Here is a 115343-nt window from a genome sequence, read left to right on the forward strand (position 1 = left end):
AGCGGATCACACTGCCCGTCCGGGACCTCGCCCTCCTGCGGATCAGCCCCGCCGAGCACCTCGGCAAGCGGGCCCTGTTCGCGCTGTACGGACTGGTCCTGCCGCAGCTGGCCGGTGCGCTCCTGTCCATGCTGGGAGTGAGCCTGCCGTTCGTGATGCCAGCCGCCGCAGGCCTCGGCCTGGGCGCCCTGTTCTGGCTGTGGCCCGGGCAGGAGGTCAAGAACGAAGCTGCGGCCGCCCGCCTCGTCGTACGGCACGCCGCCGCCAGCTACCTCGACCGCGTCGCCCTGGCCCGCATCGCCAACTCCGGCGCCGCCCAGGCCCTGACCGACACCGCAGACGTGGGTGACGGCTGGATCTTCGAGCGGATGCGGCAGGCGTTCTACGAGGCCGACCTCGCCGGCGTCACCGTCTGGGACGCCCTCAAGCAGCTCGGCGAAGAGCTCGACATCCCAGAACTCACCCGGCCCGCCGACACCCTCGCCCTCGCAGGCGACGGCGCCGCCGTCTACACCACCCTCCAGGCCCAAGCCCGCCAGCTGCGCGTCGCGATCCTCTCCGACGCCAAAGCCCAAGCCAACGAAGCCAGCACGAGCATGGTGCTGCCGGTGACCTTCGCGGTCCTGCTGATGCTCGTCTTCGTCGTCCTGCCACCCGTTGTCTCGATGTTCAACGGCTGAACCCAAGGGAGAGAACCATGCACATCCGCGCCCTGACCACCGTCCTCGCCGCCCGCTGGGAGCGACTGAAGAAGGGCGGCGACGCCGGCCAGACCTCGGCTGAACTCGCCGTCATCGCCGGCGTCGTCATCGCCATCGCCATCGCGGTCGTCGCCGCGATCAAGACCTTCACCGACGCCAAGATCCCGCTCATCAGCGGCTGAAACCAACCACGACGAGGAGGGGAGCGGCGTGAAAGACCAGGTCAGCAACCGGCGGCGGCGCCTACGCGCACGCCGGCGACACGAGGGCGACCGTGGCTCAGGCAGCGTGGAGCTGGCCGTGCTCGCCGTCATGGTGCTGTTCCTGGTCTTCGCCGCGATCCAGACCGGCATGTACTTCCACGCCCGCTCCGTCGCCCGCTCCGCAGCCACCCAGGGAGCGGAGGCCGGACGCCAGCTCGGCGCCAGCACCGGCGACGGCGTCGCCCAGGCCCAGGAACTCCTCGCGAAGTACGGCAGCGTCCGCGGGGCGAGCGTCTCCGCCGAAGGCAGCGGCCCGGAGCAGATCCGCATTACCGTCCGCGGCACCGTCGCAACCCTGGTCCCCGGCTTCGAGCTGGACGTCGTCCAGAGCGCTGAGGCTCCAGTCGAGCGCTGGGTGGCGGCGCAATGACACAGGCCCCGCACTACAACTGGCGTGAGGACCGCGGAAGCTACTCGGTGGAGACCGTCATCCTCGCGCCAGCCATCATCGCCCTCATCCTCCTCATGATCGCCTTCGGACGAGTAACCGATGCCTCCGGCGCCGTGGACGGCGCCGCCCGCGCGGCCGCCCGCGCCGCCTCCCTCGAACGGGAAGCCGGTGCCGCGCAGGCAGCCGGGGCGGCGGCCGCGACCCGCAGCCTCAACGGTGAAGGGATCCGCTGCGCCTCCTCCAGCGTCTCGGTCGACACCTCCGGGTACAGCCTCGACATCGGCCAGGAAGCCACCGTCCGCGTCACCGTTGCCTGCACCGCACCGCTCGGCGAGATCGGACTGCCGGGGCTCCCGGGATCCCGCACGCTCCAAGCCTCGTGGACCAGCCCGATCGACTCCTACAGAGGCCGCCAGTGATCACCGCCCTCACCCACCCCATCACCGCTCTGCGGGACCGCATCCGCCACGGCGGCGACCAAGGGTCGCTCTCACCGTTCTACGCGCTGAGCGCCATCGGAATCATCATGATCATGGGACTACTGGTCGACGGCGGCGGCGCCCTCAACGCAACCAACAAGGCCACCGGACTCGCGCAAGAGGCCGCCCGCGCCGCCGGCCAGCAGCTCAACATCCCCGAAGCCGTCCAAGGCACCGAAATCACGGTCGACCCGGACGCCGCCGTTGCCGCCGCCCAGGACTACCTCGCCGCCCAGAACGTCTCGGGCTCCGTAACCATCACCGATGGCGGCCAGCGCCTCGAAGTCACCGTCCACGACACCTACAACACGCTGTTCGCACAGTTCGTAGGCACATCGACGATCAACGTGTCCGGCACCGCACACGCCCGACTGCACACCCACGCCGGAGGCTGACCACCCCATGCGCACCCCCCTACGCCTGCTCCGCGCCCTGCTCGGCCTCGCCGTCCTCGCCGCCCTCATCGCCGGTATCCCGCTCGTCCTGCTGGCCGTTGGCCATCAGCCCACCGACTTCGTCGGTGGATGGGAACTGCTGACCCAGCAGGACGACGGCCGGCTGTTCTTCACGGTGCTCACGACCATCGGCTGGATCGGCTGGGCCGCCTTCACCCTCTCCGCCCTCGTTGAGATCGTCGCCCTGTTCCGCGGCCGCAAGGCGAGGCGGATCAAGGGCCTCGGCGGAATGCAATCCTTCGCCGGCCTCCTCATCGGAAGCCTCGTCCTGCTCGCCCCCACCGCGGCCTCGGCCACGACGACCAGCCCGGCCATCGCGGCCACGGCCGTACAGACCGCCGGCACCAGCAGCGCGGCGACCGCCCAGGCGCCGACCGCGGCGGAGCAGGACACCTGGCCCACTCACACGGTCACCGGGGATTCCGAGCTCCCGTGGGACCTGGCGGAGCAGTACCTGGGCAGCGGACCGCGCTGGAAAGACATCGCAGCGCTCAACCCCTCGGTCCCACAACTCGCGGCCGGCGACCAGTTCCTGCCCAAGGGCGCCGTAATCCGCCTCCCCGCCGACGCCGACATCGCCAAACCAGCCGCCCCAGCTCCGGCACCCGACGCGACCACGCCAGAGACGACCGGGCCCGCACAGGCCGGCGCCACCGCCCCCAAGCCCGCTGCGGCCCAGGCCGAGCATGTCGTCGAGCCGGGTGAGAACCTGTGGGGCATCGCTGACGAGCACGGCGCCCCCGAGGACTGGCCGAAGATCTTCGAAGCCAACAAGGGAAAGCCGCTGCCCGGCGGCGGGACCTTCGACAACCCCGACCTGATCGTCCCCGGCCAGGCACTCACCCTCCCCACAGCAACCGCCCCGGCCCCCGCTCCCGACAGCCGGCCCGCCCCGGACACCAAGACGCCCCCGAAGCCGGACACGCCGACGGACACCCCCAAGCCGACCGCCCCCGCCCCACAACCTTCGAAGCCCACCACCCCTGCGCCCGCCGCCTCCACCCCCACCGCTGTCGCTCCCACGCCCCCGCAGGACGATCAGAAGGCAGACACCCCCCAGCAGCCGCAGGACACTGGCGAGGCGCTGGCGCCCGCTGCCGTCTATATGGGCGCCGGAGCCCTGGCCGCCGCCCTCATCGGCACGCTCGCAACCCGCCGCATCCTCCAGCAGCGACGCCGCCGGCCCGGCCGCCGCATCCCCATGCCCACCGGCAGCGCCGCCGCCACCGAGCAGGGTCTGCGCGCCGCCCAACACCCCACGGGCTTCGACCTCCTCGACACCGCCCTGCGCACGCTGGCCCTCAACCTTGCCGCCGCCGAGCGCGACCTGCCGGTAGTCACCGCCGTCGTCCTGCACGAGCACAAGGTCGAACTCCACCTCGACAGCGACGTACCCCCGATGAAGCCCTTCTCAAGCGCCGCCGGCCGCACAGACCTGTGGACCTGTCCAGCCTCCAGCCCCGACCTCGCCGACCACGACGCCCTCCAGGGCGCCGACGCGCCTTACCCCGCCCTGGTCTCCCTTGGCTGGGACGGCGCAGGCCACCTGGTCCTCGTCGACCTGGAACACGTCGGCGTGCTGCACCTGGAGGGCGACGCCGACCACGCCCGCCACGTCCTTCAGGCCATCGCGGTCGAGCTCGCCAGCACCCCCCTGCCCGGACACCTGGAGATCACCGCGCTGGCCGGCACCGCCGCCGGCCTCGACGACGCAGCACCCGAGCGCGTCGCCCGCACCACCTCCCTCGCCGACGCGATCGCCGAACTGACCAGCCACACGGCCGACCAGCGCCGCGCCCTAGCCGCGATCGGCGCACCCACCCTCCGCACGGCCCGCTTGCAGGAAGACGCCGGAGGATCGTGGACGCCCCACATCCTCCTCGCCGCCGACCTCCCGGAAGGGGCCCAGACCGAGGCGCTGATCCACCTGATCACGGCGCAGCCGCGGGTCGCCGGCGCGGTCGTCACGGCCGGCAAGAATGCCCACCTGGCCCCGGATGAAGGCTGGAGCCTCCACTGCGCGGGACCGGACGAGACCATCGTCCTGCCGGGCTCCAGTCTGCCGATCAAGCTCCAAGGCCTGTCGGACCCGCACTTCGCCGACGCGATCGAACTCCTCACCCTGTCTGGCAACACCACCGACGTACCCGCCCGCGACGAGTGGCTGGACGGCCTTCTCGACACCGACGAGCAGGAGGAAGAGAACAAGGCTGAGCAAGACCAGGCAGATGCGGACGAGGAGGACCCGTCAGACCACATCGAAGAGACCAGCGACGACCAAGCACCGCAGCCAGATGCCAGCGCCGACGAAGACGGCATGCCAGACGAGTACGCCGACATCGAGCGGGAAGCGCTCGAGACCGAGCATCAGACCGAGGCCGACGCCCCCACCGACGAGACGCCAGAGCCGACCGGCCAGCCCGCCGCCCACATCGCCGAGGACCCCGACGACCAGGCCGAGCACGGCACCAGCGGCTGGACCCCCACTGACCGCTACTACGCCCCTCGCGCCCCAGTTGCCGCGCCTGCACCGACGGCCGAAGCCGCCCCCGCGCTGACGAATCATGAGACCGGCCCCTCCGAGGCGATCCCTGAGGCCGAGAATCCGATCCCGGCGCCCCTCCCGGTGCCTGCCCCGGCCCGCGCCGTTGATGACGCCGACGGTACCGAGGCCACGTACGAGACCGCGCCGACGGTGTTGCTGCTCGGACGAGTGGTCATCGAAGGCGCCACAGGCCGGATCGACTCCAACAGGCAGAGCGCAGCCGTCGAACTCGTCTCCTACCTCGCGCTCAACCCCGGCGCCGACCACCACGCCATCGACGACGCCCTCTGGCCGGGCCGCCTGGTCAACAAGCAGATGCGCAACGCCGTCATCTCCAGGACCCGCTCCTGGCTCGGCAAGAACGCCGGCGGCGAGGCCTTCTTCCCGCGGGTCCAGGACACAGGTGACAGCCGCTACCGCCTCGCCCAGGCCGTCACCTGCGACTGGCGCACCTTCCAGAACTTCGCCAGGATCGGCCTCGCCCGCCACGACGAGGACGGCGAGCTCGCCCTGCACCGAGCCCTCGCGCTCGTCCGCGGCCGGCCCTTCGCCGCCATCGACCCCCAGCGCTACGCCTGGGCCGAGCCCGCCATCCAGGAGATGGTCTCGGCGATCGTCGACGTCGCCTACGAGCTCTCTACCCGCCGCCGGGAGGCTGCCGACTACGCTGGCGCCCTCTGGGCCGCGAACCAGGGCCTCGTCGCCGGCGAAGAGAACGAAGTTCTTCACCGACAGGTCTTCCTGGCCCACCACGCGGCCGGGGACGTGGACGCCCTGCGCAAAGCCGCCGCGCGGCTGGCCCGAATCAACGAGGGCCTCGGCGGGGGAGTGGACATGGAGGCGGAGACTGCTCAGCTACTGAGCACGCTGCTGCCGAAGCCGGTCCTCCGACGGTGACGTCTAGGATCCCGCGGCGGGGCCGTACTGCGGCCCCGCCGTCACCGATTGGAGTGCAGATGGGCGGAATGAGCGCCAAGGCCACAATCAAGGACACGGTCATCGCATACGCGGTCCTGGCCGATGCGAGCAATGCCTGCGACGCCGTCGACGAGGTGGTGGTGGCCTCCGACAGCTGGAAATCGGCCACCGACCTCATGCGCGCATGCGGCTACCGGAAGGTTCCCAAGCGCCCCGCACGCAACACCATCGACGACGACGCGGTGGAAGCGGCGTTTGCGATGCCCGGCACGGTATTCCGCAAGCGCTTCGGAAGTAGTGCACCGTGGGTCCCGAACTCCCACGGCGAACAGAAGTAAGCCCATGGACGTTCCGATTGCCTTGGAGCAATCGATCGCCGCTCTGCGGCAGCACGCTCGGTTGATGTCCGAGCCGGGTTCGGTGGGAGAAGCCGGCATCGACGCCTTCGAGACGTTGCGGTCCGCAGCAATCTCCTACGGCAGAGCTGTCCGTGACACGACTGGCTGGGACAGCCCGTTCGATGAACTGGAAGAGGTCGAGGGACTCGGTGTCGCCGACGAAGCGGAGGACCCTACGGGATCCGACCGTTCCAGCGATTCGAGCCGATCGGTGGAAAGTCGCCCCGACACATGCTTCCGACACGGAATCCGCGCAGTGATCCTCGGATCATGGATCCGCAGCTGGACAACTATCCAGCGATGGTGACCTGACCCATCATCGAACGCCCCGCCGAGCCGGGCCGACCGACGTTCTACTCGCGAAGACTGCCTCGACCGGTCGAGGGTGTCGCCGCCTTGCGCACACACCGACATCACCGTTCCGGCCCCGGGAGGCCGCCGCGGCCTGCAGTCGCCCGCCTACGGCGTCCCTTCCCCGGCCCTGCTCGCCCGCGCAACACGCGGCTTCGCCCGGTTCCTCAGCCGATACGACCAGGACCAGGACGACGGAGCCGACAGAGCCGAGGGCGGCGAGACCCCCAGCGGTGACCGCCGGCGACCCGTACACGACGCTCCCGGCAGCGAGACCCGCCAGGCACACCAGCACCCACACGGTCCGGTACGACCCCGACGGCCCGATCGAGCTCCTGGCTCCCGGTGAGTGGCCAGAACGAATCGGGTTTCTGGGTCGTTCCGGTGCGTCCTATAGTGCCGAAGCCGGGCCTTCCAGGCCCATCGAGGAGGAGAGGGCGTCGTGCCTGAGTTACTGCAGAAGCAGCTTCTGGACGTCGAGGTCGCGTTCAGAGGTTTCGGGTTCCAGGAGTCGGACGACGCTGCGGTGCCCGTGCCATTCGGGGACGGCTACGAGTGGGGGGTGTTCCTGGCCCGGCACGAGCGTCGCTTCGACCTGTTCAGCGCCGGTCACACCCACACCGCGGCGGTCACTGTCAGGATCTGGGACGCCGAGCCTGTACCCGAGCTTGTCGAGTGGGATGAGATCGGCGAGGTCGACTTTGAGACGACCACCGGGGACGTCGCGGTGTGGACCATGACCCTGGGGCGGTCGGATCACCTAATTCAGCTCGGTGTTCCGGGCTGGTGGCGGGTCCGTGTCGGTTGTACCGGCCGCGCCGAGGTCGCGCGCGTCACGCAGACCGAAGGCGTCGCCTACGGAGTGGAGAAGTACGTGATCGACTTCTGGCCCAAGGCCTGACCAGATCGTGGCCGGCGCGGCGTGGGCGCCGGCCACGAGCCCTCAGGTCAGTTGATCTTGACGATGAAGCCGTCTTCCAGACCGTCGATGATCCGGTTGGCGTTGTAGAAGCCGCTCAGCAGGTTACCGGCCGCGCCATTCTGCGCTCCGGGCACGGGCAGGACGGAGAAGTTGTTCTTCTCGACGTGTACGTCGAACTCGGAGGCGGCGGAGCCTTCATAGGTGGTGGCGAAGGGGAACTCGTCGCACTCCTTGCCACCGTCGGTGTAGTTCGCGCCCCAGTAGCGGGTGCACTCGCGCACCGCGACCGCCCGGTTTCGGTCCCGCCGCCGCTTGTCCAGGAACAGGCGGTGCAAGGGTTCGTTCAGGTTGTCGCCGGGGACGTTCTTCTGAGCGTTCAGCGGCTTGGTGGCGGTCGCGTTGGTGAACGCCTGCTTGATGTGTCTGGCCACGGCCTCCTCTGGGGCGCCGGCCTTGGAGCTGTACTCAAGGGTGGCCATCATGCTGAATGCCGCGCCGCCCTTGTTGGCGGGGTTGCCGCCGCCGGTGGAGTTCCGCAGGTAGGAGGCTGCGTCCCACCGCGGCGCGAACATGAATGGCTTCCCGGTCACCGGGCTTGGTCCCACCCAACCCGGAGGCAGGGTGGCGACGATTTCAGGCTGGTAGACCGCTGAGATGAGGTCGGCCGCGCCGGCACCGCTGCCCTGCCCGGGGGCGTAGCGCAGGGTGTGGGTGTAGTGGGGGCTGGCCTGCATCTGCGGCTGTGTCTTGGTGACAGGCAGGGTGTTGCTGAGGACCGGCCTAGCGGCCGCCGGCCAGTTCTGGGGGATGACTCCCTTCAGGCTGATGCGCAGACCGGCAGCGCCGGTGGTGCCGACGGAAGTGAAGTCGGTGAGGTCGTAGTCGAAGAACATCGTGCGGTCGGACTCCTTGGGCACCGTCCCGCGGATGTAGACGGTGTAGGAGCTGGTCCCGAGCTGTCCCTGTGACCGGGCCCAGACTGTGGTGACCTGCAGGGCGGTGCACACGGCGAACCGGGACTTGAGGTAGAGCTTCGCGGTGCCACCCATGTTCGCCTTGCACTCGGCCAGCGACATCGTCCGGGCCGGCTCCGGGTACGACACAGCCGCCGGGGCAGCCAGAGACCGGGAGGCAGGGGCGGGAGACGTGCGGGGAGTCACGCCGGGGATGGTGGTCTTCGTGCCGTAAGCGGCGGCGGGGCCGACCACCTCGAGCGGCGTCGTTGGTTCCGCTGTCGCCTCAGCTGCTGCCAGCTGTCGTTCGGCGCCTGTGCGAAGGTCGGACAGGGAGGGGAGCGGGGAGCCTGCCGGCACCACGTAGGTGCGGGCCTGGCCAGGAGCGGATTCGGCGGTTGTCGCGGCAGTGGTGGTTGAGGCGAGCGGCAGCAGGGCGATCGTCGACAGCGCGGATATCAAGGTGGTGCGTAAACGGCGACGTCGTATGACGGTGTTGATGGTTCCCCCAAGGGCGTGCGGCTAGATGTGGTCATGCGCCGGCCCTCGGGGCCGGCCGCGACACCAAGATTTACCGAATGCATGATCGAATCCTTCTGTGGAGGAAGCGTTCTTGTCTGGATCCATCACAAGATTGACTGGTCTATCGGTCGTAGGGGTCGGAACCAGGCGGCCAGTTGAGGCGGGGGGTGCCCCTAATTCCTTCGTAGGGACCGCGGTGGTGCTGAGTGGCTTCACCGCGGTGTTCGAGTGGTGAGGTCCGTTACGCCCTGTCGCCACCCTGGTCCGTGAGGCCTCTGGGTAGATCGTGCGGACGGCCTCGCTGCCGAGTAGTGGCGGCCTCGTGTGCGTCGGGCGGACGCCTTGGGTGCCCCGGGCAGCGGATGCCTACACATAGAGCGGCGACGTCCGGCGCTCGCGTGGCCGTCACCACTCTGCGCCTTGATCACTCGTTGGTGTTGGTGGTGCGAGCCCGCCCCGCGGTGACCTCTTGATACGCCCGAGCCGTCCGAGCTCCCGCATAGACCGAGGCCCGTGGGGTGCGCTGGTGTCACGAACGGCTAGTGAGGTGGCGGCCCGGCCCTGATGGCCGAGGCCTGGAATTAGGTAGCTGCGTGGCCCGCATGCGCTCGTGACCAGCGCATACACCCGCACCCCTGGGGAGGGAACATCTTGATCTACTGCGGAATCGACTGGGCGGAGAAGACCCACGACGTCGCACTCGTCGACGACAGCGGCCGGCTCCTGGCCAAACGGCACATCACCGACGACATGGCCGGCTACAAGATCCTCCTGGACCTGCTCGCCGAGTACGGCGACACCGAAGAGACCCCGATTCCGGTGGCGATCGAGACCAGCCGCGGCCTTCTCGTCGCCGTCCTGCGGACCGGGAAGCGGCCGGTGTTCGCGATCAACCCGATGGCAGCGGCCCGCTACCGCGACCGGCACGCCGTCTCCCGCAAGAAGTCCGATCCCGGCGATGCCCTCGTGCTGGCGAACATTCTCCGCACCGACATTCACGCCCACCGGCCGCTGCCGGCGGACTCCGAGTTGGCCCGTGCCGTCGCTGTCCTGGCCCGGGCCCAGCAGGATGCCACGTGGAACCGGCAGCAGATGTCCAACCAGCTCCGTTCCCTGCTTCGCGAGTACTACCCCGCGGCCCTGGCAGCTGCCGCAATCTGGCAGAACGGTCTGTGCCGGCCCGAGATTCGCGAATTCCTCAAGGCTGCCCCGACTCCGGTCATGGCCCGTCGACTGACCAGGTCGCAGATCACAGCTGCCCTCAAGCGGGCCGGCCGCAAGCGCGCTATCGAGGCGGATACGGAGCGGCTCCGTGAAGCCCTCCGCACGGACTGGGCCCACCAGCCGCCGCTGGTTGAAGACGCCCTCGGCAAGCAGATGCTGGCCGTGCTCCTCCAACTGGAAGCTGCCTGCACCGCCGCCGACAACCTCGCCAAAGCCGTCGAGGAGGCCTTCGTCCAGCACGAGGACGCCGAGGTCATTCTCAGTTTCCCCGGCCTGGGCGCCCAGCTCGGCGCCCGGGTCCTGGCCGAGATCGGCGACGACCGGGAGCGGTTCGCCGACGCCCGCGGCCTGAAGGCCTACGCCGGCTCCTCGCCCATCACCAGGGCGTCGGGGAAGAAGTCCGCCATCACCCGCCGATGGGTCAAGAACGACCGCCTCAACCACGCCGGATACCTCTGGGCATTCGCCGCCCTTACCTCCTCGCCCGGCGCCAAAGCGCACTACCGCAGGCGCCGCGACGGTCATGGAGACTGGCATGCCTCCGCCTTGCGCAACCTCTTCAACCGCATGATCGGCCAGCTCCACCACTGCCTCCAGCAGCACGAGCTGTTCGACGAACAGGCGGCGTTCCCAGCACCGCCAGCGCTCGAAGTCAGTGCGGCGTGACCAGGAGCTCGCTCATCCAGCCCGGCAGCTCAGGGTCATCCCGCCAGGCCTCGGCAATCGACGCCAGGGCCGCCCAGGAGACATCCGCGATGGGGCCTGGGCGACCTGTTGCAAGCTCGGCATAGAGGCGACGGCACAGGTGCGACGTGACTTCGTACAGTGCTCCGTTGACCTCCGCGACACGCGCAAGAGAGGATCCCGGGGCATGAGGCGGCTCGCCGTTGAGGCGGATGGTCGGAACGGCGGCCGCGTATGTCCGGGCGTGGATGAAGTCCCGCAGAACGACCACCTGGTCCCACGTCGGCAGAGGCTGCTGGGGAGAGGTCGACTCGGTCATGCCGCGAGGCTACCCGCGAGTCCGTTGTTCGAGGACCCAGCCCGACCGACTTGACTGCCTAGCAACGTGAGGTGTCTATGTGTTTGGTCAAGGTGGTGGGTGCCGGGCGGGAGGCCGTCTGGCACCCTGCCTGCCATGAGCGATGAAGCGCGTGTGCAGGAATCAGCCGAGGAGGGCATGCGTCCGTGCGTCTTCTGCAGTCACCCTGTCGTGATCGACTGTCTCGACGAATGGGACTGCCCGGTGTGCGGCGTGCGCGATGAGGATCAGCCCGAGGTGGCGGGCCGGGATTCGTAGAAGGTTCCGTCGCGGAGCATGGCGAAGAGGACGTCGGCTCGGCGCCTGGCGAGGCAGAGCAGGGCCTGGGTGTGGTGCTTGCCCTGGGCGATCTTCTTGTCGTAGTAGGCCCGGGAAGCGGGGTCGGCCAGGGCGGCGAACGCGGAGAGGAAGAAGGCCCGTTTGAGCTGCTTGTTTCCTCTCCGGGAGGGCTGTTCGCCGCGGATCGACGACCCGGAACTGCGGGTCGCGGGTGCGAGGCTGGCGTAGGCGGCGAGGTGGCTGGCGGTCGGGAAGGTGCTGCCGTCGCCGACCTCTTGCAGGCGCTGAACACCCGGCGTCGCACCGTCCGCTGCACCGCCACCGGACCGCCTCAGCGCCCTCCGAAGACCAGCCGAAGGGTCATGTCCGAGTACCCGCCCACCGGCTCACCGGGCGGTAGCACCGCCTGTAGCTGCCGGTAGACCATGGCAATGCGGTCAGGAGTGTAGTCGCGCATGTCCTCCGTCGCCTGGAGCGCCAGGCCGACGTCGACCAGCGGAGTCACCGATGAGAACGCCCCGGAAGACCGGAGCGCCTCAGAACCTCCGAGGCGGCTTGCGACACCGGGGGAGCACACGGTGATCCACGAGTAACCGCGCAGCCGGGAGTCCAGTTCCGGGAGGGTCTCGTCCTGAAAGAGCCCCAGTGACGCTTCCAGGGCCGTCCGCTGGGTGGTCGTCTCGACGTCGTCCGTCAAGCACCCGAAGAGGCAGGTCTGCCCCGCCTCCACCAGTTGGCGGCGCAGGAACGTGATCCACTGCAGCTGGACGCCGGAAGAGTGATCCGGGGCGAAGAACTCCTCCGAGGAGCGATCGGCCGTGAGCCGCACCCACTCGGGAGCCTCGATGTCCCGCTCGGCGGTGACCTTGAGCCAAGGTCCGGCAGGGTACCCGTCCGCACCAAGTCGCGTCAGCTTGAGTGCCACCTCGAAGGGGACCTTCTCGAGACCGTCGAGGAAAGCATCCCACTCCGACGGCGACCACGCCCGGCTGGAGCGCGTGCGTCTACCGCGGGCCACTTTCGTGGTGAACAGACTTCCCCACAGCTCACCGGGTTCGCCGTACGGGAGTCCCGACTTGCTCAGCACAGCTCCACGGCCCGTTAGATCGAGGCCATGCGTGAAAGGCGAAAGGCTCCAGCGCTGCCCCACTCAGACTCCTGGCAGCGTCGACGAACCACTCTTCCACCAGACGCCGATAGCCCTTCCTTCCTTCCGGAACGGCAAAGTTCAACTCCGCATGGACACTCGTGTTGGGTGTAAACCCGCCAGCGATACCCACAGTTCTCCTTCCGCTGTAGAAGCTTGACCCGGCCACACCACCTCGGACCAGCAGCGCTGAAGAAGCTCAGTGAAAGTCCAGGTCGTCCTCGGCGCTGTCCGGAACGGGAAGCGATCATCCTGCACCTGGGAAGCGATCTTCAACGGGCCGGGAGATGCCTGCTCAGGCGTACTCGTGAACACCCCTCACGTCCGCGACGATGCGGCTCACGCCTGCCATCGGAGCGCAGCGGGGGAGCGGGGAAACGGTTCCCCGTCCCGGCCTGGAGCTGATCTTCACCGAGCTGAACCGGCAGTGGGAGACCGATGGCCGTCTCGTGCCCGGCCGGCTGGACGAGGCGTGGGCGGTGCTCGCCGACCGCTCTCCCTGGCCCGGAGGCTGACTGTGCGGTGCGGGCCGACTCCGTCGTCCCTGCCCCTGCTGGAAACCGCAGGCACCCTCTGGTGCTGCGGTTCTGGGCTGCCGGGCCGGCACTCCGTGGTTGGGCACACCGGTCCGGCAGCCCCGTCAGTCCGCCATGCAGCCCAGAGTGCACTGGACAGTGCTCGGGCAGCACGAAGGCCCTGGTCTCGAGGGAGGCCAGGGCCTTCGGTCGTACGGCCGCGGGAAGGGGAAGCCGGGAGCTGCGGACGGGGCCCCGTCGCCCGAGCGCGGAAGCGGGGCCGCGGACCGCGCCGGCCTCGACGTGGGGCGTCCGGGCCGGCATATGTGTCATGGAGCCCAATGCCCCGCCCTGTATAAGGACACGTCCTGAGTCAACGTGAAGCGAACCGTCACCTGGGAGGATGCTGCTCATGCAGTCGTTGCCGACCCCCTGCCCCGCCGACCGGATCCCGGACGCGACGGGCCTGGACGCCTTCACCACCACATACAGCGCGGCCAAGGAGCAGCGGGCCGTGTTCGTCGCCATCGAGCGCCAGGGTCCGGGGTGGACGGTGAAGGCCGACGCGCTCACCGCACCGCAGCGCACTCTCGACTCCCCGGTGTACGGCGCCGTCCGCGATGCAGTCAGCCACCTGATCGGCTCCCGGCAGATCCGCCCCGACTCGTTCGCCGATCCGGTCTACGTCGTGCTGTACGACGTGGACGGCGAGGGGCGGGCCCGGGAACTGGCCGCCGCCGTGCACGCCGCCTTCTCCGGCGACCTCGAGCCGCTGTCCCGCGCTGCGCCTTGCACGTCCTGACGGTCGTCTGACCCTGTGCGTCAGGCGTTTCCTCTGGTCACAGCGAGTGGGGGCGTGTACCGTCCCCGTTAGCTGTCGTGGTTCGGATCCTCACTTTGCCCATGCCTCCGGCGTGGGCTTTTTTGCTGTGCTGTGCCGCAGGAACCAGGGCGATCACCTCCGCCTCCCACATCGTGTGGGCGGCGTTCATCGACTGGAAGGCATGAGACATGGCTACGGGAATCGTGAAGTGGTTCAACTCCGAGAAGGGCTTCGGCTTCATCGAGCAGGACGGTGGAGGCCCGGACGTCTTCGCCCACTACTCCAACATCGCTGCCCAGGGCTTCCGGGAGCTGCAGGAGGGCCAGAAGGTGGAGTTCGACGTCACCCAGGGCCAGAAGGGTCCGCAGGCGGAGAACATCCGCCCGGTCTGAGCCCCGCCTGCATCTCCGACGCCCCGCGGGCTGCTCTCAGCCGCCCGCGGGGCGTCGCCGCATCTCTCAGCGTCGGCTTTCCGGTGCATTTGCCGACGCGGCTTCGCGGAGCTCGTGATGCCGGACGCCGGCCCGCAGCAGCGGCGCGGCCTCGGGCGCGCCGGGCACTACGCGTAGAGCTTTGCCTCGAAGGCCCGCTGCTCTACTCCTCACCGGAGCTCGCCGCCCGCGTCGCTGCCCGGCGGGACGGTGACGGCGCCCTGGTGATAACCGGCTCCCCGTCCTTACCCTGCTCGCGGATACGGCCTGGACCGCCCCATCCCGCCCGTCAATACGCCCCGTCTCGTTGCGCGGCAATGGGTAACACCTGCCGCAGCGCGGACCCGGAGCCGCAGCACGACCAGGAGCCGGGTAAGCTCCGCGGTCTCATCCGCCGCGGCTGACCACAGGCGGCGACGCCGCCCCTCCCGCCGGATGAGAGGCGGCATCGACGAGCAGACGCCCTTGTCGAGAGCTTGAATACGTGAGAGCGAGAGTTTCAGCCGTCGCTCTCACCACGAGATCGCTCTCGTCAGGTCGCGTACGCCCACGGGAAAGCGCGGGGGCCGGGTGGTCGGGTTACCGGCGGCGGTAGGCCTCCCACACACGTCCCGCCGTCAGGGCGCGCCTGCGGTAGCGGCGCAGTTCGGGAACGCCCTGCCCGGCGCGCTGGGCCCAGTAGGTGGTGATCGAGGACGCGAACGCGATGATCGCGTTGTCGGGTGCGTCACGGTAGGCCGGGACCTGAGTGGCGTGCTTCTCGGCGTCCTCGGGGGTGTGTCCGGCAAGGATGAGCTGGGGGACGAGGAGCGCCACGTCGAGCCAGGGCGCACCCCGGTGGGCGAGGGCCCAGTCGACGAAGTGGACACCGTGGTCGCCGATGAGGAGGTTGTCGGAGCGGATGTCGCAGTGCAGGAGGGTGTCGCCCCACATCGCCTCGTGGTGGTCCGCGGCCTGCGCGACGACCGGGTGGCTGGTGAACCGCGGCGCGTCCGGGTAGGGGTTCGGGGTGAGCGAGGCGTGGAGCGCGGCGACGGCGTCCAGGACGAGCGGCAGGTCCGGTGAGCCGGGCGCGAGGTCGGGGTGGCGTCCCTCGATGTACTCGAAGGCCAGGACGACCCAGTCGTGCTCATCGAGTTCGGCGAGAAGTCGCGGGCCCGGCCCCGGGGGCAGGGTGCGGTTGATCGCCGCTTCGGTGCGGTACATGTCGGCCAGCGGGTCACCGGCGGGGATGGCCTTCACGAAGACCCGACGGTCGTCGTCCTGGGGCATCCGGACGCGGACGCCCGGGGTGAAGCCGCCGGCGACGGGCTCGGCCGGGCCAGTGGCGGCGAGCTGGTCGGTGATCCGCCCGCGGAGCGCGGGCGGGAGGTCGTCCCAGGTACGAGTGGTCACGTCGCTCTCCAGGTGATCGTGTCGTGGTCGATGCGGACCAGGTCCTCGTGGGCGAGGTGGGCAAGGCCCCGGCGCAGTACCGCGTGCAGGTGGGTTTCGTGGCGGTAGCCGAGGAAGTGTTTCTCCGTCAGGCCCTCTGGAGACGACAGTAGGACGCTCGCGGCCGACGTGAGAGCGAGTTTTCCGGTGCCCGCGATCCGCAGGGCCAGGAGCGCGGCTCCTCGTTCGGCGGCGGCGACGTGGCGGCGGTAGGTGTGGACGTCGCCGGTGAGGAAGACGTGCGGGGTGGTCAGGGCGTTGAGGACGAGCCGCAGCTTGAACCCGCGCGAGTTCAGCGCTTCGGGGTCGCCAACAGGCGTGGCGTAGTCAGTGACGGCGTCGAAGCCGTCAAGGCGGGCGGCGTGCTCGATCTCCCGTGTGGTGGCGTAGAGCTTGGAGGTGAAGGCGACCTCCTCGTCGAGCGTCAGTCCGTGGTCGGTGTGGAGCTGCTTCACGCCGTCGATCAACTGGGCGAGCCGGTCGGCGGGAAGGGGCGCGTTGCCGGTGTAGAGGAGGTCGAGGTCGGATGCCGGCCGGGGGCGGGTGGCGTGAGAGCCGTATGTGAGCGCGTAGCCGTCGGGGACCGGGTGGAGGGCGGCGGCCGCCGTGAACAGGTCGGTGCTCACTGCTGTTCCAGGGCGTGGCCGAGGCCGGTGACGTAGGCGAGCGCGTCGCGCATGTGACTCTCGGTGATGCGGCCGTTGTTGCCCATGAAGCGCAGCGGGTGGAGCGTGGCGTCCTGCTGGATGCGGCCGGTGTCGTCGGGGAGGGAGAACTGGTGGAAGTGCCAGCGGCCCTCTTCCAGAATGCGGGCGTGGATGGCCTTGCTGATGGCGTTGATCCGCTCGACGTCCGGGCGGAGCGGGTCGTGGCCGGTGGGCAGGTACATGAACACCACGGCGGTCATGTCGGGGTCGTTCAGGCGCAGCAGGCGGGAGTTGTCGTCGACGAGGCCGGTGAAGGTGCGGGTGGTGATGAGGCGGCGGCGCATGAGGTCGGCGAGGCCTCGGCGGCCGTGGGCGCGCATCATCGCCCACAGTTTCACCGAGGACCATTCCTTGGTGCCGATGAACGGGGTGACCTGCCCGAACGCGAAGTCCTCCTGCATGATCAGGTCGGAGTAGGAGGAGACGAGCCGCAGCGACGCGGGGTCGCGGACCAGGAGCGCGGACATCGCGTAGGGGATGTCCATGACCTTGTGCGGGTCGACGGTGACCGAGTCGAAGTTCTCGATCCCGGTGAGCTTGTGGGCGAGCTCGGGCGCGAAGGCGCACATCAGACCCCAGCAGGCGTCGGCGTGGAGCCAGATCCGGGGGTCGATGGCGCGGGTGATGTCGTGGACCGCGCGGAGGTTCTCCACCGTGTGGGTGCGGCTGTCGCCGGTGTAGGCGACCACGGACATGACCTCGCCCCGGCGCTCCTTCAGGGTGTGCTCCAGGGCGGTGAGGTCGTAGCGGTAGCCGCTGGTGGGGACCTCGATGATCCGGCCCCCGCAGCCGATCCACTCCAGCGCGCTCTTGACGCTGTAGTGGCCGATCCCGGCCGGGACGACGATGTGCATGCGGGTGGCGTCGGTGACGCCGTTGTGCATGGTGCCGGGGGCGAGGTTCTCGCGGGCCAGCATCATGGCGGTGGTGTTGGAACCGGTGCCGCCGTAGGTAGTGACGCCGCCGACGTCCCACACCGTCTTCACGTCAGCGGCGGCCGGGTTGGTGAAGCCGATCAGGTCGCGGAGCCAGCGGATGACCGCGATCTCCGTGAACGTCGCGGAGGGGGCGGCGAAGGACTGGTTGATGAGGTTCTGCTGGGCGAACAGGGCGAGCAGGCCGCCGGCGAGCGCGGCGACGTCGGCGCCGGTGTGTCCGAAGCCGAGGAACCGGGGGGAGGCCTCGTTGTTGCACATCGGCAGGACCGTGTCCACGAGCTCCTGTACGACCGCGGGGACGCAGGTCGGCTCCACGGGCAGGTCGGTGACCAGCAGGTCGCGGATCTCGGCGGGGGCCAGGCGCTTGCGGGTCACCTGGTCGTCGAGCTTGAAGTCGACGCCGACGGTGACGATCTGGTTCAGGAGGGCGATGGCACCGTTGCGGTCCATCTCACTCAGCAGAGGCATGGCAGGGCTCCTTCTCAGGTTCGGTGAAGGCGCCCCCGGCCCTCCCGTGCTGGGGAGGCGTCCGGGGCGATGGAGACTGCGGAACCTTGGCACGAGCTGGGGTTTTTCAGCCGAAGGGTTCCAGGCCCGCGCCCCGTCCTTATGTCGCGGGTGCGGGAGCAGGTGGGCGGGGCCCGCCCGGCAGGCGGGCCCCGTGCTGCGCGCCGGCCCCGTGCGGGCGGAGCGGGCGCGCAGCGGTCTTACGGTCCCGGTACGGAGGCAGGGACCGCCGCGAGGATGCGGTCGAGCGCGCAGTGCAGGGCGCTGACGAGCCGGGCTCGGGACTGCGCCGCCCGCAGAGAGTGCCGGGTGGGCAGCGGTGGGGCGCTCAGTCGCCTGTCGGCTTCTGTGGCCGTGATCTGTGCCAGGGTGCGGGCGGCCACGGCGGAGGCGTGGCCGTCTCGCGGCAGCGCCGCGGCCTTCGTCCGGACCTCGTGGACGAGGAGGCGGGCGTAGCCGGTCAGCTGGAGGGCGGTCTGCTCGATGTCTGCCTGCGGCGGGAGGTGTTCGTCCTGCCGCCAGTCCAGGACCACTGCGGCGAGCCGCTCGTTGGGCTCGCGGTCGAGTGGGAGGTGGGTGTCCAAGCGGCCGGCGGGGTCGTGGACGATGCTGCCGTAGGTCATCTGCTCGTTCCCGTCAGAAGGGTGTCGAGCATCGGCTCGACGGAGGCGACGGACACGCCGTAGCGGTGCAGGAACCGCTGCTCGGCCTGCCATACCGACCAGGTGAACCCCATGTGTCCGAGCGCCGGGACGATGACGACGTTGATGCGGCGCTGCTCGGCCAAACTGCGCAGGCGGTCCCAGCCGGGCGGGACTGCGGCGCCTGGGTCAGAAGGCAGTCGTCAAAGACCGTGCCACCTTCCACGATTGTCCAGCCGTGGCCAGCGGCGACGGCGGCCACGGCCGCGAGCATCCCCCGCACGACGTCGGGGTCGGGGTCGCAGGCGTACAGGGCGGCCGTCGTGGCGGCATCGCGGCGCACACGGACGGGCGTGCTGAGAGGGATATCAAACACGGATTCGCCTCCCGAAGGCGGTGTGTCGGCGTCTGTTCCAGACAACCGCGCCCGGACCTGGAAGGTGCATATCGAAGTCGCGCTGCCTGCCCGCAAGTGGCGTAGCGAATTGACCACTTCTTGACCATCGTGGCGGTGCTGCTCGCCTCTACCGTGGAGGGATGCCCCATGTGCGGAATGAGGTGTTCGTCGCCTGGATGACGACGAACGACTGGACGGCCCTCGAACTGGCCAAAGCCCTGAACAAGGTCATCTGCGACGTGACGCAGAAGACCTCGACGCATGGCGGGCTGTCCGAGGTGACAGTGCGTAAGTGGCGCTCGGGCGAGACAACGTGGCCGCAGGCGAAGGCCCGCATGGCTCTAGAGCAGGTCAGCGGCCGCTCGGCGGCGGACTTAGGGTTCGTGCCGCCCGACCGCCGCAAGACCCGTGCCGTCCCGGAGGACCCGATGCTCCGCCGTACCTTCATCACCATCGCCTCCGCTGCCGGCGCGGCCGCCCTGTCCGGAGCCGCCCCCTCTGCCGGCAGCGGCGACGTGCTGCGTCTGCGGCAGCAGCTCGACACCGTCAACGCCCTCGACGACCAGCGCGGCGGCCACGACCGGGTAGAGAAGGCCGCGCTCGCCGGTGCGGCGGAAGCCGTCGCACTCCAGGCGCGGGCCGCGACCCAGCGCACCCGGCAGAGGCTGTTCTCGCTCGCAGCCGACTTCACCGCCACCGCGGCCTGGTCGTGCGTGGACGCCCGCGAACGCGCCCGAGCCCGTCAGCACCTGGACCGGGCCCTGTATCTCGCCGGTCTCGCCCAAGACCCGGCCCTGACCCTTCGCGTCTGGAACTCGGTGTCGATGCTCGCCCACCAGCAGGGCGACTACGCGGAAGCCCTCGCCGCAGGCCAGGCCGCCAAAGCGACCTCCGTCACCAGGCGGGATCCGCTGTACGCAAGCCTCGCCCACGCCCGTACCGCCATCGCCCACGCGCATCTGAACGAAGGCCGCCCCGCCCTGCGGGCCCTCGATCTCGCCGAAGCATCGCTCACCAAGGCAGACCTCGACCAGCCGCGCCCGAGCTGGGTCGCCTTCTACGGCGCAGCGGAGCTCTTCGCGCTCACCGCCATCGTCCGCGACCGGCTCGGAGACGCCGCCCACGCGGAGGCCGCATCCTTCCAGGCCCTCGCTGTGCTACCGCTCGCGTTTCGCCGTAACCGGGCCCTCACCACCGCCCGCCTCTCGCTTGCCCAGCTCCATCAAGGCGACATTGACCAGGCCACCGCGACCACCGCGAAGGTCTTCGACGAGATGCAGGGCGCCCCGCTTCCCGGCCGGATGCGCTCGCTGCTCGGCGAGTTCCACCGCGACCTGATCACCCTCGCCCCCGGCTCGGCCACCGCGCTGGACTGGGCCGACCGCTACCGCACCGAATGGAGCCGCCCGTGACCCCCGTCTACACCCTGCGCCGCTACGGACACGCTGAGGCGGCCGAGATCCGGCAGATACTCATCGACGTCCACACCGACGCCTTCGGCACTGAAACCGACGAGTTCCACGACCCGGAGCGATTCGCGTGGTTCGTCGACCACTGGAGCGGCCTGCCCGGATTCGACTGCGTCATCGCCTACGACGGTGACGAGCCCGCCGGCTACGCCTATGGCGCCCCCGCTGTCCATGAACGGGAGTGGTGGCGCGAGTACCTCTCCCCCGCCCCCGCCGCAGAGGAGACCTTCAACCTGTCAGAGCTGATGGTGCGCCCCAAGTGGCGCGCCACCGGCCTGTCGGAGCAGCTGCACGCTGAGCTCGTCGGACGACGTCCCGAACCGCTGGCCTCTCTCCTCGTCGATGTCACCCACCCTCGTGTCCAGGCTCTTTACGAGACGTGGGGGTACCGCAAGATCGGCGAATGTCAGCCCTTCGCCGACTCCCCGCTGTACGCCGTGATGCTCCGCGGCTTTTGAATCAGCAGGAGACCAGGCGCCTGCCCGGCTCAACGTGCGACGGCTTCCCGGGCGGGCTCTGTCCAAAGCTCTGCCGCGTCAGGCCTTGCGGGCAGGACGCCTTCGCCTACTACTCCGACATCGCTGCCCAGGGCTTCCACGAGCTTTAGACGTCATCTCAATTGGTTCGGTAGGCTGCGAGCTGTGGTGGGGATTGTCGACCGGCTGGTGCCGGACGAGTTGTGGGAGCTGTTCCAGCGAGTGGTGCCGGAGGCCCCTTCGCGGCCGCAGGGTGGTGGCCGGCGGCGGCATGGTGACCGGGAGGTGCTGGCCGCGATCGTGTTCGTGGCGAGGTCGGGCTGTACGTGGCAGCAGCTGCCGTCAGCGTCGTTCGGGCCGTCGGGAGCGACGGCCCACCGGCGCTTCTCCGAGTGGACGAAGGCCAGGGTGTGGGCCAAGCTCTACCGCCTGGTCCTCGACGATCTCGGATCCCGAGGCGAGCTGGACTGGTCCCGCTGCGCGATCGACTCGGTGAACATGCGGGCGATGAAAAGGGGAACTTGACAGGTCCAAATCCTGTGGACCGGGGCAAGTACGGCTCGAAGATCCACTTGATCACCGAGCGGACCGGTCTGCCCATATCCGTCGGAATCTCGGCGGCGAACCTGCACGACAGCCAGGCCCTGATCCCGCTGGTGAAGGGCATACCGCCGATCCGCTCCCGCCGCGGACGCAGGCGGCGCAAGCCCGGCAAGCTCCACGGCGACAGGGAATACGACTACTCCCACCTGCGGAGATGGTTGCGCAAGCGTGGCATCACCCACCGCATCGCCCGCAAGGGCGTCGAGTCCTCGCAACGGCTGGGCCGCCACCGCTGGACCATCGAACGCACCATGGCCTGGCTCGCCGGCTGCCGACGACTCCACCGACGCTACGAACGCAAGGCCGACCACTTCCTCGCCTTCACCAGCATCGCCTGCACCCTCATCTGCTACCGCAGACTCACTTCTTGATTCGCTGGAGTGCTACCGGACGCACGAATTCGCGTTACGAGCCCTCGACAGGCAGCCCCGCCACGAACTCTGAAAGATCGGACGCTCGGGGCGGCGCCTGCCCATGCAGGAACCGCTGGTAGTGGTCGGCGACGAGACGACGCAGGTCTGCCCCGGCCGGTTCATCACCACTGAGCTCAAGGGTGACCTGATGCTGCTCACCCGTCATGCGCAACGGTCTGGCCAGGGCGTCGAACCCACAGGTGTACTCGTCGGGCATCTCCCACCATGCCTCGGCGGACGCTCGGCCCTGGAGGACGTACATGTGATAGTCGTCGTCGAAGAGGATCACGGGGCCTATCGGTGCAGTCACTCGTGGAGTATGGCGCAACCTGCAGGTCAGGTACGGACCACAGCAAGCCTGAGCCCAACATTCACGAGCCAATTGAGATGATGTCTAAGGGGCTCGATGAGGGCGTAACCGACGTGCTCCCGGAGGCCGTTGAAAAGAAATGTTGTCGTCGGATGTCGAGCACCTGCTTCCCGCTCCGACTGACGGGTGACAACGCGCCAACGGGGCGTGCGAAATGGGGAGGGCACCCGAGATGAAGTACCTCGAGATGATCTACAACAACCCGGCCAACCGGGATCTCTTCACGGCCAAGGAGTGGTCTGAGGTGTTTGCCAAGCAGGAAGAGCGCAACAAGACGTATCGCAGCAGCGGTGAACCGCTGGGCCTCTACGGCCTGGAAGACGAGGCTAGGCACTCCTCGGCGGATCATGGGTCCGTCTGACCGTTGGTTCGTTGGCTCGGGCAGGGGGGCGGGGAACGACTACGGGGCCGCGGTGTCCTTCGCATGCTCGGCACCGCTGTACAGCTTCGCCCGTGATTTTCTGGAGAGTGCCTAGCTGCCCGCAGATCTCACGAGGCCGAACTGGGGTCTGCGGGAAGGCCTAAGGTACGGGTGTCAGGGAGCGGCCGGTCCTTGGTTGCTGCACCGACTCCAGGAGGGGGCGCCAGGAGGCGACGGCGGGCTTACGCCTCAGTAGCCTGCGGCGCTCCCGTTCGGTCATTCCGCCCCAGATTCCGTACTCGATCCGATTGTCGAGGGCGTAGGCGAGGCACCGGGTGCGGACGGAGCAGCCGGTGCAGATGGCCTTGGCCTGGTTCTGGGCCGTCCCTTGCACAAAAAGGTCCTCAGCGTCGGCCGCCTGACAGACAGCATTCTCTATCCAGTCCTCGCCCACCCCGTGCCGGCCCCTTCTGCGTTGTGTCCCTGTGGCTGCCGAACGACTCGGACGAGCCGTTCGCCCTCGACCGTATGGGAATCACCGACTGCGCGGCAGGGCCGGATCGGCACTCGCTGCACCTTCAGGTGATTCGGCCAGTGGGGCGCGCCTGTCGTGGTGTTCACGGCGGAAGGGCACGTTCAGGTCTTGCATCGCGCTGGAGTACTAGGAACGTATGGTCTTTCTGATCTTGGAGCGGAGGTCGCGCGCGCCGGGGGGCGATGACCTCGGCCGGCGTGAAGTCTGCTCAGACGCTGTCCGGGACGGTGTCGTGGCCGTGAGGCAGGAGCCGGTCCCCTAGTAGCGCTTCGTTACGTCGGGCGATCTAGCCTGGTGGTGCGCATCTTCCCGTTATGAGGCTTGGGAAGGTGGAACGGCTCCGGGGTGAGTTGTCGGAGTTCGTTGCCGATGTGTTTGCTTCGCTTCCGCGGCGGGCTCAGCGGCGGTGGGGCGGGTGTTATCTGCGGGGTCTGATGCCGGACGGCCGGCGAAAGTCGATCCAGCCGATGGCCGAGCGGCTGCCAGACGGGAACATGCAGGCCCTGCAGCAGTTCGTGAACCCGTCGCCGTGGGACCCGCTGCCGGTGCGGCAACGGATAGCCGAGCGGCTGACCGAGGCCATCACTCCTGACGTGTGGGTGATCGACGACGTGTCGTTTCCCAAATGCGGCACCCGCTCAGTGGGGGTGGCCCGCCAGTACTGCGGCGCTTTGGGAAAGACGGCCAACTGCCAGGTCGCGGTCAGCGTCCACACCGACACCGACACCGCATCGTGCCCATTGGACTGGCAGTTGTATCTGCCCAGGGAATGGACCGACGACCCAGCCCGATGCCAGGCGGCCGGAGTCCCTGACGGGACCGTGCACCAGGAGAAGTGGCGCCTTGCCCTGGGTCTACTGGACACGCTGGCCGACTGGAAACCGACCGCCCGCGTGGTGGTGGCCGACGCCGGAGATGGTGCTGGAGGTGAGGGCCTGGGCCGCTCGCGGGGCGGGGCCACCAGCCGCCGCGCTCCTCCAACCCGGCGGCCCATCCCTCGCCGACCGCACCGCCGCCGAGGAATGCGACGGCAGCCTCCCGCGACGGGAACGGTGTGGGCCATGCGTCGAGCCATCCGCCGATCTCGGCCTGCCCGTTCGGGTTCGGTCCGCCGGGGCCGGCTTTGATCAGGACAGCCTGCGCACGAGGTTGGGGGGGTGAGCATGGCGGTGTGGCCGCCCAGGGACTGGCCCACCAGGACGGGCTGGTGCAGGTCGAGCTGTTCGAGGACGGCGACGACATCGGGCAACGTACGCAGCACGGCTCACCTCGCGCGGGAGGCGCTCGCTGGCGCCGTGGCCGCGCTGGTCGATGGCGACAACCCGGTAGCGAGGGCTCAGGGCTCGGGCGAGGTTGTCCCATTCGCCTGCGTGTCCGGCAAGCCCGTGCAAGGAGACGGTGGGCTGCCCGAGCCGCCCAGTCGCGGCAGGACAGGCGGACCCCGTTCGCGTTCCACGGTGCGTTCAGACCACGTCACACGGGCCTTCTTCCAGGCTCGACGGAGGGGTTGTTGATCAGAAGCGGAACATCTCGGCGAACCGGTTGAGAAGGGCGGGATCGCCTTCTGCGCGCACGCTGCCGTCCGCGAGTACTTCGTCGGGAGTCTTGCTGCCGCTCATCAGCTCGCGGATCGGGTGGCCGGACAGGCGCTCGACGACGAGGTCAGGAGCAGGGTGCGCACCGAAGCCGACGGTCAGCGCGCCATTCGTGATCTGTAGGCGGATGGTGAACTCGTCCATGCGGACCTCGAAACCGGCGGTGGTGCCCTGGGCCGTTTCGGGCCGGTAGGTGGTGCGGAAGGACATGGCCACCGACTCGGCGGTGATGGCCTCGCCGGGGCGGGGCTCGGTCATCGTCCGGGCTCCCCAGCGGCCCAGTGCGATGAGCGCCGGTTCGAGGTCTCTCCCGTAGTCGGTGAGCTCATAGACGACCGCGCGCTCGGGGTGCGGCAGCGCACGGCGGGTGGCTAGTCCGGCTTCTTCAAGTTGCTTCAGACGGGTCGACAGGATGTTGGTGGGGATGGCAGGCAGGCCCTTACGCAGGTCCGTGTAGCGCTGGGGTCCGTTGAGCAGGTCGCGGACGATCAGCATGGTCCAGCGTTCACCGATCATTTCCATCGCCCGTGCCAGTCCACAGAACTGTCCGTACTCGCGAATCGCCATGATGCAAATGGTAACCCAGGATTCACTTGACAAAGCATGCTTGTAAAAAGCAAGTTGGCATCTGGCTGCCATGCGTGCCTTCGCCAACGGTGTCATCCAAGCTCACTACACCCCCAGCCCCCGCTGACCCGCTAGACCGTTCCGTCCACCCGCGACCAGGAAAGACCTCCGCATGTCCCAGACGCTCAACCCCCGGGCCGCCCTCGACGTGAGCCCGGTCCGCCCGGTGCCACCACTCCTGTCGGCCGCCGGCATCGCAGCAGGCCCGATCTTCCTCGCCGTCGGCGTGGCCCAGGGCCTGACCAGGGACGGGTTCGGCTTCACCCGCAACGCTCTGAGCCAGCTCAGCCTCGGCACCCTCGGCTGGATCCAGGTCACCGCCTTCCTGCTCACCGGCCTGTTGGTCATCGGCGGCGCGATCGCGATACGCCGGACACTGGGCGATGCGCCCGGCGCCACCTGGGCGCCCCGGCTGCTCGGCGTGTTCGGTGCCTCGTTTCTGTTCGCCGGGGCCTTCCGCGCCGACCCGGGGGCCGGATTCCCCGCCGGTACCCCGGAGGACCGGGTCACCACGCTGAGTGCACACGGCACCGTCCACATGCTCAGCGGCACGGTCGGCTACCTCGCGCTGTGCGCCGCGTTCCTCGTGCTCGCCCGGCACTTCGCTGCCCGCGGTCAGCGCGGCTGGGCCGTCACCTGCCGCCTCGTGCCGGTGGGAGTCCTCGCCGGATTCGCGGGCTCCTCCGTCACCGTCCTGGCCTTCACTATCGGAGCGGGACTCGGCCTCCTCTGGCTCACCGCAGTGTCGGTCCGGCTCCTCACCGCCGCTCCGACAACACAGCGGTAACGCCCCTGCAACTTGCAGGCCAGGCGAAAGCGGAACGATGATCCAAGATCACTACGCACGGATAGACAGGACACTGCGACATGACTGAACCGGTGAAGGGCCCTGCCAGCTACTTCCCTTCGATCGAGAAGAAGTACGGCCGCCCGATCACGGAGTGGAAAGACGCCATCCGGTCCTCTCCCCTGACCAAGCACATGGAGCTCGTCTCCTGGCTCAAGACTGCGCACGGCCTGGGCCACGGCCACGCCAACGCGCTCGTTGCGCACACCCTCGCCGAAGACAGCAGACAGTGAACCGCACGTGATCCCGTACAGGGGACAGACCAGCGGCTTCTCCCTCTGGCGACCTGAGCTCCTCGGGGTCATCACGTCGTGCCCCCCGAAAGGCTCCTCCCTGCCAGGCTCCAAAAAGTCAGCACTCTGAAAGTGGCTCGCCCGAAGCCGGGATCCGTAGCGTGACGGAACCGTCATGTACGACACGCCTGCCTGAGATCCGGACAAGGAGCCCATTCATGGTGCCCATGGACCACCCGCACGGAGGCCACGGAGGCCACGGAGGCCACGAAATGGGAGGCGTGGTTTCCTCCCTGGACAGCTGGGGCGCCGTCCTGTTCATCGGATGGGCCGTTGCCATGTGGGCTGCCGTCGCCGTGGTCGCGTACGCCAACCGAGGGCCGGTGCGGCCCTGGCTGTTCAAGACCTCGGTCGCCGTCATCGGTCTCGGAGTCGTCGGGCAGATCGGGCACTTCCAGGAGCACGTTGTCCAGGCAGGCTACTGGGTAGCGAACCCGTACTCTCCCGCCTGGATGACTCCGTGGGCGAACAGCATCGCGCGGGGCATGGGGCAGATCGACCCGACCAAGCCCGCCCTTGGCATGGAGATCCTGCACCTCACCGGTAACTTCATCTTCCTCGCCGGACTCCTCGGCATCGTTCAGATCACCCGCCGCGCCACCGGCGCCCTCAAGTCCCGCAAGTGGGCCAAGATGGGCGTCTGGATGCAGGGGATCCACGGCATCGAGCACATCGTGCTGACCCTGTCGGTCGCGCTCGGTGCCAGCCGCGCCATCGGCCTGTCCACCTGGTTCGGCGCCATCGACCCGGGCCCGGCTCTCGTCACGTACCGCGTGTGGTGGCACTTCGTCGCCAACCTCATCGGCACCGCCATCCTCGCCGCCGCCCTCTTCTACCTGTGGAAGGAGAAGAAGGCAGTCAAGGACGGCTACCTGCCCGAGCCCGCAGCCGCCGATGAGGACCGCGTCCTCTTCCCGGCTCCCGACGCTGTCTCAGACTCCGCGGAGCAGTCCGCTCAGGTTGCGGAGCACGTGCGGGAGCGGGAGCTGGTGAGCCGCTCGTAGGCGCGCCGACCCGAAGCGTGGGGGAGGGGGCTGTACCCGGTGGGCGGCTCCCTCCCCCCCTTTTTTCCGTCTCGGTGGCCGGTGCGGTGCATCATCCCGTCGTAGCTGACGTACGGGCCAGCCGGCGCAGCGCCGACAGCAGTTGGTCGCCAAGGACGGCCGCGACGACCAGGCGCTCCGCCGGGCCCGTCCCGCTGCTGGAGGAGTGCAGCAGCTCCGCGTCGGCCGCCGCCGCCTGCTCCGCTGCGGCGGCGTACGCGTCAATCCGGTCGGCGAAGTGGTGTTGGTCCAGTTCGCCGAGGGTGTCCAGGATCTCGACCACCCGTGCGAACGCGGGGCCGTCGGCGGGCGCGTGCCAGCTACGGCGCTCGGCGAGTGCGTAGACCAGGGCCAGGGTGCGGGGGTCCGCCGAGAGGATCGCGAGCGGTCCGCCCTGCGGGGCCGGGGCCGCCAGCACCTCCAGTGCGTCCAGCCTGGCGGCCCCCCTGCCACGGCATGACAGGTCGGACTCACCGTCCAGCACGGCCACGATGGCCCGGACCTTCGCCACGGACAGGCCGCCGAGCTCGAGCAGAGCCCGGATCAGACGCAGCCGGTGGACATGGTCCTCGGTGTAGCGGGCCTGGTTGCTGCTCGTGAGGCGGCCCGGGGGAAGCAGTCCCTCGCGGATGTAGTACTTGATGGTGGGCGTGGACACGCCACAGGCGCGGCCGAGTTCCGCGATGCGCATGCCCGTTTTGGGCGGTGCGGGGCTCATGACGTGCCCGCCGGTACGCGCGCGTCGGCATCCTTGGGCAGGTGGGCTCTCTCCTCGGCGCGGCAGCGCCAGCACATACCGCGGGGTGCCGGGCGTCCGCAGGTTCCCTCGCGGCCCCGGCAGCCGATGCCGATCTCCGCCGGGGGCCCGGGGACCGGAGTGATGAGCGCGGGGCGGGGCCGGCATTCCGCGCACAGCCCCGAGTTGCCGCGGTGGTGGGGCCGTTCGCACTCCGGGCAGCACTCCACGACGCGTAGCCGGGCCCCAGCAGCCGGCCTGGTGGGGGAGGACAGTGTGGTGGGCGGCGGGGTGCACCGGCGATGGGCCGCGCGCTCGGCGATCACCTCACGACAGGCCCGGCACTCGACGCCCGTCGACCAGAGCACGCCCGCCTCGCAGTCCGGGTCGGCGCAGCCCCAGCGGGGGAGCGCGACGCCCAGCAGCCAGCGGCCGGGGTCCCGGATGTCTGAAAGGAGGGTCCGGGCCAGGCGGTGGTTGAGCCGGGCCTGCAGACGGGGGATCTCGGTTCCGTGGTCGAGCTGCCGGGAGATCTCCTGGCCGATGCGCCGCTGCACGTAGGTGCCGACCCCGGCGAGGAGGAAGCGGACCGGCTCCAGGACGGTGTGCAGCCGTGGGCTGAACGTCAGCTGTGGGCCTCGGTACGGAGGCTTGCCGCCGCTGTTGCGGATGGGGGAGGGGCTGGGGGTCTGGCCGTCCGCGCGCAGCGCGTGATCACGCGAGTCCGCTACGGGGCGCGGTGTTTCGACGGGCCCAGGTGCGGGCTCTTCCACCGGTGGTTCGCCTACGGCGGATGACCAAGGCGTCGGCTCGTTCTCAAGTCGGTCAATCCTTAGGTCTTCCTCATACGCGAGGGATCGGTCATGAAGATCGGGACCGGATAGGTCATCAAGAGCAGAGGATGGCGTGGTCTCCTCAACAAGGATGCTGAAGAGGTGGCGCCCCCGTGCTCCGGCCCGTCGGTCGACGGTGATCCAGCTGGATTCGGCCAGTTCGTCGATGATGCGCCCGGCCGCCTCGGTGGTGATCGGCTGGCCGGCCTTGGGGCCGGAATGGTGCCGCAGGTAGCCGGCGAGTTCGCGTTCGGTCAGGGGCATGTTCTGCACGACGGCGAACGAGATGACGGCGTAGGCGCGCAGCAGACGGGGCCGCAGCTGCTCGGAGGCGACGACGGGCAGCCAGATGAACCGCTCGTTGGGCCACATCGCGCGGACCTTGCGGCGTGCGGTGGTGCCGGTGCCGCCGCGGAGGGTTCGGCGACGGCTGTCAGGCAGTTCGATGACGCCGTCGGGTGCCGGGGAGCGCAGTTCTGCGAGGCCGCGCTGCACGGTTGAAATGGAGAGACCGAGGTATGAGGCGAGGGTGGCGAGGCCTGCGGTGCATGCCTCATTGCGCATGCCGAGCGCCTTGATCTTCATGTAGACGGTCACGGCGGCGTCGGAGTAGTACGCGGACTCGATGAGCCTCATCGGCACCTTCACGCGTCCGCGGAGGAGAGGATCGGGGATGACAAGAGCAATTCCCGGCTGAACGTGGCTGGAATCGATGGGGGAGATATGACCAGCAAAGGCGTGATTCCCCGCAGAAAGGTCTGCAGGGGGCTGGAGAATCACAGCGTTTTGGTTCATCATGAAGGGACTCCTCGGCATCACTTGAGGGGGCTCTCTCCTTGTCGGGCGATGAGGAGAGGGATGCTTCGCGTGGTTGGGGCTGGTCTCTTTCCTCGCGGAGGACTCGTCAAAGGAGCCGCTGTGCGGCGGCTTGTTGGTTCCTGGCAGAACCTGCTCGTGCACGTTTCTGGGGTGGCTCCCAGAGACGGGGCTTCGCCCGTCGAGTTGGCAGCTCGGCGGGCGGTGTTGTGACGACTCCCGTTCCTCAGTGGTGGCTCACTGAGGCAGGGCTTGTTATCACATCTCCTGTTATGTCCCCTTCTTGATCCTTTCTTCGCGCAGGGAAGTCCCGGGTGATCAGAGCGCGGTGATGTCCGTGACCTCGGTCGTCGCGTGGAACGCGAATGAGCCGCCCTGGAGGGCGTTGACGCGGATCGAACGGCGCCCGGGGGAAGCCTCGGTGCTGTCGACCGGTTCCGCCTCGATCCAGCACGGCTCGTCGAACTCGACGTAGCGGTTGAACGAGATGTCCATCGAGGTGGGTATCGCGGCTCTCCCCACCGGCTGTGTCGCGTGGGCCGCCTGGCGGACCGCCTCCAAGAGGACCATTCCCGGCACATGGTCGACGGCGTGGTCGAAGAGAACCGGGTGGCTGGTGTCAACCCGGAGCTGCCAGCGGCGGCGTTCCTCGGTGGGCGACAGGACGATGTCCTGCTGGCGCAGCCGGCCCACGCTGCTGCGCGAGACGGGCTCCGGTGGCTGGGGGGCGGCCGCGAAAATCTCCGCGATGTCGCTGCGTCCGGCGCGCATCCGCTGGTAGACGGCGGGGGAGTGACAGCCGAACCGGGTGCTGACCATGGCGACCAGGGAGTCGTTGCGGACGACCTCCAGGTGCATGGTCATCATGGTCGGGAGCTGCTTGTGGTAGCGGATGTCCGAGACCACCGCGTGTATCTCCAGGTCGGCCGGGGTGCGCTCGACGTGCAGGGCCTGCGGGTTGATCGCGAACTGCAGTCGGGACCAGCTGAGCTGGTAGCCGAAGGGGACGTCGTACGCGACGTGCGTCAGCAGCGGGAACGTCTGCCGCACCGTCTCGCACAACAAGAGCGGGTCGTGCATGCCGTGCTCGGATGTGTAGAAGCTGTGGCCGCGGGGCCACTGGGCGCTGACCGTGAAGGTGTCGTGGCCAACCTTGTTCCACCCCGTCAGGAACACCTCCGACAGAGCTGCGCGGTGCACGTACTCCTTGGCGACCGTCGTGGTCAGCACGGGGCGTGCCACGGCAGGACGTTCCGATGTGATGAGCATGCCTCTCCCCTAGGGCGTGCGTATGTGGAGGCTCCGTGTTGGACTTTCGGTTGCCGGAGCCGACTTGTAAAATAAGGGCGTTCGTTTTTTTTGTCGAGAGAGGCAGGTCGATTCCGATGGACGAGCCGAAGCAAGACCGGGCCGTCAAGACGAGGGAGGCGATTCTGCATGCCGCCGCGGAGGTCTTCGACACCTACGGCTACAGCGGCGCCAGCATCAGCAAGATCATGGAGCGCGCCCAGGTGACGCAGGGTGGGATGTACTTCCACTTCAAGTCGAAGCTGGGCTTGGCGCAGGCGGTGCTGGCGCACCAGCAGGAGTTCGTACACTTCCCGCCGACCGGTCACGACGGGCTGCAGCTCCTCATCGACCTCAACTTCTTCCTCGCCCGCGAGCTGCAGACCAACGTGGTCTTCCGGGCCAGCGTCCGACTCGCCGTCGAACAGGGCGACTTCGGCATGCGGGACGACACGGCCTATCAGGAGTGGGTCGAACAGTTCTACGGACTGCTGTGTGCGGCGCGCGAGAACGGTGAGCTGCTGCCGGGCGTCGACGAGCGGGAGTTCGCCAACGTTCTGGTCGGTGCCTACAGCGGCATCCAGGTGTTTTCGAACGTCGCCTCCGGACGCGCCGACCTCCCCTCGCGACTTGCCTCGATGTGGCGCTACCTGCTGCCGGCGATCGCCACTCCGCAGGCCATCGCCGAGCTCCGGTTCCCCCAAGACGTACAGAAGTTCGCAGCGTGAGAGCCGACCGCGTGGTGGTGACGGGGGCCACCGGGTTCATAGGATCGGCCGTTTTACGGGAGCTGCGCCGGCTGCGTGAGGAGCGGGGTGACGCCATCGTCGTCCGGGCGGTGGGACGGCGGCCGCCTGCCGGCCTGTCCCACGCCGACGAGTGGATCGACGCCGACCTCGCGGATCCGTGCACGCTGACGGGGGTCTGCGACGGGGCGGACGTACTGCTGCACCTGGCCGCGCTCGTCGCCGCCGAGGAGGAGTCGTGCGCCGCTGTCAACGTGCGGGGAACCGAGACCCTGATGGCGGAGGCCATCCGCGCCGGGGTGGACCGGTTGGTGCACCTGTCGACGGCCGCGGTCTACGGCCTCGGGCCGTATGCGGGGATCGCCGTCGACGAGGTTGTGCCCGCTCCGGTGTCCGCCGCGAGCCGGACCCGGCTCGCGGCGGAGGCCCATGCGCTCGCGGCCGGGGCGGACGTGCTGCGGCCCGGCCTCGTGCTCGGGACGGGCGACCGGTGGGTCGTGCCCGCACTCGCCGAACTCCTCCGCTCCGTGCCGGCCCTGTGGGACGGGGGACGGGCGAGGATATCCCTCATCGAGGTCGAGGACCTGGCCCGGCTGATCGCGCACGCCGGACTGACCGGTGCGCTGCCCGGCGGCCGGATCTGGCACGCGGGCCATCCCGAGCCGGTGACCCTCGCCGCGCTCGTCGATGCGCTGGCCCTTGAGGGAATCGTGGCCGCGCCGAAGCAGCCGCTGCCGCTGGCCGACTGTCTGAAGCAACTGGGCGCCTCGGGGACCCGCTTGAGCTCGCGACAGTTCTCACTGTTCGCGGAGGACTTCTGGTTCGACAGCCGAGAGATCTGGCGCGCCGCCGACTGCCCCGCCGGTCCTGGTCCGCTGGACCGGCTGGCCTCGTCGGCACAGTGGTACCGGGACCTGCTCAAGGGCCGGGCGGCCTGATGATCACGGTCGCCCGGCCCTCATAGTGTTCAACCCGTCTGAGCCGGGTTCTCCGAGGCGCCTGCCTGCCGCGGAACGGTCGACCCCTCGGCGGAGACGCCCGCGAGCGCCAGTCGCCACACCCGCTTCAGCTGGGCGACCGCGCTTTCGAACGCGGGATCAGAACCCATCCGGCTGCGCAGGTACGCCTCGGCGCCACTGGTCAGATGCTCCACCAGCGTCGTGACGTCCGCGGGCAGCGCGTCCGTATGAAGTTGACCGCTTTCGTATGCCCGGTCGAGCAGGTTGCGTACTGTCGGCAGCCAGGCATCCGACCAGGACACCGTGCTCGGCCGCTCCCGGCTCAGCCGGATCGCGGAACGCACCGCGGGCTCCTGTTCCATCAGCCGGGTCAGTTCCAGCGTCAGGTCGATCACCATCCGCAACGGCGTCATCGGCTCGGCCGTCAGACGTTCGAGCGTCGCCACCGTTACCGACCTGCCCTCTTCCTGCACGGCGTCGGCCAGATGGACCTTCGTCGGGAAGTGGAATGTCACGGCGCCTATCGACAGGCCGGCGGCCTTGCTGATCGTTGACAGCGAGGTGCCCTCGTACCCGTTGCGGTCGAATTCCTGCGCCGCCGCCTTGATCAGGGCCTGGCGCGTACGCACGGCCCTCTCCTGTTTCACCACACCATCTCCCGAAGAGGGCTGTCTCGTGGGGGACTCATGACCACCTTCCTGTCCAAGACTTGCCTCCTTCTGTTGCGGCGGACAAGGCCGAGTTGCCCAAGCTGTCTTGGGTTTTCGCAGGTCACAGCGGTGTGGGCGACCAGTCCGCGAGGCCGCCAAGGCACCGACTTGCCGAAGTGCATGCGGCAACTCTCCTGAGTCACAAAAAAAAGAGGGCGTTCGCTATGATTTTAGCGTGGTCGGCAGCCGCAGGCCGAGAGCAGGGGAGGGAACGAGCCATGACCGCGTACGCTCTGACGACGCATCACACGTCGGTGCCGGTGTTCGCCGAGAGAATCTTCGAGTGCCTGCCGAGGGCTGACCAGCGCCGCTGGGCCCAGACCTACATGCAGGGTCTGCTCACCACCCCGGGCAAGAAGTCGGTACGCAATCTCGCCGCGGCGGTCTCGGCCTCGCCGGCCGCCTCCCAGTCGCTGCACCAGTTCGTCAACGCCAGCCCCTGGGACTGGATGCCGGTCCGCGCAGAGCTCACCCGTTGGGCCGAGCAGCAGATGGCCCCGCGCGCCTGGGTACTCAGCCAGGCCGTACTGCGCAAACGCGGAGAGCACTCCTGCGGGGTGCACCGCAGGTTCCTCGCCTCCACCGGCCGCTCGGTGACCTGCCAGGTCGGCGTCGGGATGTTCCTCTCCTCCTACGACCGTGCGCAGCCCGTCGACTGGCGTCTGCTGCTGCCCGGCTCCTGGGCGAAGGACCCCGAGCGACGCGAGCGCACCCGGATCCCCGCCGAGGTCGGCCCGAGCACCGTCGAGCAGCACGCCCTCGACCTCGTCGACACCCTCTGGGACGTCAGCAGGACCGCTCCGCTGCCGGTCGTCGCCGACCTGGACGCGCTCGGCGCCACCAGCGCGACCGCCCTGGTGCACGGACTGGCTCTGCGCGGACGTGACTTCGTCGTCGCCGTCCCGGACACGCTCCAGGTCGCCGTCGGCCGCCACCTGCGGCTGCAGCGTTCGCAGCAGAGAGGCGGCGGCCAGGGCCCGGTGCTCGCGGCGCGCAACCTGTTCGAGTTCGACGCCGGCATGCTGACCCGGATGGACAAGGTCGTCCCCTGGGAGGACAACGGCCGTCACATCACCGTCATGTCCAGCTTCGTGCGGCTGCCGCAGACCGGCCCGGGCGGGGAGCGGATCCACCGCACCTACCGGCTGTTCGCGGTCCGGCCCGACAACGGTCGCCGCCCGGTCCAGCTGTGGCTGACCAGCCTCACCCACGCCCGCATGGAGTCGGTGCTCGCGCTGACCAGGACCCTCGCACACGCGGAGGAGTCGGTACGGGAGATGAGCGAGGACTTCGGACTGCTCGACTTCGAGGGCCGCTCCTTCCCGGGCTGGCACCACCACATGACACTGGTCTCCGCCACGTACGGCTACAGCAGCCTGCAGCGCACGCACCCGCCGACCGGCGGCGGCGAGCGGATGCTGGTGGCCGCGTGATCCGAGGAACCTGGGACGACTTCGCCAACTCGGGTTCCTTCACGCAACCCGCCTCGCCCTAGAGTGAGCGCATGCTGAAGCACACGTACGAGGGACAGGACTGCAACCTCGCCCGGTCACTGGAGGTGATCGGCGAGCGCTGGACCCTGCTGATCATCCGCTCCGCGTTGCTCGGCACCTCCCGCTTCGACGGGTTCCTCGCGCACCTCGACATCGCGCGCAACGTGCTCTCCAGCCGGCTGGCCCGGCTGGTGGACCAGGAGATCATGGAGCGGGTGCCCTACCAGGACAAGCCGGTGCGCTACGAGTACCGGCTCACCCCGGTCGGACGCGACCTGACCCGGGCCGTGATCGCCCTCATGCAGTGGGGCGACCGCAACCTGCCGCAGGAACTGGGCCCGCCGCGGCGCGCCGACCACATCGGCTGCGACGGCGTCGTCCACGTCGAACTGCGCTGCGGCTCCTGTGGGCGCGCCGTGCACGACGAGGAAGTGGACGTGCGCCGCATCCGCTGAACACCGGGGCGGGAGAGCAACGCGGAAGATGCCGCCGGTTATCCGGCGCACCCACGATGACAGCCCCGCCGCCCAGACCGAAAGCGGCGCATACGAGGAGGCGTCCGTGCCCGCACTGGGAGCGCTGCGCAGGCTGTTGATGGCCCCGTCCCTGGACGACGTGAGCTTCGCCGGGCGTGGCTTCACGGTCGAACCCACCCCGCTCACCAGGCAGCTGGAAGCCGTGCCGCAGGCCGTGGTGACCGGCTTCGAGTGGGGCATCGAGGACAAGGACCCGGCCACCACCGAGCGCAGGCTCGCGCTCATCGCCCCGCTCAACCAGGGCTTCGCCTACGAGGGTGCCACCATGGCCTGCGCCATCCGCGACACCATGGGCCCCGGCGGGCACCGCGCCGCCGACCTGATCCGCGGCGGCGGCCGGCCGCACATCTTCCTGAACTACATCGGCATCGGCTTCGCCATGGCCAAGCTGCCCAGGCCGCTGTGGAAGAAGCTCGTCCCCACCCTGACCGAGCCCGACCTCTACCCGGCGATGAGCTGGCTGTGCGTCGACGGCTACGGCTTCGACCGGGCCTACTTCGACACCGACACCTGGGTCGGCGGACAGCGTCTGGACGCCCCCTACGACTGGGACGGCGACGCCTCCTACTGGCAGCGCGCCTTCGACCAGGGCGTCGGCCGCGCGCTGTGGTTCATCCACGGCGGGCACGTCGTCAACGTCTCCGCCGCCGTACGGGCGTTCGCCGGTGACCGCAGGGCCGACCTGTGGAGCGGGATCGGCCTTGCCGCCACCTTCGCGGGCGGCAGCACGCCCTCGGACCTGGCCGCGCTGCGCGCGGAAGCCGGCGAGCACGCCGACCACCTGGCGCAGGGCTCGGTGTTCGCCGCCAAGGCCCGCCATCACGCCGGGTTCGTCCCCGAGCACAGCGAGGCGGCCGTCGCCGCGTTCACCGGGCGCACCGTCGAGGCGGTCGCCCGGCTCGCCGACGACTGCGCGGCCAACGACCCCGAGCAGGGCACGGGACCCGCCTACGAGGTCTGGCGACGGAATGTGCGGACGCAACTCGGTGCCCTCGTTGTTTGAGCACATCTGAAGTAGACGCCCCTCCGGGCCCGCTGGCTAGATTCGATTCGCTGGGGGAAATTCAGGGATTCGAGTGGGATTCGAGAGGGGCGGTCTACTGCCGTGTCCAGTGTGTTTGGTGCATTCCGACGCCGATTGCTCACGCCGGCTGTTTCCGAGACGACCATGGAAGTCCGTGGCTTTCATGTGAAGAACGCGGAAGCAAAGGCCAGGCTCGAGTACATCGGCGAGGTCTTTCTCCAGGGCTACGCGTACGCGGTGGAGGCCGCTTCGCCCGCCGAGGCGGAGGAACTCCTGGAGACTGTCCCGCGGGACATGCGCGGCTTCGCCTACGAGGGCGCCGGCATGGGCGCGGCGGTCTACGACTCGCTGCCCGGGCACGGCGGCCGGCTCGCCGGTCTGCTGGCCGGCGCGGGCCGCCACCACGACTACATGATCTACGTCGGCGTCGGCTGGGCGATGGCCCGGCTGCCGAAGCCACTGTGGCCCGACATCCGCACCACCGACCCGCTGCTGCGCTGGCTCGCGCTCGACGGATACGGCTTCCACCAGACGTACTTCAAGACCGCCTCGTACGTGCGGACCCCGGAGATCCAGCACCCCTTCCGCTGGAACGGCGGGCACAACCACTACACCCTGAACGCCATCGACCAGGGCATCGGCCGGGCACTGTGGTTCGTCGGCGGCACCGATCCCGACGTCGTCACCGAGCTGATCCGGTCCTACGACGAGCGCCGCCACAGCGACCTGTACGCAGGTGCCGGGCTCGCCTGCTCCTACGCGGGCGGCGTCACCGAGGACGAACTCGCCCGCTTCGTGGAGGGCGCCGGCGAGCACCGCTGGGCGCTCGCCCAGGGATCCGCCTTCGCCACCGAGGCCCGCGTCAAGGCCGGCACGATCATCGACCACACCCACCTCGCGGCCCGTGTCGTGTGCGGCACGACCGCCGAACGGGCCTCACAGGTGTGCCGGGACACCCGGCCCGCCGCGACCGTCGGGGGCGCTTCCCCGGCCTACGAGAAATGGCGGCGGGACATCGCCGCGGAACTTGCTTCTGACTCGCTCATCTCGAAAGGTGTCGACCAGTGACGGTCACAAAGAACTGGCTCCGCAGGAATTCACCGGGGATCGTCGCTCTCGCCGTCATGGTGGGCACGTTCTACGGCGTCCGGCTGCCTGACTCCTCCGCCGCCGAGATCGACAAACTGGCGAAGAATTTCGCATTCGAGCCCATGTCGATCGCGATGCCTGCGGGATTCGACAAGCAGGAGGTCCGTAAGGTCAACAAGGCGTACCAGCACATCGAAGCGTGGATCTCCTCGGTCGGCGCCGGTATCGCCATCAACGACCTTGACGGCGACGGCCTCGACAACGACCTCTGCGTGAACGACGTGCGGATCGACCAAGCGGTCGTCACCCCGGCACCGACCCGCAAGGACAAGTACGCGCCGTTCGCGCTGAACCCGGCGCCGCTCGGCACCAGCAAGACGATGGCGCCGATGGGCTGCATGCCCGGCGACTACAACGAGGACGGCCGCACGGACCTCCTCGTCTACTACTGGGGCCGCACCCCGGTCATCTTCGTGAACAAGGGGGAGAAGGGGAAGCCGCTCACCGCCGCCTCCTTCACACCCACCGAGCTGCTGCCCGGCAAGTCCGGCGCCACCTACACCGGCCCGCTGTGGAACTCCAACGCGGCCGCCGTCGCCGACTTCGACGGCGACGGCCACAACGACATCCTGATCGGCAACTACTTCCCCGACAGCCCGGTCCTCGACCCGTCCAAGGACGGCGACGTCACCATGAACGAGTCGCTGTCGCACGCCCAGAACGGCGGCGGCGCCCACATCTTCCGGTGGACGAAGGACGGCTACGAGAAGGTCGACGCCGCCCTCCCGCAGAACCTGAACAAGGGCTGGTCGCTCGGCGCGTCCGCCGCCGACCTCGACGGCGACCGGCTGCCCGAGCTTTTCCTCGCCCACGACTTCGGCACCTCCGCGTTGCTCTACAACACCTCAACCCCCGGGAACATCAAGTTCTCCGAGGTCAAGGCCGTACACAACGGCACCGTGCCGAAGTCGAAGGAGCTGGGCCGCAGCTCCTTCAAGGGCATGGGCGTCGACTTCGGCGACCTGAACAACGACGGCCTGTACGACATGTTCGTCAGCAACATCACGACCTCCTTCGGCATCCAGGAGTCGAACTTCGCGTTCATCGACACCGCCGACTCCCGCTCCGAGGTCCAGGCCCGGCTGAAGGAGGGCGAGGCGCCGTTCAAGGACCGCTCGACCGACCTGAAGCTGGCCTGGTCCGGCTGGGGCTGGGACGTCAAGACGGGCGACTTCGACAACAACGGCGACCTCGAGATCACCCAGGCGCTCGGCTTCGTCAAGGGCAAGAACAACCGCTGGCCGCAGCTCCAGGAGCTGGCCACGGCCAACGACGCCCTCGTCGCCAACCCCGTCTGGTGGCCGAACGTCAAGCACGGTGACGACCTCGCCGGCAGCCAGCGCATGCGCTTCTTCGCCAAGGACGCCGAGACCGGCGAATACCACAACCTCTCCATCGCCCTCGGCATAGGCGAGCCCATCCCGACCCGCGGCCTCGCCACCGGCGACGTCGACGGCGACGGCCGACTCGACCTGGCCGTCGCCCGCCAGTGGGGCGAGCCGATCTTCCTGCACAACGCCGCCAAGAACCCCGGCGCGTACCTCGGCCTGAACCTCACCCACCCGGACGGCGCTCCCGTGGTCGGCGCCGAGGTCTGCGTCGAACTGCCCGACGGCACCAAGCGCATCACCCGCCTCGACGGCGGCGGCGGCCACTCCGGCAAGCGCAGCACCGACGTCCACCTCGGTCTGGGCAAGGACGTCCGGGGCCCCGTGCCCGCCATGGTCACCTGGCGCGACCGGGCCGGCCAGATCCACGAGCAGAAGCTGAAGCTCACGCCGGGCTGGCACAGCCTCGAGCTGGGCACCGAGGTCAAGGAGAAGTGACGATGTCCGCAACGAAGACCGCCGCCGCCCCACGGCACAACCCGAAGGTCGTGACCGCGCTCCGCCGCTTCGCGATCTCCATCTCCGTCCTCAACATCTTCGGCTACACCGTCCTCGGTTTCGAGCAGCCCTGGACCTGGCCTTTCATCGCCCTGGCGACCGGTTACACCACCGAGATCCTGCTGGAGATCCTCGGTGCCCGCGCCGAGGGCCGCGCGCCGCGCTTCACCGGCGGTGGGGCCAAGGGCTTCATGGAGTTCCTCCTCCCGGCCCACATCACCTCGCTCGCGGTGAACATGCTCACCTATGTCAACGACCTGGTCTGGGTCATGGTGTTCGGCGTCATCGTCGCCGTCGGCACCAAGTGGGTGCTGCGCGCCCCGGTGAAGGGCCGCCTGCGGCACTTCATGAACCCGTCGAACTTCGGCATCGCCGTCATCCTGCTGCTCTTCCCGTGGGCCTCGATCGCCCCGCCGTACCACTTCACCGAGTACCTCGACGGCGGCTTCGACTGGCTCGTCCCGGCGATCATCATCACCCTCGGCACGATGCTCAACGCCAAGCTGACCGAGCGCATGTGGCTGATCCTGGCCTGGGTCGGCGGATTCGCCCTGCAGGCGGTCATCCGCGGCCTGCTGTTCGACACCTCCATCCCCGCGGGCCTCGCGATGATGTCCGGTGTGGCGTTCGTCCTCTTCACCAACTACATGATCACGGACCCGGGCACGACGCCGTCGTCCAAGTGGGGTCAGATCGCCTTCGGCGGCGGCACCGCCGCCCTGTACGGCGTGCTCACCGCGATGAGCGTCGCCTACGGCATCTTCTTCGCCACCGCCCTGGTCTGCGCCATCCGCGGTGCCTTCCTGTGGACCGCCGACGTCGTGTCCAAGAGGCGCGCCGAGGAGGCCCTCGCGCTCGCCGCCGTGACCCACTCCGTCGCTCAGGCCGACGCCGCCCAGGCCCAGGCGGGTGCCGCCCAGGCCGAGGCGCCCGTCGCCGACGCGGCCGGCTGCGCGTGCCCCGCGGGTGCCTGCGCCTGCCCGGCCCCCGCGACCGCCGAGACCGAGACCGAGAAGATACCGGTGACCGCATGACCAGGATCGCCATCGTCGGCATGGCCTGCCGCTATCCCGACGCCGCCAACCCCCATGAACTGTGGGACAACGCCGTCGCCGGACGGCGCGCGTTCCGCCGGCTGCCCAGCGTCCGGATGAACCTGGACGACTACTGGGACGCCGACCCAACCACCCCCGACACCTTCTACGCCCGCAACGCCGCGGTCATCGAGGGCTACGAGTTCGACCGGATCGCCCACAAGATCGCGGGCAGCACCTTCCGTTCGACCGACCTCACCCACTGGCTGGCCCTGGACACCGCGGCCCGCGCGCTCGCCGACGCCGGATTCGCCGGCGGCGAGGGCCTGCCCCGCGAGCGCACCGGCGTCGTCGTCGGCAACACCCTCACCGGCGAGTTCTCCCGCGCCAACGTAATGCGGCTGCGCTGGCCCTACGTCCGCCGGGTGATGGCCTCCGCCCTCAAGGAACAGGACATCTGGGACGACGAGCGCATCGCCGAGTTCCTCGACGACGTCGAGCTCGCGTACAAGGAGCCGTTCCCGGCGATCGACGAGGACACCCTCGCAGGCGGCCTCGCCAACACCATCGCCGGACGGATCTGCAACCACTTCGACCTGAACGGCGGCGGCTACACCGTCGACGGCGCCTGCTCCTCCTCGCTGCTCTCGGTCACCACCGCGAGCACCGCCCTCATCAACGGCGACCTCGACGTCGCCGTCGCGGGCGGCGTCGACCTGTCCATCGACCCCTTCGAGATCATCGGCTTCGCCAAGACCGGCGCCCTCGCCAAGGGCGAGATGAAGCTCTACGACCGAGGCTCCAACGGCTTCTGGCCCGGCGAGGGCTGCGGCATGATCGTGCTGATGCGCGAGGAGGACGCCCTCGCGGCCGGCCACCGCATCTACGCGACCATCGCGGGCTGGGGCGTCTCCTCCGACGGCCAGGGCGGCATCACCCGCCCGGAGGTCAGCGGCTACCAGCTGGCCCTGCGCCGCGCCTACGAGAAGGCCGGCTTCGGCATCGAGACCGTCCGGCTCTTCGAGGGCCACGGCACCGGCACCGCCGTCGGCGACGCCACCGAGCTCACCGCCCTCATGGGCGCCCGCCGGGCCGCCGACCCCGACGCCCCCCTCGCGGCCATCACCTCCATCAAGGGCATGATCGGCCACACCAAGGCCGCCGCCGGCGTCGCCGGTCTGATCAAGGCGGCCATGGCCGTCAACCACCAGACCCTGCCACCCGCGATCGGCACCACCGACCCGCACGAGCTGCTCGGCGACGAGAAGGCCAACCTCAAGGCGCTGCGCAAGGCCGAGGCCTGGCCCGAGGACGCGCCCCGGCGCGCCGGTGTCACCGCCATGGGCTTCGGCGGCATCAACACCCACGTCGTCCTCGACGAACCCGCCGGACGACGCCGTACGGCCCCGAGCCGCCGTTCCGCCGCCCTGGCGCACGCCCTCCAGGACGCCGAACTGCTCGTCGTCGACGGAGAGTCGCCCAAGGCACTGCGCGCCCGCCTCAACGAGGTCGCCGCCTTCGCCGCGCAGGTCTCCTACGGCCAGGTCGCCGACCTCGCCGCCACCCTGCAGCGCGAACTGCGCGGCCTCGCGCACCGCGCGGCCGTCGTCGTCACCTCCCCCGAGGACGCCGAGCGCCGTCTGACCCACCTGGCCGACCTGCTGGAGTCCGGCGAGACGGCGTATACCGCCGCCGACGGCCGCGGCTTCCTCGGCCGAGCCTCCGGGCCCGCCCGGATCGGCTTCCTCTTCCCCGGACAGGGCTCCGGCCACGGCACCGGCGGCGGCGCGCTGCGACGGCGCTTCCCGGAGGCCGCCGAGGTCTTCGACCGGGCCGCGCTGCCCACCACCGGCGACATGGTCGCCACCGACGTGGCCCAGCCACGCATCGCCACCGGCTCCGCCGCGGGCCTGCGGGTACTCGACGCGCTGCGCCTGGAGGCCTCCGTCGCCGTCGGCCACAGCCTCGGCGAACTCTCCGCCCTGCACTGGTCGGGCGCCCTCGACGAGGACACCCTCCTCGAGGCGGCGCGGGTGCGCGGCAAGGCGATGGCCGAGCACAGCTCCTCCGGCACCATGGCCTCGCTGAGCGTGAAGCCCGAGCGCGCCGAGCAGCTCATCGAGGGCCTGTCCGTCGTCGTCGCCGGATACAACGGCCCCGAGCAGACGGTGGTCGCGGGACCGGTCGACGAGATCGAGGAGGTGCAGCGCCGAGCCGAACGGTCCGAGATCCCCTGCACCCGCCTCAACGTCTCGCACGCCTTCCACTCGCCGCTGGTCGCCGCCTCCGCCGCGTCCTTCGGCAGCTGGCTGGCGGATGCCCCCGTCGGCACCGTCGCCGGCCGCGTCGTCTCCACCGTCACCGGCGAGGAACTGACCCCCGCCACCGACCTGGCCACCCTGCTCGCCGAGCAGATCACCGGCCCGGTCCGCTTCACCCAGGCGGTCAGCGAAGCCGCCCGAGGCATCGACCTGTTCGTCGAGGTCGGACCCGGCCGGGTGCTCAGCTCGCTGGCCCGCGCCGCCACCGGCGTCCCGGCCGTCGCGCTCAACACCGACGACGAGTCCCTGCGCAGCCTGCTGCAGGTGGCCGGTGCCGCGTACGTCGCGGGCGCGCCGGTCGACCTGGACCGGCTGTTCCAGGACCGGCTGATCCGGCCCCTGGAGGTCGGCCAGGAGTTCTCCTTCTTCGCCAACCCCTGCGAGCAAGCCCCGCGCGACCTCCCGGAGACCGAGCGCCCGCAGCGCGCCGAGCGGGCCGCCAAGACGTCGCCGAAGACCGCCATTGCCGCCCAGGACACCGCCGACGCGGCCCCGGCCACCGCGGCGGAGCCCGCCGCGGAGGGCGCCGCCGACGGCGTCGACGCGCTCGAAGTGCTGCGCGCCCTCGTCGCCGAACGCGCCGAGCTGCCCGCCGACCTCGTCGACCCGGACAGCCGGCTCCTCGACGACCTGCACATGAGCTCCATCACCGTCGGCCAGATCGTCAACCAGGCGGCGTCCCGCCTCGGGATCGCCGCCGCCCAGGTGCCGACCAACTTCGCCACCGCCACCCTGGCCGAACTGGCCGAGGCACTGGACACCCTGGTCAGCACCGGCGGCGCCGCCCCGGAGTCCGAGACGCCCGTCGTCGCGGGCGCGGCCCCCTGGGCCCGGCCGTTCGCCGTCGACCTCGACGAGGTCACCCGGCCGTACGGCGTCACCGACGGCACCGACGGCGCCTGGGAGCTGTTCGGCTCCGCGGGCCACCCCTACGCCGAGCGGCTCCGGTCGGCGCTGGCCGCCGCCGGACTCGGCTCCGGCGTGCTCGCCGTCCTCGCCAAGGGCTGCCCCCGCAAGGAGGTCGAGGAGGTCCTGGCCGCCGCCAAGAGCGCGCTCGCCGGTGACCGGGCCCGCCGCTTCGTCCTCGTCCAGGACGGCCGCGGCGCGGCCGGTCTGGCCAAGACGCTGCACCTGGAGGCCCCGCACCTGCGCACCACCGTCGTCCACACCCCGCAGACCGAGGACGTCGTGGAGCGGGTCGTGGCCGAGGTGGCGGCGACCACCCGGTTCGCCGAGGTCCACTACGACCAGGCCGGGGTGCGCCGGGTGCCGACGCTGAGGGCGCTGCCTGTGAAGCCGGAGCGCACCGACGTCCCGCTCGACGACACCGACGTGATGCTCGTGACGGGCGGCGGCAAGGGCATCTCCGCCGAGTGCGCCCTCGCCGTGGCCCAGAAGACCGGCGCCGCGCTCGCCGTCCTCGGCCGGTCCGACCCGGCCCAGGACACCGAACTCGCCGAGAACCTCGACCGGATGCGCGGCAGCGGCGTGCGGGTGCACTACGCCCGCGCCGACGTCACCGTCACCGAGCAGGTCACGGCCGCCGTCGCCGAACTGACCGAGGCGCTCGGCCCGATCACCGGCCTGCTGCACGGCGCCGGACTCAACCAGCCGGGCGCGCTGACCGGGCTCACCGGCCAGGACTTCGACCGCACCTTCGGCCCCAAGGTCGACGGACTGCGCACGGTCCTCGACGCGGTCGGCCCCGAGCGGCTCAAGCTGCTCGTCAGCTTCGGCAGCATCATCGGCCGGGCCGGACTGCGCGGCGAGGCGCACTACGCCACCGCCAACGAGTGGCTGGCCGACCTCACCGAGGACGTGGCCCGCACCCACCCGAACATCCGCGCCCGCTGCATGGAGTGGTCGGTGTGGTCAGGCGTCGGCATGGGCGAGAAGCTCTCCGTCGTCGAGTCGCTCTCCCGCGAGGGCATCGTGCCGGTCTCCCCCGACCAGGGCGTGGCGATCCTGCTGCGGCTGATCGAGGATCCGGACGCCCCCGTCGTCACGGTCATCAGCGGCCGCACCGAAGGCATCGACACCGTACGGCGCGACCTGCCCCCGCTGCCGATGCTGCGCTTCACCGGCGACCCGCTGGTGCACTACCACGGAGTCGAACTGGTCACCGAGGTCGAGCTGAACGCGGGCACCGACCCGTACCTGGCCGACCACCTGCTCGACGGCAACCTGCTGCTGCCCGCCGTCATCGGCATGGAGGCGATGACCCAGGTCGCATCCGCCGTCACCGGCCGCACCGGCACCGCCCCGGTCATCGAGGGCGCCAAGTTCCTGCGCCCGATCGTGGTGCCGCCGAACGGCAGCACCCGCATCCGGATCGCGGCGACCGTCACCGACACCGACACCGTCGACGTGGCCATCCACGCCGAGGACACCGGCTTCGTCGCCGAGCACTTCCGGGCCCGGCTGATCTTCGGCGGGACCCCGGCGCCGGACGGTCCGCCGCTCCAGGTACCCGAGGACACCCCGGTCGTCCCGCTGGACCCGGCCGTCGACCTGTACGGCGGGGTGCTGTTCCAGGGCGCCCGCTTCCAGCGGCTGCGCCGCTTCCACCGGGCCGCCGCGCGGCACGTGGACGCCGAGGTCGCCGTCCAGCAGCAGCCCGAGGGCTGGTTCGCCGCCTTCCTGCCGGGCGAACTGCTGCTCGCCGATCCGGGCATGCGCGACGCGCTCATGCACGGCAACCAGGTGTGCGTCCCGGACGCCACGCTGCTGCCCTCGGGCGTGGAGCGAATCCACACCCTCAGCTCCGGCTCGCATGTCCCCGACCAGCTGCGCTACACCGCGGTCGAGCGCAGCCGGGACGGCGACACCTATGTGTACGACATCGCCGTGCGCGACGCCGACGGCAACGTCGTCGAGCGCTGGGAGGGGCTGACCCTGCACGCGGTGCGCAAGACCGACGGGTCGGGCCCGTGGGTCGCGCCGCTGCTCGGCCCGTACCTGGAGCGCTCCCTCGAGGACGTCGTCGGCAGCCGCGTCGCGGTCGCCGTCGAGCCGCACGGGGACGCCCCGGCCGGTTCCGTCGCCCAGCGGCGCGGCTTCACCGCCGACGCCGCCGCACGGGCCCTCGGCGGCCCGGTCGCGGTCCGGCACCGTCCGGACGGGCGGCCCGAACTGGAGCCCGGCCGGCACATGTCGATATCGGCGGCGCACGGCCTGGGGGTCACCCTCAGCGCCGTCTCCGACACCGAGGTCGCCTGCGACATCGAGGCGGTCAGCATGCGCTCGGCGCACGAGTGGCGCGGGCTGCTCGGGGACCACGCGCCGGTCGCCGAACTGGTCGCCAAGGAGACCGGCGAGGCGCCGGACACTGCTGCCACCCGCGTGTGGGGGGCCGTGGAATGTCTGCGCAAGGCCGGCATCATGGCGGGCGCCCCGCTGACGGTGCTGCCGCGCCGCAAGGACGCCTGGGTGGTGTTCGCCGCCGGGGACCTGCGGATCGCGACCTTCGTCACCGCGCTGCGCGACGCCCTGGAGCCCGCCGTCTTCGCCTTCCTCACCCACGAGACACCTCTCGCCGAAGGGCGGTCCTAGATCATGGCGGACGACTACTTCGAGTACCGGCACATGGTCGGCTTCGAGGAGACCAACCTCGTCGGCAACGTGTACTACGTGAACTACCTGCGCTGGCAGGGCCGCTGCCGGGAGCTGTTCCTGCAGCAGAAGGCACCGGACGTGCTGGCCGAGGTCCAGGACGACCTCAAGCTGTTCACGCTGAAGGTGGACTGCGAGTTCTTCGCGGAGATCACCGCCTTCGACGAGCTGTCCATCCGGATGCGCCTGTCCGAGCTGGGCCAGACCCAGCTGGAGTTCACCTTCGACTACGTCAAGGTGACCGGTGGGGCCGAGGTACTCATCGCCCGCGGCCGCCAGCGGATCGCGTGCATGCGCGGCCCGAACACCAACACGGTGCCGTCGCGCATCCCGGACAGCCTCGCCCGTGCCCTGGAGCCGTACAGCAACCAGGGCCGGGCGCTGGCCGGGCGGACCGCATGAGCACCCTGACCGTCGCGCCGCCGCGGGACGCCGTCACCGGCGACCCCGCGCGGCTGCGGCGGGCCCTCGGGTCCTTCGCGACGGGTGTCACCGTCGTGACGGTCGGCGGCGCGGCCCCGCGCGGCATGACCGCCAATTCCTTCACGTCGGTGTCGCTGGACCCGGCCCTCGTGCTGTTGTGCGTGGGCAACGACGCCGTCATGAACCGGGTCCTCGCCGAGGCCGAGACCTTCGCGGTCTCGGTGCTCGGCGCCGGTCAGGAGGACGTGGCCCGGCACTTCGCCGACCGCTCCCGGCCGCTCGGCGCGGCGCAGTTCGACACCGTCGACTGGCTGCCGGGCCAGGCCACCGCCGCCCCCGTGATCGCGGGGGCGGCGGCCCATTTCGAGTGCGCCCGGTGGCGCGCATACGACGGCGGCGACCACACCATCCACGTCGGCCGGGTGCTCGCCCTGGACGAACTGCCCGGCCGCGAGCCGCTGGTGTTCCACGGCGGCCGCTTCCGGCAGGTCGTGCCGCAGCAGCCGGGGGGCCACCGATGAGCGTCCACCCGCCCGGCCCACCGGTCTGGGCGCTGCCCGGGCTGCTGCGCAGGCTGGCGGTCGACCGGCTCGGCATGATGCGGGAGGCGGCCGAGCTGGCCGACGCCGTGCGCGTGAACATGGGCCCGAAGAAGCTTTACATCTTCAACCGGCCCGACTACGCCAAGCACGTCCTCGCCGACAACGCGGCCAACTACCACAAGGGCATCGGCCTGGTGGAGTCCCGCAAGGTGCTCGGTGACGGGCTGCTCACCAGCGAGGGCGAGCTGTGGCGCAAGCAGCGGCGCACCGTGCAGCCCGCGTTCAAGCCGGGGCGGGTCGCCGCTCAGGCCGGCGCGGTGGCCGAGGAGTCCGGACGGCTCGTGGAGCTGCTGCGCCGCCGCGCCGGGGACACCCCGGTCGACGTCCTCCATGAGGTCACCGGGCTCACCCTCGGGGTGCTCGGCCGGACACTGATGGACACCTCCCTGGAGGGGCACGGCGGCATCGCGCACGCCTTCGAGGCGGTGCAGGACCAGGCGATGTTCGACATGGTCACGCAGGGCCTGGTGCCGACCTGGGTGCCGTTCGGCACCCAGCGCCGGTTCCGCGCCGCCCGCCGGGAGCTGACCCGGACCGTCGACGAGCTGGTCGCCGACCGGGGCGCCCGGATGAGTGAGGACGACGGCGCGGACGACGCGTTCGCCCGGATGATCCTCGCCGCCCGGGCCCACCCGGACCCGGCCATCGGGCGCAGGCTGCTCCAGGAGGAGCTGGTCACGCTGCTGCTCGCCGGGCATGAGACGACGGCGAGCACGCTTGGCTGGACGCTGCTGCTACTCGCCCGCCACCCGCACGTGCGGGACCTGGTGCGCGAGGAGGCCAGGGCGGTGCTCGCGGGTGGCCGGCTGCCGGACGCCGAGGACCTGCACAAGCTGTCGTACACGACGCAGGTGGTGCAGGAGGCCATGCGGCTGTACCCGCCGGTGTGGATTCTGCCCCGGATCGCCCAGGCGGCCGACGAGGTCGGCGGGTTCGCCGTGTCGGCCGGGGCCGACGTGTTGGTCTGCCCGTACACGATGCACCGACACCCGGACCTGTGGGACGACCCGGAGCGCTTCGACCCGGGCCGCTTCGACCCGTCGCGGGTGGCGAACCGGCCGCGGTACGCGTACATCCCATTCGGCGCGGGACCGCGGTTCTGCGTCGGCAGCAACCTCGGGATGATGGAGGCGGTGTTCGTCACCGCGCTCGTCACCCGGGACCTCGACCTGGCCGTGGTGCCGGGGCACAAGGGCATTGCGGAGCCGATGATGTCGCTCCGGATGCGCGGAGGACTGCCGATGACGGTCCGCCCGGTGGACTGAACGCACCCACCCGCCCCGGGACACGACGAGAGGGCCGGCCACGATTCTTCGTGGCCGGCCCTCTTCGCGTACGCCGGGAGCGGGGCGCGGGCCGGGTCAGCCCGCGATGCGGTCGAGCGCGTCGGTGCGCAGGTCCAGCAGGGCCATCAGAATCGGCGGGTCGAGTGCGTGCAGCGGGCGCAGCGTGATCTCGGCGGGCATCAGCAGGGTCTCCTCGTCCGCGGTCACCGGGCCGTAGCTGCCGACCGAGACGACGTCCGCGTCGCCGGCACCGGACGGCAGATGCTCGAGGCCGTACGGAACGGAGTGCACAAGCACGTACCAGGTGCCGACCGGCACGTCGCGCAGTTCGAAGGAGCCGGGCCCGTCCAGGACGACGCAGCGCACCGGCTGTCCCTGCGGGACGGGGGTGGGGAAGAGGCCCACGAAGCACTGGCCGGGCTCCCGGTCCTCCGGCAGATGCACCCGCCCGCGCAGCGCGCCGTGCATGGTCGGGACCTCGGCCACGGCGGCCCCGATCTCCGGGGTGAAACCATCCAATTCCCGGAACATGCTCGGCGAGACACCGACACAGGCTTTGAAACGGGAACTGAAGGTGCCGACGCTGCTGTATCCGACCTGGCTGCTGATGTCGGCGACGCTGAATTTGGTTTCGAGCAGGAGGCGCTTCGCCTCCTGGAGCCGCAGGGCGGAGAGAAAACGCCCGGGAGACGTACCCGTCACGTCCCGGAAAACCCGGGTGAAATGGAACTTGCTGAACATGGCGGTGCGTGCCATGTCGTCGATCGTGAGTTCCTGGCCGAGATTCGCATGCATTTCATCGATCACCCGAAGGACAGCGGCTTCGATGGCGGGCGTGGTCACCGTTTCTCCCTGTCGTTGAATCATGCTCCCTGCCGAGAGGCGGAAGCCGCGTGCCGTGACGGATCGGGGGTGGCGTCGGTCAACCGCCGCCGGGCGAGGTCCTCGGCGAACCTCTTCCACACGTGGGAGCACTGGAGGGCCAGCTCCGCGACGGTGTCCGCGCAGTGCGGGGGCACGGCGGCGGCCTGCCGCCGCCAGGCCTCGTCGACCATGACGTGGGTGTGCAGCCAGCGCAGGAAGTGCCGTCCGGACTCCGAGTGCCGCAGCGACGGGTCGCCGGCGAGTCGCCGCAGCAGTTCCATCGAGCCGCGGGAGCTGCCGGTGCCGGCCGCCTGGGCGAGGGAGGTCGCGGCGGCGGGCCGCGCGGGTGCGGATGAGTGGCCGGCGGGGGGCCGTTGGGCGGGCAGCTCGGAGGCGGCGGGTGCGGTGGACGCAGCGAGTACCGCAGCGGCGCGGCGGGCGGCCGCCGTCCGACGGCCCTCGGGTACCGGGGCCTCACCGCGCAGCAGCCGTCGGCGCACGTCGTGCGCGGTGCCGAGGGAGAGCCCGGTCTCTTTGACGATGGCCCGCAGCGGCAAATCGGGGTGGCGAGTCATGAGCTCGGCGGCGCGCAGCCGCTCGGCCGTGCGGTCCAGCGGGTGGGCGCGGCCATCGGCACCGATCCGGATGTTCGAGTGCGGATTGTCCGCGGTCGAACGGGGACGGATCGCGGCGACCGTCTTGGCGTCGAGGCCGGTACAGGAGGCGACGGACCGGTCCGACAGGTCGGGCCGGGAGCGCAGGATGCGCTCGGCCGCCGCCTTGCGGTCCGCCACGGAGAGGGGGAGACCGTGGGTGACGTTGGCGGTCACCGAGCGAAGAAATGCCTCTTCATCAGCGCCGTCGAAGTACTGCACCTCCACCGAGGTGAGCCCCTGGTGCACGGCGGCCGCGACCCGGTGCATGCCGTCGACCACGCGCAGCGTGCTCCGATGCACGAGGACCGGCGGCAGCGAGGAGTAGACGCCGACCAGGCGTCGCACGTGCTCCTCGTCCAGGCCGTTCAGGCGGGGCGAGTCGGCGGGCAGCAAAGCCTCAATCGGCAGCCGGTGGGTGAAGCGGGCCGGCAGCGTCAGAGTTCTTTCGTCGCGGTCCACCTCTCCCCTTCCCCTCCGGCGAGATCGAGGTGTGTCCGGCCGTCCCCCAAAACTCCATGGAAATGGCCCGGACCACCGCGGAGAACTGTGCATTTGCGATGAGCATAGCGAACGACCTCTTTTTTTCTACGGGCCCGTGCGGAGACGATGCGACTCCGGTTAGTTGCATCAAAAGACTGGCGTTCGGGCGAACGCGGATCTGGTTGGTTGTTTGAAAAGACTCAATGCTTCTAGCTTTCTTCTCACGCCAACCAGGAACCCCAACCCACGGGAGCACGAGTTGCACAGAGCACGGAGAATCCCCGAGCGGAGGGTCGACATCGGGGAAGAAGCCACCCTGACCCTCGAGGCCTACGCCGACACCATCGTCCCGGGCGAGAAGCGCTGGCCCGATGACCGGGCGATAGCCGGTGTCAGCACCGGCGGCGGCGCCGTCACCAGTGGCGCGCTCGACCTCCTGCGCTGGGACGCCACCGGCATCCACGACGGCCTGGAGGACCTGGCCAAGCTCGTCAACGAGCACGCCGTGGTCTACGCGGCCAAGACCGGTCTGACCCTCGACACCGACGTCCCGGCCTTTGTGGCCCTCGGCTACGACGACCGGGTCGCCCTGATCGTCGAGCTCACCGCCATCGGCCACCCGGAGAAGGACTTCTGGGTGCTGCTGTCCCTCTTCTGCAACATGGCCTTCGACTCCGCCGCCCACGTGCACACCGACGACGCACTCGCCGCCGGTCACCCGGGCCTCACTGCCATGGGCATCACCGCCCCGGACGCCGACGGACTGTGGCGCTTCCAGGAAGCCGGCTACGGCCGGCGGCTCGCCGACCTCCACCCCGAAACCACCCTCTCCGGGAGCCCAGCATGAGCAGCACGATCGAGAAGACCGACGTCCTGGTCATCGGAAGCGGTTTCGGCGGGGCGATCGCCGCTTACCACCTGGCCGCCGGCGGTGCCAAGGTCACCGTCCTCGAGCGCGGTCCCTGGCTGAAGAACGACGAGTTCGAGCACGACTACAAGCTCGGCTCCTCCTACACCCGGATCTTCGACTTCGTCGTCGGCGACGGCATGAGCGTGCTCGGCGGCAACTGTGTCGGCGGCGGCAGTGTGGTGTACTTCGCGGCCATGCCGCGGGCACCGAGGTTCATCTTCGACCGGCACGGCAGCATCGGCCGCCGGATGTGGCCCGAAGCGGTCAGCCGGGACACCCTCGACCCGTGGTACGACCGGATCGAGGAGTCCCTCTCGGTCAGCAAGCAGGGCTGGGAGGACGCCTCCTACGCAGGCGGCCTGTGGGCCGCGGCCTGCGACCACGCCGGGCGCACCGCCAACCCGCTCGCCGCCGCGATCGACAACTCCAAGTGCGTCAACTGCAACTTCATGATGGCCGGCTGCCGCTTCGAGGCGAAGCAGTCCCTCACCGTCAACTACCTCCCGGCCGCGCTCGCCCACGGCGCCGAGATCCGCCCGCTGCACGAGGTGCAGCACCTGACGCGAACCCCCGAGGGCGACTACCGGGTCCACTACAACATCGTCGACGACGAGGACTACCGGTTGCAGACCGGCTCCGGCGTCATCGAGGCCAAGATCGTCGTGATGGCGGCAGGCGCCGGTGCCACCCCGGTCATCCTGCAGCGCAGCGAGACCCACCTCGGCGCCATGCCGCACGCGGTCGGCCGCTACTTCTCCGGCAACGGCGAGCGCCTCAACACAGCCATCATCAACGAGGACAAGGCCGCCGAGATCCTCGGCCTGACCCGCGGCGACGGCAACCTCCCGTACGGCGCCAACGCGATCGGCAAGGGCCCGACCGTGGCCAGCTGGGACAAGCTCGACGGCTCGCTGCCCGAGTACTCCCGCTACTCCCTGGAGCAGCTCTACTTCCCGCCGGGCCTCGGCACCATCCTGGCCCAGGTACCGGACGCCTCCGGGCCGACGTGGTTCGGCAAGGAGAAGAAGGAGATCCTCAAGAACTGGAAGTCCTGGCTGACCATCTTCTGCATGACGGAGGACGACAACGAGGGAGTCTTCGGCCCGCCGCCCGCCACCGGGCAACTCGATGCGCATCTCGCAGCAGATGCTCGGCCGCGGCAACCTCTCCTACAAGCCGACCAAGAACACCTGGAACGGTTGGAACCAGGCCGACGCCGACGTGAAGGAGATCCTGGAGAAGGACGGCCTCGCCAAGGTGATGCCGTGGACCAACGACCTGGTCGGTGCCTACACCGTCCACCCGCTGGCCTCCTGCCGGATGGGCGACGACCCGGCCACCTCGGCCCTCGACGACACCAATGAACTGCGCGGCCACTCCGGCATCTTCGTCACCGACGGCTCCGCCGTCCCCGGCGCCCTGACCGTCAATCCGGCGATGACCATCGCCGCCCTCGCCGAGCGCGCGGTGCCGCACATCGTGGCCGCCGCCCAGGCCAGGGGAATCGCGGTCACCTACGGCGCCCCGGCCCCCACCGGCTACAAGAGCGGACGCAACGGCGTGCTGCCGCTGCTGAAGCAGAAGCGCCTGCTCACCGTGTGACCCGCTCGAACGGCTTTCCGCCGACCAGTGAGTTGCTTCACAAAACCAACCTCATGACCAGTGGGTTGCACCACGCAACCCGGACGCGCAGAAGGAGGCGGCGATGCGACCGCTCGTACGACTCATGCTGAAGGGCTCGCTCCGGCAGATCCGGCACATCGCGGCCGTCCCGCCCGCCCGAGGCGGCGACACCGTCGCCGAGGTCTACGCCCAGGCCCGCCGCGAGTTCGGCGTCGTCGCTCCGCCGCTGGCCCTGCACTCCCCGGCCCCGCAGACGCTCGCCGCCGCCTGGCTGCTGCTGCGCGAGACCCTCCTCGCCGAAGGCCGGGTCTCCCGGGCCGCCAAGGAAGCCGTCGCCGCCGGCGTATCGCGGGCCAACGACTGCTCCTACTGCGTCGAGGTCCACGAGGCCAAGCGAGCCACCCTGCCCGGCACCGACACCCACCGGCCGCTCGCCCTCTGGGCGACGAACGCCACCACGGCACGGAAGAAGCAAGAGCAGCCGCCGTTCGACGCGGCCGACGCCCCCGAGATCCTCGGCACCGCCGTCACCTTCCACTACCTCAACCGGATGGTCCGGCTCTTCCTGCCGGACTCGCCCGTCCCCGACGCGGCCCCCGCCGCCGGGCGCGGACCGGTGATGCGCCTGGTCGCCCGCGCCATGCGGGCCGACCGCGGCATACCGGTGACGCCCGGCGCCGCTCTGGGACTGCTGCCCGCCGCCCCGCTGCCCGCCGGACTCGACTGGGCGAAGGCCACCCCCACCATCGCCGAGGCCCTTGGCCGGGCCGTCGCCTCCGTCGACCATGCCGCCGAGCGCTGGATCCCCGAGGCCGTCCGCGAACTGCTCCATACCGTCCTCGCCTCGTACGACGGCGCCGTGCCCGGCCCCAGCCGCGGCTGGCTCGCCGAGGCGACCGCCCCGCTCGACGAGACCCACCTGCCCACCGGGCGGCTCGCCCTGCTGATCGCCCTCAACCCCCACCAGATCACCGACACGGACCTCGCCGACTTCCGCGCCGCACACCCCGGCGACCGCGAACTGGTCGAGCTCGCCTCCTGGGCGGCGCTCACCGCCGCCGTCGACATCGGCACCCGGCTCCCCGTACCCAGCAGGGCGCCCCGCCCCGCGGCGGCCGCCCACTGAACCCACGCCACCCGCCGTACCCCGCACCGCCCTTCCCGCACCACTTCCCTTTCACTTCCCGTCCAAGGAGACACCACCATGACCGCCACGAACGACGTCCTGAAGGCCCTCGCCATCGACATCGAGGAGACCGCCCGCCTCGTCGAGGGACTGGACGAGCAGGCCTGGCACACCGCGACCCCCGCCCCCGGCTGGAGCATCGCCGACCAGATCGCCCACCTCACCTTCATCTTCCACCTGGCCGGCACCGCCGCCTCCGACCCCGACGGCTTCGCCAAGCTCGCCGCCGGTGCCTCGGGCGACTTCGACGGCGCCGTCAACGCAGCCCTCAAGCAGTTCAACGGCTTCCCGCCCGCCCAGCTCCTCGCCCGCTTCCGCGCCCTCGGCCAGAACTCCGTCGACGCCCTCGCCGCCGTCCCCGAGGGCCAGGTCGTGCCGTGGCTGGTCAACCCGCTCCCGGCGGCCGTCCTTGCCTCCGCCGGAATCATGGAGATCTTCGGCCACGGTCAGGACATCGCCGACGCCCTCGGCGTGCGCCGCGAGCCCACCGAGCGCTTGCGCCACCTGGTCTTCTTCGCCTTCCTCACCCGGGACTTCGGCTACCTCTCGCGTGGTCTGACCCCGCCCACCGAGCACTTCCGTATAGAGGTCACCGCCCCCAACGGCGAGCTCTGGGCGTACGGCCCCGAGGACGCCACCGACAAGATCACCGGTCCCGCCGAGGACTTCTGCCTGCTCGTCACCCGCCGCCGCCACCGCGACGACCTGGCCCTGGTCGCCACCGGCGCCGAGGCCGACCGCTGGCTCGACATCGCCCAGGCCTACCGCGGCCCGGCCGGTGAAGGCCGCACCCCCGGCCAGTTCGCCCACGCCAACTGCGAGCACTGAGCGGACATGACCGCACGACTGGCGGCCCCGCGCCGCACCCCGACCGCCCTGCCCCGGGGCCCACCAGGCACCGGCCCGCCAGCCCCCTCCGTCCCAGCCGCCAGGAGTTCCCATGACCAGCGCCACGCTGCGCACCGCCGTCGTCATCGGCTGCGGCACCACCGGCACCTCCGTGGCCCTCGCCCTCACCGGCGCGGGCACCGAGGTCACCCTCCTCGACGACGACCCCCGCGCCACCGCCGAAGCCGTGGCGCTCGGCGCCGGAACCGCCTGGACCCCCGAGCGCCCGCCCGCCGACCTAGTCGTCGTCGCCACCCCGCCGTCCGCCGTCGTCGACGTCCTGTACCGCGCACAGAGCCAGGGCCTCGGGCACGTCTACACCGACACCGCCGGAGCCAAGGACATCATCAGCTCCGACGCCGAACTGCGAGGCTGCGACCTCAAGGGCTACGTGCCCGGCCACCCGCTGGCCGGACCCGACGCCCCCGGCCGGGCCGACGCCGACGCCACCCGATTCACCGGCCGCATCTGGACCCTGTGCCCGTACGAGACCACCCCTGTGTGGGCGCTGCGGACACTCGACGCGCTGATCGAGGCCTGCGGCGCGCAGCGCCTCGACCTCTCCCCGCAAATCCACGACCGGGTCGTCGCCGAACTGTCGCACGCCCCGCATCTGGTGGCAGCCGTCCTCTCCAGCCGCTTCGCCGACAGCTCCTTGGCCTTCCTCGGCCTCGCCGAGCAGAGCCTGCGTGACACGGTCCGCACAGCGGGCGGCGACCCGTGGGTATGGGGCGACGTCCTCGCCCACAACGCCGGACCGGTCGCCGACGTCCTGGACCGGATCGCCGGCCAGCTCACCCGGGCCGCCGCGATCCTGCGTGAGGGCGACGAGTCGGCGCCGCTCGAACTCGCCCTCACCCTGGAGGAGGGAAGGCGCGGCCAGGCGGCCCTGGACGGCACCGGAGACGTGCGCACACCGAGAGATGCGCCGGCCGCCGGACGGGTGTGACGGTCGCGGGGTGACCGTCACCACGTCTTCACCCCCGCCCGAGCCGCGACGCGGCGGCGTGCTGCGCCTACCCGCCCCCGCTCTGCGGCTGGCCAAGCGCCTCTTCACCTCCGCCTACTGGTCGTTGTCCGACTACGGCTGGGTGTGGATCGGCGTCACGACTCCGACCGCCCCGCTCGACCACGGCACCGCCCTGCAAGGACCGCCCCCCGGACACCCGGAACGGCTGACCGCACTGCCCCTGACTCCCGTCGAAAGTGCCCTGGAACGTCAGTTGACCGACGACTGGGACCCGGCCACCGGCAACTCCGCAAAACAGGAGATGACCCGGCCATGATCCGCCGGACAGGCTCTGGGCACGACCGCCGCAGGAGGAGCCGTCCATGTCGGAACAGAGCCGCGGGGTGACCGTCACCCCGCAGGACGACCGGTACCCCGGTCTGGTGGAGGGGTACAACCACCGCTTCACCGGGCGACCCGAAGCGGTCCGCCTCGCCGTCACCACCCAGGACGTCGTCGACGCCGTCCAGGACGCCCTCGACACCGGCCGCCGAATCGCGGTCCGCAGCGGCGGCCACTGCTTCGAGGACTTCACCGCCTCGCCCGACATCCAGGTCCTCATCGACCTCTCGCCGCTGGCCGCCGTCTCCTACGACGAACAGATGGCGGCCTTCGCCGTCGGCGGCGGTACCCGCCTCGACCACCTCTACCAGAAGCTGCACGACGGCTGGGGCGTGACCGTCCCGGCCGGCACCTGCTTCGAGGTCGGCGTCGGCGGCCACATCTGCGGCGGCGGCTACGGACACCTCTCCCGACGCGACGGCCTGGTCGTCGACCACCTGTACGCCGTCGAAGTCGTCACCGTCGACGACACCGGCCGGGCCCGGGCCGTCACCGCCACCCGCGAACCGGACGATCCGCATCACGACCTGTGGTGGGCCCACACCGGAGGCGGCGGTGGCAACTTCGGCGTCGTCACCCGCTTCTGGCTGCGCTCCGCCGGCCCCAGGCCAACCGCCCCCGAGCACGCCCTGCCCCGCGCCCCGCGCCGGATCCGCCGAGCCGACGTCGTCTGGTCCTGGGACACCCTGGACGAGCAGGACTTCACGGCGCTGCTGCGCGCCTACACCGACTGGCACGAGAAGAACAGCGCACCGGACTCCCCAGGACGCCACATCTGGAGCAACCTGATCGTCCTGCACCGCTCCGCCGGATCGTTCATCCTCAACTCCGTCGTCGACGACGACGTGCCCGGCGCCGCCGAGCTGATGGCCGAGCAGTTGGCCGCGCTCACCGGCCCGGGCGGCGCCGCACCGGCCCACGTCGAGGAGCAGGTGGTGTCCTGGATGGACACCTGGATGCCCTCCTACAGCTGGCCCAGCGACCCGCGCGGCCGCTACAAGAACAAGGCTGGATATCTGCGCGCGGGCTTCACCGACCACCAACTGGCCGCCGTCCACCGCCACCTGACCGACCCCGGCTACGACAACCCGATGGCCTGTCTGGTGCTCACAGGCTTCGGCGGCCAGGTCAATGCGGTCGCCCCCGACGCCACCGCCGTCCCCCAGCGCGACTCCATCCTCAAGGCGTCCTACTCCGCCGGCGCCTGGACCGCGCCGGAGGAGGACGAGCTGCACATCGCCTGGGTGCGCCGCTTCTACCAGGACGTATACGCCGAGACCGGCGGAGTCCCCGAACCCGGCGACGTCAACGACGGCTCGTACATCAGCTACCCGGACGTGGACCTCGCCGACCCGGCCTGGAACACCTCCGACACCGGCTGGCCCGTCCTCTACTACAAGGACAACTACCCCCGCCTACAGCAGGTGAAGAAGCGCTACGACGCGCGGAACGTCTTCCGCCACGCGCTCTCCGTCGCACCACCCTCCTGACCGGCCCACGCCGCCGCGCCCGCGGCGGCCCGCAGCCACCCCCACCCGACGAAACACAGGGAGATCCCACATGACCGCCACGACCACCGCCACCGCCCTCGCCGAGGACACCGCCGCCATCGCCGCCGTGCCGCAGCGCATCGTCGCCGCCTGGGCCGCGCACGACGGCGCCGCCTTCGGCGACGTCTTCACCGAGGACGGCACCATGGTGCTGCCCGGCGTGCACGAGACCGGCCGCGACCGCATCGCCAGCTTCATGACGCAGGCGTTCGCCGGACCGTACAAGGGCACCCAGGTCACCGGCACGCCGCTCGCCGTCAAGTTCCTCTCGCCCGACAACGCCATCGTCATCACCCAGGGCGGCGTCCTCGCCCCCGGCGAGACCGAGCCGGCCGCCGAGCGCCAGGTCCGCGCCATCTGGGTGCTGACCAAGCAGGACGGCGAGTGGCTCATCGCCGCCTACCAGAACACGCCCCGCAACACCCCGTGACCGACGCCGGCCCGAAGGAGGAGAACACCGTGGCCCACACAGCCGCACACCGGGCAGTAGTACTCGGCGGCAGCATGGCGGGACTGCTCGCCGCACGCGTGCTCGCCGACACCTACGCGGAAGTCCTGCTGGTCGACCGCGACCGGCTCGTCGGCGTCTCGGGTCCGCGGCGCGGCGTGCCGCACGGGCGGCACGCCCATGGCCTGGTGGCCCGCGGCCAGCAGATCCTGGAGGAGCACTTCCCGGGACTCACCGACGACCTCGCGGACGCCGGCGCCCCTCCGGACGACTTCGGCCACGCCTGTCACTGGTACTTCAACGGCAGGCGCATCGCCCCTGCCGACACCGGTCTGATCTCCATCCCCGCAGGCCGCCCGGTCCTCGAGGAGCAGGTGCGCCGCCGGGTTCAGCAGCTGCCCAACGTCCGCTTCCTGGAGGAGCACGACATCCTCGGGCTCAGCACCACCGCCGACCGGACCCGGGTCACCGGCGCCCGGATCCAGCCGCGCCACGCGGGCGGCGAGCCGCAGGAACTCGAGGCCGACCTCGTCGTCGACGCCACGGGCCGCGGCTCGCGCACCCCGGTCTGGCTCGCCGAGCTCGGCTACCCGGCCCCGGAGGAGGAGCGGGTCGAGGTCGACCTCGCCTACACCACACGCCACTACCGGCTGGACCACGACCCGCTCGGCGACGCCCAGGCGATCATCCCGGCGGCGACCCCCGAACACCCGCGCGGCGGCCTGTTCTACCGGCTGCCCGGCGACGGCGACATCTACGAGCTGTCGCTCACCGGCATCCTGGGCGACCACGCCCCCACGGACCCCGAGGGCTTCGAGGCATTCATGCGCTCGCTGCCCATACCGCACCTGTACGACGCCGTGGCCGACGCCGAGCCCGTCGACGACCCGGTCAAGTTCCGCTACCCGGCGAGCGTCTGGCGCCGTTACGAGCGCCTGACGCGGTTCCCCGACGGACTGCTCGTGATGGGCGACGCCGTGGCGAGTTTCAACCCGGTCTACGCCCAGGGCATGACGGTGGCAGCGCTGGAGTCGCTGGCGCTCCGCCGCCACCTGGCCGCGCCTCGCGGCCGGAAACCCGTCGCGTACTTCAAGGACGTCGCGGCCGCCATCAAGGCGCCCTGGGAGCTGGCCGCCGGTTCCGACCTCGGCTACCCGGGCGTCTCCGGGCGCCGCACACTCAAGGTCAGGATGGCCAACGCCTACGTCGCACGCCTCCAGGCCGCCGCCGAGCACGACCCGGAGCTGAGCAACGCGTTCATCCGCGTCGCCGGTCTCATCGACCCGCCGCAGGCGCTGATGCGCCCGCGCCTGATGCTGCGCGTCCTGCGGGCCTCCCGCGCCGCCCGGCGCACCGGCCCCGCCACCACCGCACCGCGCCGGCAGCCGCATGCCGCCGCAGCACCCCACTGACGCCCACCGCGCCCGCTTCGGCACGCGTACCACGAGAGGCTGCCATGCGCCCCTTCCGCATCGAGATCCCACAGGCCGACATCGACGACCTGAACGAGCGCCTCGCGCGCACCCGCTGGCCCGAGGGTGAGATCCCGGACGCCGACTGGTCGCGCGGCGTCCCGGTCGAGTACCTCAAGGAGCTCGCCGAGTACTGGCGCTCCAGCTTCGACTGGCGGGCCGCCGAGGCCAGGCTGAACCAGTATCCGCAGTTCATCACCGAGATCGATGGCACCGACATCCACTTCCTGCACGTCACCTCGCCGGAGCCGACCGCGAAGCCGCTGATCATCACCCACGGCTGGCCGGGTTCCGTGGCCGAGTTCCTCGACGTGATCGGCCCGCTCACCGACCCGGCCGCGCACGGCGGCGACCCGGCCGACGCCTTCCACGTGGTCATCCCCTCGATCCCCGGCTACGCCTTCTCCGGCCCCACCCGCGCGGCCGGCTGGGACACCCGCCGAGTGGCCCGCGCCTGGGCCGAACTGATGAACCGCCTCGGCTACGACCGCTACTTCGTGCAGGGCGGCGACTGGGGCATGCCGATCTCCCTGGAGCTGGGTCTTGCAGACCCGGAGCACGTCGCCGGTGTACACGTGAACATGTTCGTCACCTTCCCGCCGCAGGACCCGGCCGCCTTCGAGGGCCTGGACGCCACCGACCTGGGCCGTCTGGAGTTCGCCGGGCGCTTCCAGCAGGACGGGATGGGCTGGCAGCGCATCCAGTCGACCCGGCCGCAGACCCTCTCGTACGGGCTCACCGACTCCCCGGTCGGCCAGCTCGCCTGGATCGTCGAGAAGTTCAAGGAGTGGACCGCCGCGGACAAGGTTCCGGAGGACGCGGTCAGTCGCGAGCACCTGCTCACCAACGTCTCGCTCTACTGGTTCACCGGCACCGCCGGTTCCAGCGCCCAGCTCTACTACGAGTCCGCGCACGGTGACGAGGCCTTCGCCCGCACCTGGGGCGGCCCCTGGGAGCTGACGGCGCCGGTCGGCGTGGCCGTCTTCCCCGAGGACGCCGCGCTGCCGATCCGCCGCTGGGCGGACCCGCTGCTGCCGACGCTCACGCACTGGACCGAGTTCGACAAGGGCGGCCACTTCGCCGCCCTCGAGCAGCCCGCGCTGCTCGTCCAGGACGTTCGCGCCTTCGTCCGGCCGCTGCGCCAGGGCTAGTCCCGCACGAAATCACCGGGGTGGCCGGCTCCTTCCGGAGCCGGCCACCCCTTCGTCGTGCCCGCCGACGCGGCCGTACGGCGGGTACGACGAAGGGGTGCCCCCGCCGTGGCGGCGGGGGCACCCCTGGGGCTGTACCGGTGGATCAGACGGAGGTCAGGACGCCCTGCTCCGACGAGGACGGGGAGCCGTCCTCAGGGCCCTTCGGACCGGATGCGGACACCTCGTCCTTACGGCCCTTCGAGCGGCGGTCGAAGAGGCCGCGCAGCTTCTTGTTCAGCGGCTCCTCGATGACGTAGTGGCTGGCCAGCGCGGTGACGAGGGTGCCGAGCAGGACCAGGCTCACCATCTCGGCGAAGCCGACGGTGCCGCGCAGCATGCCCGAGTTGACCGCGGACTTGCCGAACATGCTGCCGTTGTGGAGCACGACGTGGATGAAGAACACGTGCCACAGGTAGATGCCGTACGAGATGCGGCCGAGGAAGGCCATCGGACGGTTCGCGAGGACCAGGTCCATGGTCTTCGAGTGGGCGCCGGGGGCCACCAGAGGGATCACGACGCACATCGAGAAGACGAAGAACAGGGTGTGCAGCACCATCTGCTGGGTGAGTGCGCCCCAGTCGCCCATGCCGGGCTCGCCGAACGGATGCGGCACGTTGGCGAGGTAGGCGATCAGCGCGACCAGCCAGAAGCCCATCGGCCACTTGGCGGCCCAGCGGAACAGCGCCGGCTGGCGCGGTGCCACCTCGGCGTAGGAGAGCATCACTGCCAGGGCCATGCCGCCAGCGAAGTAGCCGACGTAGCCGAAGGGCCAGAAGGACAGGTACCAGACGTCGGCCGTCATGGACGGCAGGAAGCAGTAGGCGGTCCAGGCCATGCCGATGAGGACCAGGGCGACGAGCGGGACGAACATCCGGCGGGCGCGCTGGGCCGGGGTGGTGCCGCGCACGGCGAACTTGTGGATGACCCAGGCGATGACCGGCAGTGCCAGGTAGAAGAGCATCTCGGTGGGAACGGTCCAGGTCGGCTCGATGCCGGTGATCCACTCGGCCCGGGTGAAGAAGTGGATCATCAGCAGGGGTCGCAGGAAGAACCAGACGCCGTCGATCTTGTCGTAGTCCAGGAGCAGGATCGAGGCGAGCACCAGCGCCCAGAAGGCGGGGACGATGCGCACGAAGCGGCGCCAGTAGAAGGGGGCGACCCGCGGGGCGGCGCCCTCTGCGGTCACCGTGCGGCGGGCGAAGGGCCGGTAGAGCATCAGGCCGGACAGGACGAAGAAGGGAGGCAGGAAGACGCCCATGCCCTCGGTGAGATAACCCCACAGGTTGTCGCGCGGGTCTGCGAAGTGGTTGCTCACTCCCGCCGTGTAGGCGACGTGATAGACGAGGACTGCGACCGCGCACAGTCCGCGCAGACCGTCGAGGACGGGGACTCTGCGCTTCTGGGGGGATTCGGCGGCGCCTGTCCGGACATTGTGAGATGCCACGTTTTCGCGCTCCCTTGGAAGTCGATACATGATGGGCCGCGAGTCATGCTGGCGTCGGCGCCGCACCGCCGCACCTTCAAAAGTGCGGTGTTCTCAGGGCAGGTTTAGACGCGGGAATCACGCGCGGACGTGGGCCGGCACACCACCCGGGGGTGGCGGACCGGCCCACGTCACAGCGGGACAGAGGCGGTGTCGGTACGGACCTCGCTACGGACCTCAGACCGTCGAGAAGTAGTCGAACTCCACGGCCTGACCGTCGAGGGCCGTGCGCAGCTCGGCCAGGGCCATGGTGACCGCGGCGCTCACCGCGGGCACCCGGCAGTCGGCCGACAGCTCCTTCAGAGCCGTGTAGGCGCCGAGCAGCTGGGCCTCCTGCTCAGGGCTGAGAAACGAGTGCGCGTTCGTCACGGAGCCTCGCCGCCTTCCATTCCTGCCGGGGCAGAGAGCCCTCGGGGGCCAGCTCCACCTCGGGCCGTATCCCGATCTCCCGCTTGAACTCCTCGGCGATGCGCCGGGTCAGGGTGGTCACGTCGCCGCCCGGCACGTGCCGCGGCTCCACCCGGACGAAGACCGTGTCCAGGCCGCGCACCGAGCTGATCGACGTCGAGAACTCGCTGACCTCGTCAAAGCCGCGGACCACGTCCTCGATCATCACCGGGGTGACCGACACCCCACGGATCTTGCGCATGTCGTCGACCCGCCGGATGATCCCGCCGTCGTAGAAGTCCCACGTCCTGCCGCAGCCGCAGGCGGCGGCGGGCTGCTTTACGACCACGTCCTCGGTCCAGTGCCGGAACAGCTGCATGCCCTCGCGGGACAGTCCGGTGGTGACCCGCACCCCCTCCTCACCGTAGCCGACCGGCAGCTTGGTCTCGGGGTGCAGCACTTCCTCGATCGTCGAGGGCTCGATGATGTGGCAGGCGCCTCGGCGCGACGGGCACTCGAACATGAAGACGCCGCCGAACTCGGTGGTGCCCGCGGCGTTGAAGACGCGCGCCCCGAAGGCCTCCTCGATTGTGCGCGTGGTGAATTTCGACCGGGGCTCGGCGCCCGCCAGGATGATCTCGACGTTCGCCTCCTTCGCCAGGTCGATGCCCATCTCACGGGCAGTCTCGATCAGGCGCATCGCATAGCTCGGGGTGAGCCCGACGACCTCGATGCCGTAGTCCACGAGGAGCTTGATCCGCGTCCGCGAGTCCAGGCCGCCGGCCGGGACGACCGTGCAGCCCATCCGCTCAAGGCCGTAGTGCATCCCCCAGAAGCCCATGAAGAGGCCGTAACCGAAGGCGACCATGCCCTTGTGGTGCGGGCGCACGCCCATCGCGTACAGCGCCGTGCAGAACGTGTCCGTCGACCATGTCCAGTCGCCAGCCGTGTCGATGGTGCGTACCGGCGGATTGCCGCTGGTACCGCTGGTCTGGTGGTGACGGATGCCACGGGCCGGGTCAATGGAGGGCCAGGTGCCGTACGGCGGCGCCTGCTGCTCGGCGGCGAGCAGGTCCGCCTTGTGCAGCAGCGGCACGCGCCGGGCGTAGTCCTCCATCGAGGTAATGTCGCCGGGCAGTCGGTCACGCCAGAAGGGCGAGCGGGCGCGGGCGTTGTGGAGCGCCCGTTGCAGCCTGCGCCACTGCCATTCCTCGAGTTCGTGGCGTGGCATGGTTTCCGCCTTGGGGTTCCAGTACTCCACTTCGCCTCCGTCGCCGGTATGGTCCCCTCGGATCCTCGTCGGCGCGCGCACACCGCCGCATCTCCTGGTGTGCTCACCAGGGGCGGTCAGGTCAGTCGGCGGTGATCACCACCTTGCCGATGTGGGCGGCGGCCTCGAGGTACCGGAACGCGGCCCCGGCCTCCGAGAACGGGAACTCCCGGTCGATCACCGGCCGGATGCGCCGCTGTTCCAGGGCGCGGTTCATGGCCCGGAACATGTCCGCGCTGCCGACCTGGACGCCCTGCACGCACAGCACCTTGCGCAGCAGCGGCACCGGGCTGATCCCGGCTCCGCCGCTGAGCACGCCGATGACGCTGATCCGGCCGCCGACCCTGGCCGCCGTGATCGACTGGCGCATGGTGCCCGCCCCGCCGACCTCGACGACATGGTCGACGCCGCCGCCGCTCAACTCGGCCGCGCGTAGGCCCCATTCGGGCTCCCTGGCATAGTCGATCACCTCGGCCGCCCCCAGCTCGCGCAGCCGCTCCAGCTTGGCCGGGCTGCCGGAGGTCGAGATCACCCGCGCGCCGCCCGCCGCGGCGAACTGCAGTGCGAACACCGACACGCCGCCGCTGCCCAGGGTGAGCACCGTCTGGCCGGGGTGCAGCCCGCCGACCTCCACGACCGCCTGCCACGCGGTGAGCGCGGCGCACGGCAGGGTGGCGGCCTCGGCGAAGCCGAGATGGGCAGGGACAGCGACGACCGCCTCCTCGTCGAAGACCACGTACTCGGCGAGAACCCCGTCGACGGACCCGCCGAGGGCCCGGTCGACCCGGGGACGTCCCGAGCGCCAGCCGGGCAGGAACAGCCCGGCGACCGCGTCCCCGGGCCGCCAGGCGGTGACCTCCGAGCCGGCCTCGACGACCTCACCCGCTCCGTCCGACAGCGGTACGAGGCCGGGCACGATGTCACGGCTGTAGCGTCCGTGCGCGATCAGCAGGTCACGGTGGTTGAGGGACCAGGACCGCATCCGGACCAGCACCTCGCGCGGGCCGGGGCTGGGGATCTCGCACTTCTCCTCGCGCAGCGAGGCCGGGCCGTCGAAGCCGGTGAGCCGGTAGCGCCTCACGCGGCGACGCCACGGTCCTGCCAGGACGGGAACGCCGCGGTCGCGCGCACAAAGTTGTGGATCATGCGCATGCCGCCCTCCGTCCGGATGGACTCCGGGTGGAACTGCACCGACTCCACCGGCAGCGTCCGGTGCCGGAGCCCCATGATGTAGCCGTCGTCGATGGAGGTCGCACTCACCTCGAGGACCGGCGGAAGGGTGTCCTCGACCACCACGAGCGAGTGGTAGCGGGTGGCCTGGAAACCCTCGGGCATGCCCTCGAAGAGGCCGCGGCCGTCGTGCCTGACCCGACTGGTCTTGCCGTGCATCAGGTGCTCCGCCGGGACCACGGATGCCCCGTATGCCCGCCCTATCGCCTGGTGACCGAGGCAGACGCCTAGAATGGGCAGCCGGCCCGCGAAGGCGCGCACCAGCTCCACGTGCCCGCTCATGTCCGGGTGGCCCGGGCCCGGGCCGAGCAGCAGCGCGTCCGGCCGCAGCTCCGCCACCTGCTGCTCGCTCATGGTGTGGGACCGCACCATGACCGGCTCGGCCCCAGCGGACATCAGGTACTGCCGCAGGATGTCGACGAAGCTGTCGAAGGCGTCCACGACGAGGACCCGGGGCCCGGGGCCCGGCCGCCCGACGCCGCTGTTCAGGGCGGTCACACTCACAGCAGTCCCTTTCCGGTCACCGCCCAGTAGGCGGCGCTCATCTTCGCTAGCGTCTCGGTCCATTCACGCTCCGGAACGGAGTCGGCGACCACCCCGGCCGAAGCCCGCGTACGGTACATGCCGTCCTCGTGGAACAAGGTGCGGATGCACAGGGCGAGGTTGGTGTAGCCGCCGATGTCGATCACGCCGATCGCGCCCGCGTACAGACCTCGGCGGCTGCGCTCGATCTGCTCGATGATCTCCATGGCTCGGATCTTCGGCGTCCCGGTCATCGTGCCCGCGGGGAACAGCGCGGCGATGATGTCGTAGGTGTCGCGGCCCGGCTCGGCCTCGCCCACCACCGTCGAGACCAGGTGCAGCACGTGCGAGTAGCGCTCGACGATCAGCTCGTCGGGCACCTCCAGGGTGTCCGCGCGGCAGATCCGGCCGATGTCGTTGCGGCACAGGTCCACCAGCATGATGTGCTCGGCGATCTCCTTCTCGTCGGCCAGCAGCCGGGCGCCCGCCGCCTCGTCGTCGCCGTCGCGCGGGACGGTGCCGGCGATCGGACGCATGGTGACGGTGCCGTCCTCGACCCGGACGAACAGTTCCGGGCTCGCGCCGAGCACGGTCTGCCCCCGGACGTGCGCCAGATACATGTACGGCGAGGCGTTGTGGGTGCGCATCCGCTGGTAGACGTCGATCGGATCGACGGCGCTGCGGATGGTCAGCTCATGGCCGAGCTGCACCTGGTAGATGTCGCCGACGGCGATGTGCTTCAGGGCCCGTTCGACGTCGCGGCGGTACGCGTCGGGGTCGGTGTCGTCCGAGGCGGACGAGGCCGGCACGGGGCCCGCGGGGGGCACCGGATGGTCAGCCTCGGCCCGCGCGAGCAGCGCCGTCACCTCGGCCGGGTCGAACGCCCGCCAGTGGTCGGACTCGTGCAGGAGAAGCTCCCCCTCGCCGCTGTCGAGGTCGGTGACCACACAGCCCTGGTGCAGTACCAGGTGGACGTCGGGCAGCGGGGGACGCTCGTCGATGACGTACGGCAGGTCCTCGATGTAGCGGACCGTGTCATAGCCGAAGTAGCCGAGGAAGCCGAAGCGGAACCGGCTCGGCGAGCCCTCCGCGTCGAACAGCGCGTGCAGCTCCCGCAGGACCTGCCACAGGTCGCGCCGGGCGCGCAGCCGCAGGCCGTCGGCCGTCTCGTCGAGCAGCGGGGCGATCCGCCGCAGCAGCGCCTCGCACAGGGACGGTTCGCCGTCGACGCTGATCGCGCTGTCCGTGACGGACAGCGAGAGCAGCTCGCCGAAGCCGACGAATTGGTATTTGCGGTCGCGGTCCGGTCCCGCGGCGGACTCGAGCAGATACACCTGCTCCTTGCCGAAGCGGTGGGCGAGCGCCTGGTGCACCGGGAGCGTCGGGTACGGCGGCAGGGCCTCGCGGCGGGTGGTCACCCGGATCGCGGCGGGCTCCGGCCTGGGGTCGGGCATGGCGGGTCCTCTCCGCTCAGGTGGTGATCGCGTACCGGTGTGCGACCTGACGGGCCACCAGCACCGATGTGTCCAGGGGGCCTCGGTCGTCCAGCACGCGCGCCGCCTTCCAGCTGACGAAGGAGCCGGTGTGGGTCACCGGGTCCAACTCGTCCTCCACGACGACCGTCGCGTCGAGGCCGGTCAGCGCGCGCAGCCGGGCGGCGACGCCGGCGGTGGTGCCGTCCCGGTCGGGGTGGCCCGGCAGCAGGTCGAGCCGTACGGTGACGCGGTCGCCGCCCGCCTCGTCGCGGTCGATGACGACCTGGTAGCCGAGGCAGCCGGAGACCGTGTCCAGGACCGCGGTCTCGAGCTCGGCGGGCTGGAGCACGGCGTGGCCGAGCCGGATGCGGTCGGCGGCCCGGCCGACCACCTCGACGACGTCGCCGGGCAGCGGGGCGCCGGGCGGCGCCCCGGAGATCCGGACCAGGTCGCCGGTGCGGTAGCGGATCAGCGGCTTGATGCCGTCGACCAGCATGGTCAGGACGAGTTCGCCCTCGCCCCGGGTGCCGAGGAACTCCCCGGTGTCCGGGTCGACCAGCTCGAAGAGGTAGTTGGGCTGCGACAGGTGGAGCTGTCCGGTGTCGGCGCCGGTCGCGATGCACAGCGACTCCTGGGAGCCGTACAGCGTTGGCCGGACCTGGGCGTGCGGCCACACCGTGGCGACGTTGGCGGCGAACTCGGGGGTGCAGATCTCGCCGAGCACGAGGAACAGCTTCACCGGCAGCCGTGCCAGGTCGTAGCCGTAGTGCAGGGCGGCCTTGGCGAGGCTCAGACAGAGCGCGGGGGCGCAGACGATCACCTCGACGCCGAGGTCCTCGATCAGGCGCAGCGCCTTCTGGAAGCCGACGCGCGGGGACTCCGGCCAGATCTTGACGTGGCAGGCGCCCAGCGCGGCGGTCACCGAGGTGAACACGTCGCCGAAGGCGTACAGCTCCGAGGGTCCCATCAGCCCGACGACGGGCATCCGGTCGCCGAAGTGCGCGCGCAGTACGCGCCGCCAGGATTCCTCCACGGCCGTGTTGCTGGTCGCGATGTCCCGGGCGCCGCGCGGGCAGGGCGTGGACGGCCCGGTGGTGCCGGTCGTCTCGTAGAAGACGGCGGCGTCGGCCGGACTGCCGGAGAGCACGTCGTACATCTCGCGGCGCAGGTCGTCCTTGGTGGTGAAGGGGAGTTCGGCGAGGGTTGCCGGGGTGACCCGGGTGAGGTCCACGCCGGCGAGGTGGCGGCGGTAGAACGGCGAGCGATCGGTGACGTGCCGCAGGACGGCGGTCAGCCGCTCGGTCCGCCAGCGCTCCATGACCTCGTCGGTCAGGGTGCCGTCGTGGAAGGCGCGCAGCACCGGCTCGTACGACTCCCAGAAGGCGGGCAGGCCCGGGTCACCGGCGGAGAGCGGGGCGGTGGTGCTCATACGGCGTTCACCAGCTCGTTCAGTGGCAGACCGATCCGCTCGTTGCGGTCGCCGCCGGCCAGCGCGTCACGGCCGGTCAGCTCGCGGTGCTCGCGCAGCAGCCTGATCATGTCGGACATGCGGTCGACCAGGCGCTCGACGTTGCGCAGCCCCTCCTCGTCCTTGGCGGCGTCGCCGCGGTGCAGCGCGTGCACGGTCGCCGGGAAGCCGCTGCCTACCAGGATCATGCGGTTGAGCAGGGCGTTGACGGTCAGCTGGGCCCACACCTCGCCCGCGCTGTAGCGGCGGGCGACGGAGATGACGCCCGCGACCTTGTTGCTCAGCGGACGGTCGAAGCGCAGATAGCCGACCCCGGCCCGCTCGATGAAGGTCTGCATGAGGCTCGCCGTACCGAAGCCGTGCACCGGGGCGGCGAAGACGATGCCGTCGGCCTCGATCATCCTGCGCACCACGGAGGGGATGTCGTCGCCCACGGCGCAGACGACCGTGCGGTCGTTGCAGTCGCCGCACGGACCGCACCGTTCCATCCGGATGCTCCGCAGGTCGACGACCTCGAAGTCGACGCCGAGGGTACGGGCGTGCGCCGCCGCGTGTCGGAGCACGTCCGCGGTGTTGCCGTCCCGCTCGGAGCCGTTGATGGCGAGGATCTTCGGTGCTGCGGTCATGGTGATGCCTCCTAGGAATCGGGCGGCGGTGACGGGGTGGGCAGCGCCGAGCGCTGCCGGGCATCGCGGGGGTACGCGCGCACCGGACGTGACGGGCGCACCGGACCGGTCGTCGGAATCGTCGCGGCTGGGGACAGACCGCGCATCTCCTTGCGTGCTTGTTTGCAACCGCGTGCGACAAGGGAGTTGGCACCCGGCCGGCGGGCATACCGAAGGGGCGCGGCGCGCTCGGCACCGCGCCCCCTCAGGCGTCGTTCTCAGACCCCGCTGCGCTCCGCGACGGGTGCTCCGGTCGTTGCCGCCGCCCCCGCCGGCTCCGTCGCGCCGGGCTGCTCCGCCGGGTTCTTCTCCCTCAGCTTGAAGGCGATGGCGACCGCCACGGCGGCCACCGCGGCGGACGCGACCCAGCTGACCGTGTGCAGCGAGCTGGTGAAGGCGTCGTGGGACGCCGTCACCAGGTCCTGGGCGGTGCCGCCGGTCAGCTCGCGGGCGGCGGCGGTACCACCGGCCACGGTCTCCTGGGCGGCCTCGGCCAGCGGGGCGGGCAGCGAGGCCGGGATCTGCCCGGCCATCTCGTCCCGGTAGAACGCGGCGCCCAGGGTGCCGAGGAAGGCGAGACCGAGCGTCGAGCCCAGCACGTTGCTGCTCTCGGACAGCGAGGCCGCGGCGCCCGCCTTCTCCACCGGCACGGCGCCCACCACGAGCCCGGTACCGAGAGCGAACAGTGGACCGACGCCGAAGGCGACGAGCGCGATGCAGACGACGATCCCGACGACCGAGCCGTCGTCACCGACCTGGGTGAGGGCGAGTAGCGCGAGGAAGGAGACGCACAGCCCGCCCACCATCGCGGTCAACGGCTTCATCCAGCGCAGGAACAGCGGGGCGAGCAGCACGCCCGCAGCGATGCCACCGCCCGTCGGGGCCTGCCAGAGCCCCGCCGCGGTGGGGCTCAGCTCCGCCACGGTCACGATGTACTGGCTGGTGAGGAACGAGGTGCCGGCGAAGGCGCCGGAGGCCACGGCCATGCCTGCGAGCGCGAAGGAGAAGGCCGGCCTGCCGAACAGCCTCAGGTCCACGAGTGGGTTGGTGAGGGTGCGCTGGCGGCGCAGGAACACCGCGCCCGCGCCGAGCCCGACGGCCAGCGACAGCAGTGCCAGGGGGGTCGAGCTGTGGGCACCGCCCGCGGCGAGCTCCTTGACGCCGTAGATCACCGGGAGGATCGCGAGCAGCGACAGCGCCACGCTGATCAGGTCGAGCGGGCCGCTCGCCTTGCCCGTGCGGTACTCGGGGAGCAGCAGCGGTCCGGCCACCAGCAGCACCACCATCACGGGGACGCCGAGGAGGAAGACCGAGCCCCACCAGAAGTGGTCCAGCATCAGCCCGCCGACCAGCGGACCGACGGCCGAGCCGCCGAACTGGCAGGTCGCCCAGAGCGAGATCGCGATGCCGCGCTCCCGGTCGTTCCGGAACATGTTGCTGATCAGCGCGAGGGTGGAGGGGTTGAGCGTGGCACCGGCGATGCCCAGCAGGGCGCGGGCCACGATCAGCATGCCGGGGCTGCTCGCGTAGGCGGCGAGCAGGGACGCCGCGCCGAACGCGGCGGCACCGATCAGCAGCAGCTTGCGCCGCCCGATCCGGTCACCCAGGTTTCCCATGGTGATCAGGAACCCGGCGAGCATGAACCCGTAGATGTCGGTGATCCACAGCTGCTCGGTGCCGCTGGTGCCCAGGTCATCGCTGAGCTGGGGCAGCGCGAGGAACAGGACGCCGATGTCGAGTGCGATCAGCAGGGTCGGCAGGGCCAGGACGCCGAGACCGATCCACTCGCGTCGTCCCGCCTTCGCCCCGGCGACGGCCTGGGCTGCGTTCGTCATGACGGATACCTCTCTGCTACCGGTCCGTTCAGGCTCCGGCGACGGCCTGGGTGACGATCTCGCTGACGCGCTCGAAGGCGCTTGCCTCGGTCGGGTTGAAGCGGTTCTTGGTGAGGGCGAAGGCGACCTTGGTACGGGTGTCGGCGTAGGCGCCGCTGCCGCCCATGCCCTGGGCGCCGAAGACGTTCAGGGACTGCTGCGGGTCGCCGCCCGGGCGGCCGAGGAAGTAGCCGAGGCCCTTCGGGGACGGCGCGAACACGACCTGGTCGAGGTCGTCGACGGCCACCGCGCTGATCTGCTCCAGACGCTTCTGCGAGACGAGGCGGACCCCGTCCACCTCGCCCAGCAGAGCCGCGTACATCTTGGCGACACCGCGTGCCGTCATCGTGCCGCCGGCCGGGATGTCGGAGGCGAGGATGTCGGAGCGGTTGCCGTAGGAGGCGCTGGGCATGATGGCCGGCGGCGCCGCCTTGAGCAGCGGGAAGTCCTCAGGCATGTCACCGAACGCGGCGGGGTCGATCGGCGCGTCCTCCAGGCGGGCCAGCAGGCCTTGCTCGGCCTGCGGGACGCCGAGGTAGAGCTCCTTGGAGATGCCGAGCGGGGTCGAGACCTCTTCGAGCAGTACCTGCGAGATCGGCTTGCCGGTCGCCCGGTGGACGATCTCGCCGAGGAGGTAGCCGAAGGTGACCGCGTGGTAGCCGGTCTGGGTGCCGGGCTCCCACCAGGGCTCGGCGGACGCGACGATGGACGTCATCTTGTCCCAGTCGGTCAGGTCGTCCGGGGTGATGTCGCCCGGCAGACCGGGGACGCCCGCGGAGTGGGTCAGGGCGTGCCCGACCGTCGCGTTCTCCTTGCCGTGTACGCCGAACTCGGGCCAAATCTCGGCGATGCGGGTGTCGTAGTCGAAGAGGCCCTTCTCGACCAGGGTGTGCACGACGGTGGCCGTGACGCCCTTGCCAGTGGAGGCGCTCCAGAACGGGGTGTCGGAGGTGACCGGGCGGCCGGTCTCCGAGTCGGCGACACCGGAGACGGCGTCGACGACGAGCTCGCCGTCCACGTAGACGGCCGCCTGCAGGCCGGTCTCGGCACCCGACTCGGTCAGCTCGTCCAGCACGGTCTGAACGTGCTTCTGAAGGTCGCTCATGTCTCTCTTTCCTCGTGTGCGTGGTGCGGGGTGGGGGAAGGCCCGTCAGAGGAGGTCTGACGTGCCGGTCATGGCATCGGGCCGGAACAGCCCGTCCGGGTCGTACGTCAGACGGACGCGGTCCACGGCAGCGATGTCCGCCTCGTCCAGATGGCCCTGCGGTTGGTCGGGACTCTCCACGAACCCCGGCGCGGTGCGACCGGTGTCCCAGGGGGCGAGCGCCGCGCGCAGGCGCGCGCAACGCTCCCGGATCGCGGGCGCCGGATGCAGGCCGGGGAGTCCCGCGGCCATCACCGCGTAGACGGCCGACAGATGGTCGAGGACACCGCCGCGCGGGTCCGGCTCCGCCAGCGCGCCGCCGAGCTGCCGCAGTTCGGCGGCGACCAGGGGGGACGCTGAGTCCGGTCCGACCGCGCGGAGCAGGGCCTCGGCCCCTTCCCCGCGCAGGTCGCCGACGAGCAGATGATCACCGAGCACCTCCACCGGACCCGGCGGGTCCTGGTGGGCCTGCGCCACCGCCGGGGTGGCGCCCGGCGCCCAGCTGTCCTCCAGCGGGGCGGCGACGGCGCGCAGCGGCCCCAGCAGGTCGTCGGCCTGACGTCCGGCGGTCTCCAGATCACCCTCGGCCGGGGCGAGCACCGCACCGGCCACGCACACCACGGGCCCCGAGCGCAGCTCGACTGGGATCTCTGGCACCGGCGGCAGGTTCATGATCCGCAGCGAGGTGGACACCTCGCGCGGCGCGTCGGCGGCCCAGTCGAGCCACCGTTCGAGCAGCCGCTCGGCGTGCCGGCCGGCCCAGAAGGCCGCTCCGGTGACCACCCCGGCGGCCGGGAACAGTTCCAGCTCCACACCGGTGACCACACCGAGTCCGCCGCCGCCGCCGCGCAGCGCCCACAGCAGCTCCGGCTCGTGGTCGGCGTCGACCCGGCGCACCTCGCCGTCGGCGGTCACGACCTCGACGGCCGTCACCCCGTTGGCCGCGATGCCGGTCCTGCGGCCGTACAGACTCACCCCGCCGCGCAGCAGATAGCCCACGGCGCCGACGGTCGGCGACGTGCCGTGAGCGGCGGCCAGGCCGTGCCTGGCCGCCGCAGCCACCACCTCGGCCCAGCGGGTGCCGGCCGGGATCCAGGCGGTGCGGCGCGCGGTATCGACCCGGACCCCGCCGCCGAGCTCCGTACGGATCAGCAGCTGGCCGTCCATCGGCCGGGCCGCTCCGGCGGAGTGGCCGGTGGTGTGCACCCGGACCGGCAGGCCGGCGGTGCGCCCGTACCGTACGGCCGCGCGTACCTCGGCGACCGTACGGGCGGTCAGCGCCGCCGCCGGGCGGGCCGGCGCGGCCTCGTTGAAGACGGCCGCGGCACGCGCGTACTCCGGCTCGCCGGGCAGCGCGGGCCGGATGTCCGTGGTGGCAGGGGCGGTCACGAGTGGGCGCCTTCGGTGACGCCGAAGCGGACCTTGGCGTACTCGCGGGTGGCGACGCTCTGCAGCAGCACGCCGATCCCAGCGTGGCTGTGCTGGGTCGACATGTCGCGCCAGATCCGCTCGATGCGCTCGCCGGAGCGCACCGCGCTCGACCCGGCGGTCGGGAACAGATGCCGCTCCACCGCGCCCCAGGCGAGCTTCAGCACCTCGCGGCAGATGGTGGCGAGCCGCAGGTCCTCCTCCCGGGTGAAGTCCTCCGGCGCCCTGGCGCACAGCTCCTCCCACTGGCGCACGGCGTGCAGCAGCGCCGCCTCGGCGGTCGCGATCATGCCTGAGGCGTGCCCGTACCAGTACTGGTAGTCGGGGTCCTCGGCGCGCGAGGTGCCGGTGAAGATGGTGGTGCGCGAGCGCATCAGCTCCTCGTAGGCGTCCAGCGCGCCCTGAGCCATGCCCACCGCCACGGCGGCCGACTCCAGCAGCATGAAGCTCAGCGGGCCGCCGCCGTACTGCCCGTTGCCGTGCAGCGCCCGGCCGGGCGTGCCGGCGCTGACGTCGACCTCGCTCAGGTGAGTGGCCTCGATCGCGTAGTGCGCCGGGACCCGCCCGCCCTGGAAGGAGACGCTGTGCGAGCCGCTGCCCTTCAGGCCGAGCTGGCGGCCCCAGTCGTCGAGCATCGTCCACTCGGAACGCGGGGCGACGAACAGCAGCAACTTCGGCTCCGCGCCGTCGCCGGCCTCCTCGTCCTCGATGAGGGTGTGCCCGATGAAGTGCGTGGCGTAGGGGGCGCCGGAGCAGTAGGGGAAGGTGCCGTCGATGATCCAGCCGCCGTCGGGGGCGCGCCGCGCGGTGCCGGCCGGGGTGATGGTCGCCGGGCTGATGAAGTCTCCGTCGGCGAACAGCTCGGCCTGCGTGCGCTCCTCGAACAGCGAGGCGACGGCGAGGGAGTGCGCCGCACCCAGGCAGTACATCCAGCCGGTCGACGGGCAGCCCCGGGACAGAGCCATTGTGACCTTGAGGAAGGTCTCGGCGCCGAACTCGTACCCGCCGTACCTGCGGGGCACCAGAATCCGGTAGAGACCGGCCCGCGTGAACTCCTCGTGGGTGTCGGCCGCGTAGTAGGTGCGCTGCTCGGTCTCCGCCTGCCGGGCCACGAGGCCGGCCGCGAGCCGCTCAGCGCGGCGCACCACCTCCTCTGGGGTGAGGCCCGGCTCCGGCGGCGCGGCGCCGACGCCCAGGACGTCCGTGGCGACGAGGGTGGTCATGGGGGTGTCCTTCCCGTGGTGAGGCGTCAGGCCTGCGCGTGAGGGGCTACGTTGGCGTTACGGGAGAACACGTTCTCCGGGTCGTAGGCGTCCTTGACCGCCCGCAGCCGCTCGTACGTCTCCGGCGGGTAGACAGCGGCCAGGTCGTCGGCGTCCAGCTCGCTGAGGAAGCCGCTGTAGGCGCCCTCGGTGAACGGGGCGAGCGCCGACCAGAACGCGGTCAGCTCCGGCAGAGCGGCCTCGTTGTCTGCGCGCGGGCCGAGCTTGGCCGTGTTCACCAGGACCTCCGCGTCCCGGTGCCCGAACGCGGTCGCGTCGGCCGGCACCCGGCCCAGCGCGCCGCCCAGGCTGCGCAGCTCCACGAAGAGGTTGTCGAAGGCGGCTGCACCGGTGAGCAGGGTGTCGACCAGCTCGTCGGAGCAATCCCGCGCGAAGCGGTTGCGCACCATCGGCTCCCAGTCCGGCGGGAGCTCGCCCGCCTGGTCGAGCACGTCAGGGTAGGCGACCAGGTTGATGTCCTTGCTCTCCACCGTGCCCAGTTCGAGCAGCGGGGCGATGGCCGCGCCCGCGGCAGCGACGTCGTCGCTCGCGTAGCAGACCAGGATGTTCACCGGCGCCGGGTCACCGCCGAACGATGGAAACAGCTGCACGTGCGAAGTCAGCTCCTCGGGCGCCTCGCGCAGCGCGCGGGCCCAGCCCTTCACCACCGAGGCCGCCTCGGCCGCGGGGTAGACGATGGAGCCGAAGTGCACCTTCGGCAGCGGCTTGGCGGCCACCTCGAAGGAGGTCACCACACCGAAGTTGCCGCCGCCGCCGCGCAGCCCCCAGAACAGGTCGGCGTGCTCGTCGGCGGAAGCGCGCAGCACCCGGCCGTCCGCGGTCACGACCTCGGCCGCCACCAGGTTGTCGATCGCGAGACCGGTGGAGCGCACCGTCCAGCCGATGCCGCCGCCAACCAGCAGACCGCCCACGCCCACCTGGTCGGTGTCACCGGAGGAGAAGGACAGGCCGTGCTCCGTCAGCACCCGGGCTACCTGACCCCACTGCGCGCCGGGGCCGATGCGGACCAGACCACGCTCGGCGTTGAGGACCTCCACGCTGTTCAGCGTCGAGACGTCGACGACCAGGCCGCCGACATCGGTGCTCAGGCCCGCGTTGCTGTGGCCGCCGCTGCGCACCGAGACACGCAGTCCCTGCTCGCGCGCGAACGCGAGGGCCAGGCGCACGTCCTCGGCGCCGTGACAGCGGACGACGACGTCCGGCCGCCCCTTGTGGACGAAGATGTCCTTCACGTCGTCGTAGGCCGCGTCGCCCGGCAGGACGACCTCGCCGGTGACGGACTCGGCCAGGGCGGTCGCCGCAGCGCTGTTCATGGGATCTCCCGTGGTGGTTCGAGGTGGGCGTGGTCGCAATCCCGGCAGGGACGACCGGGTCAGTGGTGGAACTCGCCGCCGTTGACGTCCAGGCACTGCCCGGTGACGGCCCGGGACAGGTCGGACAGCAGGAACAGGACGCTGTCGGCGATCTCCTGCGGCTCGGGCAGCCTGCGCAGGTCGAGACCGGCCGCGACCTCGTCGTACACCTGCTGCTCGGGCACCCCGCGCTCGCCGGCCAGGTAGGCGAAGTAGCCCTGGAGCGCGGGCGCCCAGATGTATCCGGGAGCGACCGTGTTGACGCGGACGCCCTGCGGGCCGAGTTCGCTCGACAAGCTCTGGGCGAGCGCCAGCAGGCTCGCCTTCGCCATCTTGTACGTGCCGAAGAGCGGCTTGGAGTGCCGGATCGCCACCGAGTTGATCATGACGACGGAGCCCTTGGCCTCGGCGAGCGCCGGGGCGAACAGCCGGGTCAGCCGCAGCGCCGCGTACACGTTGGTCTCGAAGCCGGAGCGGATGTCGTCGATCGCCACGTCGGCGAGCGGCGTCATCGGGGGCACCGCGAAGGCGTTGTTGACCAGTCCGTCCACCCGGCCGAAGGTGTCTACGGTCGTCTTGACCAGCGCCTCGACGGCGGCCTCGTCTGTGATGTCGGTCGGTACGGCGAGGGCGCGGCGGCCGGTCTCCTCGACAGCCGTGGCGGTCTCCTCCAGCACGGAGACGGTCCGCGCCGCGAGCACGACGTCGGCGCCCGCCCGCGCGGCACCCAGCGCCAGCGCCCGGCCGAGGCCGGGACCGACACCGGACACCACCACGACCTTGTTCTTCAGCAGTTCGCTCACTTGGATCCCTGTTCCTTCTGTCCCTCGGGTCGCCGGCGGCGGGCGTTCAGACGATTTCCTTCAGCGGACGGTCGGCGGTGCGGTTCAGCCACCACTGGACGAGGAAGAGGTTGATGACCCAGCCGAGCCACGGCGCGGTGCCCACGACCTGCGACCAGATCGCCTGGTTCTGCACCCCGAAGCTCATCAGCAGGACGACGAAGACCCGGCCCCACACGATGTTGATGGCGAAGGCGAAGCTGTAGAGCATCCACATCCGGTGCGCCAGGATGCGCCCCTGCACCGCGCGGGTGAAGCCCATGCCGGTGGTGAAGAGCCACAGCACGCCACCGAGGGTGGTGCCGACCGAGGGGCCCATCGACAGCGGCGTGATGAAGAAGGCGAGCAGCGCGGAGGGCAGGACGCCCGCGAAGACGTAGGTCCGGCCGATCAGCCGGTGCGCGGCGGGGTGGCGGCGGCGCAGCCACGGCCACAGCTGCAGCACGACCGTCACCAGCGCGATCGTGCCGGTGGCGATGTGGGCGACCAGCATCGGGTAGTGCTGCGGGGAGCCGGGCCGGATGGGTATGAGCGAGGCCTTCGGGTCCAGGCCCAGGTACGGCGGCCACACAAAGCTGAGGAACGCGAACACCACGACGCCGAGCGGCAGCACCCACGGGCGCCGCCACCACACCGGGGCGCCGGACCGCTTGGCCGCGGGGCGCGGCTCCACCACGTCCGGGGCCGGCCTTGTACGGGGAGCCGTGTCCAGGTTCTGCGCCACTGTGTTTCCTCCAGAGAAAAGTCCTGTGCGGGCCGGGTGGATCAGCCGACCCGGAAGCGGTGCGGCCCGCGCTGCCCGGGCACCAGGCCGAGGCAGTGGGCGTTGTGGTCGTCGAGGAGGCGCTGCGCCTCGGACCTGGCGAGGGCGAACCGCTCGGCGGGATCGGCGCCCGCCGTGAGCACGTCGTGCATCGCCGCGGTCAGCGTGTCCTGGATCCCGACGAAGTCGCCGACCAGCGCGCCGTCCGCAGCGGTCGCGCGCTCGCCCGCGGCGAGCTGGTCGAGGGCGACCCGGTGGTGGGGGTTCGCCTCGAACCAGCCCTCGTCCTCCAGGAGTGCCCGGGCGGACTCGGTGACGGGGATGAAGCCGCTCGTCTTGTGACGTTCGGCGGCGTTGCGCGGGGTCAGGAAGGTCAGGAGGAAGGCGAGCGCGGCGTCGCGGGCGGCGGGTTCGAGCCCGGCCGCGAGCCACAGCGAGTCGCCCCCGATGACGTTACCCGCGTAGGGCACCGCGGCGCTGTACGGCATGGGCGCCGCCACGACCTCGAAGCCCCCGTCGCGGCCCGCCTGCACCATTCTGTCGGCCTCCACGGAGGTGCTGAGCACGAACGCCACCCGCTGCTCGGCGAACGCACGGTAGTTGCGCTCCCACGCCGGGTAGGTGTCGTCGCCCGCCGACCGCAGGCCGGAGTAGAGGTAATGGCCGTCCTCGTGCAGCTCCTGCCACCAGCGGGCGAAGCGCAGCACCGCGGGCGAGTCGGCCTCGACGGCTGTGGCGCGCTCCGTCCGCCCGTTGCCGGGTGTGGCGAGCAGGGCGCCCTGCTGGGCGACCGCCTGCTGGAACAGCCAGCCGTGGTTGGGCCAGGTCACTCGGTGCGAAGGCCCGCCGTCCAGGCGCGCCACCGCCGCGCAGGCGGCGGTCAGCTCCTCCCAGGTGCGGGGAACCGAGCGCAACCCGGCGGCCTCCAGCAGGGTGGTGTTGGCGTACAGCAGGGTCGTCGATGTCAGCGGCGGAAGGGCGAAGAGCCCCTCGCCCTCAAAGGTGTAGTAGTCGCGGGCGGCGGGCACCAGATCGTCGAGGCGCGCCGGCACACCGAGGATCTTGTCGCGGCCGTCGATGGCCCGCTCCACGGAGGTGAACAGCGGCGATCCGTCGGCCGCGAGCAGGTCGCGGGAGAGTTGCGTCGAGGTGTAGAAGCTCTGCACGATCGCTGGCTGACGCCCTTCGCGGGCGGCGCGGGCCACCTCCTCGGGGAGCTTCAAGTGGTCGACCCCGCGGACCTCGACCCGCACCCCGGGGTGGGTGCGCTCGAACTCCTGGGCCAGTTCCCTGGTCTCGCTCAGGAACAGCGGAACGACCGGGTAGTCGTTGAGCCAGACGTCAAGAACGACCTGGTCGGACATGGGGGTTCGGCCTCCGCTCGGGGGAACTGCGAAAGACAGTCGGCGCCCATTCTTCGTGAGCGGAATAAGCACGGCATCTTCTGCCGTGCTCTCAAGGCGGCAATCTGGGATAAGGCCCCGCCGGGTCTGTGGTGCCAGACTCGCTGCCCTGGGCGAGGAGAGGAACACCATGGCTGAAGAGCGCCGCAGGACACGCCCGTTCACCGGCGATGAGTACGTGGAAAGCCTGCGCGACGGCCGCGAGGTCTACATCTACGGGGACAAGGTCAAGGACGTCACGACACATCCGGCCTTCCACAACCCGATCCGGATGACCGCCCGCCTCTACGACGCGCTGCACGACCCGAAGCGCCAGCCCGTCCTCACCGCCCCCACCGACACCGGCAGCGACGGCTACACGCACCGCTTCTTCACCACGCCCCGCTCGGTCGACGACCTCGTCGCCGACCAGAAGGCCATCGCCGAGTGGTCCAGGCTCAGCTACGGCTGGATGGGCCGCAGCCCCGACTACAAGGCCTCGTTCCTCGGCACGCTCGGGGCGAATGCGGACTTCTACGGCCCGTTCGCGGACAACGCGCGGCGCTGGTACCGGGAGTCGCAGGAGAAGGTCCTCTACTGGAACCACGCGATCGTCCACCCACCGGTCGACCGCAACCTCCCCCCGGACCAGGTCAAGGACGTGTTCGTGCACGTCGAGAAGGAGACCGATGCCGGCCTGGTGGTCAGCGGCGCCAAAGTGGTGGCGACCGGCTCGGCGCTCACCCACTACAACTTCATCGCCCACTACGGGCTGCCGGTCAAGGAACGTGAATTCGCGCTGGTCGCGACCGTTCCGATGGACGCGCCCGGGCTCAAGCTGATCTGCCGCCCGTCCTACTCCGCCACGGCCGCCCTGGCCGGCAGCCCCTTCGACTACCCCCTGAGCTCGCGCCTCGACGAGAACGACACGATCCTCGTCATGGACAAAGTGCTCATCCCCTGGGAGAACGTCTTCATCTACGGGGACCTGGGCAAGGTCCAGATGTTCACCGCCAAGTCGGGCTTTCCCGAGCGGTTCACCTTCCACGGCTGCACCCGCCTCGCGGTGAAGCTGGAGTTTCTCGCCGGCCTCCTCGCCAAGGCCCTGGAGATCACCGGCACCAGTGATTTCCGCGGCGTGCAGAGCCGCCTCGGCGAGGTGCTCGCCTGGCGCAACCTGTTCTGGGGCCTTTCCGACGCCGCCGCCCGCAACCCCGTGGAGTGGAAGAACGGCGCCCTGCTGCCCAACCCCGAGTACGGCATGGCCTACCGCTGGTTCATGCAGATCGGCTATCCACGCATCAAGGAGATCATCCAGCAGGACGTCGCCAGCGGACTGATCTACGTCAATTCCAGCGCCGACGACTTTGCCAACCCCGAGATCCGCCCCTATCTCGACAAGTACGTGCGCGGCTCAGGCGGCACGGACGCCGAGGGGCGCATCAAGGTCATGAAGCTGCTGTGGGACGCGGTGGGCACCGAATTCGGCGGCCGCCATGAACTGTACGAGCGCAACTACGCGGGAAACCACGAGAACACCCGTGTCGAGCTGCTCTTCTCCCAGACCGTCAGCGGCCAGCTGGACCAATACAAGAGCTTCGTCGACGACTGCATGAGCGAGTACGACCTGGACGGCTGGACCGTCCCGGATCTCTCCTCCTTCGACGAGCTCAGGAAGACCAGGAACGAAGCGTTCCGTGACTGAGGAGAACACACCCGTGACGAACAGTGTCGAGGAGACCGCCACCCGCATCTGGACGGACATCCTGCGTCCGGCCGCGGACCAGGAGGAGCACACCTTCTTCGCCCTCGGCGGTCAGTCGATCTCCGCCGTGCGGATCGTGGCCCGGGTCGAGTCGGACCTCGGTGTCGAACTCGACCTCCGTGTCCTGTTCGAGGACCCGGACCTGGCCGCCTTCCGGCAGGCCGTCGGCGAGGCCGTCGACGCGGCGGCGGAGAGCAGCGCCGCGTGACCGTCACCGACCTCGCGCCGGCCGAAGGATTCCCCCTCGCGGTCCAGCAGGAGTTCCTGTGCCTGTGGGACAAGGGCGATGACATGGGTCCGTTCGGCCCCCGCTTCCACATCGTCGACGGCTGGCGGGTGAGCGGCCGCATCGAGACCGCGCTGCTGCAGGCCGCCCTCGACGACGTCGTCGTTCGTCACGAGGCGCTGCGCACCACCGTCGTCCGGGACGCCGAGCCGCGCCACCAGCGGATTCTCGCCCCCGCGCCGGTGCCGCTGGAGGTCCGACAGCTGCCCGCGACCGACCCGGCCGACGAGGAAAGCCGCCACCTCGCCAGCGAGGAGCTGCTCAATGAACTCGCCGCCGACACCATCGGCGTCCGCCGCATGCCGCTGCTGCGCGCGGTCCTCGGCCGCTTCGACGACGAGGACGCCGTCCTCGCGCTGATCGCCCACCACACCGCCGTCGACGCCTGGTCGATGCAGGTCATCCTGCGCGACCTCGCCGGTCTCTACGCCCGGCACGCCGGAGCCGACCTGCCGCCGCTCGCCCCCGCGCCGCAGTACCGCGAGTACGCACACTGGCAGCGCTCCGACGAGGCCCGCGAAGCCGAGCGGTCCGCCCGCGCGTTCTGGCGCACCAAGCTCGACGGCGCCCGCGCCCTCGCGCTGCCCACCGACCGGACCCGCAGCGAGGCACCGGAGTTCTCCACCTCCTGGCACCGGTTCGGCTGGGGCACCGGGCTGCGCGAGCAGGTGACGACGCTGGCCGCAGGCACCCGCAGCTCGGCCTTCATCGTGCTGCTCGCCGCCTTCAACGTCTTCCTCAACCGGCAGACCGGCGACACCGACGTCGTGGTTCCCACCTTCACCCCGGGCCGTACCCAGGCCCGCTTCCAGGACGCCGTCGGGTCCTTCTTCAACTTCCTGCCGCTGCGCACCGACCTGACCGGCTGCGCCACCTTCCGCGACGTGGTCGCCCGCACCCGCGAGAGCTGCCTGGACGCCTATACCCGGGAGATCCCGCTGGCGCACGTCCTGGACGAGGCGCCCGAACTCATGGACCGGGTCGGCGTCGACGGCCTGGCGTCCTGTGTCTTCCAGGTCATCCAGACCCCGTTCACGATGGCGGGGGAGCGGATCGGACCGCTCGCCTACCAGGCCGTGCGCCGCAAGGTGCTCTCGCAGAGCATCGGCTCGGACATCCCTGACGGCACCCTGCTGTGCCTGGAGATCTCCCCGACCGGAGAGCTCATCGGCGAGCTCGGTTTCAGCAGCAACCTCTACGACGAGAGCACGGTCCGGCGCCTGGTCGCCGACTTCCGCGACGTCCTGAGCGAGCTGGTGACCGACCCCGGCGCCCCGTTGCCGGCCCCCACAGATTTCCCCCCAGCCCCGAACCAGGAGTGACGACAGGTGAAGTTCCTGCTCATCATGCACATGAACCCCGTCCTGTGGGACAAGCTCTCCGAAGAGGAGCAGCAGGAGGTGTTCGACGGCCACGACCGCTTCCAGGAGATCATCCGCGGCAGCGGTGAGATGGTCGGCACCAAGGCCCTCGACGTCCCCACGAACACCGCCACCGTGACCGTCAGGGACGGCGCCGTGCAGTCCGTCGAAGGGCCGTACGTGCCGGGCGAATCGTTCCTATGCGGCTACTACGTCGTCGATGTCGCCTCCAAGGAGCGCGCCGTCGAACTCGCGGCGCTGATTCCCGACGCGAAGCTGACCGCCGTGGAGGTCCGCGAGGTCGTCCACGACGACGGCGCCGAGTAACTCCCGCCGGAGACGACGAAGGGGCCCGCCGCTCACGCGGCGGGCCCCTTCGGATTTCCCGCGTCACGGGGACGCGGGGCGTTCAGACGCGAGGCCTACGGACCGTGACGATGCTGTACGCGATGCGCTCGGAGCCCGGACTGAAGAAGTCGGCCATCGCCTCCTTGAGCCCGGCGACCGCCTCGTCGCCGAAGGCCGCGCGCAGGGTCTCCCGCCCCTCCTCGGCGGCCTCCACATACTTCGGACCCATGCCGAAGACGCGCGGACCGCACTGGGTCCACTCCTCGACGTGGAAGCCCGCCGCGCGCAGCGCCACCAGCCACTCCTCGACCGGCTGGAGCAGCGGCAGGGCCAGCTTCTCTGCGAGCACGTCCCGCTCGTCCTGCGGCACGCCCGGGGCCAGCGTGTAGTCGGTCATCGTCAGGGCACCGCCCGGACGCAGCACCCGGAACAGCTCGGCGAGCGCCGCGGCCAGGTCCGGCGCGTACTGCAGCGACTCCATCGCCATCACGGCGTCGAACGAGCCGTCGGCATGGTGGCCGAGCTCGGCGTAGCTGCCGTGCTCGAACCGGAGCCGGTCGGACAGGCCGCGCGCGGCGGCCTTCTCCGTACCAGCACCGGCCTCGAAGCCGCTGACCGTCACGCCCGTGACATCGGCGCCGGTCTCCTCGGCGACCAGCAGCGCCGGCCCGCCGGGCCCGCAGCCCGCGTCGAGGACCCGCTGACCGGCCCGTACGCCGAGCACGTCGACGACCTTGCGGGTCAGCCGGCGCGACGCCTCCGCCATCGGGGTGTCGTCGTCCGGACCGAACCAGTAGCTCAGGTGCGCCTGCCCTTCGTTGAAGACGTCGGAGACCGGGGACGACTGGTCCCAACGTTCCCCTTCGCGGGTTGCCTGCGCGGTCGTTGTGCTCATCTCTCTGCTCCCGGCGGTGACGGCGGATCGGTGGCGGATCAGTAGGTGACGACGGCCCGGAACCGGACCTCGCCCTTGGCGGCCAGGGCGACCGCCTCGGCGATCCGCTCCTTCGGGAAGACCTCGACGATCGGGTCGACCTTGCCCTCGGCGACCAGCCGCAGCGCCTCCGTGAGCTGCTCGAGACCGTTGTGGGTGGCGCCGATGATCTGCTGGCGCTGCGCCCAGACCGGGCTGGTCGGCCCGATCGAGAAGGACCCCTCGGGGTCGATGGTGGCAAGCACCAGACGGCCATTGGGGCGCAGCCCCTGCAGCGCGTCGGTGGCCGCCTCGTACGAGGTGCCGGTCACCAGGATCACGTCGGCGCCGCCCGCGGCCGCCAGCTCCGCGCCGTTGGCCACGACGGTGGCGGCCCCCAGCTCGCGGGCCAGGTCGTGCTTGTCGGGGGAGCGGGTGATCGCGACCGTGTCGAAGCCGCAGGCCCGGGAGAACTGCAGCGCCAGGTGGCCGAGGCCGCCGATGCCGAGGACCGCCACCCGCTCGTGCGGCTTGGGGTCAGCGGCGCGCAGCGCGCTCCACGAGGTGTAACCGGCGCACAGCACGGGCGCCGCCTGCACATAGCTGACCTCGTCGGGCAGCAGCACCGTCGAGTCCGCGAGCACGGTGACGTACTCGGCGTGGTGGCCGGGGACGGTCAGACCGCTCATCACGGGCGCCGCGCAGTTCATGCCGGACTGGCCGGTCAGCGGCAGATTGAGCCTGCAGTAGTCGCACGTCCCGCAGGTGCCCTGCACCCAGGTCGCGCCGACCCGGTCACCGACCTTGCGATGGGTGACGCCGGGGCCCACGGCGACGACATCGCCCGCCGCTTCGTGACCGACCACGACCGGGTCGAACTCGGGGAACGGGAAGTGGCCGTCGGTCAGCCAGAGGTCGTTGTGGCACAGGCCGCTGGCCCGCACACGGATCAGCACCTGGCCGGGTCCGGGCTGCGGCACCGGGACGTCCCGCAGCTCCCAGGTGGCACCCACCTCGGGCACCACGGCGGCCTTCATGGTGGTCGGGCGGGCGTCGAGCAGCACCGGCAGCTCGGCGACGCCGTTCATGATGAACGTGCCCTGCGGGGCGATGGACTCGGCCGGCACGGCCAGGCCCAGGTGCGGGAACCGCTCGAACAGCGCGGCCAGCGCGATCTCCGCCTCCAGCAGGGCCAGCGGCTGGCCGATGCAGCGGTAGATGGCGTGCCCGAAGGAGAGGCTCTCCTTGTTGGCGCGCGTGATGTCGAAACGGTCGGCGTCCGCGCCGTGCACCTCGGGGTCGCGGCCAATCGCCGCGTAGTTGACGAGCACCGGCTCGCCCTTGGGGATGGTGACGCCGCCGATCTCGACGTCCTCCACGGGGAAGCGGAACGGCAGGTGCGCCACCGGCGCCTCCACCCGCAGCGTCTCCTGGATGACGTCCTGCCAGGTCGCCTCGCCGGAGCGGACCAGGGCGAGCTGCTCCGGGTGCGTCAGCAGGGCGAGCACGGCGTTGGCGATGAGGTTCTTCACCGGCTCGGTGCCGGTGGCGAGCATGATGTGCAGCGTGCCGACCAGCTCGTCGTCCGACAACAGTGAGCTGTCCGCCTGCTGGGCCGCGACGAGGTCGCTGGTCAGGTCGTCGCCCGGCGAGCGCCGCTTGGAGTCGACGAAGTCGAGCATCTCCTGGTGCCAGCGGGCCACGTTGGCGGCCGCCTCCTCCGGCGAGATGCTGGTGTCGACGTTGACCTCGCCGCCGCGCAGCATCTCGGCGCGGGCCTCCGCGGGCACCCCGAACAGGTCGCAGATGGCGCGGGCCGGCAGCGGGTGGGCGAACAGTCCCTTCAGATCCACCGGCTCACCGGCCGGAAGAGCGGCCAGCTCGTCGAGCAGCTCGGTGGTGATCGCCTCCACGGCCGGCCGCAGCGCCTCCACCCGGCGCGGGGTGAAGGCGTGCGCGCACGGCTTGCGCAGCCGGGTGTGGTCGGCGCCGTAGGCGGTGGTCATGTTCTCCATGAGCACCCAGCCGATCAGCGGGAAGTCCTCGCCGACCGTGCCGTCGACATAGGCGTCGAAGTGCCGCCTGCCGTCCTTGGAGAAGCGGTGGTCGCTGAGGACCTCCCGGGCGGCGGCGTGGCCGGTGACCGACCAGGCCTTCACACCGCCCGGCAGCTCGATCCGGGCCACCGGTCCCTGCGCCCGTATGCGGGAGCCCTCGGCGTGGATGTCGGCGCCCAGGGGGTCCAGGGCGACAGGGCAGCGGCTTTCCATCGGGAAGTCCTCCGGTGGATCTCGGGTGGGCCTACAGGTAGACGGTGTTGGGCTCCTGGCCGCAGACGATTCGGCCGTACAGCTCAAGGTTGGTGTTGGGGTGGAGGATCGCGTGCAGGTTGATGGTCTGCACGTCCCGCTCGATGCGCTGGATCGGCACCGAGCTGTAGATCGAGGAGCCGCCGCTCGCGGTGTTGAGGAGGTCCACGGCCTCCTTGGCGCGCTGGGTGACGGCGCCGAGGTCGAGGCGGACCCGGGCCCGCTCCTCCAGCGTCCACTCCTCACCGGCGGCGCCCTTGGTGTCGACCATCGCGGCGGCGCGGTGGGCGTGGAAGTCCGCCTCGTCGATCTTCACGGTGGCCTCGGCGACCTGGAGGTGCGTCAGCGGGGCCTCGGCCTGGCTCTCGTACGCGGTGTACGTGATCTTGCGGCCGGGCAGCCGGTCCAGGAATGCGTCCTTGGCGGCGCGGGCGAGACCGAGGGCCGGGGCGGAGATGGTGGCACAGGCGGTCGGCATGAACGGCGCGCTGTAGAGCGGGGAGCCCGCGTTGAGCACCGAACGGTGCTGACCCATGAGCACCGGCACCATCGGGAGCACGCGCTCCTGCGGCACGAACAGGTTCTCGGCGATCGTGCTGACGCTGCCGGTGCCGCGCAGACCGGCGGTGTGCCAGTCGTCCACGATGGTCAGGTCGGAAACCGGGATGGCCACCATGATCGGCTGCGGCTCGCCGTCCTCACCGATGAGGATCGCGGCGTTGGTGTTCCAGTGGCTGTGCTGGACGCCGGAGTTGAAGGACCACTTGCCGTTGAGCACAATGCCGCCGGGGACCGGGGTGGCCATCGCGGTCGGGCTGAGGATACCGCTGATGCGGACGTCGGGGGTCGAGAAGACCTCGTCCTGGACCTCGTCGGGGAAGAGGCCGACCATCCAGGAGCTGATCGCCCAGACCGAGGCGGTCCAAGCGGCGGAGCCGTCACCCCGGGCGAGCTCGGCGAGCGTGTCGACCACGGTGCGCATGTCGGACTGGTAACCGCCGTAGCGGTGCGGCACGCGCATCTTGAGAATTCCGGCCTCGGTGAGGGCTTCGACCGTCTCCTGGGACAGGTTGCGGTTCTCCTCGCCGACCGGCGCGTTCCGCTGGAGCAGCGGAATCAGGTCCGTTGCACGGCGGACGAGTTCTTCGCGGGGCGGCGCCTCGATGGTCTGCATGAATTCTCCTGAATCGGTCACCGGAGTTGGGCCGAAAGGATCGTTGCACCGAGCAAAGGACGGTTCCATATTCAATGTTGCTCAATGCGAATGCCGGTGCGCGGCGGGCCCATGGGGCCCGCTGAGCACCGGGTCATCGGGCTTTTTCCGTGCTTTCCGGGAATCTTCGGACGTGCTGTCAGCGCTTTTCCGCGGTGATGATGACGAAGGTGCCGGGATCGGTCTCAGCCACCGGTGAGAGCCCCGCCTCGTCCAGCCAGACATGGATCTGTTCGGTCTCGAACAGCTTGATGCCGTCGGGGCTGCCCGGGAACGCGTGTGAGCCCTGGAAGTAGCGATAGACCGGATCGGACGCCCAGCGGAACGTCAGCAGCGTCAGCCGGCCACCCGGCCGCAGCGCGCGACCGATCTCGGAGATCGCCTTGCCCGCGTCCGGCAGCGCCTGGAGCGCGTTCCAGCAGTTGACCGCCGCCAGCGAGGAGTCCGCCACCGGCAGTGCGAGGGCGCTCGCCCGCAGCGTCGCGATCTCGGGCAGCCGGGCCCGCAGACCGGCCAGCATGGGCGCGATCAGGTCCAGGGCCAGCACTCCGCCGCCCGCGGCCGCCTCGGCGACCACAGCGGTCCAGCGGCCCGCCCCCGCGGCGACGTCCAGGACGGGACCGTCTACCGCGGACAGCTGCTCGGTCAAATAGTCGTCCTCGTCGACGGGGCTGATTGTCCCGCCCCAGTTCTGGCCCATCACCCTCAGGAACGCCGGGCGCAGCACGTTCTCGTAGTGAAAGCCGATGCCCTGCAGACCGGCCGCGTTCTGCAGCACGTCGTCCTCGTCGTGCTCACCGGCACCGGCGGACAGGTCGAGTACACCGTGCGGCAGCGCGTAGCTCCGCTCGCACCCGGTGCAGGACGTACCGGTGGTCGCGAACGACAGCGTGGCGCGGCAGGCGGGGCAGCGCAGCACGTCCGCGAAGCGGCTGAACTCCTCGATGCGCGGGGCCGGCGGTTCGGCCGGGCGGGCGTCGGCGTGGACGCTGGTGTCGCGGACCACCGTCGGGCGGCCGTTGCGCAACGCCCATACGGCCTTCGCACCGGTGTACGCGAGCACCGAGCGGGTGTCGCTCGACCAGGTCGCTGCGAGCTGCTCCGGTGTCAGAGCACGGATCCAGTCCTGGTCGAAGGCCAGCTCCTCGGCGCCCAGCTGCCACTCGTACGGCGAGGGCCAGACCCGGCCCAATACGACGTCCTCGGGATCGAGCGGCTTCAGGCAGCGCTCCAGCCGAGTGCGGTCGTCCGGGGTGAGCTCGGTGCCGGCCGCGGCGGCGAGGATCCGCTCCCGGTCACCACCGAGGTGGGAGAGCAGGTACAGGGCGGCGAGCTGAGTGGGGCCGCCCGGCTCGGATCCCGTGAGCAGCGGCAGGTAATCGGCGAGCCCGGCCCGTACGGCTTCGGTCAGCGGACCGCCGCCCGCGGTGTGCTCGGTCTCGGCCAGCAGCCCGAGCAGCAGCATGAGGTACCCCTGGCGCAGCTCGTCGGTACCGGACAGAGCTGCCACCAGCCGGGGCACCCCGGCCAGGGCCCTGTCCGTGGCCACGCCGTCCTTCCACAGCGCGTCGGTCAGCCGCAGGAACTCCGCGTCGGCCTGGTCGGGCGAGGCGGTGAGCAGGGCGTGCGGAAGGGCGTCGGTCGGCGGGGCGTCCGGGGCGGCAGTCATGGGGTGCGGGGTCCTTTCGGGCAGCGGGCCGAGCAGAGGGTGGGGCGGGCCGGCCGCGGTCTGCGGCCAGCCTCGCGTGCCGTGGATGAAGGGCGCCGGGTGTCCGGCGCACCGGGTCAGCGCAGGACGACGTCGGTGTGACGGTCCAGGGCCGCCAGAAACTCTCCGCGCGACAGGGCGGCGGCGACCAGCTCGATGTCGTCGGCCATGTAGCGGTCCACGCCCAGCGTCGGGACCAGCGCGCGGACGGCATCGTACGTGGACTTGGCGGCCGGGCTCAGGCCCTCGAAGCGGCCCGAGATGTCGACGGCCTGTGCCGCGGCGAGGAACTCGACGGCGAGGATGCGGTTGTTGTTCTCGAGGACGCGGCGGGCGTTGCGGGCGGCGATCAGGCCCATGCTGACGACGTCCTGGTTGTCGCCGTTGGACGGCACGCTCTGGGTGCTGGCGGGGCCGATCGTGCGGTTTTCGGCGACGAGCGCGGTGGCCGGGTATTGGGCACCGGCGAAGCCGCTGTGCAGACCGGGGTCGCCAGCCACCAGGAACTCCGGCAGGCCGTAGCTCAGGTGACGGTTGAGCACCCGGTTGATCTGGCGCTCGGCGAGCACGCCGAGCTGGGTCAGCGCGATGGTCACGAAGTCCATGGCAAACGCGATGGGCTGGCCGTGGAAGTTCGCGCCGTGGAAGATCTCGTCCTGGCCCTCGAAGAACAGCGGGTTGTCGTTAGCCGAGTTGAGCTCGATCTCCAGCTTCTGCACCGCGTGGTAGAGGGTGTCGCGGACGGCGCCGACGATCTGCGGGATGGCCCGCAGCGAGTACGCCTTCTGCAGGTAGATCTCGGAGCGCTGGACGTCCTTGTCGGTGTCCTTGTCGGCCTGGAGCTCGCGGCGCAGGTCGGCGTGCTCGACCGTCAGGTTGCTGCCGTTCATCAGCGCGCGCATGTTGGCCGCCGTGTCGATTTGCCCCTGGTGCGGGCGGGCGATGTCGTGGCCCTCGGCGAGGAACGGGCTGGTGGAGCCGCGCAGCGTCTCGATGAGCAGCGCCGTGACGATCTCGGCCTGGCGGGCCTGGGCGAGGGCGCGGCCGACCACGAGCGAGCCGAGACCGGTCATCGCCGAAGTGCCGTTGATGAGAGCCAGACCCTCCTTGAACTTCAGCTTGAGCGGCTCGATGCCCAGCTCGTCGAGGACCTTGCGGGTGGGCACCTGCTTGCCGTCGCGCAGCACGTAGCCTTCGCCGATCAGGGTGCTGGCCACGTGGGACAGCGGGGCGAGGTCGCCACTGGCGCCCAGGGAGCCGATCTGCGGGATCGCCGGGGTGATGCCGAGGTTGAGGTAGAGGGCGAGGCGCTCCAGGATCTCCGGGCGCACTGCGGAGTAGCCCTTGGCCAGCGTGTTGAGGCGGGCGGCGACGACGGCGCGCGCCTCGTCCTCGGCGAACAGCGGTCCGACACCGGCGCTGTGGCTGCGAACCAGGTTGGTCTGCAGCTCGGTCTCCTTGGACTTGTCCACCTGCATGTAGATCATCTCGCCGTAGCCGGTGGTCACCCCGTAGATCGGGATGTTCTGCTCGGCGATGCCCTCGAAGATCTCCCTGCTCCTGCGGGCCTTCGCCATCGCCCCGTCAGGGACCGTGGCCTGCGCGCCCTCCTCGGCGACCTGACGCACCGAGTCGATGGTCAGGCTCTCGCCGTCGAACGCGACCGGAATGGCGGAAATCTCGACTGTCGTCAACGTACTCACTCCCAGTGGAATCGGATGAAGGCAGGTGGTGCGGGGTCAGGCCGCGGCGGTCGCCGCCCGCAGGCGCGAGCGGTCCACCTTTCCGGCGGCGTTGCGCGGCAGGCGGTCCGGCGCCTCGTGGAACGTCGCGGGCAGAGTCAGGGGGCCGAAGTGGCCGCGCAGGTGCGCCCGCCACTCGGCGGCGGCACCGAGAGGCCGGCCGTCGGCGTCCCGGCGCGGCACGACATGGACGTCGAGTCCCCGCACCAGGCCCGTCACCGGTTCGGCGACCGGCACCACGGCGCACTCCAGGACGGAGGCGTGCGAGGCGAGCGATCCTTCGATCTCGGTCAGTTCGACCCGGTTGCCCGCCAGCTTGATCTGGAAATCCTCGCGGCCCCGGTACTCCAGGGTGCCGTCGGGCAGCCGCCGCCCGAGGTCGCCGGTGCGGTACCAGCCCCCCTCGACGCCGGGCGTGTCCAGCCACTCCACCGGGCGGAACGGGGTGCGGTCGGCACTGCCCAGGTACCCCGAGGTCACATAGGGAGAGCGCACCACGATGCTGCCGGTGACCCCGACCGGGCAGGTCAGGTCGTTCTCGTCGAGGACGAGGAGCTGGCGGCCCGGGATCGCCCGGCCGATCGGCACCGGGCCCTCGGTCAGGCCGGTGACCTCGTGCCAGGTGGCGGCGACGACCTCGGTCGGCCCGTACAGGTTGAAGACGCGCAGGGCCGGCAGCTCCTCGGCCAGGCCGCTGAGCAGCTCCGGCGGCAGCGCCTCGCCCATCAGCAGCAGATGGCCGAAGGCGTCGAGCCGCGGCCCCGCCCCGGTCCGGGCGATGACGTCGAGGAGGTCGCGGGCGAAGCTGGGCACGGTCTGCAGGTGCGTGATTCGGTGCTCAGCCAGCCACGGCACCAGCAGGTCCGGGTTCACCCTCACCTTGTCGGGCACGACGTACAGCGTGCCGCCGGTGGCGAGCGTCGCGCCGACCTCGGCAAGCGCCGGATCGTGCTCGGGGGATACCCACTGAGCCACCCGGGCTCCAGGGCCCATCGCGAACCGGGTGCCGAACCAGCCGGTGAACTGGGTGAGCGCGGCGTGCGTCTGGGGGATGCCCTTGGGGCGTCCGGTGGAGCCGGAGGTGAAGGCGATGTACGCGGTGTCGCCGGGGGTGACGGTGGGCGCCGGGGCCACGGGCAGGGTGGTGGCGTCGGCGGCCACGTCCACCACCCGGCCGCCGAACTCGGCGCGGTACCAGTCGAGCAGCTCGTCGGCGCCGTCGCCCTCGACGAGCACGCAGGCCGGCCGCAGGGCGGTGAGCACGGAGCGGCCGCGCTCACCGGCGGGACCGGGGGCGAGCCAACACAGCTTGGCCCCGTGGGCGAGGACGCCGAGCAGCGCGGCGATCCGCAGCGGCCCCGGCGGCATCCGGACCACCACGGCGTCGCCCGTGGCCACGCCGGCGGCGGCGAGCCATCGGGTGACGTCGCGGGCCGCCGCGTGCAGCGCGGCGTAACCCGTGGTGCTGCCGTCCCAGACGACCGCGGGCGCGTCGGTGACGGCATGGGCCGCCACCTGCACGGGCAGGGGTTCGGTGTGGCTGACCGGCCTGAACACCGGCAGGGCCGCGTAGCGTTCGATCAGCGCAGCGGCCGGGAGCAGCGGCGGCAGCGTGTTGACCGGCGTGTCCGGCGCGTCCAGCGCCGCCGCCAGCAGGGTGCGCAGCCCGTCGAGCAGGTTCGCGGCCGAGCCCGCGTCGTAGAGCGCGGTCCGGTACTCCAGACGGCCCGAGAGCCGGGGAGCCTCGCCGTCGACGCAGTCATCAATGGCCTCGACGACGAGGACGAGCCCGGTCGGCAGCACCACCCGGTCAGGAACGACGGGCCGGGCGCGCAGGCCTGCCACCCGGTCGACGACCGGCGCGGCGGACCGGTCGGCGAAGACGGCGTCGAGCTGCGGGAGGTCGCGGTCACCGCGCAGCGGGTGCGGTTCGAAGCCGAGCAGCGCGCGCAGGGTTCCGTCGCCCGCGTGGCCGCCGTGCCGCAGCAGCAGTGCCCGCAGTGCGGCGAGGACGACACCTGCCGGGGACGCACTCTGCTCCGCTGCAACCTCGGCGACCCGGCGAGCCAGCTCGCCGTCCCACACAAACGGCAGCGAGGCACCTTCGTACCGGTGGGTCCTGGTCCGGAGGGCGCGAACGACCGCCTCCCGGGCCGCCGCCTCCTGGGCCGTCGCCGCAGTCTCCGGGGCCGGCGCCGGCGCGCCGTGGCGCTCGTGCGCGTACGCGGCCGACAGCGTGTCGACCAGCCGGGAGACGTGCGCCTCGTCGAGGGCCCCGTCCACCGTCACGAACAGCAGCAGGTCCGCTGGGGCGATCCGGGCGGCATGCAGCCGCGCGTGCGGACCCGCCGTGACCGCCGTGGCGGACCGGGCCTCTCGGGCCGACGGGGCCTCGGTGGCCCACCGGCCGCACAGCGCGGCGGCCAGCGCGTCGACATCGTCCACCGCCACGGCGGTGAGGTCGGTGAAGCGCAGCGGCTCGGCCGTCACGGCGTCGCCCGGTCGAGCGCTCACCGTCGCGTCCCAAGCCCGGCGCAGCGCGGCCAGGTCGAGGCCGCCCGCTAGCCGGAATCCCGCACATCGAGGGGACACGGGAGGGTGCACCGGAGGTCTGTCGCCTGGGTGGTTCGCTGCCGCTTCGAAGTTCACGGGGACATTGTTCGACCGCGTGGCCGGACCGTGCTTCTCCTGGAGTGCGGAGGTGCCTGCACACCCGCTCTCCGGGCGGTACGGCCGCGAACACCGCAGTTACTTCGCCATGTCGCGCCCCGCGCGCACCCGGTCGGGCGCCGGCACTGCCCCCCTGGATCAGCCGTCGCCGGGCTCCGCCTTGAACCAGAGGCCCGCCTTGAACCACTCCTCCGCCGCCCGGATCCGGGCCTCCGTCTCGGCCCGGTCCGCGCCGACGACGACGAACGCGGCGAGGAAGTCCCCGGAGTGCGAGGCATCCTGGACGGTGTCGCCGACCTCCGCGTACGTCGTGTACTTCACGACGCCCTCCGGCAACGTCGCCGGGTCCGGTAGCGCGGCCAGCACCCCGGGCCGCTTGGTGAAGAGCAGCTGCCCGGCGAGCTGGGCCGGGTCCGCGCGCTCGCCGGTCGGGGTGGGCAGCCCGAGCTGGCGGCGGACCGGGTACTCCATCGGGTCGAAGCCGAACAGCGCCCGCTGCACGTCGCGCACGCCGGCGCCCCCGGCCCGGGAGGCCGCCTCGCACAGCACCAGTTCGCCGTCGGTGGTGTGGAACACCTCAATGTGGAAGGCGAAGTGCTCGGGACCGCCGAACGCCTCCAGGATCCGCTCGCCGAACGCGACGAGCCGCCGTGCCAGCGGGTCGGCGGTGTCGAGTGCGATGTCGACCCGCCCCTTGCGGTCGCGGAAGTCGGCCAGTGCGTACTGGTACTGCGACGGCCACATCGTGGCGATCCGGCCGTCCAGGACGGTGCCGTCGATGTGGCACATGGAGCCGTCGACGAACGTCTCGGCCAGCCATTCCGGTTCGCCGTCGGGGCGCAGCAGCTCCGCGTCCCGTGCCCAGTCGGCGAGCTCCTCGCGAGTGCGCAGTACGGATACGCCGACGGACAGCAACCCCTGACGGGGCTTGACCACTACCGGCAGGCCGTGGGCGTCGGCGAAGGCGTCGAGCTCCGCGGCCGAGCGCAGCAGTACGTGCGCAGCGACCGGGATCCCGGCGGCCGTGGCAAGCTTCTTCATCTCCCACTTGTCGCGGTACACCAAGGCCGATCCGGGCCGCTGGCCCGGCAGCCCGAAGCGCTCGCGCAGCGCGGCCGCCCGCAGGATGTCGAATTCCTGACAGGCCACGATGTCGGTGACGCCGAACTCCTCGACGAGCTCGGCGGCCCGCCGCTCCACATGGGCGCCGGTGTCGTAGTCGGTCAGCGCCTCGGCGTGCAGATAGGGGGCCTCGGTGGGTAGTTCCTCGCCGAACAGGGCGAGCTGTTCGGCCGAGCCCAGCAGGACGATCTTCTCCCCGTGGTCGGCGAGCCACCGCTCGTACGGGTTGGCACGCAACGAGCCGCGGTGCAGGACGAGTGTGGTCATGCGGAGGTCCCTTCGTTCCAGATGCTGACGTAGCGTTCGCCGGTGTCCGGCAGGATCGTGACGATCGTGCGGCCCGCGTAGGCGGTGTCCCGGGCGAGCCGGAGCGCGCCGTGCACGGCGGCACCCGAGGAGAGCCCGGCGAACAGCGCCTGTTCCCGGGTGAGCGCCCGTGCGGTGTCGAGCGCCTCGTCGTCGGAGCAGGTCAGCACCCGGTCGATGAGCGCGATGTCGGTAGTGGGGGAGACGAAGCCGCCGTTCAGGCCGGGTATCCGGTGGGTGCCCGCGTATCCCTGGGAGAGTACCGGCGAGCCCTCCGGCTCCACCGCGACGATCTCCACGGCGGGGTTGCACTCGCGCAGGAAGCGTCCGGCGCCGGTCAGGGTGCCGCCGGTGCCGACCCCGGCGACCAGGACGTCGACCTGACCGCCGGTGTCCGCCCAGATCTCGGGTCCTGTGGACTCGTAGTGGGCGCGGACGTTGTCGGGGTTCTCGTGCTGGCGCACGTACCAGGAGCCGGGCGTGGCGGCCTCGATCTCCTCCGCCTTGGCGATGGCCCCGGCGAACCGCTCAGCGCTGGGCGTCTGCACGATTTCCGCGCCGAGCGCGGCCAGCAGCCCAATCCGCTCGGGAGTGGCGCTGTCGGGCAGCACGACGATGCAGCGGTAGCCACGCAGGGCACTCAGCGCGGCGAGCGCGATCCCGGTGTTACCAGAGGTCGCCTCCACGACGGTGCCGCCCGGGGCGAGGTCACCGCGCTGTTCGGCGCCGCGGAGCATCGCGAGCGCGGCCCGGTCCTTGATGCTGGCGAACGGGTTGGTCGACTCGATCTTGGCGAGGACCTCGGTGCCGGGCGCGGCGTCGGGGACGGAGAGCCGGACCAACGGAGTGTTGCCGACGAGTTCTTCGAGGCCGGCGGCGACGCGCCGCCCGGCGGGTGCGATGAGGAGATCGGGGGTCACCGGAAGGCTCCAGGAGTGGGGGACAAGGGAGGGGAAGAGGAAGAGGGGACGGGGGACGGGGCGCCCGCCGTCACCAGGAGCCCGCCGAGGCGAGATCCCGTACGGCGTCGGATACCGACAGCGGCGGCCGATCGCCCACGGAAGCGCCCACGGGGCCGCCAGGCCGGCCGGCGACGGGCGGGACGCCGAGACCGGCGGCACTCGTACGAGCCACCGGCACCGGGCCGGTCCCGAGCGGGGGCACCGCCCGCGGCCCCGACGCCGGGCGGATCACGGAGCGGGCCGCGTACACCCGGGCTCCGGGCGGCAGGTCCTCGGTGACCGTGGCCATGGCCCCGACCAGGGCGTGGTCGCCGATGGTCACCGGGCCGAGCACGGTCGCGTTCGCGCCGAGGATCACGCCGTCGCCGACCACCGGGTGACGGCGGGCGCCCGGCGGGCGGTGGTTGTCGGCCCACCAGCCCACCGCGCCCAGCGTCACCTGCTGGTAGATCGTCACGTCGTCGCCCACGACGGCGGTCTGACCGATCACCACGGACGCGCCGTGGTCGATGAACACCCGCCGCCCCAGCACCGCACCGGGATGAATCTCCACCCCGGTCCGCCGCCGGGAAATCCGGGCGACCGTCCGTGCCGCGGTGCGCATCCCGCGGCCGTACAGCCGGTGTGACACGCGGTGGGCCCACACGGCGGACAGGCCGGTGTGGCCGAGCGCCTCGCGGCGGCTGGTGAGGGACGGGTCCCGGGCGACGACGACGGAGAGGTCCTCGGCCAGGGTCCGCAGCAGTCCGGTCTCCTCGGTCATGGGGTCGGCTCCTTTCGGTATAGCCGTCGCTCAGGCGGCCAGGGCCGGGGCCGCCGCGGCGGCCGGTTCGACGTCGATCCGGATGGACTCGCGGACCAGCCGCTCACATAGCGCGACCGCGCTGTCGGTGTCGGCAGCCGTGACCACGACACTGCCGAGCCGGTCCCAGTTGTCGCGCAGCGGCCGGACGGTGTCACCGGGGCCCACGTTGACCTGCGCGGCGAGCACGTCGGGCCGCGCCCTGACCTCGTCGACGCCCGCGACGGCCGTCACGGTGCCCGGCTCGCGCAGCAATACGCGCATCACCGCAGCGCCCTTCGGCTCGGGAGAGGCGGCGAGCGGCTCGACCAGGCCCAGCGGCCAGGCCGTGCCATACGCGATCATGTCGATGCCGTACGCGGCCTCGACCAGCTCCACGATGTTGTCGCCGCCCAGCCGGTTGTGCGACTCGATGACGAGGGGCCCGCGCGAGGAGAGCCGGATCTCGGTGTGACTGGGGCCGTCGGTGACGCCCATCCCGGTCAGGAACTCCTCGACCGCGTCGGTCAGCGCCGCCCGGTCGCCCGCCTCGAGTCGTGCGGGTACCGCGTGCCCGAGCTCGGCGAAGTGCTCCTCGCTGGTCAGCTTCTCGGTGACGGCGACGATGACGTGGCGGCCCGCGAAGCTCAGCGCCTCGACGCTGAACTCGGGTCCGTCGATGTATGACTCCATCAGGAAGCCGTCGACGGTGAACATGGTGGAGCCGCGGTCGGTGCGGCCGCCGTCCATCTCCTGGATCCGCGCCCACACCCGGTCCAGGTCCCCGCGGTTCTCCGCGCGCAGCAGCCCGAAGCCCGCGGTGGTGGACACCGGCTTGACGATGAAGGGGTAGCCCGCCCGCTCACCGAACGCGTCCAGCGACTCCCGGCCCTTCACCAGCGCGGCGTGCGGCACCGGAAGCCCGTTCTCGGCGAGGTGCCGGCGCATCAGCGACTTGTCGCGCATCCGGCGGCTCACCTCGTGGCGCCGCCCGTCGGTCAGCCCGAACAGGTCGCCGAGGCGGCCCGCCGGGGTCACCCCGGGCTCGGTCAGCGACACGACGGCGTCCACGCCGTACACGGCGCGCGCGGCCTCGGCGAACGGCCGGACGGTGTCCCAGTCGGTGTAGTCGACGACGAGCAGCACGTCGGCGGCGCGGGTCTGGTACTCGGTGACCTTGTCCGGGTGCTGGATCAGCACGGTCGTGACGCCGAGCGCCACGTAACGCTCCACATGGGCGTCGACGCCGCCGATCAGCAGCACGGTCTTCCGGCCGGTCGGCGCAGCCGGGACCGGGGCGGGGGAGAGGACGGGGGCGGTGTGCTCGGTGGTGCTCATCGATGGGTTCCCTTCGGGGCGGCCAGGGCGGTCTCGCGGACGTCGACGCGCAGCAGCCCGCGGACCCGAGCGATCCGGTCGGCGGCCTCGGCGGGCGACTCCGCGTCGACGACGACATAGCCGTGGCGCGTGAACGAGTTGGTGGTGGGCGGCAGGTCATCCCCGGGGGAGTGGGGGAAGTGCAGCGTCTGGACGTAGGGCAGGGCACGGATCGCGTCGAGTCCGGTGACCGACCGCAGCTCCCCGGCGGGCAGCAGGAAGAAGCCGACGGACGCGGTGTGCCTCGGACGCGGCGGCTCGACCGGCTCACCGGCCAGCGTCCGGAAGATCGCTGCCTCGATGTCGTAGTCGGAGGCCGTCTCGATGAGCAGCGGGATGCGGTCGCCGCCCAGCCGGGTCTGCGACTCGACGACGCGAGGCCCCCGGTCGGTGAGGATGACCTCGGTGTGCGCCGGGCCGAAGCGGTAGCCGGCCAGGTCGAGCAGGCCGATGACGACCGCGTGGATCGCGGCCCGCTCGGCGTCGGCCAGCGGCGCCGGATGAACGTGCGAGGTCTCCACGAAGTACGGCGCGCCCGTGGTGTGCTTGGCGGTGATGCCGATGACGTGGTGCATCCCGTCGGCGGAGAGCGTCTCCACGCTGAACTCGGGTCCCTGCAAGTACTCCTCGATCAGATACGGGCCGGGCAGCCCGGCCGCCGTGACCCGCTCCGTCCACTCGTCGAGGTCGGCCGCGTCGCGGATCAGCGCGACGCCCCGGCTGCCTGAGGCGCGGGCGGGCTTGACCACCACGGGCAGCGGCAGCCCGGTCAGTGCGCCGGATACCTCGTCGGCGGTCGCGACGGAGGCGGAGCGAACCGCCGAGAGACCGTGCGCGGCGAGCAGTCCGCGCATCGCCGCCTTGTCGTTGAGCACCCCGATCGCGGCCGCCGGATTGGGCGAGACGCCGAGCGCCTCGGCCTCGGCGTAGGCCGGGGGCATCGACTCCTCCGCGCCGAGGTGCAGCACATGGCCGATACCGTTCACGCGCACCGTCGCGGCGATCAAGGTGCGCAGCCCCTCCTCGTCGGAGAAGTCGGTGAGCAACAGCTCCTGAGCGTGTTCGGCGACCTCGTCGAGGTACTCCTGCTCGCGCAGCGAGGGGTCCCAGATCGCCCAGACCTCGAAGCCCGCCTCGGCGGCCTTGCGGACGAACTGGCTATAGGGCATCACCATCAGCAGCCGTTTGGACGCGCGGGTGGGGGTCATGTCGGGGGCTCCGTTCTGGTCCTGGTCGGTGACTTGACACGGGGCCGTCGCCAGCCGAGGGCCCACGGGGGCGGCGACTTCACGAAGAAGCGCCGAGTCCCGGCGGGCGTCTTCCGGCGCGGGGGCGGGTCGGTATCGTTGTGTCAGACGTCGGGACGGACTCGGTCGGGAGTACGTCCCCGCAGGGGTAAGGCATCCGACGGCCCGCAAGGGGCGGCCGTCGGAGGGGTTCAGGTGCCGCTCAGCCGGAAACGGGTGAGGGCGCGTACACCTGTCACGGGGAAGGCGGGCATGAGCGCCTCGGCGCCCTGCACGTCGCCCGTCTCCAGCGTGGCCAGGGCATGTACGGCGCCGTGGGCGCGCAGTTCTGCGAGCCCGGCGGTCAGCAGGGCGAGGCCGATGCCGAGGCCACGGAAGGCCGGGGCGACCGCGGCCTCCAGGACCCGGCCCTCGTTCCCGGCTCCCTGCGTCACGACATGCCCTGCCGGACGCCCGGACACCTCAAGGAGCAACGCCGCTCCACCGCTGTCCTGCGACTGGCGCAGCGCCGCGCCGAAGAACGCCGCGTCCTCGGTCCTGGGTCCACGGACCGCGCAGCGCAGATGCAACGCGTGCAGGGCCGCGAGGTCGTCAGCGTCGTCGAGGTCGGCCGCGCGGACCGAACCGCCGTCGGGCAGCACCATCGGCAGCGCGTCCGCCGCCAGGTCGATGTCGTACTGGCCGGTCGTCGCGCCACGGACGAAACCCGCCTCCTTCAGCACCACCGGGACCACTTCGTCGCCATGCAGCACGCCGCCCACGGTGACGGAGTACGGTCTGCCGTCTTCCACCGTGAGCTCGTCGGACCGGTCCAGAAGGAGGCACAGCAACGTGCGGGCCGCGCTCTCGCCGTGCCGGCCGGGCAGCGCGGTCAGCACAGCGTCGAGCTCGTCGCCGCGCGGGGTCAGCGCGGCCCAGGCGATCACCTCGTCACCGGGGCCGGTCAGGCACCAGCTGTTCTCCTCGTAACCAGGGTGCCCGGTCGCCCGGAGGGCATCCTCGCGGGTGTACGTGGCCGTCCCGGTGAGGTTCTTCTCGTGCGTGCGCATCAGGCGGACCAGGCTGTCCGGCGGGACGTCGGTCGGGCGTCTGACGGTGAGCTGCCCGTGCGGGTTCATCGGTGCCTCCCGTCCTTGGGAATAGGGTCCGGCGGTCGGGCCGGAGTGTCCGGGAGCCCGTGGCGGGCCGCTGTCGGCGGCGGCCCCCACCAGGCGAGTCCCGGAATCCGGTGCAGGCAGTGAAAGGAATGCCGTGGAACGGAATTCACAACGATCCTCCTTATCCCTGACTGACCGGATTCCGGCGCCGGTACGGGGGGGTCCCGGCGTAGTCCGAGATGCTACTTGCCAAAGCTGCGCCGTCCTTCTCTGAGAATGCTCGGTGGTCCTCTCCGCGATTGAACATGGCTGAACGCAGCACGAACCGAGATGCACCGCCCCGCCGCCCACGAGACGCTTCGGCGAGCAAACCCTGAGGCCAGGGCGGGTGCGAAGGGGTGACCGCATGCACGACGACGTCATCGAGGCAAGCGTGGACACACTGTTCACGCAGCGACCCCACGGTCGCTCGGCCGCCTCCGCAACGCCGATGCACACCAGTGCGGACGACATCGTTCCGAAACTCGTCGACGTGCTGCTGCGAAACCGTGACGAACTGCTCACCGTCCTCACCGAAATCGCCACCGCACAGGCCGCGGGTGACGAACTGCTGCGCTCCGTGAGGGCGCTGTCAGGAGCCCCCTGGGAACTGCTCCGCAATTCCCCCCGGCGGCTCGACCGCCTCGCCACCTTCCTGCCGTCGAATAACCTGCTCTACTCCTACGTGCTGTTCGGCGTCGTCCCCTCGCTCTACACCGACGAGGTCCGGCTGCGCCCCTCGGCCCGGGTCGCCCGCGCCGCGCTCGCCGTCCATGAGATCCTCGGTCCGCCGCTGCGTCGAATCGGCGCCGGACGGATCGTCATGACCCCGTGCACCCAGCAGGAGTTCCTCGCCGACTGCGCTCGCTCCGACGCCGTCGTCTTCACCGGCCGCCCGGAGAACGGGGCGGCCGTCGCCGCCCGGCTGCCGGCCGGGACCCTGCTGCTCTCCTTCGGCTCCGGGCCCAACCCGGTGGTCGTCGGACCCGACGCCGACCCTGACACCGTGTGCCGTGCCGTGCTCGACGCCCGGCTGTACAACTCGGGCCAGGACTGTCTGTGCACCGACCTCGTCCTCGTCCACCGCTCACAGGTCCGCGCGCTGGTGCCGCGGCTTGCCGACGCGCTGGCCGGGACCCGGGTCGGTGACCGGCGCGACCCCGCCACCCGGGTCGCTCCGCTGGTCTATCCGGACGCCGTCGAGGACGCCGCCGCCTTCCTCGCCACGCACCGCGAGTTCACCGTCCGCGGCGGCCGGACCGACCTCGCCCGGCACACCGTCGAGCCGACGCTGCTGCACCTGCCGTGGCTGGAGGATTTTCACCCGCCGGAGCTCTTCTCCCCCGTCGTCCTCACCATGGCGTACGACACGCCCGGCCAGGTCGCCCGCTGGCTGCGCTCCGCCGAGGAGACCGCCCGCGGCATGTACGTCTCGGTGTTCGGCGAACCGGCTCTCGCCGGGAGGTCTCGCATCGCCACCAGTGTGGTCTGTGAGGAGCGCGTCACCTTCGACGTCGAAGACGGCAACCGCCCCTTCGGCGGCTACGGCCCGCTGGCCGGGAACGTCCGCCGCCGCGGCATCGTGACCGGCCGTCCCCTGCTGTTGTCCGCCGAGGCGAGCCTGCCGGCCGCCGGATCCGGTACCAGCCCCTGCTTTCGTAGCCGCACCGGGGCCTGACCGCCCGACCTTCCGAGCGCCCCGTGCGCCGGTCGCCGCGACGGCCTCGCACCTGCGCCCCCGTACGTGCGCCCCGTTTCACCGAACCGTTGAGGAGCTGCCCTATGAGCGCGACCACCGAGAACCCTCCCTGGTACGTAGTCGCCGGGACCCTCGCGGACGCCGGATGCGACCTCGTCGTCGGCCTGCCATCCGACGAGCCTGGCCTGATGGACGCCGCCAGGACCATGCCCGGGCTGCGCGTCGTCGGGGTTCGCGACCAACGGGCGGCCGCGTGCGCCGCGATCGGCCACGCCGCCGTCTCCGGACGGCCCGCCGTCCTCGCCATCAACTCGGGCCCGAGCTTCACCAACGCCCTCACCGGCCTTCTCGAAGCCGACTCGCTGGGCGCCCCGGTCGTCGTCGTCACCACCCGCGTACCCGCGCTCGGCATCGGCCGGGGCGCCTTCCAGCACACCGACCAGGCCGCCATGGCCGCACCGCTGACCAAGTGGACCTTCCTGGTGGAGGACCCCCGTCAGCTGGTCTGGGCGCTGCGCCGGGCCGTCCACCTCGCCGTCAACGGCGCCCCCGGCGTAGTCCTGGTCGAGATCGCCGACGAGGTGCTGCGCGCCCCGGCACCCGCGCACCGCCCCGCCCCGCCAGTGCGCCGCCTCCGCTTCGCCGCCGACGCGGAGGAGGTCCGCCGCGCTGCCGCACTGCTCGCCGCCGCACGCCTCCCCGTCGTCGTCGTGGGCGGCGGCTGCAAGCCCGCGGGCGCGGGAGCTGCCGTGCGACGGCTCGCCGAGCTGCTCGGTGCGCCGATCTTCACCACCGCCGCCGGACGGGGCGTCGTCGACGAGGAACACCCATTCGCCTGTGGCCTGGTGGGCCTCTACACCACGCCACCGGCGGACCGGCTGCTCGCCGAGGCGGACGTCGTCCTCGCGATCGGCTCCCGTCTGGAGGAGACCGCCCGGATGGGCTGGGAGGGGTTCCACGACAAGACACTCGTCCATGTGGACGTGGACCCGGCCGTGTTCCTGGCCGCCCTGGAACCCGAAGCCGCCCTGCTCGGCGACGCCGCCGTGGTTGCGGGCCAGCTCGCCGACGCCCTTCAGGCGCAGGACCTGGAGGCACCGGCCCTGGCTGCCCGCAGGGCCAGGATCGCCGCCGTGCGGGAGGAGATGCGCGCCCGCCACGTGCCCGGCGAGTGGGACGAATCCGGCCTGACCGTGTCCGAGGCGCTGCGGCTCCTCCAGGAGTCGGTGGGCCGCGACGCCACCCTCATCCAGGAGAACGGACTGCACGACATGTGGGGCTACCACTGGCCGGTGGTCTCCGTCAGCGACGGGGCCCGGGTCGTCACGCCCGGCGAGCAGACCATGGTGGGCTTCGGGCTCCCGGCGGCCGTCGGCGCGGCCGCCGCCGACCCGGCCCGCAGGACCGCCCTGGTCTGCGGCGACGGCGCGTTCGAGATGGGGCTCGCCGCGTTGCCCACCGCGGCCGAGCTGAAGCTCGGCCTCACCGTCCTCGTCCTGGACAACCGCGGCTACGGCTGGCCCCGGTTCGTCCGCGCCGAGGAGCAGGCCCCCGACACCCTCACCCACTTCACCGCCCCCTCCCACACCGACGCCGCTGTCCGCGCCCTCGGCGGCGACGCAGTGCGCTGCACGACGCCGACGGAACTCGCCACCGCGCTTGCCGCCGCGGCCAAGGCGCACACTGAGGGCCGGCCCACCGTCATCACGATCCCCGTCCACGACGCCGACGTTCCGGTGGGCGTACGCCGCGTCTTCGCCGATCCCGCGACCCCCGAGCCCCCGTCGCCCGGAGCGGCAGCATGACCCCCCGCCCCCGGGCCCACCCGCTGCCCGGTCCGGTCCCCGGCGGCTCCGCCGCTCCGACCACCGGCCCGTCCGTCGCCCAGGCCGCCGGACGGCCCGCCGCTTCGGCCTGTGGCCCGGCCACCGCCCCGGCTCCCGGCCCAGCGGCCGGCCGCTCCGCCCCGCGCCCGACTACCCGCCCCGCCCCCCGCCTGACCGTCGACGGCGAAGCCGTCCCCGCCGGCCGGCTCGCCCGGCTGGTCGACGGGACAGCCCGGGGGCTCGCCGCCGCCGGGGCGGCGCCCGGGCGGGCGGTCGCGCTCGCTTGTGATCATCCGCTCGCCGCAGTCGTCGCCGCGCTCGCCGCCGAGGCCGTCGGTGCCCCGCTGCTGCTGGATGGTGCCGCCCCGACCCGGCACATCGCCCCGGCGGCCCGGATCCGCGCCACCGGCTCGGGAGTACCCGTCGTCGTCGGGGACGCCCGGCCGCTGGACGTCCCGGACCCGGTCGCCGCCGTGTTCTGGACCTCAGGCAGCTCGGGCGACCCCAAGGCGGTCGCCGTCCCGGCCGCCGCCCTCGACCACCAGGGCAGAGCCACCGCCGCCCGGATGCGGGTCACCGACGCGGACCGGCTGCTTCTCCCGCTGCCGCTGCGGCATGCCTACGGTTACAGCGTGCTGCGGGTGTGGCGGGCCACCGGCGCCCACCTGTACGCGGAGTCGGGATTCCATCTGCGCACCACCCTGACCCGGCTCGCGTCCGAGGGCATCACCTCGCTCGACGGGGTGCCCACCATGTACCGGATGCTCGCCGCCGAGGCCGCCCGCGACCCGGAGGCCGCTCTGCTGCTCGCGGGCCTGCGGATCCGTGGCTGCGGCGGCGACGTGCTGACACCCGCCCTGTACGACGACTTCCTCGCCGTCACCGGGGCACCCCTGCACGACGGGTACGGCCTCAGCGAGGCGGGTCCGAACGTTGCCCTCAACGCCCCGGGCGACCTGTGCCCCGGCACCGTCGGGCGGCTCCTCGACGGTGTCGAGGCCCGGCTCGGGGGCCCCGACCGGGAGATCCAGGTGGCGAGCCCGAGCCTGATGCTCGGCTACCTCGACCCGGCCACCGGCGGTCTCGACCGCACCCCGTTCACAGCCGACGGCTGGCTGCGCACCGGCGACACCGGCGCGATCACGGCTGACGGCTGGCTCACCGTCCGCGGCCGGATCAAGGAAGTGCTCGTGGTACACGGCGAGACCTTGGCCCCCACCGTCGTCGAGGACGCGGTACGGGCCGCGGCCGGAGTCCTGGACGCGGCGGTCGTGGGCATCCGGGGCGGCGACGACCGCCGCGACCGGGGCGACAACGTCTGGGCGTTCGTGGAGAGCGCGGATCCCGACCACCGGGCGGTGGCCACCCGGGTCGCCGAGGCGTGCCGCCGCACGCTCCCCCCACACGCCCGCCCTCGAGCGATCCGCGTGATGCCGCGACTGCCGCGGACAGGAAGCGGAAAGTTCGACCGGGTGCGGTTGCGCGGCTGGGCCTCTGGCACGGCGGCGACCGCCGCCGCATAACCTTATCGCCCAACTAGGAGCCATTTTAAGTGAGTTTCATGAAGCAACCTCGAAGATGTGACGGCCCCCCAAGGTCGCTAAATTCATTGGTGGCCGCCCGGAAGAGGAGCGGCCGCTTCCCTCTCCTTTCGAACCATGGAGTTCCCCCATGACCGTCAAGAACACGCTCGGCCTCATCGCTCGCGTCGGCGCCACCGCCGCCCTCGCCACAGGCCTTGCCGTCGCCTTCCAGCCCGCCGCGATGGCCGCGGCCCCGGTCGTCTCGGTGACCCCGGCCAGCGGCCTCGCGGATGGCGCCACGGTGACCGTCACCGGCACCGGCCTGACCCCGGGCGCCGTCTACCACGTCGCCCAGTGTGAGATCGTCGCCTCCGGCGACTATGGCTGTGACCCGGCGACCGTGGTGGACATCGTCGCGGACGCCCAGGGCAAGCTCAGCACCCAGTTCACCGTGAACAAGACCTTCCAGGCCGTGAAGGGCGTCGAGGGCACGCCGTCCGGCACCGTCGACTGCGGCGTCACCGCCTGCCAGGTCGGCCTCGGCGACTCCCAGGGTGTCGGCGGCGGCCAGCGCATCACCTTCGCCTGAGCACCGGCCGGCTGACGACGACGCGCGGTCCGTGGCGCCGCCGCACCCGACTCCCCGTCAGGGAGCTTGACTCCCGCTCGAGGAGGGTGCGGCGTCGGCCAAGACCACCGCGACCGTCTCCGGCTCGAAGTTGACCGCGCTGGACCAGCCGCCGATCGCCAGCCGGAACCAGACCGCACTGGTGATCACCCCGTCCCGGTGCTGGTCCTCCACCACCTCGTCACCGGGCGACCAGCCTTCGGCCTTGTAACCGACGGCCGCGTCCGGCAGCAGCAGCCGGATCACGGGGCTGTCCAGGGACGGCCCCGACCGGACGTTGGCGTCACGCCACACCGGCCCGAGCAGGGCGGGCAACGGGTGGAACTCGCCGGACTTGGAGGACGACGACATCGGACCCTCTCCTTTTCTCTGCGCTTCTCTTCGGATTTCTCACCGCTCCCGGCCGCTCCGGCCAGGGAATCTTCCTCGCCCTTGCACCGACTCAGGCGACGGCCCCCAGGACCGCCTTCCTCTCGGCGGCACACGTGCCGCCGAGCCACACCACCTGGGACACCATCTGCAGCAGCCGCGCCGCGTCCGGCGCGGGCTCCTCACCGGTGGTGTCGGCGGCCGGCACCCGATCGACGGCCACCCCCACCGGCGTCGGCCAGCCCCGCAGCGCGTGCCCGATGGTGCGCAGCGTCGTCAGCGTCGAGACCGCGCCCTGCGCCGCCGCGCCGACCGCGACCGTGCCGATCGGCCGCCCCTCCAGGTACGGCACCGGGCCGCCGATGTCGTTGACGTAGTCGAGGGCGTTCTTCAGCAGCCCCGAGACGGTGGCGTGGTACGTCGGCGACACCAGGACGACCCCGTCGGCTGCCCGCAGCTCGTCGAGGAACCCGGCCACCGCCGCGTGTGAGGTGCCGAGACCCGGCCGGTACGCCGGAAAGTCGATCTCCGCGCCGGTGAACACGCGCGCGGACGCGCCTTGTTCGGCGCAGCGCTCGGCACACCAGTCGGCCACCCGGTCGCAGGTGGATCCCCGGCGCAGCGATCCGCTGATCAGGACGATGTGCGGTGCCGGCATGGCGAAGGCCCCTTTCTTCGTACGGAGGGTGGTCATCAAAGAGGTCGGCCCGGCGACCCGTTCGGGACGCCGGGCCCTGGGCTGCCAGCCCAGGACGTCGGTGAGTGCCACGTCCTTGCGGCCGGCAGAACGGACATGGGCGTTGCGGCGCTCCTCGGCCGCCTGGTCGGCGCCCTGGTCAAGGGAGCCCTGACGACGGGAGGCGAGGACGACGGCCCCGGCGCGCGGCGCGCGCTCACGGGCGTATTCGGCGAGCGCGTCGGGCACCTCGGCGGCCGAGGCCAGCGCCTCGGCCAGCACCAGCGCGTCCTCGAGGGCCATGTTGGCGCCCTGGCCGAGAGCCGGGACCATCGGATGGGCGGCGTCGCCGAGCAGCGCCACCCGGCCGTCGACCCAGCCGTCGACCGGGTCGCGGTCATGGATGTCGGTGACGACGATGTCCTCGGGGGCGGCCTCGCGCACCAGGTCGACGACCGGCGGGTACCAGCCGTCCATGGCCTCGAGCAGTGCCGTCCGGGCGCCGTCCGGACCCAGCGCGGGCCACACTCCCGGCGGCGCGGTGATCTTCGCGGTCCAGTACAGGGTGTCGCCACCGACCGGGGCGATGAACAGCTGGATGCCCCGGCCGTTGACCACGTGCCCGCGCGCGCCGAGCGCCGAGCCGCTGGTGCGGCCGCGCACCGAGGTGTAGCCCCGGTAGTGCGGTGGCCCGTCGCCCAGCATCCGGGCCCGGACCGCCGAATGGATGCCGTCGGCGCCGATCAGCGCGTCGCAGTCGATGGTGTGCTCGTCCGAGAGGACGGCGGTGACCTGATCGGGCCCGGTGATGTAGTCCGTCACCGCGGTCGCGAGGCGGACGGCGGCCCCGGCGGAGAGCGCCTCGTTGAGCAGCGCCCGGTGCAGCGCCGTGCGCAGCACGGGGATCTGCGGGGCGCCCAGCGCGGCCGTCGACGTCCCGACCTGCTCCTCGGCGAGCACCGTGCCGTCCGCCTCCATCACGATTCTCACTTCGTCGCGCCGCGTGACGTGGCCGACGTCGCGGATCCGGGCCCCGAGGCGTCCGCTCAACGCGTCGATCGCGCGTACCCCGTTCGGGTACAGGACAAGTCCTGAGCCCTTGACGCCGATCCGTCCCGCCCGTTCGACCACGGTCACGTCGAGGCCGCGCGCGGCCATGCCCGCAGCCGCCGCGAGACCTCCGATCCCGCCGCCCGCCACCACCACGGACCGTCTTCTGGTCATGTCATCCCTCCCGCGCGGCGAACGCCGCCGTCGGTGTCGTGTCCCAGGTCGTCGCAGACCCGAGGCTCGCGTCTCCGGGGCTCGTGCCCCCGGCGGCCGGGGCCGCCCCGAGCAGCCGCCCGTCGTACGCACCGAACGTCCCTGACGCGGCGTCCCACACGGTCCGCCCGGCCCGCAGCGTGCGCTCCACCCGGCCGGTGAACGTCCAGCCCTCGTAAGCCGACCAGCCGCACTTGCTCTCCACATCGTGCGCCGAGAGCATCCACGGCGTGTCCGGCGCGAAGACCACCAGATCGGCGTCGGCGCCCGGCGCGATCCGCCCCTTGCCCGGCAGCCGGAACAACTCGGCAGGCAGCTGCGACAGGTGCCGAACCAGTCGGGTCACCGCCACGTCCGGATCCTCGTCGGGACGGCGACGGCGCATCCCCGTCCACACGGCGACGGCCAGCTCCTGCACCCCGGGCAGGCCCGGCGGCGAGTCGGCGACCGAGCGGGTCTTGTCCTCGACGGTGTGCGGCGCGTGGTCGCTGCCCAGCGTCGCGGCCTGCCCCTCGACCAACGCCCGCCACAGCCGGTCCTGATCCAGCTGGCTGCGGATCGAGGGCGAAAGCCGGGTACGCGCTCCCAGCCTGCGGGTGTCCTGGTCCGTGAACGACAGGTGGTGGCCGGTGACCTCGAAGGTCACCGGGTATCCGGCGGCCCGCGCCGCGCACACCAGGTCGGCCTCCTCGGCGCTCGACAGATGCAGGATGTGCGCTGCGGTGCCGTACCGCCGGGCCAGTTCGATGACCTTGGCGACGGCGACGATGCCGCCGGTGCGCGGGCGGCACCGCTCGTACTCCAGATAGCTGCCCGGCTCCCCCCACCAGGCGTCGAGCAGCGCGAACAGGCTGTCGTCCTCGGCGTGCAGGACCAGCTGGACCCCGCCCTCGGCCGCCGCGGCGAACGCACGCTCAAGCACCACCGGGTCGCGCACCACCGTCGGAGCCGTGTGGTGACCGGCCATGAACACCTTTGCGCTCGTCGCCACCGCCGGATCGAGCTCCGCCAGCAGCTCCGGTCTGGCCGGGTCGAGCCCGATGTGGAAACGCAGGTCCACCAGCGAACGGCCCGCCACCAGCCGGGCCTTCTCGGCCACCGCAGCCGGGTCGAGCGTCGGCGGCACTGTGTTCGGCATGTCCATCACGGTAGTGACACCGCCGCGCACCGCCGCCCGGCTGCCGTGCTCCCAGTCCTCTTTGTACGTCAGGCCCGGCGTACGGAAGTGCACATGCGAGTCGATGAGGCCAGGCAGCACGTAGTGGTCGCCCGCGTCGATCCGTTCGACGTGCGCCGGGGTGGTGTCGGCGCCGGTCACGGCGGTGATCCGCCCGCCGGCGATCAGCACGTGGCCCGCGCGCACTCCGTCCGGCGTCACGAGCCTGCGACCACTGACCACGAGGTCGGGCACCACGCTCAGCCCGTCCATGACGCCGCCACCAGGTCCCGGCACAGGTCGTTGGTCGGACCCATGAACGCGATGCCCCGCGCGTCGGCCAGGAGCCGCACGATCCGCGCGCCGTCGCGGTAACCGGCCGAGCCGAGCATCCGCGCCACGTCGAGGCAAATCTCCTCGGCCGCCACGCTCGCGTGCAGCTTGCTGTGCAGCGTCGTCAGCCCCGGAGCGGCCGAGGTCCGCGCCCCCGCCCGGTCCACCACGGCCCGCGCCGCCTCGAGCCGGGTCGACAGATCCACCAGCCGGTGCCGCACGGTCGGCAGCGCGAGCAGCCCGTGGTGATCCGCGTGCTGTACAGCCAAGTCGAACGCGCCCTGGGCGATGCCCACCGACACCGCGCCCAGGCTCGCGCCCGATTCCCGCACCCCGGCGATCACCGAGGAGGCCCCTCCGACCGGCCCCAGCCGGTCGGCGTCCGCGACCACACAGCCGTCCAGCGCGACCAGACCGGTCGCCGAACCGCGCATCCCGGCGAGCCCGAAACCGAGTTCCGGGACCACACCCGGGGCGTCCGCCCCGACCAGGAAGAAGGTCTGCCCGTCCGCCCCGTAACCCGCCATCGACGCCGATGGCGCCGGCGGCGTCTCGGCGGCCGTCCGCACCAGCACCAGATAGATGTCGGCGACGCCGGCACCGGTCGCGAACGCCTTGGAGCCGTCCAGCCGCCACCGGCCGTCAGAGAGCCGCGTCCCGGTGCTCGACAGGTTCCGCTTCGCCGCCCCCGCACCCGTCTCGCTCCATGCCGAGGCCGCCAGTACGCTGCCGTCGGCAAGCCCCGGCAACCAGCGCTCCTGCTGCTCCTCGGTGCCCCACTCGGCGATCCTGGCACTCACGGCGAAATGCTGGAACGCGACGATCGCCACCGATGGATTGACGGCGGCGATCTCCGCGACGACCTGGTTGACCGCCATCGCGTCCCCGCCTGCACCGCCGTGCCGGGCCGGCACCGCCATGCCGAGCAGACCGCTCGCGCGCAGCTGGGCCAGCACCTGACGGTCCGGCTCACCTGCCGGATCGGTCGTGTCGGCGGATTCGGACAACCGGGCGCGCAGCTCGGTCGTCAACAGCGGTCTCATGCCGCCCCCGACAACGCCAGGCATTGGGCAACCTCCTCGAATTGCAGATGGCTCAGGGGTGTCAGGACGAACGAACCCTGGAAGGTGACGTTCTTGCGTGCGACGGTCGCCCACAGCAGGGCGCCCTCACCGCCGGCCGCGCCTCGCGCCGCTGTGACCGCTGTGACAGCCGTCCGGCCGCCCGTCGTCGCGATCTCCAGCAGTCCGGTGTCGGCCCCGTTCTCGCGGGCGATCCGCCACGGAACGGTGCCCGGGATCCGTACCGCCGTTCCCAGGCACACCACCCCGGTCAGCGCGATCGACGGATGCCAGCCCGGCACCGTCACGGCTCGGGCCGCGATTCCGCCGTCCGCGGCGGGCAGCACCGCCGCGATCTTCGGGAAGGCCCCGTCGGCCGGCCAGCCCAGCCGACCAGCCGCGGCCGCCCGCAACGCTTCCAGCCGGCCGAGGAGTTCGTCGCCCGCGCCGAACAGCGCCGCCTGGTCGGGCACCCCGAGCTCGCGGGCGTCCACGAAGGCGTACGCGTTGGCGCTCGCGACCAGCGACACCTCGGCCCGGTCGGCCCCCGCCACCAGCGGCGTACGGGGCGCCCCGGCGGGCAGCAGCTCACCGAACGGCACCGGCGCCGACTGCACGAAGGTGACCGTGAACGCGGCCCCGTCCCGTTCCACCCGGTCGACCTCGCACACCACGCTGTCGCCGTTGTTGAGCACCTGGACCCGGATCCGCGCCCCCGGCACCAGCCGAGGCAGCATCCCCGAACGGGCCGCGGCCACCACCGCCGACAGGATCGAATGACCGCACGAACCCCGCAGGTCGAACCGGTCGGGGGCGCCGGGCAGCGCCTGCACAAACCGGTAGTCCAAATCGAACATCGGGTGCGCGGACGGCTCCACCAGCGCGATCTTCAACACATGCGCGCCGCCCGCCGACACCAGGTAGCGGCGGGCCTCGGCGAGGTGCGCTAGAAGCGCCCCGTCGTCCCGCGGGAGCCGTCCGGCGTCCAGCACGAAGGTGGGGCAGGGACTGCCCGCCGCGTACGCGAGATGGCCGATCACGCCGCCACCGCCAGCGTCCGCGATCCGTCCGGCACCACCGGCGCGATCCCGGGGAGGGCCACCGGGCGACGGAACTGCTCGTGCCACACCTCGTAGGCGAGCAGTGCCCAAAGCGCGAGCGCGACGCCGTCGTCCGGCCGCTCCGCCTGCGCCGCGAAGAGACCCTCGACCGCCGTGCCGTCCAACTGGCCCCGCTTCGCGAGCCGGTCCACGGCCAGTAGGTCCCGGGAGTGCTCCCACAGCGTGGTGCCCGGCCGCAGCATCGCCGTCACCGGCAGCGTGAACGGCTGCTTCGGGCGGCCGAGGACCCGCTCCGGCAGCAACCCCGCCGCCGCCGCGTACAACGTCCGCTTGACCTGCTTGCCCTGGATCCGCTGATGGTCCGAGAGCGCCCGACCAAGCGCGACCACCGACCGCTGGCAGAACGGCACCCGCGCCTCCACCGACGAGGCCATGCTCAAGTGGTCGACCCGACGCAGGTGGTAAGCGGGCAGCCGCTGCTCCAGCTCGAACCGGGTGATCCGGTCCAGGACCGTGCCCGGGCCGTGGAGCAACTCGGCCAGGACACCAGCGGGCAGCGCCGGATCGGCCGCGACATGGGCCCGGTAGTCGGCGGTGTACAGGCGCGCCCGCAGCGCGGCCGGGGCGGCGGACAGCGCGTCCAGATACCCCGCGGACCACTCCTCGCACGAAGCGGACCGCTCGGCCGCCACCCGCATCCGCTCGTATCCTCCGAACACCTCGTCGGCGGCATCACCGGTCAGCGCCACCGTGAAGCCGGCCTCGCGCACGGCCCGGAACAGCGCATACGTGCTCAGCGCGATCGGGTCGGCGTTCGGCTGGCCCAGATGCCACACCGTGTCCTGGAGGAGTGCGGGGAAGTCCGCCGGATCGATCTCCACCTGGTGGTGTGTCGCCCCGGCCCGCTCAGCGACCTCCCGCGCGAAGTGCCGCTCGTCAAACGGCCACGCCCCCCGGTAGGCGATGTTGAAGGTGTCCACCGGGCCCTGCTCGGCGGCGAGCGCCGTCACCAGGCTCGAGTCCAGACCGCCGGAGGTGATCAGGGCCACCGGCACGTCCGCGACGAGCAGCCGGCCCACCTCCGCGCGCAGTGTCCTGCGCACCCGCCGTGCCGCGGTGAAGCCGTCCGGCACCGGCCCCTCGGCCACGTCGGCGGGCCGCCGCCGCACCCGCGGGGTGCCGCCCAGTTCGCACACCCAGGTGGTGCCCGGCTGAAGGACGTCCACGTCCTCGTACACGGTCCGCGTCCCGAACGGCGTCCTGGTCGTCAGGTACGCATCGAGCGCCGACTCCCGCACACGGGCGCCGGTCCCGCCGAAGCCCAGCAGCGCGGGCAGTTCGGAGGAGAAGCGCAAGGAACGTTCCGCCGCGTCCCAGCGCAGGTACAGCGGCTTCATCCCGATGTGGTCGGTGGCGAGCAGCAGCCGCGGCACCGGGCCGCGCTCGTCGACCAGCGCCAGCGCGTACATGCCGTCAAGGTGGTCGGTGAACCCCGCGCCGTACTCCAGGTACAGCGCGGGCAGCACCGAGCCGTCACAACGGTCAGGGAAGTCGTGGCCGCGCGCCACCAGGCGGGCACGCAGCTCCTCGTGGTTGTAGATCTCGCCGTTGAACACGACCCGCACCCGGCCGCCCTGGCCGTACGGTTGCTCCCCGCCGTCCAGGTCGACGACGGCAAGCCGGTTGCTGCCGAGGCCCCAGCCGGGAGCCCGCGCGGTCCGGGTGGCGTCCGGGCCCCCGTGCCGCTGGAGGGCGGCGACGGCGCGCATCTCGTGAGGCGTCGCCGCCGCGTTGAAGTAACCGAAGATCCGACACATGTCTGCCTGTCTTTCGTGAGGAGACGACGGATCAGCGGGCCGTCGACAGGTAGCGCTCCCCGCTGTCGGGGAAGACGGTGACGACCGTCGCGCCCGCCCAGCGGGAGCGGGCGGTCACGGTACGGGCGGCCCAGGCGGCGGCCCCGGAGGAGAAACCGACGGGAACGCCGGTGGCGCGGGTGATCTGCCGGGTGGTCGCCGCGGCCGCCTCGTCGGTGACCGCGACGACCTCGTCCACCAGGGACAGGTCGGTGATCTCGGAGACGTATCCGGCGCCGATGCCGGGAATGCCGTGCGGACCGGCCTCGCCGCCGGACAGCACGGCGCTGCGGGCCGGTTCGACGGCCACCACATGCAGCGCGGTGCGCTCCTTCAGATAGCGGGCGGTGCCGGTGAGGGTGCCGCCGGTGCCGACCCCGCACACCAGC

At 71.2% G+C, this 115343-nt stretch carries 102 protein-coding genes and 4 pseudogenes (2 of these 106 only partly in view); 52 read left to right on the plus strand and 54 right to left on the minus strand.

Translation table 11 applies throughout. The features are described 5' to 3' along the window. The 9 genes from AMK29_RS31400 to AMK29_RS31440 all read left to right on the plus strand — a co-directional run. On the plus strand, window positions 1-680 hold the 3' portion of the coding sequence (locus AMK29_RS31400; protein ID WP_073819426.1) for a type II secretion system F family protein. The gene continues 211 nt to the left of window position 1, outside the view; 680 of the gene's 891 nt are visible here — the last part of the coding sequence; its start codon lies beyond the left edge, outside the window; it ends in the stop codon at window positions 678-680. 17 nt (window positions 681-697) lie between these two features. Further along, window positions 698-883: a hypothetical protein gene (locus tag AMK29_RS31405; RefSeq protein ID WP_073819428.1), complete on the plus strand. Its 186-nt coding sequence runs from the start codon at window positions 698-700 to the stop codon at window positions 881-883. A 28-nt stretch (window positions 884-911) separates the two neighbouring features. Continuing rightward, window positions 912-1334: a TadE family protein gene (locus tag AMK29_RS31410; RefSeq protein ID WP_073819431.1), complete on the plus strand. Its 423-nt coding sequence runs from the start codon at window positions 912-914 to the stop codon at window positions 1332-1334. Beyond that, on the plus strand, window positions 1331-1774 hold the full coding sequence (locus tag AMK29_RS31415) for a TadE family protein (RefSeq protein WP_073819433.1): 444 nt from the start codon (window positions 1331-1333) through the stop codon (window positions 1772-1774). The genes AMK29_RS31410 and AMK29_RS31415 overlap by 4 nt, the downstream gene beginning before the upstream one ends. After that, window positions 1771-2229, plus strand: a complete 459-nt coding sequence (locus AMK29_RS31420) for a pilus assembly protein TadG-related protein (RefSeq protein ID WP_241845771.1) — start codon at window positions 1771-1773, stop codon at window positions 2227-2229. The genes AMK29_RS31415 and AMK29_RS31420 overlap by 4 nt, the downstream gene beginning before the upstream one ends. Before the next feature lie 7 nt (window positions 2230-2236). Further along, the gene (locus AMK29_RS31425; protein ID WP_073819436.1) at window positions 2237-5731 is read left to right on the plus strand and encodes a LysM peptidoglycan-binding domain-containing protein; all 3495 of its coding nucleotides are present in this window, start codon (window positions 2237-2239) and stop codon (window positions 5729-5731) included. 68 nt (window positions 5732-5799) lie between these two features. After that, window positions 5800-6090, plus strand: coding sequence for a hypothetical protein (locus AMK29_RS31430; protein ID WP_073819587.1), 291 nt, complete (start codon window positions 5800-5802; stop codon window positions 6088-6090). Between the two features lie 4 nt (window positions 6091-6094). Beyond that, the gene (locus tag AMK29_RS36275) at window positions 6095-6457 is read left to right on the plus strand and encodes a hypothetical protein (protein ID WP_143202965.1); all 363 of its coding nucleotides are present in this window, start codon (window positions 6095-6097) and stop codon (window positions 6455-6457) included. A gap of 486 nt (window positions 6458-6943) precedes the next feature. Next, window positions 6944-7402, plus strand: a complete 459-nt coding sequence (locus tag AMK29_RS31440) for a hypothetical protein (RefSeq protein WP_073819438.1) — start codon at window positions 6944-6946, stop codon at window positions 7400-7402. 47 nt (window positions 7403-7449) lie between these two features. On the opposite strand, the gene AMK29_RS37495 is transcribed toward AMK29_RS31440, so the two are convergent. After that, window positions 7450-8838: a NucA/NucB deoxyribonuclease domain-containing protein gene (locus AMK29_RS37495; RefSeq protein WP_241845772.1), complete on the minus strand. Its 1389-nt coding sequence runs from the start codon at window positions 8836-8838 to the stop codon at window positions 7450-7452. Between the two features lie 711 nt (window positions 8839-9549). Between AMK29_RS37495 and AMK29_RS31450 the strand changes: the two genes are divergently transcribed. Further along, the gene (locus tag AMK29_RS31450) at window positions 9550-10788 is read left to right on the plus strand and encodes an IS110 family transposase (protein ID WP_073819440.1); all 1239 of its coding nucleotides are present in this window, start codon (window positions 9550-9552) and stop codon (window positions 10786-10788) included. On the opposite strand, the gene AMK29_RS31455 is transcribed toward AMK29_RS31450, so the two are convergent. Further along, window positions 10775-11125 carry a hypothetical protein gene (locus AMK29_RS31455; protein WP_073819442.1) on the minus strand — a complete coding sequence of 117 codons (351 nt, stop codon included), beginning with the start codon at window positions 11123-11125 and terminating at the stop codon, window positions 10775-10777. The genes AMK29_RS31450 and AMK29_RS31455 overlap by 14 nt on opposite strands. Before the next feature lie 135 nt (window positions 11126-11260). Between AMK29_RS31455 and AMK29_RS36590 the strand changes: the two genes are divergently transcribed. Next, the gene (locus AMK29_RS36590) at window positions 11261-11422 is read left to right on the plus strand and encodes a hypothetical protein (protein ID WP_158071367.1); all 162 of its coding nucleotides are present in this window, start codon (window positions 11261-11263) and stop codon (window positions 11420-11422) included. On the opposite strand, the pseudogene AMK29_RS31460 reads toward AMK29_RS36590, so the two are convergent. Together AMK29_RS31460 and AMK29_RS31465 are read right to left on the minus strand one after the other, a co-directional pair. Further along, window positions 11392-11718 (minus strand): annotated as a pseudogene (locus AMK29_RS31460) (transposase); the annotation flags it as partial. The gene AMK29_RS36590 and the pseudogene AMK29_RS31460 overlap by 31 nt on opposite strands. 56 nt (window positions 11719-11774) lie before the next feature. Beyond that, window positions 11775-12530, minus strand: coding sequence for a hypothetical protein (locus AMK29_RS31465; protein ID WP_073819444.1), 756 nt, complete (start codon window positions 12528-12530; stop codon window positions 11775-11777). A gap of 392 nt (window positions 12531-12922) precedes the next feature. On the opposite strand from AMK29_RS31465, the gene AMK29_RS31470 reads away from it, so the two are divergent. From AMK29_RS31470 to AMK29_RS31480, 3 genes are all read left to right on the plus strand, one after another. After that, a complete protein-coding gene (locus AMK29_RS31470; RefSeq protein WP_073819446.1) occupies window positions 12923-13105 on the plus strand; it encodes a hypothetical protein in 183 nt (60 codons plus the stop codon). Window positions 13106-13517: 412 nt separating this feature from the next. After that, window positions 13518-13907 carry a hypothetical protein gene (locus AMK29_RS31475; protein WP_073819448.1) on the plus strand — a complete coding sequence of 130 codons (390 nt, stop codon included), beginning with the start codon at window positions 13518-13520 and terminating at the stop codon, window positions 13905-13907. Between the two features lie 209 nt (window positions 13908-14116). Beyond that, complete coding sequence (locus AMK29_RS31480) at window positions 14117-14320, plus strand: cold-shock protein (RefSeq protein ID WP_030219333.1); 204 nt, start codon at window positions 14117-14119, stop codon at window positions 14318-14320. A 618-nt stretch (window positions 14321-14938) separates the two neighbouring features. Here AMK29_RS31480 and AMK29_RS31485 read toward each other — a convergent pair. The 5 genes from AMK29_RS31485 to AMK29_RS36595 all read right to left on the minus strand — a co-directional run bounded on the left by AMK29_RS31485 (window position 14939) and on the right by AMK29_RS36595 (window position 18732). Then, on the minus strand, window positions 14939-15754 hold the full coding sequence (locus tag AMK29_RS31485; RefSeq protein ID WP_073819450.1) for a phosphotransferase: 816 nt from the start codon (window positions 15752-15754) through the stop codon (window positions 14939-14941). Beyond that, window positions 15751-16419 carry a hypothetical protein gene (locus tag AMK29_RS31490; protein ID WP_073819452.1) on the minus strand — a complete coding sequence of 223 codons (669 nt, stop codon included), beginning with the start codon at window positions 16417-16419 and terminating at the stop codon, window positions 15751-15753. The genes AMK29_RS31485 and AMK29_RS31490 overlap by 4 nt, the downstream gene beginning before the upstream one ends. After that, window positions 16416-17906, minus strand: a complete 1491-nt coding sequence (locus AMK29_RS31495) for a pyridoxal phosphate-dependent decarboxylase family protein (RefSeq protein ID WP_198942367.1) — start codon at window positions 17904-17906, stop codon at window positions 16416-16418. The genes AMK29_RS31490 and AMK29_RS31495 overlap by 4 nt, the downstream gene beginning before the upstream one ends. Window positions 17907-18145: 239 nt before the next feature. After that, window positions 18146-18568, minus strand: a complete 423-nt coding sequence (locus tag AMK29_RS31500; RefSeq protein ID WP_073819454.1) for a DUF6415 family natural product biosynthesis protein — start codon at window positions 18566-18568, stop codon at window positions 18146-18148. Further along, window positions 18565-18732 carry a hypothetical protein gene (locus tag AMK29_RS36595; RefSeq protein ID WP_158071368.1) on the minus strand — a complete coding sequence of 56 codons (168 nt, stop codon included), beginning with the start codon at window positions 18730-18732 and terminating at the stop codon, window positions 18565-18567. Before AMK29_RS36595 ends, AMK29_RS31500 begins: the two co-directional genes overlap by 4 nt. 391 nt (window positions 18733-19123) lie before the next feature. Between AMK29_RS36595 and AMK29_RS31505 the strand changes: the two genes are divergently transcribed. The 3 genes from AMK29_RS31505 (at window position 19124) to AMK29_RS31520 (ending at window position 21902) form a co-directional block, all read left to right on the plus strand. Then, entirely contained in the window at window positions 19124-20395 is a 1272-nt protein-coding gene (locus tag AMK29_RS31505) for a hypothetical protein (RefSeq protein WP_079197204.1), read from the plus strand. Continuing rightward, window positions 20392-20910 (plus strand): GNAT family N-acetyltransferase, encoded by a 519-nt coding sequence (locus tag AMK29_RS31510; protein WP_241845773.1) that lies wholly within the window; start codon window positions 20392-20394, stop codon window positions 20908-20910. Before AMK29_RS31505 ends, AMK29_RS31510 begins: the two co-directional genes overlap by 4 nt. 192 nt (window positions 20911-21102) lie before the next feature. Continuing rightward, window positions 21103-21902 (plus strand): IS5 family transposase gene (locus AMK29_RS31520; RefSeq protein WP_198942373.1). Its coding sequence is split into 2 segments (ribosomal slippage): window positions 21103-21451 and window positions 21451-21902, totalling 801 coding nucleotides; the frame shifts between segments, so codons are not numbered across the junction. A 34-nt stretch (window positions 21903-21936) separates the two neighbouring features. Here AMK29_RS31520 and AMK29_RS31525 read toward each other — a convergent pair. After that, a complete protein-coding gene (locus AMK29_RS31525; protein ID WP_241845774.1) occupies window positions 21937-22233 on the minus strand; it encodes a hypothetical protein in 297 nt (98 codons plus the stop codon). 253 nt (window positions 22234-22486) lie between these two features. On the opposite strand from AMK29_RS31525, the gene AMK29_RS31530 reads away from it, so the two are divergent. Next, a complete protein-coding gene (locus AMK29_RS31530; RefSeq protein ID WP_073819462.1) occupies window positions 22487-22675 on the plus strand; it encodes a hypothetical protein in 189 nt (62 codons plus the stop codon). A gap of 160 nt (window positions 22676-22835) precedes the next feature. On the opposite strand, the gene AMK29_RS31535 is transcribed toward AMK29_RS31530, so the two are convergent. After that, complete coding sequence (locus AMK29_RS31535; protein WP_073819464.1) at window positions 22836-23129, minus strand: WhiB family transcriptional regulator; 294 nt, start codon at window positions 23127-23129, stop codon at window positions 22836-22838. A 395-nt stretch (window positions 23130-23524) separates the two neighbouring features. Here AMK29_RS31535 and AMK29_RS31540 point away from each other — a divergent pair. Further along, window positions 23525-24151: pseudogene (locus tag AMK29_RS31540) on the plus strand (IS701 family transposase); the annotation flags it as partial. A 10-nt stretch (window positions 24152-24161) separates the two neighbouring features. On the opposite strand, the pseudogene AMK29_RS31545 reads toward AMK29_RS31540, so the two are convergent. Both AMK29_RS31545 and AMK29_RS31550 read right to left on the minus strand, forming a co-directional pair. Beyond that, a pseudogene (locus AMK29_RS31545) lies at window positions 24162-24687 on the minus strand (alpha/beta fold hydrolase); the annotation flags it as partial. 37 nt (window positions 24688-24724) lie between these two features. Further along, the gene (locus AMK29_RS31550; protein WP_073819466.1) at window positions 24725-25372 is read right to left on the minus strand and encodes a winged helix-turn-helix transcriptional regulator; all 648 of its coding nucleotides are present in this window, start codon (window positions 25370-25372) and stop codon (window positions 24725-24727) included. A 172-nt stretch (window positions 25373-25544) separates the two neighbouring features. Here AMK29_RS31550 and AMK29_RS31555 point away from each other — a divergent pair, with 172 nt between their 5' ends. From AMK29_RS31555 to AMK29_RS31565, 3 genes are all read left to right on the plus strand, one after another. Continuing rightward, window positions 25545-26219 carry a DUF998 domain-containing protein gene (locus AMK29_RS31555; protein WP_079197205.1) on the plus strand — a complete coding sequence of 225 codons (675 nt, stop codon included), beginning with the start codon at window positions 25545-25547 and terminating at the stop codon, window positions 26217-26219. Window positions 26220-26299: 80 nt separating this feature from the next. After that, on the plus strand, window positions 26300-26512 hold the full coding sequence (locus AMK29_RS31560; RefSeq protein ID WP_073819467.1) for a DUF4287 domain-containing protein: 213 nt from the start codon (window positions 26300-26302) through the stop codon (window positions 26510-26512). A gap of 227 nt (window positions 26513-26739) precedes the next feature. After that, complete coding sequence (locus tag AMK29_RS31565; RefSeq protein WP_443334088.1) at window positions 26740-27576, plus strand: DUF6008 family protein; 837 nt, start codon at window positions 26740-26742, stop codon at window positions 27574-27576. A 91-nt stretch (window positions 27577-27667) separates the two neighbouring features. On the opposite strand, the gene AMK29_RS31570 is transcribed toward AMK29_RS31565, so the two are convergent. The 3 genes from AMK29_RS31570 to AMK29_RS31580 form a co-directional block, all read right to left on the minus strand. Next, window positions 27668-28306: a MerR family transcriptional regulator gene (locus AMK29_RS31570; protein ID WP_073819468.1), complete on the minus strand. Its 639-nt coding sequence runs from the start codon at window positions 28304-28306 to the stop codon at window positions 27668-27670. A gap of 23 nt (window positions 28307-28329) precedes the next feature. Then, window positions 28330-29982 carry a hypothetical protein gene (locus AMK29_RS31575; RefSeq protein WP_241845776.1) on the minus strand — a complete coding sequence of 551 codons (1653 nt, stop codon included), beginning with the start codon at window positions 29980-29982 and terminating at the stop codon, window positions 28330-28332. 336 nt (window positions 29983-30318) lie between these two features. Next, window positions 30319-31242 (minus strand): ScbA/BarX family gamma-butyrolactone biosynthesis protein, encoded by a 924-nt coding sequence (locus AMK29_RS31580; protein WP_241845777.1) that lies wholly within the window; start codon window positions 31240-31242, stop codon window positions 30319-30321. A 143-nt stretch (window positions 31243-31385) separates the two neighbouring features. On the opposite strand from AMK29_RS31580, the gene AMK29_RS31585 reads away from it, so the two are divergent. Continuing rightward, on the plus strand, window positions 31386-32015 hold the full coding sequence (locus AMK29_RS31585; protein ID WP_073819470.1) for a ScbR family autoregulator-binding transcription factor: 630 nt from the start codon (window positions 31386-31388) through the stop codon (window positions 32013-32015). After that, on the plus strand, window positions 32012-32971 hold the full coding sequence (locus AMK29_RS31590) for an NAD-dependent epimerase/dehydratase family protein (RefSeq protein ID WP_073819471.1): 960 nt from the start codon (window positions 32012-32014) through the stop codon (window positions 32969-32971). Before AMK29_RS31585 ends, AMK29_RS31590 begins: the two co-directional genes overlap by 4 nt. Window positions 32972-33000: 29 nt before the next feature. On the opposite strand, the gene AMK29_RS31595 is transcribed toward AMK29_RS31590, so the two are convergent. Beyond that, window positions 33001-33621, minus strand: coding sequence for a TetR/AcrR family transcriptional regulator (locus AMK29_RS31595; protein ID WP_198942369.1), 621 nt, complete (start codon window positions 33619-33621; stop codon window positions 33001-33003). A 299-nt stretch (window positions 33622-33920) separates the two neighbouring features. Here AMK29_RS31595 and AMK29_RS31600 point away from each other — a divergent pair, with 299 nt between their 5' ends. The 10 genes from AMK29_RS31600 to AMK29_RS31645 all read left to right on the plus strand — a co-directional run bounded on the left by AMK29_RS31600 (window position 33921) and on the right by AMK29_RS31645 (window position 49047). After that, entirely contained in the window at window positions 33921-35135 is a 1215-nt protein-coding gene (locus tag AMK29_RS31600; RefSeq protein ID WP_073819472.1) for an IS701 family transposase, read from the plus strand. A 71-nt stretch (window positions 35136-35206) separates the two neighbouring features. Then, window positions 35207-35650 carry a winged helix-turn-helix transcriptional regulator gene (locus AMK29_RS31605; RefSeq protein ID WP_073819473.1) on the plus strand — a complete coding sequence of 148 codons (444 nt, stop codon included), beginning with the start codon at window positions 35207-35209 and terminating at the stop codon, window positions 35648-35650. Window positions 35651-35756: 106 nt separating this feature from the next. Beyond that, on the plus strand, window positions 35757-36734 hold the full coding sequence (locus AMK29_RS31610) for a DUF1702 family protein (protein WP_073819474.1): 978 nt from the start codon (window positions 35757-35759) through the stop codon (window positions 36732-36734). A gap of 102 nt (window positions 36735-36836) precedes the next feature. Continuing rightward, the gene (locus AMK29_RS31615; protein WP_073819475.1) at window positions 36837-37823 is read left to right on the plus strand and encodes a DUF1702 family protein; all 987 of its coding nucleotides are present in this window, start codon (window positions 36837-36839) and stop codon (window positions 37821-37823) included. Between the two features lie 56 nt (window positions 37824-37879). Then, window positions 37880-39730 carry a CRTAC1 family protein gene (locus AMK29_RS31620; protein WP_073819476.1) on the plus strand — a complete coding sequence of 617 codons (1851 nt, stop codon included), beginning with the start codon at window positions 37880-37882 and terminating at the stop codon, window positions 39728-39730. A gap of 2 nt (window positions 39731-39732) precedes the next feature. Beyond that, the gene (locus AMK29_RS31625; RefSeq protein WP_073819477.1) at window positions 39733-40824 is read left to right on the plus strand and encodes an enediyne biosynthesis protein; all 1092 of its coding nucleotides are present in this window, start codon (window positions 39733-39735) and stop codon (window positions 40822-40824) included. Continuing rightward, on the plus strand, window positions 40821-46697 hold the full coding sequence (locus AMK29_RS31630; RefSeq protein WP_073819478.1) for a type I polyketide synthase: 5877 nt from the start codon (window positions 40821-40823) through the stop codon (window positions 46695-46697). The genes AMK29_RS31625 and AMK29_RS31630 overlap by 4 nt, the downstream gene beginning before the upstream one ends. Before the next feature lie 3 nt (window positions 46698-46700). Continuing rightward, complete coding sequence (locus AMK29_RS31635) at window positions 46701-47159, plus strand: acyl-CoA thioesterase (protein ID WP_073819479.1); 459 nt, start codon at window positions 46701-46703, stop codon at window positions 47157-47159. Then, window positions 47156-47701: a flavin reductase family protein gene (locus AMK29_RS31640; protein WP_073819480.1), complete on the plus strand. Its 546-nt coding sequence runs from the start codon at window positions 47156-47158 to the stop codon at window positions 47699-47701. Before AMK29_RS31635 ends, AMK29_RS31640 begins: the two co-directional genes overlap by 4 nt. Further along, complete coding sequence (locus tag AMK29_RS31645; RefSeq protein ID WP_073819481.1) at window positions 47698-49047, plus strand: cytochrome P450; 1350 nt, start codon at window positions 47698-47700, stop codon at window positions 49045-49047. Before AMK29_RS31640 ends, AMK29_RS31645 begins: the two co-directional genes overlap by 4 nt. A 96-nt stretch (window positions 49048-49143) precedes the next feature. Here AMK29_RS31645 and AMK29_RS31650 read toward each other — a convergent pair whose 3' ends face one another. Together AMK29_RS31650 and AMK29_RS31655 are read right to left on the minus strand one after the other, a co-directional pair. After that, window positions 49144-49911, minus strand: coding sequence for a helix-turn-helix domain-containing protein (locus tag AMK29_RS31650; RefSeq protein WP_073819482.1), 768 nt, complete (start codon window positions 49909-49911; stop codon window positions 49144-49146). Window positions 49912-49931: 20 nt separating this feature from the next. Continuing rightward, window positions 49932-51020 (minus strand): ParB/RepB/Spo0J family partition protein, encoded by a 1089-nt coding sequence (locus AMK29_RS31655; RefSeq protein WP_073819595.1) that lies wholly within the window; start codon window positions 51018-51020, stop codon window positions 49932-49934. Window positions 51021-51327: 307 nt separating this feature from the next. Here AMK29_RS31655 and AMK29_RS31660 point away from each other — a divergent pair, with 307 nt between their 5' ends. The 10 genes and pseudogenes from AMK29_RS31660 to AMK29_RS31705 all read left to right on the plus strand — a co-directional run bounded on the left by AMK29_RS31660 (window position 51328) and on the right by AMK29_RS31705 (window position 61647). Next, window positions 51328-51915 (plus strand): DUF5987 family protein, encoded by a 588-nt coding sequence (locus AMK29_RS31660; RefSeq protein WP_079197207.1) that lies wholly within the window; start codon window positions 51328-51330, stop codon window positions 51913-51915. After that, window positions 51912-53580: pseudogene (locus AMK29_RS31665) on the plus strand (FAD-dependent oxidoreductase). The gene AMK29_RS31660 and the pseudogene AMK29_RS31665 overlap by 4 nt, the downstream one beginning before the upstream one ends. Window positions 53581-53683: 103 nt before the next feature. Continuing rightward, window positions 53684-54727: a carboxymuconolactone decarboxylase family protein gene (locus AMK29_RS31670; RefSeq protein ID WP_073819483.1), complete on the plus strand. Its 1044-nt coding sequence runs from the start codon at window positions 53684-53686 to the stop codon at window positions 54725-54727. A gap of 78 nt (window positions 54728-54805) precedes the next feature. Then, complete coding sequence (locus AMK29_RS31675; protein WP_073819484.1) at window positions 54806-55615, plus strand: TIGR03084 family metal-binding protein; 810 nt, start codon at window positions 54806-54808, stop codon at window positions 55613-55615. A gap of 112 nt (window positions 55616-55727) precedes the next feature. Next, window positions 55728-56624, plus strand: coding sequence for a prephenate dehydrogenase/arogenate dehydrogenase family protein (locus AMK29_RS31680; protein ID WP_073819485.1), 897 nt, complete (start codon window positions 55728-55730; stop codon window positions 56622-56624). A 10-nt stretch (window positions 56625-56634) separates the two neighbouring features. Beyond that, complete coding sequence (locus tag AMK29_RS31685; RefSeq protein WP_143202966.1) at window positions 56635-56961, plus strand: DUF6059 family protein; 327 nt, start codon at window positions 56635-56637, stop codon at window positions 56959-56961. Between the two features lie 46 nt (window positions 56962-57007). Then, window positions 57008-58516 carry an FAD-binding oxidoreductase gene (locus AMK29_RS31690; RefSeq protein WP_073819487.1) on the plus strand — a complete coding sequence of 503 codons (1509 nt, stop codon included), beginning with the start codon at window positions 57008-57010 and terminating at the stop codon, window positions 58514-58516. 70 nt (window positions 58517-58586) lie between these two features. Further along, a complete protein-coding gene (locus tag AMK29_RS31695; RefSeq protein ID WP_073819488.1) occupies window positions 58587-59006 on the plus strand; it encodes an SgcJ/EcaC family oxidoreductase in 420 nt (139 codons plus the stop codon). 29 nt (window positions 59007-59035) lie between these two features. Beyond that, entirely contained in the window at window positions 59036-60436 is a 1401-nt protein-coding gene (locus AMK29_RS31700; protein WP_073819597.1) for an FAD-dependent oxidoreductase, read from the plus strand. 44 nt (window positions 60437-60480) lie between these two features. Continuing rightward, window positions 60481-61647, plus strand: a complete 1167-nt coding sequence (locus tag AMK29_RS31705) for an epoxide hydrolase family protein (protein ID WP_073819489.1) — start codon at window positions 60481-60483, stop codon at window positions 61645-61647. 145 nt (window positions 61648-61792) lie between these two features. Here AMK29_RS31705 and AMK29_RS31710 read toward each other — a convergent pair whose 3' ends face one another. The 16 genes from AMK29_RS31710 to AMK29_RS31785 form a co-directional block, all read right to left on the minus strand. Continuing rightward, window positions 61793-63133, minus strand: a complete 1341-nt coding sequence (locus AMK29_RS31710; protein WP_073819490.1) for an acyltransferase family protein — start codon at window positions 63131-63133, stop codon at window positions 61793-61795. A 216-nt stretch (window positions 63134-63349) separates the two neighbouring features. Continuing rightward, window positions 63350-63541 (minus strand): DUF6052 family protein, encoded by a 192-nt coding sequence (locus AMK29_RS31715; RefSeq protein ID WP_073819491.1) that lies wholly within the window; start codon window positions 63539-63541, stop codon window positions 63350-63352. Beyond that, on the minus strand, window positions 63510-64790 hold the full coding sequence (locus tag AMK29_RS31720; protein WP_241845780.1) for a phenylacetate--CoA ligase family protein: 1281 nt from the start codon (window positions 64788-64790) through the stop codon (window positions 63510-63512). The genes AMK29_RS31715 and AMK29_RS31720 overlap by 32 nt, the downstream gene beginning before the upstream one ends. A gap of 121 nt (window positions 64791-64911) precedes the next feature. After that, on the minus strand, window positions 64912-65910 hold the full coding sequence (locus AMK29_RS31725) for a zinc-dependent alcohol dehydrogenase family protein (protein WP_073819493.1): 999 nt from the start codon (window positions 65908-65910) through the stop codon (window positions 64912-64914). Further along, window positions 65907-66563, minus strand: a complete 657-nt coding sequence (locus tag AMK29_RS31730) for an anthranilate synthase component II (protein ID WP_241845781.1) — start codon at window positions 66561-66563, stop codon at window positions 65907-65909. Before AMK29_RS31730 ends, AMK29_RS31725 begins: the two co-directional genes overlap by 4 nt. Then, on the minus strand, window positions 66560-68035 hold the full coding sequence (locus tag AMK29_RS31735; RefSeq protein ID WP_073819495.1) for an anthranilate synthase component I family protein: 1476 nt from the start codon (window positions 68033-68035) through the stop codon (window positions 66560-66562). The genes AMK29_RS31730 and AMK29_RS31735 overlap by 4 nt, the downstream gene beginning before the upstream one ends. A gap of 16 nt (window positions 68036-68051) precedes the next feature. Then, the gene (locus AMK29_RS31740) at window positions 68052-69485 is read right to left on the minus strand and encodes a phenylacetate--CoA ligase family protein (RefSeq protein ID WP_079197210.1); all 1434 of its coding nucleotides are present in this window, start codon (window positions 69483-69485) and stop codon (window positions 68052-68054) included. After that, window positions 69482-70150 carry a flavodoxin family protein gene (locus AMK29_RS31745; RefSeq protein WP_073819496.1) on the minus strand — a complete coding sequence of 223 codons (669 nt, stop codon included), beginning with the start codon at window positions 70148-70150 and terminating at the stop codon, window positions 69482-69484. The genes AMK29_RS31740 and AMK29_RS31745 overlap by 4 nt, the downstream gene beginning before the upstream one ends. A 257-nt stretch (window positions 70151-70407) precedes the next feature. Beyond that, entirely contained in the window at window positions 70408-72024 is a 1617-nt protein-coding gene (locus AMK29_RS31750; RefSeq protein WP_073819497.1) for an MFS transporter, read from the minus strand. A gap of 28 nt (window positions 72025-72052) precedes the next feature. Further along, window positions 72053-73168, minus strand: coding sequence for a serine hydrolase domain-containing protein (locus AMK29_RS31755; protein WP_073819498.1), 1116 nt, complete (start codon window positions 73166-73168; stop codon window positions 72053-72055). Window positions 73169-73213: 45 nt separating this feature from the next. Continuing rightward, the gene (locus AMK29_RS31760; protein ID WP_073819499.1) at window positions 73214-74596 is read right to left on the minus strand and encodes an FAD-binding protein; all 1383 of its coding nucleotides are present in this window, start codon (window positions 74594-74596) and stop codon (window positions 73214-73216) included. After that, the gene (locus AMK29_RS31765; RefSeq protein ID WP_073819500.1) at window positions 74593-75858 is read right to left on the minus strand and encodes an acyl-CoA dehydrogenase family protein; all 1266 of its coding nucleotides are present in this window, start codon (window positions 75856-75858) and stop codon (window positions 74593-74595) included. The genes AMK29_RS31760 and AMK29_RS31765 overlap by 4 nt, the downstream gene beginning before the upstream one ends. Before the next feature lie 26 nt (window positions 75859-75884). Next, window positions 75885-77231 carry an FAD-binding oxidoreductase gene (locus AMK29_RS31770; protein ID WP_073819501.1) on the minus strand — a complete coding sequence of 449 codons (1347 nt, stop codon included), beginning with the start codon at window positions 77229-77231 and terminating at the stop codon, window positions 75885-75887. 59 nt (window positions 77232-77290) lie between these two features. After that, window positions 77291-78073, minus strand: a complete 783-nt coding sequence (locus tag AMK29_RS31775; protein ID WP_241845782.1) for an SDR family oxidoreductase — start codon at window positions 78071-78073, stop codon at window positions 77291-77293. 46 nt (window positions 78074-78119) lie between these two features. Next, window positions 78120-78836, minus strand: a complete 717-nt coding sequence (locus tag AMK29_RS31780) for a DUF2306 domain-containing protein (RefSeq protein ID WP_073819502.1) — start codon at window positions 78834-78836, stop codon at window positions 78120-78122. A gap of 41 nt (window positions 78837-78877) precedes the next feature. Beyond that, complete coding sequence (locus AMK29_RS31785) at window positions 78878-80239, minus strand: extracellular solute-binding protein (protein WP_073819503.1); 1362 nt, start codon at window positions 80237-80239, stop codon at window positions 78878-78880. A gap of 169 nt (window positions 80240-80408) precedes the next feature. Here AMK29_RS31785 and AMK29_RS31790 point away from each other — a divergent pair, with 169 nt between their 5' ends. From AMK29_RS31790 to AMK29_RS31805, 4 genes are read left to right on the plus strand one after another with little or no spacing between them, the layout of a single operon-like run. Continuing rightward, window positions 80409-81962 (plus strand): 4-hydroxyphenylacetate 3-hydroxylase family protein, encoded by a 1554-nt coding sequence (locus AMK29_RS31790; RefSeq protein ID WP_158071369.1) that lies wholly within the window; start codon window positions 80409-80411, stop codon window positions 81960-81962. Window positions 81963-81975: 13 nt separating this feature from the next. Beyond that, the gene (locus AMK29_RS31795; protein WP_073819504.1) at window positions 81976-82230 is read left to right on the plus strand and encodes a phosphopantetheine-binding protein; all 255 of its coding nucleotides are present in this window, start codon (window positions 81976-81978) and stop codon (window positions 82228-82230) included. Then, window positions 82227-83630, plus strand: a complete 1404-nt coding sequence (locus AMK29_RS31800) for a condensation domain-containing protein (protein ID WP_073819505.1) — start codon at window positions 82227-82229, stop codon at window positions 83628-83630. The genes AMK29_RS31795 and AMK29_RS31800 overlap by 4 nt, the downstream gene beginning before the upstream one ends. Before the next feature lie 6 nt (window positions 83631-83636). Beyond that, window positions 83637-83996 carry a YciI family protein gene (locus AMK29_RS31805; protein WP_073819506.1) on the plus strand — a complete coding sequence of 120 codons (360 nt, stop codon included), beginning with the start codon at window positions 83637-83639 and terminating at the stop codon, window positions 83994-83996. Between the two features lie 82 nt (window positions 83997-84078). Here AMK29_RS31805 and AMK29_RS31810 read toward each other — a convergent pair whose 3' ends face one another. From AMK29_RS31810 to AMK29_RS31865, 12 genes are all read right to left on the minus strand, one after another. After that, window positions 84079-84912, minus strand: coding sequence for an SAM-dependent methyltransferase (locus AMK29_RS31810; protein WP_073819507.1), 834 nt, complete (start codon window positions 84910-84912; stop codon window positions 84079-84081). A 38-nt stretch (window positions 84913-84950) separates the two neighbouring features. Beyond that, window positions 84951-87200: a cytochrome P450 gene (locus AMK29_RS31815; protein ID WP_073819508.1), complete on the minus strand. Its 2250-nt coding sequence runs from the start codon at window positions 87198-87200 to the stop codon at window positions 84951-84953. 31 nt (window positions 87201-87231) lie between these two features. Then, window positions 87232-88413, minus strand: coding sequence for an acyl-CoA dehydrogenase family protein (locus AMK29_RS31820; RefSeq protein ID WP_073819509.1), 1182 nt, complete (start codon window positions 88411-88413; stop codon window positions 87232-87234). 178 nt (window positions 88414-88591) lie between these two features. Next, window positions 88592-90121, minus strand: coding sequence for a class I SAM-dependent methyltransferase (locus tag AMK29_RS31825; RefSeq protein ID WP_073819510.1), 1530 nt, complete (start codon window positions 90119-90121; stop codon window positions 88592-88594). Window positions 90122-90237: 116 nt separating this feature from the next. Next, window positions 90238-91854 (minus strand): tyrosine 2,3-aminomutase, encoded by a 1617-nt coding sequence (cmdF, locus tag AMK29_RS31830; RefSeq protein WP_073819511.1) that lies wholly within the window; start codon window positions 91852-91854, stop codon window positions 90238-90240. Between the two features lie 45 nt (window positions 91855-91899). Continuing rightward, complete coding sequence (locus AMK29_RS31835; protein ID WP_241845783.1) at window positions 91900-94416, minus strand: AMP-binding protein; 2517 nt, start codon at window positions 94414-94416, stop codon at window positions 91900-91902. A gap of 294 nt (window positions 94417-94710) precedes the next feature. Then, window positions 94711-95961 (minus strand): ATP-binding protein, encoded by a 1251-nt coding sequence (locus tag AMK29_RS31840; protein ID WP_073819513.1) that lies wholly within the window; start codon window positions 95959-95961, stop codon window positions 94711-94713. Beyond that, entirely contained in the window at window positions 95958-96920 is a 963-nt protein-coding gene (locus AMK29_RS31845) for a PLP-dependent cysteine synthase family protein (RefSeq protein WP_073819514.1), read from the minus strand. Before AMK29_RS31845 ends, AMK29_RS31840 begins: the two co-directional genes overlap by 4 nt. 70 nt (window positions 96921-96990) lie before the next feature. Next, entirely contained in the window at window positions 96991-97725 is a 735-nt protein-coding gene (gene epsC, locus AMK29_RS31850) for a serine O-acetyltransferase EpsC (RefSeq protein WP_073819515.1), read from the minus strand. Between the two features lie 30 nt (window positions 97726-97755). After that, window positions 97756-99081: an ATP-grasp domain-containing protein gene (locus tag AMK29_RS31855; RefSeq protein WP_073819516.1), complete on the minus strand. Its 1326-nt coding sequence runs from the start codon at window positions 99079-99081 to the stop codon at window positions 97756-97758. Then, window positions 99078-100328, minus strand: a complete 1251-nt coding sequence (locus tag AMK29_RS31860; protein WP_073819517.1) for an ATP-grasp domain-containing protein — start codon at window positions 100326-100328, stop codon at window positions 99078-99080. Before AMK29_RS31860 ends, AMK29_RS31855 begins: the two co-directional genes overlap by 4 nt. 230 nt (window positions 100329-100558) lie before the next feature. Beyond that, window positions 100559-101485, minus strand: coding sequence for a GNAT family N-acetyltransferase (locus AMK29_RS31865; RefSeq protein ID WP_073819518.1), 927 nt, complete (start codon window positions 101483-101485; stop codon window positions 100559-100561). Between the two features lie 385 nt (window positions 101486-101870). On the opposite strand from AMK29_RS31865, the gene AMK29_RS31870 reads away from it, so the two are divergent. The 4 genes from AMK29_RS31870 (at window position 101871) to AMK29_RS31885 (ending at window position 107140) form a co-directional block, all read left to right on the plus strand. Then, entirely contained in the window at window positions 101871-103181 is a 1311-nt protein-coding gene (locus AMK29_RS31870; protein ID WP_073819519.1) for an aldehyde dehydrogenase family protein, read from the plus strand. A gap of 104 nt (window positions 103182-103285) precedes the next feature. Further along, a complete protein-coding gene (locus AMK29_RS31875; RefSeq protein ID WP_073819520.1) occupies window positions 103286-105007 on the plus strand; it encodes a thiamine pyrophosphate-binding protein in 1722 nt (573 codons plus the stop codon). Then, window positions 105004-106551 (plus strand): class I adenylate-forming enzyme family protein, encoded by a 1548-nt coding sequence (locus tag AMK29_RS31880; protein WP_241845784.1) that lies wholly within the window; start codon window positions 105004-105006, stop codon window positions 106549-106551. The genes AMK29_RS31875 and AMK29_RS31880 overlap by 4 nt, the downstream gene beginning before the upstream one ends. A gap of 148 nt (window positions 106552-106699) precedes the next feature. Next, window positions 106700-107140, plus strand: a complete 441-nt coding sequence (locus tag AMK29_RS31885; protein WP_073819521.1) for an enediyne antibiotic chromoprotein — start codon at window positions 106700-106702, stop codon at window positions 107138-107140. Window positions 107141-107197: 57 nt separating this feature from the next. Here AMK29_RS31885 and AMK29_RS31890 read toward each other — a convergent pair whose 3' ends face one another. From AMK29_RS31890 to AMK29_RS31920, 7 genes are all read right to left on the minus strand, one after another. After that, window positions 107198-107530: a hypothetical protein gene (locus AMK29_RS31890; protein WP_073819522.1), complete on the minus strand. Its 333-nt coding sequence runs from the start codon at window positions 107528-107530 to the stop codon at window positions 107198-107200. A gap of 91 nt (window positions 107531-107621) precedes the next feature. Next, a complete protein-coding gene (locus tag AMK29_RS31895) occupies window positions 107622-109448 on the minus strand; it encodes an NAD(P)H-dependent oxidoreductase (RefSeq protein WP_079197212.1) in 1827 nt (608 codons plus the stop codon). A 1-nt stretch (window position 109449) separates the two neighbouring features. Continuing rightward, the gene (locus tag AMK29_RS31900) at window positions 109450-110916 is read right to left on the minus strand and encodes a dihydroorotase (protein ID WP_079197213.1); all 1467 of its coding nucleotides are present in this window, start codon (window positions 110914-110916) and stop codon (window positions 109450-109452) included. After that, window positions 110904-112019, minus strand: a complete 1116-nt coding sequence (locus AMK29_RS31905; protein WP_073819603.1) for an acyl-CoA dehydrogenase family protein — start codon at window positions 112017-112019, stop codon at window positions 110904-110906. The genes AMK29_RS31900 and AMK29_RS31905 overlap by 13 nt, the downstream gene beginning before the upstream one ends. After that, window positions 112016-113077 (minus strand): PrpF domain-containing protein, encoded by a 1062-nt coding sequence (locus AMK29_RS31910; RefSeq protein WP_073819523.1) that lies wholly within the window; start codon window positions 113075-113077, stop codon window positions 112016-112018. Before AMK29_RS31910 ends, AMK29_RS31905 begins: the two co-directional genes overlap by 4 nt. Beyond that, the gene (asnB, locus tag AMK29_RS31915) at window positions 113074-114915 is read right to left on the minus strand and encodes an asparagine synthase (glutamine-hydrolyzing) (protein ID WP_073819524.1); all 1842 of its coding nucleotides are present in this window, start codon (window positions 114913-114915) and stop codon (window positions 113074-113076) included. The genes AMK29_RS31910 and asnB overlap by 4 nt, the downstream gene beginning before the upstream one ends. A gap of 31 nt (window positions 114916-114946) precedes the next feature. Next, a protein-coding gene (locus AMK29_RS31920; protein ID WP_073819525.1) for a PLP-dependent cysteine synthase family protein crosses the window boundary here: on the minus strand, window positions 114947-115343 show its 3' end. Its footprint extends 539 nt past the window's final position; only the last 397 of its 936 coding nucleotides appear in the window; the start codon falls outside the window, past its right edge; its stop codon occupies window positions 114947-114949.

Source organism: Streptomyces sp. CB02261, from assembly GCF_001905665.1.
GTDB lineage: Bacteria > Actinomycetota > Actinomycetes > Streptomycetales > Streptomycetaceae > Streptomyces.

Bases quoted from the DNA above. Each gene is read 5' to 3' on its own strand.
- AMK29_RS31810 (WP_073819507.1), bottom strand. From the start codon at position 84,912: ATGAGCACAACGACCGCGCAGGCAACCCGCGAAGGGGAACGTTGGGAC.
- AMK29_RS31560 (WP_073819467.1), top strand. From the start codon at position 26,300: ATGACTGAACCGGTGAAGGGCCCTGCCAGCTACTTCCCTTCGATCGAG.
- AMK29_RS31695 (WP_073819488.1), top strand. From the start codon at position 58,587: ATGACCGCCACGACCACCGCCACCGCCCTCGCCGAGGACACCGCCGCC.
- AMK29_RS31455 (WP_073819442.1), bottom strand. From the start codon at position 11,125: ATGACCGAGTCGACCTCTCCCCAGCAGCCTCTGCCGACGTGGGACCAG.
- AMK29_RS31720 (WP_241845780.1), bottom strand. From the start codon at position 64,790: ATGCCACGCCACGAACTCGAGGAATGGCAGTGGCGCAGGCTGCAACGG.
- AMK29_RS31470 (WP_073819446.1), top strand. From the start codon at position 12,923: ATGCGGCTCACGCCTGCCATCGGAGCGCAGCGGGGGAGCGGGGAAACG.
- AMK29_RS31550 (WP_073819466.1), bottom strand. From the start codon at position 25,372: ATGGCGATTCGCGAGTACGGACAGTTCTGTGGACTGGCACGGGCGATG.
- AMK29_RS31430 (WP_073819587.1), top strand. From the start codon at position 5,800: ATGAGCGCCAAGGCCACAATCAAGGACACGGTCATCGCATACGCGGTC.
- AMK29_RS31500 (WP_073819454.1), bottom strand. From the start codon at position 18,568: ATGACCTACGGCAGCATCGTCCACGACCCCGCCGGCCGCTTGGACACC.
- AMK29_RS31555 (WP_079197205.1), top strand. From the start codon at position 25,545: ATGTCCCAGACGCTCAACCCCCGGGCCGCCCTCGACGTGAGCCCGGTC.
- AMK29_RS31675 (WP_073819484.1), top strand. From the start codon at position 54,806: ATGACCGCCACGAACGACGTCCTGAAGGCCCTCGCCATCGACATCGAG.
- AMK29_RS31605 (WP_073819473.1), top strand. From the start codon at position 35,207: ATGCTGAAGCACACGTACGAGGGACAGGACTGCAACCTCGCCCGGTCA.
- AMK29_RS31815 (WP_073819508.1), bottom strand. From the start codon at position 87,200: ATGGAAAGCCGCTGCCCTGTCGCCCTGGACCCCCTGGGCGCCGACATC.
- AMK29_RS31790 (WP_158071369.1), top strand. From the start codon at position 80,409: ATGGCTGAAGAGCGCCGCAGGACACGCCCGTTCACCGGCGATGAGTAC.
- AMK29_RS31680 (WP_073819485.1), top strand. From the start codon at position 55,728: ATGACCAGCGCCACGCTGCGCACCGCCGTCGTCATCGGCTGCGGCACC.
- AMK29_RS31770 (WP_073819501.1), bottom strand. From the start codon at position 77,231: ATGAACAGCGCTGCGGCGACCGCCCTGGCCGAGTCCGTCACCGGCGAG.
- AMK29_RS31505 (WP_079197204.1), top strand. From the start codon at position 19,124: ATGCCCCATGTGCGGAATGAGGTGTTCGTCGCCTGGATGACGACGAAC.
- AMK29_RS31900 (WP_079197213.1), bottom strand. From the start codon at position 110,916: ATGGACGGGCTGAGCGTGGTGCCCGACCTCGTGGTCAGTGGTCGCAGG.
- AMK29_RS36275 (WP_143202965.1), top strand. From the start codon at position 6,095: ATGGACGTTCCGATTGCCTTGGAGCAATCGATCGCCGCTCTGCGGCAG.
- AMK29_RS31480 (WP_030219333.1), top strand. From the start codon at position 14,117: ATGGCTACGGGAATCGTGAAGTGGTTCAACTCCGAGAAGGGCTTCGGC.
- AMK29_RS31565 (WP_443334088.1), top strand. From the start codon at position 26,740: ATGGACCACCCGCACGGAGGCCACGGAGGCCACGGAGGCCACGAAATG.
- AMK29_RS31865 (WP_073819518.1), bottom strand. From the start codon at position 101,485: ATGAACCCGCACGGGCAGCTCACCGTCAGACGCCCGACCGACGTCCCG.
- AMK29_RS31880 (WP_241845784.1), top strand. From the start codon at position 105,004: ATGACCCCCCGCCCCCGGGCCCACCCGCTGCCCGGTCCGGTCCCCGGC.
- AMK29_RS31895 (WP_079197212.1), bottom strand. From the start codon at position 109,448: ATGACCAGAAGACGGTCCGTGGTGGTGGCGGGCGGCGGGATCGGAGGT.
- AMK29_RS31820 (WP_073819509.1), bottom strand. From the start codon at position 88,413: ATGCAGACCATCGAGGCGCCGCCCCGCGAAGAACTCGTCCGCCGTGCA.
- AMK29_RS31405 (WP_073819428.1), top strand. From the start codon at position 698: ATGCACATCCGCGCCCTGACCACCGTCCTCGCCGCCCGCTGGGAGCGA.
- AMK29_RS31785 (WP_073819503.1), bottom strand. From the start codon at position 80,239: ATGTCCGACCAGGTCGTTCTTGACGTCTGGCTCAACGACTACCCGGTC.
- AMK29_RS31630 (WP_073819478.1), top strand. From the start codon at position 40,821: ATGACCAGGATCGCCATCGTCGGCATGGCCTGCCGCTATCCCGACGCC.
- AMK29_RS31765 (WP_073819500.1), bottom strand. From the start codon at position 75,858: ATGACCACCCTCGTCGCCACGGACGTCCTGGGCGTCGGCGCCGCGCCG.
- AMK29_RS31575 (WP_241845776.1), bottom strand. From the start codon at position 29,982: ATGATGAACCAAAACGCTGTGATTCTCCAGCCCCCTGCAGACCTTTCT.
- AMK29_RS31620 (WP_073819476.1), top strand. From the start codon at position 37,880: ATGGTGGGCACGTTCTACGGCGTCCGGCTGCCTGACTCCTCCGCCGCC.
- AMK29_RS31625 (WP_073819477.1), top strand. From the start codon at position 39,733: ATGTCCGCAACGAAGACCGCCGCCGCCCCACGGCACAACCCGAAGGTC.
- AMK29_RS31840 (WP_073819513.1), bottom strand. From the start codon at position 95,961: ATGACCACACTCGTCCTGCACCGCGGCTCGTTGCGTGCCAACCCGTAC.
- AMK29_RS36590 (WP_158071367.1), top strand. From the start codon at position 11,261: ATGAGCGATGAAGCGCGTGTGCAGGAATCAGCCGAGGAGGGCATGCGT.
- AMK29_RS31475 (WP_073819448.1), top strand. From the start codon at position 13,518: ATGCAGTCGTTGCCGACCCCCTGCCCCGCCGACCGGATCCCGGACGCG.
- AMK29_RS31600 (WP_073819472.1), top strand. From the start codon at position 33,921: ATGACCGCGTACGCTCTGACGACGCATCACACGTCGGTGCCGGTGTTC.
- AMK29_RS31640 (WP_073819480.1), top strand. From the start codon at position 47,156: ATGAGCACCCTGACCGTCGCGCCGCCGCGGGACGCCGTCACCGGCGAC.
- AMK29_RS31530 (WP_073819462.1), top strand. From the start codon at position 22,487: ATGAAGTACCTCGAGATGATCTACAACAACCCGGCCAACCGGGATCTC.
- AMK29_RS31875 (WP_073819520.1), top strand. From the start codon at position 103,286: ATGAGCGCGACCACCGAGAACCCTCCCTGGTACGTAGTCGCCGGGACC.
- AMK29_RS31570 (WP_073819468.1), bottom strand. From the start codon at position 28,306: ATGCGCATCGCGGAACTCGGCCGCGCCTGTGGCGTGTCCACGCCCACC.
- AMK29_RS31670 (WP_073819483.1), top strand. From the start codon at position 53,684: ATGCGACCGCTCGTACGACTCATGCTGAAGGGCTCGCTCCGGCAGATC.
- AMK29_RS31705 (WP_073819489.1), top strand. From the start codon at position 60,481: ATGCGCCCCTTCCGCATCGAGATCCCACAGGCCGACATCGACGACCTG.
- AMK29_RS31645 (WP_073819481.1), top strand. From the start codon at position 47,698: ATGAGCGTCCACCCGCCCGGCCCACCGGTCTGGGCGCTGCCCGGGCTG.
- AMK29_RS31825 (WP_073819510.1), bottom strand. From the start codon at position 90,121: ATGACTGCCGCCCCGGACGCCCCGCCGACCGACGCCCTTCCGCACGCC.
- AMK29_RS31885 (WP_073819521.1), top strand. From the start codon at position 106,700: ATGACCGTCAAGAACACGCTCGGCCTCATCGCTCGCGTCGGCGCCACC.
- epsC (WP_073819515.1), bottom strand. From the start codon at position 97,725: ATGACCGAGGAGACCGGACTGCTGCGGACCCTGGCCGAGGACCTCTCC.
- AMK29_RS31740 (WP_079197210.1), bottom strand. From the start codon at position 69,485: ATGAGCACCACCGCCCCGCTCTCCGCCGGTGACCCGGGCCTGCCCGCC.
- AMK29_RS31735 (WP_073819495.1), bottom strand. From the start codon at position 68,035: ATGCCCGACCCCAGGCCGGAGCCCGCCGCGATCCGGGTGACCACCCGC.
- AMK29_RS31855 (WP_073819516.1), bottom strand. From the start codon at position 99,081: ATGAGCACCACCGAGCACACCGCCCCCGTCCTCTCCCCCGCCCCGGTC.
- AMK29_RS31745 (WP_073819496.1), bottom strand. From the start codon at position 70,150: ATGACCGCAGCACCGAAGATCCTCGCCATCAACGGCTCCGAGCGGGAC.
- AMK29_RS31585 (WP_073819470.1), top strand. From the start codon at position 31,386: ATGGACGAGCCGAAGCAAGACCGGGCCGTCAAGACGAGGGAGGCGATT.
- AMK29_RS31425 (WP_073819436.1), top strand. From the start codon at position 2,237: ATGCGCACCCCCCTACGCCTGCTCCGCGCCCTGCTCGGCCTCGCCGTC.
- AMK29_RS31870 (WP_073819519.1), top strand. From the start codon at position 101,871: ATGCACGACGACGTCATCGAGGCAAGCGTGGACACACTGTTCACGCAG.
- AMK29_RS31635 (WP_073819479.1), top strand. From the start codon at position 46,701: ATGGCGGACGACTACTTCGAGTACCGGCACATGGTCGGCTTCGAGGAG.
- AMK29_RS31860 (WP_073819517.1), bottom strand. From the start codon at position 100,328: ATGACCCCCACCCGCGCGTCCAAACGGCTGCTGATGGTGATGCCCTAT.
- AMK29_RS31750 (WP_073819497.1), bottom strand. From the start codon at position 72,024: ATGACGAACGCAGCCCAGGCCGTCGCCGGGGCGAAGGCGGGACGACGC.
- asnB (WP_073819524.1), bottom strand. From the start codon at position 114,915: ATGTGTCGGATCTTCGGTTACTTCAACGCGGCGGCGACGCCTCACGAG.
- AMK29_RS31415 (WP_073819433.1), top strand. From the start codon at position 1,331: ATGACACAGGCCCCGCACTACAACTGGCGTGAGGACCGCGGAAGCTAC.
- AMK29_RS31905 (WP_073819603.1), bottom strand. From the start codon at position 112,019: ATGAGACCGCTGTTGACGACCGAGCTGCGCGCCCGGTTGTCCGAATCC.
- AMK29_RS31690 (WP_073819487.1), top strand. From the start codon at position 57,008: ATGTCGGAACAGAGCCGCGGGGTGACCGTCACCCCGCAGGACGACCGG.
- AMK29_RS31755 (WP_073819498.1), bottom strand. From the start codon at position 73,168: ATGAGCGACCTTCAGAAGCACGTTCAGACCGTGCTGGACGAGCTGACC.
- AMK29_RS31890 (WP_073819522.1), bottom strand. From the start codon at position 107,530: ATGTCGTCGTCCTCCAAGTCCGGCGAGTTCCACCCGTTGCCCGCCCTG.
- AMK29_RS31495 (WP_198942367.1), bottom strand. From the start codon at position 17,906: ATGCCTCTGCTGAGTGAGATGGACCGCAACGGTGCCATCGCCCTCCTG.